Below are 115,343 nucleotides of genomic sequence, written 5' to 3' on the forward strand. Positions count from 1 at the left end.
ACGGGCCGGACGCGGCGGGCACCGTCCCGGCACCGGTGCCCGGGCCGCCGGGGGCGGGTGCCGTCACGCGCCCTCCCGGCGGACGGCCGGCGGTGGTGCGCGGCGCGGAAGCCGACGGCACGCGCGGCGCGGCACGTGTACCCGGCGCCGGCTGCCCGGCACCGGACGGCCCCGGGACCGAGGCGCGCCACGCGGCACCCGGCGAGCCCCCACGGGGGCCCGCACCGCCGGGCAGACCGCCCGCCGCGGCCCGCCCGGCGGGCGGCCGGACGTCCGGGCCCGCCGCACCCTCCGGTTCCGCCGCGGCCTCCCGCCCCCAGGCGACCCGGGGGTCGCCCGGCGCGGTGCGGCCACCGGCCACCGCCCGTCCCTGTGCTGCCGTGTGCATACGCGTGCTTCCTCCCGCCACCCCCTGATGTGGAGATCCGCGCCAAGTATGCAGGGTGACGCGTGCGGGGGCTGGCGGGTTCCGCGCCGCCCCGCCGGCATCGTCCGATAGGGCACCCTGCGGTACGACGATCCGAAGGCAGGAGTCCGAGATGCGCCGCACCTCTCGCACGCCCGCCCGGCACCGCGCTCTGCCGGCGGCGACCGGGGCCCTGCTGACGCTGTCCGACGTCGCGTGCGGCTCCGGCGGCGACACCGGCGACGGCTCCGGCGGGAACGCCGCGCAGCACGCCAAGCTGACCGCCGCCGCGGACGCCCGGAGCTGACGGCCCGTCGCCGCTCCCTCCCGTGCGCGCCCGCGAACCGGAGGCCACCCGCGGCGATGACCGCCCCGCGCCCCAACGCATAGGCTGTCCGTGTCAGCCGTACGCAGCAGGGGGCTTCCGCCATGACGACAGGTCGGCTCGGGCAGCACGCCGCGCCACCGAACAGGGCCTACGCCGGGCAGGTCGTGAACTTCCCGGACCCGGTGCGGGCCGCCCGGTACCCCCGCGGGGTCCGCGTGGACGAGCACGGCTTCCCGGACTTCTCGCCGTACGCCCGGGCCGCCGCGGAGATCGCCGAACCGCCGGAGGGTTTCGGCGGCGACGAACTACGGCTCACCGACTTCGTGTCCGCGAACGCCGCACTGTACGCCGCCGGCCACGAACTGTGGGCCGGCGTCCCGGCGGTGGCCACCCCGCACGGCTGGACCTGGCACCATGTGCCGCACTCCCGGCGCATGGAACTGGTCCCCACCGAGGTGAAGGCACTGCTGCGGCACCACGGCGGCCTCGCCACCGCAGCGGTCGACCACGCCAAGCACGGCACCCGCCCGCTGCAGGACACCCGCCCCGCGCACTTCCCGGTCCCGCAGGGCGTCGCCGTCGGCGAGGAGCGGGTCGTCCAGGCGGAGGAACGTCTCGGCTACCGGCTGCCCGGCGCCTACCGCGACTTCCTCAAGGCGGCGGGCGGCAGCGCCCCGCGCGGCGTGGCACTCGACGCGGAGCTGGGACTCCTGGTCGACCAGCCGTTCTTCACCCTGCGCGCCGAGGCCGCCGTCAACGACCTCGTCTACGTCAACAAGTGCCTCCGCGACCACCTGACCAAGGACTACCTCGCCGTCGCCTTCGTCCAGGGCGGCCTCGTCGCGGTCAAGGTGAAGGGCGACCACCTCGGCTCCGTGTGGTTCTGCGCGTACGACGACGCGCGGGACCGGGACGGCCTCGGCGTGCAGGAGCGCGTGGCGGAGCTGCTGCGGCCCTGTGGCGCCGGGTTCGACGACTTCCTGCTGCGGCTCGCGGGCGACCCGCCGGAACTCGAGACCGTGGCGAACCTGATGGTGGACGGCGGCTTCGCACGCGCCGTCCCGGTGGAGGGGTGAACGCGCAGATGGTGACCTACGCACAGGCCCAGGAGCGCGGCGAGCGCTGGGCCAACGCCGACGTCCCCGGCTACCAGCACCGCGAGGTGCGGGTACGCGAGTTCGACCTGGGCTTCGTGGTGTGGGCCGAGGGCCGGCCCGGCGGACCCGTCTCGGACGGCGGCCGCGCCCGGCTGGTCATCGCCCGGGACAGCGGGGAGGCCACCCTGTGGCCCGGGCTCCCCGTCGACGAGGTGATCCGCCGTTACGAGGCCGAGTACGGCACCGCCGGCACCCCCGCGCCCGCGCCCGCACCGGAACGGCTCGACCTGGAGGCCACCTCCTTCCTGCTGACGCCCCCGGAGTGGCTCCAGGAGGCCGCCGACCAGATCGGCATCCCCGACCGCCGCTCCTCCGGAGAGCCCCGGCCGTCCGCGCCGGCCCCGGCGGCCGGCAGCACGGACACCCCGGCACCCGGCGGCCCGGGCACGCCCCCGCCGGGAACCCCCGCAGCCGGGTCCCCCGTGCCGGCCGCCGGCAGCACGGGCGGTACGGGCGGCGCCGCCTGGCCGGCGGGCGGCGACGCCGGCGGCAGCCCGTGGGACGCCGCCGACACCAGCAGCTCCGGCGACGGCGAGGCACAGGCCCCGCCCGCCACCGTCTTCGCCCCGCCGCTCGCCGGCAGCGACGCCGACGACACCCCGCCCCCGCCCAGCTCCGAGGCCAGGACCGCGCTCCTGCCCGAGGGCAGCGCCCTCCCCAGGACGGCCGTCGCCCCCGCCGTCCAGCAGCCCGACGAGGGCCCCGGCTCCGCGTACGGCTACCCGCAGCCGCCCGGAGCACCGGGCACCGGCCAGAACACGGGCCAGGACCAGGGCCGGGGCCCGGCGACCCCGCCGCCGCCCGCCGCACCGCCGGCCGCGCCCGGCGCTCCCGGTACGCCCGGTGCTCCGCAGGACGGCGGCACGGGCGGCTCCGGCGGCGGCGTCCACCACGCCGCGACCATGCTCGCCGACCCCTCCCAGGGCGGCGCCCCGGGCGGCCCCGGCACCCCGCCGCCGCCCCCCTCCGCGCCGGGCACGCCCGGCGCGGGCGGCCTGGCCGACGCCGACACCGGCAAGTCCTCCCGTGGCGGCACCCCGCCGCGCGGCTCCCGCGGCGGGAACTTCTCCGTGCCGCCGCCACCCGGTGAACCGGGCACCCCCGGCGCCGGATCCGGCGGCTCGCAGGGCGGCCCCGGAGCCCCGGGCGGCTCCGGCGGCGGGTACGTCCCCACCCAGCTCGTCTCCGCGGACGACGTGGCCTCCCAGGGCCGCGGCGTCCCCGGCCAGGGCGGGCCGGGCGAGGCCCCCGGCTCCCCCGCCGACTCCGGCGGCGGTTCCGCCGGCGTCCACCACGCCGCCACGATGCTCGCCGGGCCCGGCGCGCCCGGCCCGGCAGCCCCGCAACCGCCCGGCGCGCCCCCGGCAGCCCCCGGCGGCCCGCCGCCCGGCGCACCGCAGGCGGCACCTCCCGGTGCCCCACCCCAGCCGCCCACCGGTCCCGGCATGCCCGGTCCCGGCATGCCCGGTCCCGGCGGCGCACCGGGCGCACCGGGCGCACCGGCGTACGGCTATCCGCAGCCGCCCACCGGGCAGCCCACCGTCGGCCCCGGCTACCTGGCCGTCCTCCGCTACCGCGCCCCCGACGGTTCCGAGCAGCAGCTCATCCGCCGCTCCGCCCCCGGCACCCCGCACCCGGAGTGGCAGATCCTGCACGAGCTGCGCGGCCTGAACGTGCCGCCGGAGCAGGTGCTCGAACTCCACACCGAACTCGAGTCCTGCGACCTCCCCGGCGGCTACTGCGCCCGCATGATCCGCGAGACCTGGCCCCAGGTGCGGATCAGCCACACCGCCGCCTACGGACGCGACCACGCCTCCCGCCAGCAGGGCATGCGGCACCTCGTCGAGCACCAGGGTGAACTGCACCAGGTCGCCGACGCCCCGCCGCGACCCGCGCCCCACCGGGTGCCGCTGCCGCCGCCGCACCAGATCCAGCCCGCACCGCCCATCCCCCCGGACGGCATCGGGCACGAGCTGATGCAGGCCTTCGGCCCCCAGGGCGTCTTCCGCTTCGACCAGCACGCGGTCTCCCGGCAGGGCGTCCCCGACATCGTCGGGCAGGTACTGGTCTGGGCCGGCGTGCCCTTCGACGTCACCCCCTTCTTCTGGGGCCAGGCCCAACCCGGCCGGCCCGTGCCCACGCTCGCCGAACTCGCCCAGGAACGCGGCGTCCAGCCCGCCCCGGACGCCGGGTCCTACCTGGTGGTGGGCAACGACTTCGGCCGCCGGATCTGCGTCCAGTACGGCACCGCGCACATCGTCGCCGTACCGCTGGAGGCCGGGCCCGGCGGGCAGCCCCAGCCGCCGCAGTTCGTCAGCACCGGACTCCCGGAGTTCGTCCGCTGCCTCGCGCTGCTCGGCAGGATGTGGCCGCTCCGCTACGGGCTGACGCCCGATCAGGCCGGGCGGTGGACCGTCGATTTCCAGACCCAGCTCGCCATGCTCGACCCCGCTGCGCTCTCCTCACCGGAGAACTGGTGGTCCGTCCTGCTGGAACAGATGTGGGACGGTCTCTTCTGACCCCGGCCACCGGACCGGCGGTCACTCGCACGAATGAGCTCGCACCGGGCCGGGGTGACGCGGAAGCAGGCCCTCCGCGGCCCCGCCGCGGTCGCGATCCCGCCGGTCAGGGCCCCCGTCGCCACCACCGCGCCGGCCACGCCGGCCACCCGGACCGCCGGTTTTCCGCCACGTCCGGCGGGGTGTGCCGATTACGGCCCCGCGGCCCGCATGACGCATGCTGGGACACGGGTACGGGCGGACTGTCGCGTGACGCCGCTCCGCTCGCGCTCACCCTCACGTACCACGCGCGGGCACGGACGCCGGAGTGGCCGAGGAGAGAGGTAAAGGGGCTCAGATGAGTGCGTCGTCGCCGCACGGCTTTGTCGTCGTACGCCGCGGATACCGGCCGGAACAGGTCGACGCCCGCGTCCACGACCTCACGGAGGAGATCGCCGAGGCCGACGAGCGCGCCACGCGCCTCGCCGTCCTCGCCAAGGAACTCACCGAGGAGGCCGAGCGCCTCCAGCACCTCGTCGCGACCCTCCCGCCGCAGACCTACGAATCCCTCGGCGCCCGCGCCCAGGAGATCCTCGCCACCGCCGAGGCCGAGGCCGAGGAACTCCGCACCACGGGCGAACAGGACGCCCGGCGGACCGGCGAACAGGCCGACGCGGACGCCCAGGCCGCCAAGGACGCCGCCCGCGACGCCGCCACCCGGCTCCGCGAGAACGCCGAGGAGACGGCCGCGCGCACCCTCGACACGGCCCGGGCGGAGGCCGCCGACCTGCTCCAGGCGGCCCGCGACGCCGCCGAGAAGACCCGCGGCGAGGCCGCCGCCGCGCTGGAGGAGATGACCCGGCGCTGCGAATCCCTCCTCGCCGACCAGGAGAAGGAGCACACCGCCGACTCCGAGACCCTCGACCGGGAACTCTCCGAACGCGAACGCGTCGCCGACAAGCGCGTCTCGGACCTCGACAGCCACGCACAGCACCTGCTCGACGAGGCACGGCGCGCCCACTCCGAGGCCGAGGAGGCCGCCCGCCACCGCCAGGAGGACGCCGACGCCCGGAGCTCCGAGATCCTCGCCGAGGCCCGGCTCACGGAGGAACGCGTCCAGCGCGAGACCGACCGCGTCCTGCGGGAGCACGAGGAGAAGGCCGAGGAACTCCGCCGCCACATGGCGCACGTACGGACCAGCCTCGCCACCCTCACCGGCAGCCAGCACGCCGTGGCCCCCGACGCGGACCCGGAGGCCCGGGACGACGACGCCCCCGCGCCCTCCGTCCCCGAACAGGCCGACGGCAGCTCCGCCTGACCCGACCGCCGCGCCGCCCGGGGCTGCGGGCCCCGGGCGGGTACCCCTGCCGGCACCGCGAGAGGCCGGTGTCACCACCCCGGCACGCCGGGTGCCCGGGCTCGTCTCCGGCACCACGAGGGGCTCAGCGCCATTCCGGCGCCGCCAAGCGCCGCCCGGCGCCGTCCGGCACCACCACCGGCGCCACGAGGCGTCCCGTACCACCGGGCACCGTCACGCGCCCCGCACGACCGCGCGGCACGCCAAGCGACCGAGGCCGCCAGGGGCCCGGCTCCACCGCCCCGGGCGCCGCTAGGCGCCGCCCGGTATCACCGCCGACACCCGGAACCCGCCCGCGTCCGTCGGGCCCGACACGAAGGCACCCCCCAGCGCCGTCACCCGCTCCCGCATGCCGACCAGACCGTTGCCCCCGCTCGGCAGCCCGGCGTCGACGACACCCTCCCCCGGCGGCTCGTTCTCCACCTGGAGCGCCACCTCCCCGGCGCGATGCGCCAGCCGCACCCGCGTCCGGGCACCCGCCGCATGCTTGTGCACGTTCGTCAGGGCCTCCTGGACCACCCGGTACGCGGTCTGCTCGACCCGCGCCGCATAGCCCCGCCGCTCCCCCTCCACCAGCAACTCCACGACCATGCCCGCCTGCCGCGACTGCCCGACCAGCGCATCCAGCTCCCCCAGCGTCGGACCCTCGTCCGGGCCACCGCCGGACCCCGCGGGCGGGACGGCCGCACCGTTCAGCGCACCGGTCTCCGGCCGGCGGTCCGGCGCCCCGGCAGCCCCCGCCTCCGGGGCCCGCGCCGCCCCCGGGCCGTCGCCCGGCACCGGCGCCCGCGCCACGGCACCGCGCGCCGTCCCGGCGGCGGAGGCCCGCCCGGCACCCGGCCCGGAATCCGGGCCCCGCGCCGCGGACCCCGCCTGCCCGGACCCCGCCTGCCCGGACGCCGACGCCGCGAACGCCGCCAGCGGTCCCGGCCGCTCCGCCGGCTCCACCTCGTCCGGCTGCCCCGGCTGCCCCGGGCGGCCCGGCTGCCCCGGTCGCTCAGCCTGCTCCCGCTGCCCGGCGTCCTCCGTACCGGCAGCCCGCGCCGCGGCCTCCGACACCTTGCCCGACACCGCGCCGTCCGCGCTGCGCAGCACCCCGAGCATCGTCCGCAGCTCGGTCAGCGCCTGGCGCCCCATGTCCCCGACCAGCGCGGCTTTCCTCGACGCCTTCTCCGGGTCCTTCAGCGCCACCGCCTGCAACGCCGCCGCGTGCACCACCATCAGGCTCACCCGGTGCGCCACCACGTCGTGCATCTCCCGGGCGATCCGGGTCCGTTCCTCGTTCCGCGCCCACTCCGCGCGCTCCTCCGCACGGTCCGCCAGCAGCGACAGCTCCCGCTCCAGGCCGTCCGCCCGCTCCCGCAGGCTCTCCACCAGCCGCCGGCGCGCCCCCGCGTACAGCCCGAGCAGCAGCGGAGGCACCGTCATCCCGACGGACATCAGCACCGACACCAGCGGGATGAACCACACCGGCGGGTTGAAGTCCGGGTCCTGCCCCACGCTCTGCTGCATCCGGATGTACGTGATGATCAGCCCGCCGGTGACCATCATCCCGGCCAGCAGCACGATGATCCGGCGCGGCACGTCCGACGCGGCCAGCGTGTAGAGGCCGACCAGGCTCAGCAGCAGGCCCATCTCCGCCGGCGTCACCGCGATCGCCACCAGTACGACCGCGATCGGCCACCGCCGCCGCAGCACCAGCACCGCACCGACCAGGACGCCCAGCACCACCGCCAGGACCACCGGCACCGCGGTCTGGCCGGCGAACTTCCACCCCTCCACCGCACACTCGACGGCGGACACCACGCCCAGGGAGACGTCGAGCGCCATGCTCCGGCGCCGCGCCCACCACCACGGCCCCCCGCCGGTCGCGTCCGCCACGCACGTGGTCACGCCCTGGCCCCGGGCACGTACGTCTTCCCCCGACTCGGTCATACCGCCCAGCCTACGACCGCCTGCCACTCCTTTTCCGTCCGGCCGCCTCACCGACCAGTTATTTGAAATCAGAACGACTTACGGGAACAGCATTCTTACCCTCGAACTGGTGAATAACGCCGGTGTTCGATACCCACCGGGGGAAATCCCCGCGAAGCTCGTACCATGACGCCCCCACCGCACACCCCGGACGGACCACACCGTCGCACCGGCGACGGCACCGGCGGCCTCCTGCACGGCACCACCACCTATGAGGCCCTCCGCGCCCGCGCGGTCGCGCTCCGGCGCCGCGGCCACAGCCGGCGGCAGATCCGGGACACCCTGAAGGTGCACAACAACGACCTGCTCAACCACCTCCTGGACGGCGAGCCACCGCCGCAGTGGACCCGGCGCCCCAACGCCAAGGACCACCTCCGCGAGCGCGCCCGCGAGCTGCGCCGCGCCGGCTGGACCTACGACCGCATCCAGCTCGAACTGGGCGTCTCCAAGAGCTCGATCTCCCTGTGGGTGCGCGACCTGCCGAAACCGCCGCGCCCGCGCCGCTCCCCCGAGGAGGCCTCCGCGATCGCCCGGCGGGGCTGGGAGGCGACGCTCGCCCGCCGCGAGGCGGAGCGCCGGGCGACCAAGGAGGCGGCGGCTGCCGAGATCGGCCCACTCAGCGACCGTGAGCTGTTCCTGGTCGGCGTGGGGCTGTACTGGGCGGAGGGCGCCAAGGACAAGCCGTACGCCCGGCGGGAGTCCGTGAAGTTCGTCAACAGCGATCCGGACGTCATCCGGCTCTTCCTGCGCTGGCTGGCCGTTCTGGGCGTCGACCAGGAGCGCCTCCGGTTCCACGTCAGCATCCACGAGACCGCAGACGTGGCCACCGCGGAGGCGTTCTGGGCCGAGGTCGCGAGCGTCCCCCGGTCACGACTGAACAAGACCGTCCGGAAACGCCACAAGCCGAAGACCTCACGGAAGAACACCGGGGACGCCTACCACGGCTGCCTGGTGGTCTACGTGACGCGGGCGGCGGACCTATATCGTCGCATCGAGGGCTGGTGGTGCGGCATAGTAGGCACGCCGCACCCACCGGGGTAACGGATGTCCGTTTCACCCGGTTTGCTATCCCCTGTGGTGTAATAGGCAACACTAACGGTTTTGGTCCGTTCGTTCCAGGTTCGAGTCCTGGCAGGGGAGCTCTCGAAAGCCGGGCCGCACGGTGCATGCCACGGCGCCCGGGGCCCCCGTGAACCCACCGGTATCCTGCGGGTGTCATCCCCACCACCCGAAGCCGAAGGGCACCCCCGTGAGCGCCAACCGCCCGGCAGCCGTCGTCGTTCTCGCAGCGGGTGAGGGCACCCGCATGAAGTCGGCCACGCCCAAGGTCCTGCACGAGATCTGCGGCCGTTCCCTCGTCGGTCATGTCCTGCACTCCTCCCGGGCCCTGGACCCGGAGCATCTGGTCGTGGTCGTCGGCCACGAGCGGGAGCGGGTCGCCGCCCATCTGGCGGAGGTGGACCCGGGGGCGCGCACCGCGGTGCAGCACGAGCAGAACGGCACGGGGCACGCCGTGCGCATGGCCCTGGAGGAGCTGGCCGCCGGCGGCGTCGAGCCGGACGGCACGGTGCTGGTGGTGTGCGGTGACACCCCGCTGCTCACCGGCGCGACGCTGGGGGCGCTGGCGGAGGCGCACGCCACCGGCGGGAACGCGGTGACGGTGCTGTCCGCGGAGGTGCCGGACGCCACCGGGTACGGGCGCATCGTGCGGGACGCGGCGAGCGGCGCGGTGACGGCGATCGTGGAGCACAAGGACGCCACGGACGCGCAGCGGGCGATCCGGGAGATCAATTCGGGGGTCTTCGCGTTCGACGCGCGGCTGCTGGCGGAGGCGCTGGGCAAGGTGCGGACGGACAACAGCCAGGGCGAGGAGTACCTCACGGACGTGCTCGGCATCCTGCGGGAGGCCGGCCACCGGGTGGGGGCGACGCCGGCGGAGGACCACCGGGAGATCGTCGGCATCAACAACCGGGTGCAGCTCGCGCAGGCCCGGCGGCTGCTGAACGACCGGCTGCTGGAGGAGGCGATGCTCGCCGGGGTGACCGTGGTGGACCCGGCGTCGACGTGGCTGGACGTCTCGGTGTCGTTCGAGCCGGACGCGGTGGTGCACCCGGGTTCGCAGCTTCTGGGGTCGACGCATGTGGCGGCGGGGGCCGAGGTGGGCCCGGGGGCGCGGCTGACGGACACCGCGGTGGGCGCGGGCGCGGTGGTGTCGCAGACGGTGGCGGAGGGCGCGGAGATCGGCCCGTCGGCGTCGGTGGGGCCGTACACGTATCTGCGCCCGGGCACCCGGCTGAGTGCGGGGGTGAAGGCCGGCAGCTTCGTGGAGATGAAGAACGCGGAGGTCGGCGAGGGCACGAAGGTGCCGCATCTGTCGTATGTGGGCGACGCCTCGATCGGTGAGCAGAGCAACATCGGGGCGGCGACGGTGTTCGTGAATTACGACGGGATGCACAAGCACCGTACGACGATCGGGTCGCATTGCCGGACGGGTGCGGACAACATGTTCGTGGCGCCGGTCACGGTCGGGGACGGTGCCTATACGGCGGCCGGTTCGGTCATCACGAAGGATGTGCCGCCGGGTTCGCTGGCGGTGGCACGCGGCCAGCAGCGGAACATCGCGGGGTGGGTGGCCCGTAAGCGTCCGGGGAGTGCGGCCGCGCAGGCCGCGGAGCAGGCGCGGGAGACGGAGGACCGGGAGGGCTGAGGCGCCCGGCCGGGTACGCGACCGGCACGGACGGGGTTTACGGTGAAGAGGCACCCACGCGAAGCGGAACGCAAGGAGACTGTGCTGTGACCGGGATCAAGACGACCGGCGAGAAGAAGCTGATGCTCTTCTCCGGCCGCGCTCACCCCGAGCTTGCGGAGGAGGTCGCGCAGCAGCTGGGCATCGGTGTGGTCCCCACGAAGGCGTTCGACTTCGCCAACGGTGAGATCTACGTACGTTTTCAGGAGTCGGCCCGTGGCGCCGACTGTTTTCTCATGCAGAGCCACACTGCTCCGATCAACAAATGGATCATGGAGCAGCTCATCATGATCGATGCGCTGAAGCGGGCTTCGGCGCGGAGTATCACGGTGATCGTGCCGTTCTACGGTTATGCGCGGCAGGACAAGAAGCACCGGGGCCGGGAGCCGATCTCGGCGCGGCTGATGGCGGACATGTTCCGGTGTGCGGGTGCGGACCGGATTCTCACGGTGGATCTGCACACGGATCAGATCCAGGGTTTCTTCGACGGTCCGGTGGATCATCTGTTCGCGCTTCCGGTGCTGGCGGACTACGTCGGGGAGAAGGTCGACCGGGACAAGCTGACGGTGGTGTCGCCGGACGCGGGCCGGGTGCGGGTGGCGGACCGGTGGGCGGACCGGCTGGGTGCGCCGCTGGCGATCGTGCACAAGCGGCGGGACCCGGACGTGGCCAACCAGGTGACGGTGCACGAGGTGGTGGGTCATGTGGAGGGCCGGGTGTGTGTCCTGGTCGACGACATGATCGACACGGGCGGCACGATCTGCGCGGCGGCGGACGCGCTGTTCGCGAACGGCGCGGCGGACGTGATCGTGACGGCGACGCACGGGGTGCTGTCGGGTCCGGCCGGGGACCGGCTGAAGAACTCGAAGGTGAGCGAGTTCGTGTTCACCAACACGCTGCCGACGCCGGGCGAGCTGGAGCTGGACAAGATCACGGTGCTGTCGATGGCGCCGACGATCGCGCGTGCGGTGCGTGAGGTCTTCGAGGACGGCTCGGTGACCAGCCTCTTCGACGAGCAGGCGTGACGGGGGCGGCCGGTCGCTGAAGCCGGGCCGGCCGCTGATCGATTTCTGTGCGGCCTCCCGCGCCGAGTAGACTGCTGTGGTTGCTCGGCGAGGGAGGCCGTTCGTGTGCGCGCGCCGCGAGGCGCGGGCGTGCGGGGGCTGTCCGTTATCGACGCGCGCTCTTCGTAGCAGGCCTGTCGTGGGCCGGGTGACCACCGTCCATCGGTTCCGTGTCCCAGACGAGGAGCGCAGCATCATGGCTGACGTCAAGCTGACCGCAGAGATCCGCAACGAGTTCGGCAAGGGTGCCTCCCGCCGGCTCCGCCGCGAGGAGAAGATCCCGGCCGTGATCTACGGCCACGGCGCCGACCCGGTGCACATCGCGCTCTCCAGCTACGACACGATGATGGCGCTGAAGACCCCGAACGTCCTGATCAACCTGGACATCGAGGGCAAGAAGGAGCTGGTGATCCCGAAGGCCGTGCAGCGCGAGGCGATCCGCGGCTTCCTGGTCCACGTCGACCTGCTCACGGTGAAGCGGGGCGAGAAGGTGAACGTGGAGGTGCCGATCCACATCGAGGGCGACCTGGCGCCGGGGCAGCACATCCTGGAGCACGTGCTGAACGCCCTGCCGGTGGAGGCCGAGGCCACGCACATCCCGGAGTCGGTCACCCTCTCGGTGGAGGGCCTGGCCGCGGGCGACGCGGTGCACGCCAGGGACATCCCGCTGCCGTCCGGCACCACGCTGGCGGTGGACGGCGAGGACGTGGTGATCCAGGTGCTGGCCGCCCAGGCGGAGGAGCCCTCGGCGGCGGCCGAGGGCGAGGAGGGCGAGGCCGCGGCGGAGTAGTCTGCCGCCCGGGGCCGCCGCCCGGCCCCGGTTCGTTTCCGACCGCCGCCCCGTGCGTGCCGTGCGTGCGTACGGGGCGGCGTGCGTGCGCGGTGTGCGGGTGCGTGCCGCGCGGAGTTCCGTAGCGTACGAGTGTGCCGATCGGCTGCCGGAGGGCCTGGGATGACGACGAACGCCAGCACGGAGGAGGCCGCGGGGCCGTGGCTGGTCGCGGGGCTGGGGAACCCGGGTCCGCAGTATGCGGGGAACCGGCACAACGTGGGGTTCATGGTGGCCGATCTGCTGGCGGAGCGGATGGGCGGGTCGTTCCGTACGCACCGGGCGCGGGCGCAGGTGCTGGAGGGGCGGTTCGGGCTGCCGGGCCCGGCGGGCCGGCGGGTGGTGGTGGCGAAGCCGATGGCGTTCATGAACGTGTCGGGCGGGCCGGTGACGGCGCTGCGGGACTTCTACAAGGTGCCGGTGGAGCGGATCGTGGTGGTCCACGACGAGCTGGACATCGGCTACGGGGCGCTGCGGCTGAAGCGGGGCGGGGGCGACAACGGGCACAACGGGCTGAAGTCGCTGACGAAGTCGCTGGGGCCGGACTATCACCGGGTGCGCTTCGGTGTGGGGCGTCCGCCGGGGCGGATGCCGGTGGCGGACTACGTGCTGCGGGATTTCTCGGGGGCGGAGCGCAAGGAGCTGGACTACTTCGTGGACCGGGCGGCGGACGCGGTGGAGTGCCTGGTCCTGGAGGGTCTGGAGCGGGCGCAGGGCACGTACAACTCCTGATCCGGCGGGTGTGAGGAAGGGCACCCGGAGGTTGACCCGGTGCGGGGGATGGCGAAGGATCGCCGCCATGCCGAGGAGCACCGGGAGACGCAGCCGCCTGCGGCGGGCGGGCGAGAGCGCGTTCGGTGTGCTGCTCGTGATGAAGTCGGGGGTCATGGCGCTGCTGGCGTTGCTGCTGGTGGTGGCGGGGGTGTGGACGTCGCTGAGTGACGCGCGCCCGGCGATGTCGGCCGGGTCGGGCGAGCGGGGCACGCTGGTGGTGCGGGAGTGCGGCACGGAGGAGTGCCGGGGGCGTTTCGAGCCGGCGGGCGACGCCGGGCCGGTGCCGGGGGTGTCGATCGGCACGGCGGTGGCGGCGGAGGGCGAGCGGGTGCCGGTGGCGCTGCGTCCGGGGTCGCGGGAGGCGGTGCGTACGGGGGCGGCGGGGGTGCTCTATGCGTGGGTGCCGCTGGCGGGTGCGCTGGTGCTGGGGGCGCTGGTGGTCGCGGGCGGGCTGCGGATGGTCCGTACGGCGTGGGTGATGGGTCTGCTGGGCGCGGGTGTGATGGTGGGGGCGTTCGCGCTGCTGTGAGGGCGGGCCGGTGTGCGCGGGCCGGTGGGCTGCGGCCCAACTCCCCTGCTGTGACACTGGATTGTTATGACTGATCGTTCCGGGCAGGCGGGTCCGCAACGGGACGGAAGGGGCCGTTTCGTCCTTGACCGGTGCGGCGTGCGGGAAGAAGCTGTGGGGCAGTCCGCGCCGCCGGTGGCGTAGCGCGGGTCTCTTCTTTCTCGCGGTGTGCGCGAGCCCCCCTTTTCTCTGCTTGAGCTTTTCGCACTCGAAGTTGGTACTGCCCATGCGCGCCTTCCCCCGGGCGTCCGTGGTGCCGGCCGCCGCAGTCGCCGTACTGCTGTCGGCCGCCGCCGCGTACGCCGCTCCCCGTGGTGACCACGGCTCCGTCACCCTCCAGGACGCCGCCACGGACGCGGCTCCGCCCGCGGACCGGCCGGAGGTCTGCACGTTCTCCCTGTACGCCGCCGGCTTTGCGGAGGGCGACCGGGTGGAGTGGCGGATCGTGGAGGTGCGGCCGGGCGGCGCGGCGGGCACGGTCGCGGAGACCGGGAAGCTGTCGCTGGACGCGGAGGGCCGGGGCCGTACCGCGGAGCTGTCGCTGGCGGACGGCCGGTACCGGATGGTCTGGAACCTGGGGGAGGACGAGGGCGACCCCGGCGGCCCCGGCGCCGGCACGGAGTTCCGGGTGGCGTGCGACGCCGCGGGACAGCCGGAGGCCGGTACGGAGGACGGCGAGCCGTCGGGGCGGCCGTCGGACGCGGACGGCGGCGCGCCGTCCCGCGACGCGTCCCGGAACCCGTCGGCCGCGGAGTCCGCGGACACGGCGGGGTCCTCGGGGCCTTCTGGATCCCCGTCGGCCCCGGCGTCCCCGCCGCGATCCGGTGAGGCGTCACACGGGGCCGGCCGGGACCTCGCGGAGACCGGCGCGGGCGTGCCGGCCGGCGCGCTGGCGACGGCCGCGGCCTCGCTGCTCGGTGCCGGCACCTATCTGGTGCTGCGCCGTCGCGAGTCCCGGTCGAACGGGCGTCGCTGACCCGGCGCCGCCCCCGGCTGCTCAGGGCGCCGCGTCCCGGTGGGGGCGCGGCGCCGTCGTGTGGATGCGGGGAGTCCGGGAGGTGCGGGGGAGGGTGACGGTGTAGACGGTGTCGCGGGAGAGCAGCCGGCCGGTGACGGTGGCGAGGGCGACGGCGGGCAGCAGCGGGGCGAGCAGGGCGTGTCCGCCGGTCAGTTCGAGGAGCAGGGCGACGGCGGTGACGGGGGCGCGGGCGGCGGCCGCGAAGACGGTGGCCATGCCGGCCAGGGCGCAGGCGCCGACGGTGCCCGCGGGGGCGCCGGGGAGGAAGGCCTGGGCGGCGGTGCCGTAGGCGGCGCCGAGCACGGTGCCGGCGAAGAGGGTGGGGCCGAAGACGCCGCCGCAGCCGCCCATGCCGAGAGTGAGCGCGGTGGCGGCGGCCTTGCCGAGGAGCAGCAGGAGCAGGAAGGCGGCGGCGTGTTCGCCGTGCACGGCGCTCTCCAGGACGGGGTGTCCGAGGCCGTGGAGCTCGGGGAGGGCGAGCAGCAGCGCGCCGAGGAGCAGGCCGCCGGTTGCGGGGCGGAGCCAGGCCGGCCCGCGCCAGAGCCGGTCGCAGCCGGCCCGGGTGAGGCGCAGGGTGTGGACGAGGCCGGCGCCGCAGACTCCGGCGGCGAGGCCGAGCAGGGCGAAGAGCGGGAGCTGGGCGGGGCCGGCGGGGTGCAGTGCGGGGAGGGTGAGGAAGGCCGTGTCGCCGAGGGCGGCGCGGGCGGTGAGCGCGCCGGCGGCGCCGGCGAGGACGGTGGCGCCGAACAGTTCGGGGGCGAAGGCCCGCAGCAGTAGTTCGAGGGCGAAGAAGGCGCCGGTCAGCGGGGCGTCGAAGAGGGCGGCGAGGCCGCCGGCGGCGCCGCAGGCGACGAGCGTGCGGGGATGCCGGGCGGCGGTGGCGGAGAACCGGCCGAGGGCGGAACCGAGGGCGCCGCCCAACTGGACGAGCGGCCCGGTGCGGCCGACGGAGCCGCCGGTGCCGATGCACACGGCGGCGGCCAGGGCCCGTACGGCGGCGGGGCGGGTGGGGACCCGGGGCGTGGGCCGTTCCAGGGCGAGCAGGACGTCGGCGACGCCCTGGGCGCGGGTGTCGCGGGCGTAGCGGTGGACGAGCGGGCCGTACAGCAGGCCGCCGAGGGCGGGGAGCAGCAGCAGGGCGTACGGCGCGAGTGCGGGCGGCAGCGCGTGCCCGGCGGCCTCGGCGGGGGCGGTGCCCGCGGCGGCGGGGGCGGGGAGGAGCCGGGCGAGGGCGTCCAGGAGCAGGCGGAGGGCGACGGCGGCGAGGCCGGCGAGGGCACCGGTGAGCGTGGCGAGGGCGAGGAGGGTGAGGAGGCGCCGGCCGGGGCGGTGGGCGCCGGAGGGCGGCGCGGGCCCGGGGGTGGTGGTGCGGTGCCGGGGCGGGGCGCCGCCGGTGGGGTCGGGGGCGGTGGCTGCGGGGCGTTCCGGGCCGGTGACGCTCATTCCTCCCCTTCTCTCGACTCCTTACCTTTGTATTATGCAAAGGTTGTCAAGACGGCCCGTGGCCGACCGGGTGCGGAGCGGAGCGGGGACACCGCCGCCGACGTGGTCAGGCACCGGTGGCGGCGCCCGTGGCAGCGGCGTCGGAGGAGGCCTCGGGGGGCGGGGCGAAGGAGGCGTCGCCGTTGAGGTACCGCCCCGGGGAGGTCCCGACGGTGCGCCGGAACGCCGCGAGGAAGGCGCTCGGTGTGGCATAGCCCACGGCGTGCGCCACCCGGGAGACGGGCCGGCCCTCAGCGAGAAGCGGAAGGGCGGCACGCAGCCGCACATGGGTGCGCCAGCGGTCGAAGTTCATGCCGGTGTCCTGGACGAACAGCCGGGTCAGGGTGCGCCGGCTCACCCCGGCAGCCCGGGCGTGCGCGGCCAGGCTGCGCGGGTCGGCGGGGTCGTCGAGCAGCGCGTCGGCCACCACGCGCACGCGGCTGTCGGCGGGGTACGGCACATCGACCGGCGTGGCCGGCAGGGGGCGCAGGAGGTCCAGCACGACCGCCTCGGCCCTCAGCCGTGCGTCGTCCTGCAGGTCCTCGCGGCTGAGGTGGGCGATCAGGTGGGCCAGCAGCCCGTCGACGCCGACCGGCGTGGGCTCCGTCCAGTCCTGAGGGCAGCTGTCCGGTTCGAAGTAGAGGCTGCACAGCACCGCGTCGCGCGTCGCGCCGGTCCGGTGGACGACACCCGCGGGCAGCCACAACGCCCGCGTGCCCGGCAGCACCCAGTACGCGTCGCCGACAGCGACGCTGAGCACCCCGCGCCGCGCCCAGGCCAGTTGGTGCTGCGGGTGACGGTGCGGAACGAACCACTGCCCGGAGGCCAGGGGGAAGTGCCCGACGACGATGGCGCCCACCCCGGCCGGAACGGCCCCCACGACGACATCGCTCATGCCCTCGAGCCTATGTCCTCAACGCGCTACGACGTGGCCGCGTAGCGCATGGCGGCCGGAACCGCCGGTGCATAGCGTCGTTCCGTGCCGACTGATCCTCCGCGCCCCGGGCGCTCCCCGTCTGCCCGGTCCGCCCGCGAAGCCGGGACGCCCGGCATGACCCCGGCGGCGACCACGGTCGCCGCCGGCACCGGTGGGCGCCGCCGGCCTGCTCTGGTGGTGCTGTGCTGCGTGCAGTTCATGCTCGTCCTGGACGACAACGTGGTGAGCGTCGCGCTCCCCACCGTCCGTGAGCACCTCGGTTTCAGCACCGCGGGCCTGGCCTGGGTCGTCAACGCCTACTTCCTCGCCTTCGGCGGCCTGCTGCTGCTGTCCGGCCGCGCGGCCGACCTGCTGGGCCGCAGACGCGTCTTCCTGACCGGTGTGGCGCTGTTCGGAGCCGCGAGCCTGGTGTGCGGGCTCGCGCAGGAGCCCTGGCACCTGGTGACCGGGCGGTTCGTCCAGGGTGCGGGCGCGGCCATGGCCGGCCCGGCCGCACTGGCGCTGATCGCACTCCTGTTCCCCGGCACCGAGGAGCGGGCGAAGGCCTTCGGCGTCTGGGGCGGCACCGCGGCTCTGGGCGGCACGCTGGGCCTGGTCGTCTCCGGTGTGCTGACCGGCCTTGCCTCCTGGCGCTGGGTCTTCCTGATCAACCTGCCGGTGGTCCTGGTCACCGTTGTGCTGCTCCCCCGCCTGGTCCCCGAGAGCCGGGCCGCGCGCGGGGCCCGCATCGGCGTCCCCGGTGCGGTGCTCGGCACCGGCGCCCTGGTGTCCCTGGTCTACGGTCTGCTCCGGACCGGGGAGTCGGGCTGGGCGGACCCGGCCGTCGCCGGGACGCTGGGCCTGGCCGTGCTCCTGGCCGCCGGGTTCCTCGCGGTCGAGGCACGCGCCGCCGAGCCTCTGGTGCCGTTGTCGTTCTTGTCGGTCCGCGTCCGCGCCGTCGCCAACGGGGCGACGCTGTTGTTCTCCGCCGCCATGTACGCGATGGCCTTTCTGCTGATGGTGCACCTGCAGACCGTGCTGGGCTACGGCCCGCTCACGGCCGGCGCCGCCTACCTGCCCTACGGCGCGGGCATCCTGGCCGGGATGTGGCTCTCCCCCCGCGCGGTGGCCGGCTTCGGCCTGCGTCCGTCCCTCCTCACGTCGTTCCTGGTCAGCACCGTCGGCTTGCTGCTGCTGTCCGGCGTGGCCCCGGGCGACGGCTACGCCTCCGGGGTGCTGCCCGGGATGCTCGTGACGAGCCTGGGGTGCGGGCTGAGTCTGCCCGCCCTCACCGTCGCCGCGCTCACCGGCACCACCGAGGAGAACGCCGGGCTCGGATCGGCCGTCCTGAGCTCGGTGCAACAGGTCGGAGGCGCTGTGGGGGTGGCGGTGCTCGTCGTTCTGGCCGCAAGCCGCAGCGACACGCCGGCCGCCGCCGACGTCTCCCCGGCCGACGCGACGCACGGCTTCTCCCTCGCGCTCACCGCCGCCGCCGCTCTCCTCGCGCTCGGCGCCGTCCTCGTCGCCACCCTGCTCGGGACGGACGACCGCCCGGGACACGCGTCCCGGCGCCGGGGCGCGGGTCCGGGAAGGCGGCAGCCGCGCCCGACCGGCCCCCGGGGCGGCCCCGGGGACACCGGTGGCGCCGCGTGAGGACCGCCGGCGGCGCCGCGAAGCCGGGGCCGCGGCGGGCTCGCCGCCGCTCCGGCATCGGACCGGCCGCCGGGTGCGCGGGCAGGTGTCCGGATTCCCGGGGGGACGGCGTCGGTTGATAGAACTGGTCGCCATGACCGAGGACGCACGGACGCCGGAGGACGGCGGGGACGTGGAGGCGGTGACCCGGGCGGTGCTGACCGCCTCGCGGTTGCTGGTGGCGGTCTCGGCACGGTCGCTGGCCGCGGTGGAGGGCCGGGTGACGCTGCCGCAGTTCCGGCTGCTGGTGATGCTCTCCGAGCAGGGTTCGGCGAAGCTGGTCGCCCTCGCCGCCCGGCTGGGTGTGAACCCGTCGACGGCGATGCGCATGGTGGACCGGCTGATCGCCGCGGGGCTGGTGGACCGGCGGACCAACCCGGAGAACCGGCGGGAGAACGTGCTGCGGCTCACCGCGGCGGGCACCGCGCTGGTCGCCGAGGTCACCGCGTTCCGCCGCCGGGAGATCGCGGAGATCGTCACCCGGATGGCACCGGAGCAGCGTGGGGCACTGGTGACCGCGCTGGACGCGTTCACCGAGGCGGGCGGCGAGCCGCCGGCCGCCGCCCCGGAGGGACGGGACCTGTATCCGCTGGGCTGGCCGGACCCGGAGGGCTCCCCGCCCGTGTGACGCGGCCCGCCGGGTAGGGCGCACCGGTGCGGGCCGTCGCCGTCGCCGGCCCGGGCGCCGGTACGGAGGCTCCGTACCGGCGCCCGGGCCGGTGGGGCCGTCCGGTCAGCCGGTGTTGCGGAGGCCGGCGGCGACGCCGTTGACGGTGAGCAGCAGGGCGCGGTTGAGGTCCGGGTCGGGCTCCTCGCCACGCTCCTTGGCGGCCCGCTGGCGGGCCAGCAGGGTGACCTGGAGGTAGGAGATCGGGTCGAGGTAGGCGTCCCGGATCTGGAGGGTCTGCCGGAGCACCGGGTTGGCGTCCAGCAGCTTCTCCTCGCCGGTGATGCGCAGTACCTCCTCCACGGTGCGGGCGTGCTCCTCCTCGATGACGCCGAAGATGTGCCGGAGCTCCTCGGGCACCAGGGACTCGACGTAGTGCCGGGCGATCCGCAGGTCCGTCTTGGCCAGCGTCATCTCGACGTTGGACAGGAAGTTGCGGAAGAAGTGCCAGTGCGCGTAGGCCTCCTCCAGCACCGTGTCGAGACCGGCCTCGCGGGCGGCGCGCAGGCCGGTGCCGACGCCGAACCAGCCGGGCACGATCTGCCGGGACTGGGTCCAGCCGAACACCCACGGGATGGCGCGCAGCCCGTCCAGTCCGGCGCCGCTGTCGGGGCGGCGGGACGGCCGGGAGCCGAGGTGCAGCTCGGCGAGCTGGTCCACCGGGGTGGAGGCGAAGAAGTACGCCGGGAGGTCCGGGTCCTCGACGAGCCGCCGGTAGGCGCTGTGGGCGGCGTCGGAGACGGTGTCCATCGCGGCGTCCCAGCGGGCCAGCGCCTCGTCGGACTGGCGGGGCGCGGTGTGCAGGGCGGAGGCCTGCAGGGTGGCGGCGACCGTCAGTTCGAGGTTCTCCCGGGCCAGGGAGGGGATCAGGTACTTGTCGGAGATGACCTCGCCCTGCTCGGTCACCTTGATCTCGCCCTCCAGGGTGCCGTAGGGCTGGGCGAGGATCGCGTCGTGCGTGGGGCCGCCGCCGCGGCCGACGGTGCCGCCGCGGCCGTGGAAGAGCCGCAGCCGCACGCCGTGCCGGTGGGCGACGTCCCGGAGCCGGCGCTGGGCGCGGTGGATCTCCCACTGGGAGGTGGTGATGCCGCCGAACTTGGAGGAGTCGGAGTAGCCGAGCATGACCTCCTGACGGTCGCCGCGGAGGGCGACGAGCCGCCGGTAGGAGGGGTCGGAGAGCATCGCGTCGAGCAGCTCGTCGGCGATCTTCAGCTCGTCGGTGGTCTCCAGCAGCGGCACGATGCCGATGCGGGCCCAGCCGGCGTGCAGGTCGACCAGCCCGGCCTCGCGGGCGAGGACGGCGGCGGCGAAGACGTCGTCGGCGCCCTGGCACATGGAGAGGATGTAGGACTCGATGACCTCGGGACCGAAGGTGTCCAGCGCCCGGCGGACGGTCTGGAAGACGCCGAGGGTGCGGGTGCCGGCGTCGTCCAGCGGCGCCGGGGAGGGCGCCAGCGGGCGCCGCGAGCGCAGCTCCTTGGCCAGCAGCTTCTGCCGGTAGTCGCGGGGCATGTCGAGGTAGCGCCAGGACTCCTCGCCGAGCCGGTCGAAGAGCTGCCCGAGGGCGTGGTGGTGGGCCTCGGCGTGCTCGCGTACGTCCATGGTGGCGAGCTGGAGACCGAAGGCGGCGACGGTGCGGATGAGGCGTTCCAGGTGGCCGTCGGCGACCAGGCCGCCGCGGTGCTCGCGGAGCGACCTCTGGAGCATGATGAGGTCGTCGAGGAGCTCGGCGGTGCCCAGGTAGTCGCGGCCCGGCTGGTGCGGGGTGTCGGCGGCGAGGCGCTCGCGGGTGTTGAGCAGCTTCTGCCGGATGCAGGTGGCCTTGAGGCGGTAGGGCTCCTCGGCGTTGAGCCGCTTGTAGCGGGGGCTGATCTCGGGCAGCCGTTCGAGGTCGGCCTGGAGCGAGTCGAGCAGTTCCGGGGTGGCGCCGCTGTTGCGGATCGAGTTGGAGAGGGCGCCGCGCAGCTCGTCGATGTGCTCCAGGGCGTCGGTGATGCCGTGCTCGTGCTGGAGCAGCAGGACGTCCCAGGTCACCTGGGGGGTGACGTTGGGGTTGCCGTCCCGGTCGCCGCCGATCCAGGTGCCGAAGGTCAGCGGGCGGCTGCCGGCCGGCAGCGGGGCGCCGGCCCGCTCCAGCTCGGCGGAGAGGTCCTCCAGCACGTCGCCGACGGCGCCGTGGTGCAGCTCGTCGAGGTAGTAGACCGCGTTGCGCGCCTCGTCGGCGGGCTCGGGGCGGGCGACGCGCAGCTCGTCGGTCTGCCAGACCAGGTCGATGTTCTCGGCGAGCCGCAGGTCGGTGCGGCGGCGGTCGGTGGTGTCCGGGTGGTCCAGCAGCTCGGCGATCTTGCGGAGCTTGGTGAGGACGGAGCGGCGGGCGGCCTCGGTGGGGTGTGCGGTGAAGACGGGCCGCACGCCGAGGTCGCGGATGGTGGCGCGCAGGTGCTCCGGGTCGGCGTCCTTGAGCATGTCGGCGGTGCGGGAGAGCAGGCCGCCCTCGGCGGCGCGCCGGGCACCGAGCTCGCGGCCGCGGTGCACCTGCTCGGTGACGTTGGCGAGGTGGAAGTAGGTCGAGAACGCCCGTACGAGCTTGGTGGCCGTCGGCAGGTCGGTCCGGCTCAGCAGGGCGGCCGCCGCCTCCCCGTCACTCCGGGTGAGGGCCCGGACCCGCTCGACCAGTTCGAGGAGCTCCGCCCCCTCCTGGCGTACGAGGGTCTCGCCGAGGAGATCGCCGAGGCGCCGGATGTCGGCGCGGAGAGCGGAGGTCTCGGCCGGGGTCGGGATCGCGCCGGGGTTCTCGGTGTCGGCACTGCTCACGGGTGCGGCTCCTTGCAGCTTCTGGCTTCCGGTGGTGCTTCCGGCAGGTCACGGACCGCGCTGTCCGACGGGAACAGGATAGGCCGGGCCGCCCCCGGCCGGGGCACGGCGTCCAGGTGATGGTCACCGAGGGTGGGGTACACGGGGGTACACCTCCTCTTGCCCCGTCTCGGAGGGCTGCCATACTTACGACGCCGTAGGTTACGGTTCCGTAGCCTGCTAACCCGCCCCCGGTCCGTAGTAGAGGGACAGCACTATGACCACTGGCCCGGATGTGCTCGAGGAATCGACGAGCACCCGCAAGGCGTCCGCACCGACGCCCGTTCCGTCCGCCACCCTGGGTGGTGAGCAGCGTCGCTCGGTCGAGCAGATCACGCTGCTGCTCTTCATCACCGTGCCGTTCCTGGCGCTGATCGCCGCAGTGCCCCTGGCCTGGGGTTGGGGGGTGAGCTGGCTCGATCTGGGATTGCTGGTCGCCTTCTACTACATCGGCTGCCACGGGATCACCATCGGTTTCCACCGCTACTTCACCCACGGCTCCTTCAAGGCGAAGCGGCCGCTGCGCATCGCACTCGCGGTGATGGGGTCGCTGGCCGTGGAGGGCCCGCTGGTCCGCTGGGTGGCGGACCACCGCAAGCACCACAAGTTCTCCGACGCCGAGGGCGACCCGCACTCGCCGTGGCGGTACGGGGAGACGGTCCCGGCCCTGCTCAAGGGGTTGTGGTGGGCCCATGTGGCCTGGATGTTCGACGAGGAGCAGACGTCGCAGCAAAAGTACGCCCCGGACCTGGTCAAGGACCCGATGATCCGGGCGATCTCCCGGCAGTTCGTGCTGTGGACCGTGGTCTCGCTGCTGCTGCCCGCGCTGATCGGCGGCCTGGCCACCTGGTCCTGGCAGGGCGCCCTGACCGCCTTCTTCTGGGGTTCACTCGTACGGGTGGCTCTGCTGCACCATGTCACCTGGTCGATCAACTCGATCTGCCACGCGGTGGGCAAGCGGCCCTTCAAGTCGCGGGACAAGTCGGGCAACGTCTGGTGGCTGGCCGTGCTCTCCTGCGGCGAGTCCTGGCACAACCTGCACCACGCCGATCCGACGTGTGCACGTCATGGCGTGATGCGCGGGCAGCTCGACTCCAGCGCGCGGATCATCCGCTGGTTCGAGCGCGCCGGGTGGGCGTACGACGTCCGCTGGCCCAAGCGTGACCGAATCGAATCCCGCCGTAAGGAGGAGACCGCCGAAGCGGCATGATGGGGGACGTGCCGACCGACGACCGCGCGAACGCCAGCCCCCCGGAAAAGCCACCGTCGCGGCGTGCCCGCCGGCGGATGACCGGGAAGGAGCGCCGGGAGCAGCTCCTGGACATCGGCCGCACCCTCTTCGCCGAGCGCGGTTTCGAGGCGACCTCCGTGGAGGAGATCGCCCACAAGGCCGGCGTGTCCAAGCCGGTGGTCTACGAGCACTTCGGCGGCAAGGAAGGGCTGTACGCGGTGGTGGTCGACCGGGAGATGCGCCGGTTGCTGGACATGGTGACCGGCGCGCTCACCGGCGGCCACCCGCGCGAGCTGCTGGAGCAGGCGGCCTTCGCGCTGCTCGACTACATCGAGCAGGACACCGACGGCTTCCGCATCCTGGTGCGCGACTCGCCCGTCGCCCAGTCGACGGGCACCTTCGCGTCGCTGATCAGCGACATCGCCACCCAGGTGGAGGACATCCTGGGGCGCGAGTTCAAGGCACGCGGGTTCGACCCGAAGCTGTCGCCGCTGTACGCGCAGGCCCTGGTCGGCATGGTCGCCCTCACCGGGCAGTGGTGGCTGAACGTCCGCAAGCCCAAGAAGGCCGAGGTCGCCGCGCACCTGGTGAACCTGGCCTGGCACGGGCTGGACGGCATGGAGGCCAAGCCTCGCCTGATCGGGCACCGCAAGGCGTGATCCGGCCACCGCCGGGGCACTGTGGTCTCACCCGTCACGGAGTCCCGGGGACCGTCCGTCGTGTGGAGGTGGAGCCGTCGTGCGCGTGCTGCTCGTGGGGGCCGGCGGGGTCGGCACCGCACTCACCCGAATCGCCGCACGGCGGTCCTTCTTCGCCCACATGGTCGTCGCCGACCACGACCTCGCGCGCGCCGAGCGGGCCGTCGCCGCCCTCGGGGACACGGCGGCCGGCCGGTTCAGCGCCGCGCACGTCGATGCCCGCGACGAGGCCGCGGTCACCGGGCTGCTGGCCCGCGCACGCTGCGACATGCTGCTCAACGCCACCGACCCGCGCTTCGTGCTGCCGCTCTTCCAGGCCGCCCTCGCCTCCGGCGCGCACTACCTGGACATGGCGATGTCCCCCTCCCGGCCCCACCCGCAGCGCCCGTACGAGCTGTGCGGCGTCAAACTGGGCGACGAGCAGTTCACCCGCGCGGCCGACTGGGAGCGGGCGGGCCGGCTGGCGCTGGTCGGCATGGGCGCGGACCCCGGCCTCTCGGACGTCTTCGCCCGCTACGCCGCCGACGAGCTCTTCGACACCATCGAGGAGATCGGCGTGCGCGACGGCGCGAACCTCACCGTCACCGGCTACGACTTCGCACCGCCGTTCTCCGTCTGGACCGCCATCGAGGAGACCCTGAACCCTCCCGTCGTCTACGAGGCGGAGCACGGCTGGTTCACCACCGAGCCGTTCAGCGAACCCGAGGTCTTCGACTTCCCCGCGGGCATCGGCCCTCTGGAGTGCGTCAACGTCGAGCACGAGGACGTGCTGCTGGTGCCACGCTGGATCGACGCCCGCCGCGTCACCTTCAAGTACGGCCTCGGCTCGGGCTTCCTCCGCACCCTCAGCAACCTGCGCCTGCTGGGCCTGGACGACACCGAACCCGTCGCCGTCCCCGACCGGGACGGCCGCACCGTGCACGTCGCACCGCGCGACGTGGTCGCCGCCTGCCTCCCGGACCCGGCGACCCTGGGCGACCGCATGCACGGCAAGACCTGCACGGGCACCTGGGTGAAGGGCACCAAGGACGGAGCGCCGCGGGAGGTGTACCTCTACCACGTCGTCGACAACCAGTGGTCCATGACCGAGTACGGCTCGCAGGCCGTGGTCTGGCAGGCGGCCCTCAATGCCGTCGCCGCGCTCGAACTGATCGCGTCGGGCACCTGGTCCGGCAGCGGCGTCCTGGGCCCCGAGGCGTTCCCGCCACGCCCCTTCCTCGACCTGCTGACCGCGTACGGATCCCCGTGGGCGCTGCGTGAGCAGCAACCCGGGCGGGGCGCTCCGCAGGCCGGAGCGCTGCCGTCCGCCTAACCTGAGGAGCACGCGTCCGGAGGAGCGAGGGGCGAGCAAGGGGCGAGCGAGGCGCCATGGGCCGGCACAGCGCAGGCGAGGGCCCTCCTCGCACACTGAAGGCGAACGCGATCGGCTTTGTCGACGCGCTCGTCATCGGGCTCAACTCCACCTCGCCGGCGTACTCGCTGGCGGCCGTGATCGCCCCCGTGGTGGCCCTCGTGGGCGTCTACGCGCCCGGCGTCATGCTGGCCTCGTTCGTACCGATGGTGCTGATCGCCTCCGCCTTCTCCTACCTGAACAAGGCCGACCAGGACTGCGGCACGACGTTCTCCTGGGTCACCCGGGCCATGGGCCCCTGGGCCGGGTGGATCGGCGGCTGGGCCATCATGATGACCGGCGTCCTGGTGATCGGCTCGCTGGCGGACGTCGCCGTGGTCTTCGGCCTGCTCGCCTTCGGCCTGGACAGCGTCGCCGAGAGCGACCTGGGGCGGCAGCTCCTCGCCGTGCTGCTGATCCTGGTGATGACCGCCGTCTGCGTCATCGGCACCGAACTCTCCGCCCGGGTGCAGAACGTCCTCATCCTCGCCCAGGTCGCCTTCCTGCTGGTGTTCGCCGCGGTCGCGCTCTACCGCGTCCACGCCGGCACCGGCACCCTCGGCTCCACCGAGCTCTCGGTCACCTGGCTGAACCCCTTCGGCGCGGGCGGCGCGGCCCTCACCGGCGGCCTGCTGCTGGGCGTGTTCGTCTACTGGGGCTGGGAGTCGGCGGTCAACCTCACCGAGGAGACCGAGAACCCCGTCAGCGCCCCGGGCAAGGCAGGCGTCTGGTCCACCGTCGTCCTGCTGGTCACCTACGTGTCCGTCGCCTTCGCCGTGGTCGCCTACGCCGGTGTGGCATACCTCTCCGAGAACGCGGCGGAGGAGGAGTTCATCTTCGCGCTGCTCGCCGGGGAGGTGCTCGGCGGCTGGGACTGGGTGCTGCTGCTCTCCGTCGCGACCTCCGCGATCGCCTCCACCCAGACGACCATCATTCCCGCCTCCCGCACCGGCCTGTCCATGGCCCGCCGCCGGGCGCTGCCGCGGACGTACGCCCACATCCACCCGCGCTTCCGCACCCCGGACGTCAGCACCTGGTGGGTCGCCGTCATCGCCATCGGCTGGTACCTGGCGGTCAACCAGATCAGCGCCAACGCGCTCTTCGACTCGCTCACCGCGCTGTCGCTGCTCATCGCCTTCTACTACGCGCTCACCGGCGTCGCCTGTGCGGTCTACTACCGGCGCCACCTCACCGAGAGCCTGCACCACCTGCTGCTCATCGGCATCGGGCCGCTGGCCGGCGCCGGGCTGCTGACCTGGCTGCTCGTGGAGTCGGCCCGCGACATCTCCGACCCGGCCAACTCCTACACCGGCGACTCCTGGCTCGGCGTCGGGCCGCCCCTCGTCATCGCCGTCGGCATCACCCTGGCCGGGCTGCTCGTGATGGCCGTGTGGCGCCTGGTGTCCCCGCCCTTCTGGGCGGAGAAGGCCGGTGTCGTGGACCCCGCCCTCGTCGGCGGCCCGGAGCGCTGAGCCTCCGGGCGCCCCGGGCCACGCCACGTCGCACCGGGGCCGGTGCGCGCTTGCCCGTCGCGCCGAGCGCTACCCGCGCAGCGTGGCGACGAAGGCGGAAACACCGCCGTAACCCATGGGGCCCGCCTGCCGGTTACCGTCCCGGGCATGGGAGAGGCCGGGACGGGGGCGGCGGAGCCGCAGGACGCCGGTGGCGACGGTGCGGCCGTCGGCACGCGGGCGGCGCCGGAGCACACCGTGCACCGGCTGACCGCCGGGGAGTTCCGCGGCTGCGTGCCGGCGCTGGGCGCCCTGCTGGCGGCGGTGGTCGCGGACGGCGCCTCGCTGGGCTTCCTCACCCCCTTCGCGCCGGCGGAGGCCGCCCGGTGGTGGCGCGACCAGGAACCCGCCGTGGCGTGCGGCCGCCTGGCGGTGTGGGTCGCCCGTGAGCGGCCCGGCGGCCCCCTCGCGGGCACGGTCGGCCTGGTCCGGGAGCCCAAGCCCAACGGGCGGCACCGGGCGGAGATCGTCAAGCTGATGGTGCACCGGGACGCCCGGGGCCACGGCCTGGGCCGGAGGCTGCTGGCCACGGCGGAACAGGCCGCCGCGGAGGCCGGTGCCACGCTGCTCCTGCTGGACACAGAGACCGGGAGCGCCGCCGAACACCTCTACGCCGCCGCGGGCTGGACCCGCTACGGCGTCGTCGCGGAGTACGCCGCCGACCCCTCCGGGGTCCTGCGCGACTGCACCTTCTTCAGCAAGCGCCTCGGCTGACCGGCCCGGGCGGCCCGGCGCGCCCCGCACGTCCCGCACACCTGCCGTGGAATACCCGACACTGGATGTCCGGTATCGCTGCCAGCGTGGGTCCCGTACGCAGCAGGCGTACGCACGAGCGAGTACGGGAGGACGACGGATGAGCACCACCACAGCGGGGGGCGGCCCGGACGGGCCGCTGGCCGGGAAGGTCGCGCTGGTCGCGGGGGCGACGCGGGGCGCGGGGCGGGCGATCGCCGTGGAGCTGGGCCGCGCGGGGGCGACGGTCTATGCGACCGGCCGGACGACCCGTGAGCGGGTCAGCGAGGTCGGCCGCACGACGGAGACCATCGAGGGCACGGCGGAGCTGATCGACGCCGCGGGCGGCCGGGGGGTGGCGGTGGCCGCGGACCATCTGGAGCCGGAGCAGGTGCGGGCGGTGGTGGACCGGATCGAGCGGGAGCAGGGCCGGCTGGACGTCCTGGTGAACGACGTCTGGGGCGGGGAGCATCTGGTCACCTTCGGCAAGCGGACCTGGGAGACGGATCTGGCCGGCGGGCTGCGGATGCTGCGGCTCGGCGTGGAGACACACCTGGTGACCAGCAGCATCGCGCTGCCGCTGCTGGTCCGGGAGCCGGGCGGGCTGGTCGTGGAGGTGACGGACGGCACCGCCGAGACCAACCGCGGCCTGCGCGAGAACCTCTTCTACGACCTGGCCAAGTTCGCCCCGATCCGGATGGCCCTGGGTCTCGGCGAGGAGCTGCGGGAGCTGGGCGGCACCGCGGTGTCGGTGACCCCGGGCTTCCTGCGGTCGGAGCAGATGCTGGAAAACTTCGGTGTGACGGAGGAGAACTGGCGGGACGCGGTCGCGCACCAGCCGCTCTTCGCCATCGCGGAGTCGCCCGTGTACGTGGGCCGCGCGGTGGCGGCGCTGGCCACCGACCCGGAGCGGTCCCGCTGGAACGGCCGTTCGCTCTCCAGCGGGGAGCTCGCCCGGGAGTACGGCTTCACGGACGCGGACGGCTCCCGCCCCGACGCCTGGGCCTACCTGGCGGCGGTCGACGCATCGAGTGCCGACCAGGTCGACGCCTCCGCCTACCGCTGACCGGCCCCCTGGGCGCCCACCCTCGCCCGGCCCCGTGCCGGGCGGGGGCGGGGCGGGGCAGCGTCAGGCATCCTTGAACAGCGCGCTCTCCAGGACGAAGTCCTCGGCCGGCCCGGACGGGAGGAGCACGTCGGTGCCGTAGGGGACCCGGTGCTCGTCGGCGTAACGGCCCGTCTCGGGGTCCGGTTGCGTCAGCACGCGGACGCTCCCGTCGCCGTCGAAGTCGTCCACCAGGAGGAAGAACGGAATGCCCGCGGCCGCGTAGGCGACCCGCTTACGGAGCCGGTCCCGCTCCAGGTTCGTCCAGCCCGGGGAGGTGACCTCGACGACCATCGGCACACCGGCGGCCTCCACGCCGAGCCCCTCCTCGTCGGCGATCTCCTCCAGGTCCAGCGGGGCGACGAAGAGGTCCGGCACCCAGACCTTGTGCCGGTGAAGGACGTTGGCGTCCTGGTAGACCGCGTACTCGCTCCCCGCGAGGCGGGCCTCCAGCGCCCGGCGCAGACGGTTGATGAGCACGGTATGACGGCGGCGACCGGTCGGTGACACCTCGATGGACGCCCCGATGATCTCGGCCCGGTACCCCTCGGGGAGCTCCATGGCCTTCCATGCCTGCCACACGACCTCGTCCAGGGCCGACGCCGCCTGCGCGTCGTCGTCCACCGCGGGGCTCGGGTACGCCTCGTGTGCGAGAGCGGTCATCGGGATGCGCCTCCTCCGTCCGTCTGGAGCGGACGCCGCTGCGGCACAAGCGACACCCGGACGCTACGCACTCCCCGGGCTCCTCGGGTTCGTACGGCCTGCTGATCACACGAAGGGGGGAGGTCGGGCGGTGCGTCAGCGAGCGCGGGCGACGACGAAGACCCGGCGGAAGGGGAAGCGGGTGCCGTGCGGGCCGGGCGGGTAGGCCGTGGCGAGCGCGCGGCGGTACTCCTCCAGGAAGGCGTCGCGGGCCTCGTCGTCGTCCGCGAGGCGGTCGAGCACCGGGCGCAGAGCGGTGCCGCGGACCCACTCCAGCACCGGGTCCGGGCCGGGCAACAGCTGGTGGTACGTCGTCTCCCAGGCGTCGACCTCGCAGCCGCACCCCTCCAGCAGGTCGGTGTACCCGGCGGGGCTCAGCACCGGTTCCGGCCGTACGAGCCCGCCGAGCCGGTCCCGCCAGCGCGGCGCGGCGCACAGTTCGGCCAGCAGGGTGTGGCTGGGCGCCCGGAAGTTGCCCGGTACCTGGAAGGCGAGGACTCCGCGGGGTGCGAGAGGGCCGAGCCAGGAACCGAGGTGCGCTGGGTGCTCCGGCACCCAGTGGAGCACCGCGTTGGCGAGGATCAGCCCGAAGCGCTCGTCGCGGGGCGGGCGCCAGTCGCCGAGGTCGGCGTGGGCGAAGCCGACCCGGCCGCCCCCCTGCTGCGGCCCCGTCGACCGCCGGGCGCGCTCCAGCATCTCCGGGGAGTTGTCGTAGCCGGTGATGCGGGCGGCCGGCCAGCGCCGGGCGAGCAGGGCGGTGGAGTTCCCGGGGCCACAGCCGAGGTCGGCGATGCGCGGTGCGGGTGCGCCGGGCACAGGCGGCAGGGCGGCCAGCAGATCGCGGAGGGGCCGGGCGCGCAGCTCCTCGTAGCGGAGATACTGATCCGGCGACCAGGACGGCGCGGAGTCGGCAGGCGTCGCGGGCGTCATGGGGCCATGCTCCGCCCGCGATGTCTCGACGTCAAGAGACTTCATGTCGACAGAACTACTACACTGATCGGCATGGAGGACGAGGTCGACCGACTGGTGGCAGCGTGGCGCCGCGAGCGCCCGGACCTCGACGTGGAGCCGCTGGAGGTGCTGAGCCGGATCAGCAGGCTGGCCCGTCATCTGGACCGGGCGCGACGGATCGCCTTCGCCGAGCACGGGCTGGAGCCGTGGGAGTTCGACGTACTCACCGCGCTGCGCCGGGCCGGAGACCCGTACCAGCTCTCCCCCGGGCAGCTCCTCACCCAGACCCTGGTCACCTCGGGCACCATGACGAACCGTATCGACCGGCTGGCGAAGAAGGGGCTCGTGGAGCGACTCCCCGACCCCAGCGACCGGCGCGGCGTCCTCGTCCGGCTCACGGCCGACGGGCGGGACCGCGCCGACAGCGCCCTCGCCGGGCTCCTCGCCCACGAGCGGGCCATCCTCGTGGAACTGTCCCGGCACCAGCGCGGCGAACTGGCCGGGCTGCTGCGCCGGCTCACCGCCCCCTTCGACAACGTGCCCACCTGAGGGGGCCGGGGCGGGACACGCAGGGGCGGGACACGGTGGGCGCACGGCGTCGCCGGTCGGGCGACAAGGCGCACTGCCGGGTGCGGGCTGGCTTGTGGTTACGGTCACTGCGCGGCGGGCTACGGGGGGAGGGGTGGTGGGTGGCGGGCTCGTTCTGGTTGCTGGTGGCGGGTGGCGTGGTGGGCCGGGGTTCACCCGTCTGTGACGGGGTGGGGCGGCGGGGTGGTCGGTAGCCGGTGACGGGGTTGCCGTGGCGGGCTGCTGCCGCGCTGTGGCTGGGGTTTCGTCTTCTCGCTCCGCTCGTTGCACGTGGGTGGCAGTGCGGGGTTCGGCTGCGGGCCGTTCCGGAGTGGGGGTACGCCCGGCTCGCGGCCCGTGCGGGCCGGGATCGGGCGTTCGGTCTGCGGTCAGGTGCGGCCCGGCTGTCCGGCGCTCGGCTTCCGGCCTCTGAGTCCGGGCGTCCAGCGCTCGGCCTACCGCCAGGCGGGTCCGAGCCCCGGATGCGGCCCGCCGCTGGCGGTGTCCGAGCCCCGGCTCGCGGCCTGGGGCCGGACCTGCCCCCGCAAGCGGCGCACCGGGGCAGGTCGTAAGGACCGCCGGGGTGTTTCCGGGCGCAGACCCGGCCCCCAGGCCGGGGCGCGCGCCCCGCAGGGCGAGCAGCAGAGCCCTGGGCCGGAGGCCGCCGGAAGCCGGCCCTCACCGGCCCGGGTCGCGCGGCGGAAGCCCGAAGCCCGCCGGGCCGCAGCCCAGGGCCCGCCCGGCGTACCGACTGGCGGCCGGGCGCACCCCCGCTCCGGAACGGCCCGCAGGCGAACGCCGCGGTGCCACGCACGTGACACGAGCGGAGCGAGAAGACGAGAGCTCAGGCACCGCGCGGCAGCAGCCCGCCAGGGCAACCCCGTCACCGGCTACCGACCGCCCCACCGCCCGGCCCCGTCGCAGGCGGGTGAACGCCGGCCGACCAGGCCACCCGCGCCCGCAACGTGAACGAGCCCCAGTGAGGCACCCCTCCCCCGTAGCCCGCCACGCAGTGACCGCAACGACCGACCAGCCGCACCCGGCAACGCACCGTCACCACCCCGCCGCGACGCCGCCGCCCCCACCCCGCCCGCTGGCCGACCCCGGCTCACGCCGGGCCGACGCCCGCGCGGCGGGCCAGTGCGACCGCCGCCAGCGTGGAGTGCACGCCGAGCTTGCCGAGGACGTTCTGCATGTGCGTACGGACCGTGTGCGGGGAGAGATAGAGCCGTTCGGCGACCGCCTTCCGCCCCAGCCCCGCGACCATGCAGCGCAGCACCTCGTGCTCGCGCGGCGTGAGGGAGGCGACCAGCCGCTCGCTCTCCGAGCGGTGCTCGCGGTCCGCGGTGAGCTCCCGCAGCACGCCGGTGAGCAGCGCGGGCGGCAGGTGCGTCTCGCCGCGGAGTACGCCACGGATCACCTGGAGCAGGCGGGAGAGCGAGGAGTCCTTGGCGACCCAGCCGCAGGCGCCCGCCTGGAGCGCGGCGGCGGCGCGCGCCGGGTCGTCCCGCTCGGCGAGAACCACCGTGCGCATGGCCGGGTGCTCGGTACGGACCCGGGCGACCAGCGCGAGCCCGCCGGCGGGCTCCTCCGCGCGTACGGGCGGCACGGCGGCCCCCGCAGAGGTGCCGGCGCCCGCGGACCGCCGCGCGGGCGCGGCACCCGGCTCCGGCCCCTTGCCGGGCGGAGCGCCGGAGACGGCGGTGGTGGCGGTGGCGACCGGCGGAGCGGCGACGACGGGCGAGGCGGCGGACACGGGCGTCGTGGCGGGCCGGGTGCCGTTCGGGCCGGGCGGGCCGCCCGCTCGCGCGGTGGCGCCGGGCCCGGACGCCCCGGCGGCCCCCGCCCCGGAGCCCGGGCCCGGGGCGGCGGAGCCGTCGCCGGGCGGGCGGTCCAGGTCGGCGTCGACCAGCAGCACGTCAAAGCCGCGGCCCTCGGCCGCGGCGCGGGACGTGCACCGGACGGCCGCGGCGCCGTTCCCGGCCGCCGTCACCTCGACGTCCTGCTCCGCGGCCAGCGCGGCGGCCAGTGACTCGGCGAAGATGCGGTGGTCGTCGACCACCAGCACCCGGATACGTCGTTGCATCGGCACCCCCTGACGGAGCGGGCGCGGAACAACGCGGAGTCGCCGCGCCGGCCGCCACCGGCCACGCCACCGCCCCGCTCCGGGTGCCGCACCCGGCTGTCTCGCCCCCTGACGGGCACGAGCACCGGCCCCCACCGGTGCTGTGCATGCCCCACAGAGTACGGGCGGGGTCGGACAACGGAAGACCTATGCCCAAACTCACCGCGTCGCTCCCTGCACGGGGGTGGCCGGGAAGGGGGAGGGGTCGCCCCGGACGGCACAGCGGCAGCTACGGGCCCGGGCGCACCCGGGTCCGCCGGAGCCGGACGGGCCGGACGGCTCGGAAGCACGGCGGACCGCACGCGTCCGCTCGGAACGCGCCGGGCCGGCCCCGCCCGGACGGCACGCACCGGACCGTTTCCGCCCCGGCCGAAGGCGCCCGACGGGGCGTGCCGGGCCGGAGACCGCCGTCCGGTGGCCCGACGGGGCGCGCGCACGGATGGACGCGCCCGTCTCCGTACCCGCCCGCCCCAAAGGGGGCGTGCCACGGGCCGGTGGCCGGAAGCGGCCGGACGGCGCCGCCCGGTGACGGCCGCCGGGCTACGCTGGGGCGCGTGATCCGCATCGAGACGGCGGCCGACGAGGACCGCCGCGCGCTGCTGGAGCAGCGGCTGGAGGAGACCAACGCCCGCCTCTCCCCCGTGCTGGGGGATCTGCGGGGCACGGCCGACGACGACGAGCGGCCGGTGCAGCTCTACGCGGTGGAGGACGGCGCCCTGGTGGGCGGGCTGGTCGGCTACGCCTGGGGCCGGTGGCTGCACATCGACCTGCTCTGGGTGGACGCGCGGCACCGCGGCGGCGGGCTCGGCACCCGGCTGATGGACGGGGCGGAGGCCCGGGCCGCGGCGCTGGGCTGTGCGCACGCCCGTGTGGAGACCTGGGGCTTCCAGGCCCCGGACTTCTACCGGAAGCGGGGCTACCGGGTGGTGGGCGTCGTGGAGGACTACCCGCCCGGCGAGACGGACCATCTGCTGGTGAAGCCGCTGACCGCGGCGCGGGCCCCGGGCTGAACCCGGACCGCGGCCGGCCTCGGGCCCCGCACACGGAGCGATCCGGCCTGCGCACGGACCCGGCTTCCGTACCGCTCGGCCCGGGCCCGCGTCCTCCCGGCCACGCCTCAGCGGGTGACCCCGGCGCGGGCGCCGCGCCGCGACCGCCGGCGCGCGGGAGCCGGGTCGCTCCGGCCTGCCGGCCCGCCGTGGGGTCCCGGCCCGGAGCGCCGGCGCCAGCCCCGGGCGAGGGCCCGTGCGAGGCCCCGTGCACCTCCCGGGACGCCCCGCGCCGCGGCGGGCCCGGCGCCCTCACGCCACGCGGCGGGCGCCCTCCGCGGGGACGGCGTCGAAGAGGCGCGGCGTCTCGTGCCCGGCGTCGGCGAAGGCCGCCCGGACCGCGTCGGAGACCTTCTCCACCGCCGCCTCCATGACCAGCACGACGGCGGAGCCGCCGAACCCGCCGCCGGTCATGCGGGCGCCCAGCGCCCCCGCGGAGTTGGCGGCCTCGACGACGAGGTCCAGTTCGGCGCAGGAGACGGCGAAGTCGTCCCGGAGCGAGGCGTGGCCCTCGGTGAGCACCGGGCCGACGTCCCGCGGTGTGCCGGCGTCCAGCAGCCGGAGCACCCGGGCCACCCGCTCGTTCTCGGTCACGACGTGCCGCAGCAGCCGCCGCAGTTCCGGGTCGTCGACGCGGCGTTCCGCCTCCGCCAGCTCCGCGTACGGGACGTCCCGCAGGGCGGTGACGCCGAGCAGCAGTGCCGCCTCCTCGCAGCCGGCGCGGCGTTGTGCGTACGCGCCGTCGCCGAGGGCGTGCTGCACCCGGGTGTCGACGACGAGCAGCCGCAGCCCTTCGGCCGCGAGGTCGAACGGCACCTGACGCCGGGACAGGTCGCGGGTGTCCAGGTACAGGGCGTGGCCGGCGGTGCAGCAGGCGGACGCCATCTGGTCCATGATCCCGCAGGGCACGCCGACGAAGTCGTTCTCGGCGCGGCGGCAGAGGGCGGCCAGCCGGTCCGGTGTCAGGCCGAGCCCGTAGAGGTCGTTGAGGGCGAGGCCGGTGGAGACCTCCAGGGCGGCGGAGGAGGAGAGGCCGGCGCCGGTGGGCACGGTGCTCTCGAAGTAGAGGTCGGCGCCGCCGCCCTGGGCGCCGTCGGCGTGCAGCGCCCAGGCGACGCCGGCCGGGTAGCGGGCCCAGCCGGCGTCCGCGAGGGCCTCGCCGCCGGCGGCGAGCCGGCTCAGCGGGATCTCGACGGGTTCGGAGGTCGCGACCGAGGCGGAGCGGACCCGCAGCAGGCCGTCGTCCCGACGGGCGGCGGCGACGCGGGTGGTGTGCGGGAGGGCGAGCGGCATCACGAAGCCGTCGTTGTAGTCGGTGTGCTCGCCGATCAGGTTGACCCGGCCGGGGGCGGCCCAGACGCCTTCCGGGTCCCGCCCGTACGTCTCGACGAAGTTCATCCCTGTCCCGTTCCCTGTGTGCCGGGCTCAGTCCCCCGGGCCGGCCCGTCCGCGGTGCGGCGGGCGAAGTCCCAGGCGTCCTGCACGATGCCGGCCAGGTCGGTGCGGGAGGGCCGCCAGCCCAGCACCCGCTTCGCCCGTTCGGCGGAGGCGACCAGGACGGCCGGGTCGCCGCCGCGGCGTTCGGCGACGATCTCCGGGACGGGGTGGCCGGTGACCTTGCGGACGGTCTCCACGACCTCGCGGACGGAGAAGCCGTTGCCGTTGCCGAGGTTGCAGATCAGGTGCTCGCCGGCGGGGGCGGCGTCCAGGGCGAGGAGGTGGGCCTCGGCCAGGTCGGCGACGTGGATGTAGTCGCGGACGCAGGTGCCGTCCGGGGTCGGGTAGTCGTCGCCGAAGACGGAGATGGCCTCCCGGCGGCCCTGGGCGACCTGGAGCACCAGCGGGATCAGGTGCGACTCGGGGTCGTGCCGCTCGCCGTAGGTGACGCCGTCGCGGGCGGCGTAGGCGCCGGCGACGTTGAAGTAGCGCAGCGAGGCGGCGGCCAGGCCGTGGGCGCGGCATTCGCTGCCGATCATGTGGTCGACGGCGAGCTTGGTGGCGCCGTACGGGTTGGTGGGGGCGGCCGGGTCGTCCTCGGTGATGGGGGTGCCGGCCGGTTCGCCGTAGGTGGCGGCGGTGGAGGAGAAGACGAGGCGGCGCACGCCCGCCTCGCGCATGGCGGCCAGCAGTTCGATGGTGCCGCCGACGTTGTTCCGCCAGTACTTCTCGGGGTCCACGACGGACTCGCCGACCTGCGAGCAGGCGGCGAAGTGCAGCACCCCGTCGTAGCTGGAGTCCAGCCGGCGGCCGGCGTCCTGGATGCGGCCCTCGACGAAGTCGGCGCCGCGGGGCACGCCGGCGCGGAAGCCGGTGGAGAGGTCGTCGAGGACGGTGACCGTGTGGCCGGCCTCCAGCAGGTGGGCCGCCACGACGCTGCCGACGTATCCCGCGCCGCCCGTCACCAGGTACTTCATGGACTCGCTACCTCTCGCAGTCGCTGGGCCGCGGCCTCCGGCGGCACATCGTTGATGAACACGTTCATGCCGGATTCGGAACCGGCGAGGTACTTCAGCTTGCCGGAAGTTCGGCGAATGGTGAAAAGCTCGAGGTGGAGCGCGAAGTCCTGCCGTCCGGCCGCGGCGACCGGGGCCTGGTGCCAGGCGGAGATGTAGGGGGTGGGCGGCTCCTCCGGGCCGAAGATCCGGTCGAACCTGCGGAGCAGGTCGAGGTAGATCCGGGGGAACTCGGCGCGCGCGGCCTCGTCCAGCGCGGGCAGGTCCGGCACCCGGCGCCGGGGGTGCAGATGGACCTCGTACGGCCACCGCGCCGCGTACGGCACGAAGGCGACCCAGTGTTCCCCGGAGGCCACGACGCGCCGCCCGTCGGCGACTTCGGCGTCGCGCAGGTCGTCGTGGAGGTTGCGCCCGCCGGTGCGCTCCCGGTGCGCGGCGGCGGAGCGCAGCATCCGGTCGGTGCGCGGGGTGACGAAGGGATAGGCGTAGATCTGCCCGTGCGGGTGGCCGAGGGTGACGCCGATCTCCCGGCCCCGGTTCTCGAAGCAGAACACCTGCTCGACGCCGGGGTGGCCGGAGAGCTCGGCGGTGCGGTCGGTCCAGGCGTCGAGTACCAGCCGGGCCTGTGGCTCGGTCAGGTCGGCGAAGGAGGCGTCGTGGTCGGCGGTGTAGCAGACGACCTCGCACCGCCCGGCGCCGGGGCGGTGGGGGAAGAGCCCGTGCGGATCGCCGGCCGCCTCCGGCGCGGGGCCGCCGGTGAAGGAGGGGAAGCGGTTCTCGAACACCGCCACGTCGTAGTCGGGTTCGGGGATTTCGGTGGCACGCCCGTTCCGTGAGGGGCAGAGCGGGCACTCGTCGGCGGGCGGATGGTACGTGCGGGACTGGCGGTGCGCGGTGACGGCGACCCACTCGCCGAGCAGCGGGTCGCGGCGGATCTCGGAGGAGGTCGCGGTGGACGGCAGCGGGCGGCGGTCGGCGGCGTCGCGTACGGCGTCGTCGCGGGCGTCGAAGTACAGGATCTCGCGCCCGTCGGCGAGCCGGTTCGCGGTCTTCTTCACGGACGCTCCTCAGCCTGGCGACTCCAACAGAACCGCACACAAGGAATCATAGTTCAACAGGGCGCGCAAGGTCGCGCGTTGCCTAGGTTACAGAAGTCACATACAGGACAATAAGGCAACTCCTGCGGCAGAAGGGAGCACAAACCCACAGCGGAGGTCCACAGTTCTCCACAGGAAGCGACGGCCCACGGATCCCCCCGGCCCGGAGGCATCCGTCCCCCACCAGCCCCCGCATCCCACCCACTGAGAAGCGAGCACCGCATGGAACTTCTCGCTCAGGAGCTCCGGCTCCCCACCAACGCCCTCGACTACACGCTGCTCGGCATCTACTTCGCCGTCGTGCTCGGGGTCGGCTTCGCGGCCCGGCGCAGCGTCAACACCAGCCTCGACTTCTTCCTCTCCGGCCGCTCACTGCCCGCCTGGGTCACCGGCCTGGCCTTCGTCGCCGCCAACCTCGGCGCCCTGGAGATCCTGGGCATGGCCGCCAACGGCGCCCAGTACGGGGCGTACACCGTGCACTGGTACTGGGTCGGCGCCATCCCGGCGATGGTCTTCCTCGGCCTGGTGATGATGCCCTTCTACTACGGCTCGAAGGTGCGGTCGGTGCCGGAGTTCCTGCTGCACCGCTTCGGTCCGTCCTCGCACCTGCTCTCGGCCGTCATCTTCTCGGTCGCCTCGGTGCTGATCGCCGGCGTCAACCTCTACGCGATGGCGATCGTGATCGAGGCGCTGCTCGGCTGGCCGCAGTGGGTGGCGATCGTCGTCGCCGGCTTCTTCGTGCTCGCCTACATCACCCTCGGCGGGCTCTCCTCCGCGATCTACAACGAGGTCGTGCAGTTCTTCGTGATCCTGGCCGCGCTGATCCCGCTGACCGTCATCGGCCTCCAGCGCGTCGGCGGCTGGAGCGGGCTGACCGACACGCTCACCGCCGAGCAGGGCGAGAACTTCATGTCCGCCTGGCGCGGCACCGGGATCGGCACGGACAACCCGCTGGGGGCCAACTGGCTCACCATCGTGCTCGGTCTCGGCTTCGCCCTGAGCTTCGGCTACTGGACGACCAACTTCGCCGAGGTGCAGCGCGCGCTCTCCGCGAAGAACCTCTCCGCCGCCAAGCGCACCCCGCTGATCGCCGCCTTCCCCAAGATCCTCATCCCGCTGATCGTGGTGGTGCCCGGCCTCGTCGCGCTCGCCGTGGCGCCGGACATCGGACAGGCCGGCAGCGGTCTGGAGTACAACGACGCGATCCCGCTGCTGATGCGCGAGCTGCTGCCGAACGGCGTGCTCGGCATCGCGGTGACCGGTCTGCTCGCCGCCTTCATGGCCGGGATGGCCGCCAACGTCTCCGCCTTCAACACCGTCTTCACCAACGACATCTGGGCGGCCTACGTCCGGCGCGACCGCGACGACCGGTACTACCTGCTCACCGCCCGCGTGGTGACGGCGATCGGCGTGCTGGGCGGCATGGGCACCGCCTTCATCGCCTCCACCTTCAGCAACATCATGAACTACCTCCAGACGCTGTTCTCCTTCTTCAACGTGCCGCTCTTCGTGGTCTTCATCATCGGCATGTTCTGGAAGCGGGCCACGGCCGCGGCCGGCTTCTGGGGGCTGCTCGCCGGCACCGTCGCCGCGATGATCAACTACTTCTGGCTCTACCGCGGCGACGTCCTGGACATCCCCACCGACCAGGGTGCCAACTTCGTCTCCGCCATCGTCGCCTTCGTGGCCGGCGCCGTGGTCATGGTCGCCCTCACGCCCTTCACCCGGCCCAAACGGCCCGAACAGCTCGCCGGACTGGTCTACGGCACGGTCTCCCCCGGCATGGCCGAGCCGCCCGCCAAGGGCGACGACGCCTGGTACCGCAGCCCCGCGCTGCTGGGCTGGGGCGCCCTGATCCTGGCCGCCCTCTGCTACCTGCCGTTCTCCTTCTGACCCGCCGACGCCCCGAGGGAGCACCCCATGAGCGACCACAGCAACGACCGCGGCGCCCCGCACCCCCGCCGCCCGCACGGCGCGTACGACCCGGAGGACCCGTCGGCCTTCCGGCAGCAGGTCGAGGAGCTGGAGCGGCGCTCCGGCTCCGCCGCCCGGCTCTTCGACGTGCGCCGCATCATCGGCGGACTCTTCGTGATCTACGGGGTGATCGTCACCGTCGCGGGCTTCTTCACCTCCGACGCCGCCCTGGAGAAGGCCGAGGGGATCAACATCAACCTCTGGACGGGCCTGGCCATGCTCGTCCTCGGCCTGCTCTTCCTGCTCTGGCTGCGCCTCAGCCCCGCCGTTCCCCCGCCGCCACCCGGAGAGGCGGCGGAGGCGCCGGGCAGCGCCCCCAGCGGCGGCCCGGAGTCCGCGACCGGAGAGCCCCGCCGACCGGAGTGAACCCGCGCGGAGTGAGCCCGCGCGCACCGGGAACCCGAGCGCACCGGCCTCCGGGCACGCAGGGGAACGGGCCGCAGAGCCCCGGGTCGCGGGACGCGGCCGTACCGGGGAGGGCGGAGCGCCCTCACTCCCCCGGTGCGGGACCCCCCGCGGCCCGGTCCAGCAGGCCGGTGCGGGCCGCCAGCGCGGCCGCCTCCAGCCGGGAGCCCACGTCCAGCTTCATCAGCACCCGCTGGACGTGCGTACGGGCGGTGCTGGGCGCGATGCCCATGCCGGCCGCGATGGCCCGGGTGTTCTCGCCCTCGGCGACCCGCACCAGCACCTCCACCTCGCGCCCGGTGAGCATCTGCAGCAGCCGCGCCCCCTCGTCGTCCGGCTCCGCAGCCGGGTGCAGCAGCTCCGCGAAGGCCTGCTGCACCAGGTGCGGGGCCGCGGCGACCTCCCCCGCGCGGGCCTTGGCCATGGCGCGTTCGAGGCCCTCGACGCGCTCGTCGTGCCGCACATAGCCCGAGGCCCCCGCGGCGAACGCGGCCGCGACGCCGCGCGGGCTGGGCACCGGGCCCAGCACCACGACGGCGATCTGCGGCTTCTCCCGCTTGATCCGCACCACCGGGTCGAAGACGCCGGGCCCGGCGGGGAGGGCGGTGCCCAGCAGGCACACCTCGGGCGCCCGGCTCACCACGAGGTCGGCGGCCCCCGCCGCGGGCGCCGCCGAGGCCAGCACCCGGTGTCCCCGCAGCTTGAGCGCCGAGGCCAGCGCCTCGGCGAGCAGCCGGTGGTCGTCGACCACCACGACCCGCACACCCATCAGCCCCCCACCTTCCGCGCCGGAAACGGTCCGTACCGGCCGGCCGTGCGCGGGGCCGCCCAGGTGTCCGAGGAAGCTACACGCTCCCGAGCCCTCCGCGCGCCCCCTGGACGCAGGGACGGCGCGAATCGCCCCCGGGACGGCCGCCGGAGGACCGGGCTGCGCGCGGCTGCGTACGGGCCGGGCGGTACGGGCCGCGGGCGGCCTCGCGACAACGCGAGGGCCGGCCCCCGGGGTGGGGACCGGCCCTCGCACGGGCGTACGGGCTCAGCGCGCGGTGTACCCCACGCCGAGCAGGCGCTCCTTGACGAAGGTGCCGGGCCGCTCGTTCACGTACAGCTCGGGCAGGAACAGGTGGCCGTGGCCGTAGACGACCTCGGTCTGCTGGCCGTAGGTGCTCGGCTTGAACTCCTGCTCGTAGTCGAGCTGCTCGTCGGAGGGCATCTTCATCAGCACCGTCTGCTCGCCCTTCGAGGGCTCGATGCTGACGATCATGCCGCCCGCGTCGTACGAGGGCATCTTGTACGCCAGCACGTTCTCCCCGTCCATGCCGAACGGCACGATGGTGCGCTTGCTGCCGGCGTCCGACTTCCACTTGGTCTTGCCGGTCTGGAGGTCGAAGGCCATGACCTCGTTGGTGCGGCCGTAGTCGGCGCTCTTGTCGTCGTGCTCCGCGGTGGAGAGGAAGAACGCGTCCTTGCCGACGGCCATGCCGTAGCAGGACTCCACCTCGGTGCGGCACGGCTTGTTGTAGCGCTCGCCGAGCGCCACGTTGGCGCCCAGCTTGCCGTCCTCGGTGACCGTCATGACCCGGTTCGTCACGGTGGTGCCCGCACCGACACCGAGGACCAGCGGATCGGTGGAGGCCACCGAGACGCTCTCCACGCCCTTCGGGACCTCGAACTCCTGCACGGACTTGCCGGTCGCCGGGTCCAGCGTCTGCACCTTGAACTGCGGGCTGTCGTAGCTGCCGCAGCGGACCACCGCGACCAGCTTCGCGCCGCCCGCGAAGCCCTCGTCCCGGCAGGTGCCGGAGGGCTTGGCGGTGAAGATCGGCTCACCACCGCCGATCTTGTAGCCGACGGAGCCGCCGATCCAGGCGGAGGCGATGGTGTCCCCGCTGACGGTCACGCCGCCGCCCAGGCTGTTGACGTCGACCCGGTCCCCGGGGATGGTCTGCTGCCAGACCTTCTTGCCCTGCTTCAGGTCGAGCACGACCATCTGGTTGCAGTCCGCGTCGGGGGACTTGGTCTCCTGGGTGACGATCGCGGTCTTGTCGTCGTCGGTCTGGTGGATGGAGGCCGCGCAGACGGAGCCGCTCAGCGGGATCTCCCACGCCTCGGACCCGTCCTCGGCGGTGAAGCCGAGCACGCTCTCGACGGAGGTCTTCACCATGTACTTCTCCGTCACCCAGGTGCCGGGCACGGAGACCTGGTCCGAGACCTCGGGCGCGGCCGGCTTGGCGACCAGCTCGGCGTCGGCGTTCTTCGGGGTGTCCCCGCCGCCGCCACCGCCGCCGGAGGAGTCGCCGCCCTCCGAAGCGCCCTGGCTGGTCTCCTTGGTGTCGCCCTTCGACTCGTTCTTCCCGCCGTCGTCGCCCTGGGTGAGGAACCAGATGCCGCCGCCCGCGATGAGCAGCACCGCGACGACCGCAGCCACGATGACGATGATCTTGGAGTTGTTGCCGCCGGAGCCGCCGGGGCCCCCGCCGGGCGGCATCGTCGGGTACATCCCGGGGTTCTGGCCGTAACCCGGCGGCTGCCCCGGCGGCATGGTGGGGGCGCCCCCCGGGCCGCCGGGCGCCGGGTAGCCGTATCCGCCGGCGGGCGGAGTGGGCGCGCCGGGCGGGCCGAAGCCGCCGCCGGGCGGCGGCGTCGGCGGCTGCCCCGGGGGTCCCGGAGGCGGCCCGGGCGGACCGGGCTGGCCCGGGGGCTGCGCGGCGGGGAAACCGGCGGCCTGCGTCGGGGCGGCGTGCGGCGCGGACGGCTGCTGCGGGTAGCCGTACCCGTCGCCCGCCGGCCGGCCCTGCTGGGGGTATCCGTATCCGCCGTCCTGCTTGCCCAGCGACGGTCCGGACTGCGGATCCTGCGGCGGCTCAGGGGGCGGTGGAGGAGGCGGCTGCGACATGGCGGGGTTTCCCTCGTGGACGGGCAGACCGGACGCCCGGCGCCTCAAACCCCCGTAGGGCCGAGCGAATCGGACATGCGGCCCGCAGAACCTGACATGGTGGACCAGAAACTCTTTCTATCACCGGACACGAGACGGACCGGGCGCGGTTCCCGGCCGTACGGAGCCGTCGTTACCAAGATGCAGCCGCTCCTCCCCGCGACCGTCACGCCCGCGCCCCCGCCGGCCTACTGTCCGCGGCCCCAGCGGCCCGCCGCTGCGGGCCCGTTCGGCCCGCGCGCCGGTCACGCCTGCTCGGCCAGCTCCAGCCAGCGGGTCTCCAGGTCGTCCCGCTCCGCCGTCACCCCGCGCAGCCGGATGTCGAGTTCGGCCACCCGCTCGAAGTCGGTGGCGTGCTCCGCGATCTCGGCGTGCAGCTCCGCCTCCTGCGCACCGAGCCGGTCCAGCCGCCGCTCGATGCGCTGGAGTTCCTTCCGGGCCGCACGGTCGGCCGCCGCGGGCTTGGCCGGCTGGGCACCCTGATCCTGCGCGGACTTCGGCGCCTTCGCGTTCGGCTCCTTGACGTTCGGCGTCCTGCCGCCGGACGGCTGCCCGGCGGACCGCCCCGCCGGTGCCGCGGCGTCCCGCGCCCGGGCCCGGCGCTCCAGGTACTCCTCGACGCCGCGCGGCAGCATCCGCAGCGCCCCGTCGCCGAGCAGCGCGTACACCCGGTCGGTGGTGCGCTCGATGAAGAAGCGGTCGTGCGAGACCACCACCAGCGAGCCGGGCCAGCCGTCGAGCAGGTCCTCGAGCTGGGTCAGGGTCTCGATGTCCAGGTCGTTGGTCGGCTCGTCGAGGAAGAGCACGTTCGGCTCGTCCATGAGCAGCCGCAGCAGTTGCAGCCGCCGCCGCTCACCGCCCGAGAGGTCACCGACGGGCGTCCACTGCTTCTGCTTGCCGAAGCCGAAGCGCTCGCAGAGCTGCGAGGCGGTCAGCTCCCGGCCCTTGCCGAGGTCCACCCGCCCGCGCACCTGCTCGACGGCCTCCAGCACCCGCCACGCCGGGTCGAGCTCGGCGACCTCCTGGGAGAGGTAGCCCAGCCGCACCGTCTTGCCCACCTTCACGTGCCCGGCGTCGGGCTGCTTCTCGCCGTCGCTGCGCGCGGCCTCCTCCAGCACCCGGAGCAGCGAGGTCTTGCCCGCGCCGTTGACGCCGAGCAGCCCGATCCGGTCGCCCGGGCCGAGCTGCCAGGTCAGCCGCCGCAGCAGCTCCCGGGAACCGGCGCGCACGGTCACGTCCGTCAGGTCGAAGACGGTCTTGCCCAGCCGCGAGTTGGCGAACCGCATCAGCTCCGCCTCGTCCCGCGGCGGCGGCACGTCCGCGATCAGCTCGTTGGCCGCCTCGACGCGGAAGCGCGGCTTGCTGGTACGCGCGGGGGCGCCGCGGCGCAGCCAGGCCAGCTCCTTGCGCATCAGGTTCTGCCGCCGGGCCTCCTCGGAGGCGGCGATGCGTTCCCGCTCCGCGCGGGCGAAGACGTAGTCGCTGTAGCCGCCCTCGTACTCGTGCACCCGGCCGGACTGCACGTCCCACATGCGCGTGCACACCTGGTCCAGGAACCAGCGGTCGTGCGTCACGCACACCAGTGCGGAGCGGCGCGCCCGCAGGTGCCCGGCGAGCCAGGAGATGCCCTCCACGTCGAGGTGGTTGGTCGGCTCGTCCAGGACGATCACGTCCTGCTCGGAGATCAGCAGCTTCGCCAGGGCGATCCGGCGCCGCTCGCCGCCGGAGAGGGGCCCGATCACGGTGTCCATGCCGTCCGGGAAGCCGGGCAGGTCCAGCCCGCCGAAGAGCCCGGTGAGCACGTCCCGCACCTTGGCGTCGCCGGCCCACTCGTGGTCGGCCAGGTCGCCCACCACCTCGTCCCGGACCGTGGCGGCCGGGTCGAGCGAGTCGTGCTGGGTCAGCACCCCCAGCCGCAGCCCGCCCTGGTGCGTGACGCGGCCGGCGTCCGCCTCCTCCAGTTTCGCCAGGATACGGACCAGGGTGGTCTTGCCGTCGCCGTTGCGCCCGACGACGCCGATCCGGTCTCCCTCGCTGACACCGAGGGAGATGCCGTCGAGCAGGGCCCGGGTGCCGTACACCTTGCCGACGGCTTCCAGATTGACGAGGTTGACAGCCATCTCACTCCTGTACGCGGGCCGGGTCAGCCCTCCAGCGTAGTCGCCCGTACGGGCGTGCCGTGCCGGACGCGGGAACGCCCGGGCTCCCCGGGCCGCCCGGCACCGCGCCGGTCACGGCGGCGTCACGCCGGGTCGCGGTCCTCGCGGACGTCCACCACGGCCGCCTCGGCGTGCGCCAGCAGCTCCTTCGGCTCCATGGGGAAAACGGTGTGCGGAGTGCCGGCGGCGGCCCAGACCACCGCGTGGTCCAGCAGGCCCCGGTCGGCGAGCACCCGCAGACGCGTGCTGTGGCCGAAGGGCGGCACGCCGCCGATCGCGTACCCGGTGGCGCTGCGCACCACCTCGGCGCGGGCCCGGCGGACCTCGCCGGCGCCGAGCTCGGTCCGGACCCGCTCCACGTCCACCCGGGAGGCACCGTCCATGAGCACCAGCACCGGCTCGCCGTCCGCCTCGAAGACCAGGGACTTGACGATCTGGCGCAGCGCGCAGCCGACGGCCTCGGCCGCCTCGGCGGCGGTGCGGGTGGCCTCGGGGAAGGCGCGGACCTCGAGGTCGTCGAGGCCGAGCGGGGCGAGCGCGGCGGCGAACCGCGGGTGGGCGGAGGTGGGCTCTGTCATGCGCCACACGCTAATCGCTGCCCCGCCCGTCCCGCGAGGACGTTCCCGCCGGGGCCCGGGGACGGCGGCCGCCCCCCGGCACGTGGCCGGCGGGCCCCATGCGTGTCAGCCCGCGTCCAGCACCTTGCGGACGATCGGCCCGGCGTACTCCCCGCCGTGTCCGGAGTCCGGCACCACGGCCGCGGCCGCGACGTCCCCGCTGTACGCGGTGAACCAGGCGTTCGGCTTCTTCTGCCCCATGACCTCCGCGGAGCCGGTCTTGGCCCCGAAGTCGCCGCTCATCCCGGCCATCGGGCGCGCGGCCGTGCCGCCGACCGCGGTGAGCCGCATCATCTGCCGCAGCCCGTTCGCCACCGCCGGCTTCATGGTGCGCGGCGCCCGCGCGAGCGTGCGCCCGTCCACCTCCGGCGGGACCAGGTAGGGCTGCTTGAAGACGCCGGACTTCACCGTCGCCGAGACCGAGGCCATGTTCAGCGGGTTCATCCGGACCCCGCCCTGGCCGATGAGCGAGGCGCCCATCTGTGCGGCCTTCTGCACCGGCACGGCGCCGTCGAAGGTGGTGGTGCCGACCTGCCAGTTCAGCCCGATGCCGAAGACCTCCCGCGCCTCCCTGGTGAGCGAGTCGTTCTCCAGCTCGGGGGCCTGGCTGATGAAGGCCGTGTTGCAGGAGCGGGCGAAGCTCTGCGCGAAGGTGCCGCCCTGGATCTGGAACTTGTCGTCGTTCTGGAACTTCCAGTGCCCGTAGGTGAAGTACTTCGGGCACGGGTGGGCGGCGTTCGGCGAGGCCAGGCCCTTGTCCATGAGCATCGCGGCGGTGACGACCTTCATCGTGGAACCGGGCGCGTAGGACCCCTGGAAGGCGGTGTTGAAGCCCTGGGCCGGGGAGTTGGCCATGGCCAGTATCTCGCCGGTGCTGGGTTGCACCGCGACCACGGCGGCCTTCGCCTTGCCCGCGACCGCGGCCTCCGCCGCCGCCTGCACCTCCGGGTCGATCGTGGTGCGCAGCTCGCCCGGCTCGCCCTCGCTGAGCTTCTTCAGGGTGGTGCCGGTGTCCTTCCCCTCGGCGTCCACGATGCGGGTCCGGACGCCGGGGGTGCCCTCGACGTCGTCGGCGTAGCGCTTGCGCACGTCGGCCAGGACGGCGGAGAGCGTCGGGTGGTCCTCCGCGGTGAGGGGGTCGCCGGCCCGGTCGACCGTCTCGACCTCCGGGTCGCCGGCCTCGCCGGTGACGACGGACTGCCCCTCCTTCAGCTCCGGGTGGAGCACGGAGGGCTCCCAGTGCACCAGCGGGTCGCCGGTCTGCTCGTCCCGTACGACCTCCAGCGAGCCGTCGTACGCCCAGGCCTGCCGCAGGTCCTCGTGCGCGAGCTGGGCCGTCACCCGGAAGGGCACCTCGGTGCCGGAGGGCGCTCCGGGGTTCAGCCCCACCTCGGCCACCTTGGCCTCCTCACGGAAGGCGGTGAGCGCCTCCAGTGCGGCCGTCTGGTCGTCGGTGTGCGCGGCCGCCTGCCGGAGGTCGCCGTCCGCCCAGGTCTCCAGGAAGTCCCCCGCGGTCTCGCGGACCTCCTCCGCGCCGGGCGGACCCGTCTCGACCGCCTCCGGGCTCTCGCCGCCGCCCGAGGCCGCCGCGACGTTCTCCTTCCCCGGAGTCCGCTCTTCTTCCCCGCCCACGAGCGCGTACACGCCGAAGCCGGTGGCACCGACGACGATCGCGGCGACGCCACCGATCACCGCCATTCGCTGACTGTCACGCATCCGAGTACTGCCCCTCCACCCGCCCCGGACGACCTGACCGGGGCCTCCGGGGCACCCTAGAGCACCGGGGTGACAACCCGAGGGGCCGCATCACTCTTTCGAGGCCCGTATCGGCGTTTCGGGCGCACCGGGGCGCGCACGGTGTGCGTCACGCCGGCGTGCACCCGGTCCGTGCCGGGGCGCGCCCCGGCGCGCTGCCGGTCAGATCCAGGTGTCGAACCACATCCGGGCCCGCCAGTCGTCCAGCGGGATCGTCTCCCCCGTGTAGAGGGGCCAGAAGTAGACGAAGTTCCAGACGATGAGCAGGAAGAGCACCCCGGAGGCCACCACACCGAACGTCCGCCGCCGCTCGCTCACCCCCGGCGGCCCCGCCATCGCCCCCATGAGCTGCGTCACGGCCAGGCAGAGGAAGGGCACGAAGACCACGGCGTAGAAGTAGAAGATGGTCCGCTCCTGGTAGTGGAACCAGGGCAGATAGCCCGCCGCCACACCGCACAGCAGGGCCCCGGACCGCCAGTCCCGGCGCAGCAGCCAGCGGTAGACCGCGTACACCAGCGCGGCACAGGCCGCCCACCACAGCAGCGGCGTGCCCAGCGCCAGCACCTCGCGCGCGCAGCCCCCGGCGGCGGTGCAGCCGTCCTGCCCGGCCTCCGGCGACTCGTAGAAGTAGGACACCGGGCGGCCGGCCACCAGCCAGCTCCACGGGTTGGACTCGTAGGTGTGCCCGTCGGTGAGCCCGACGTGGAACTCGTACACCTGCGTCTGGTAGTGCCAGAAGCTGCGCAGCCATCCGGGCAGCCAGCTCCACGGACCGGCCTGGCCCGCCGTCTCCGCCCAGTCGCGGTAGTAGCCGCCGCGGGTGGCGAACCAGCCGGTCCAGGAGACGAGGTAGGTGACCAGGGCCACCGGCACCAGTGAGGAGAAGGCCGGCAGCGCGTCCCGCCGCAGCATCGCCGCGAACGGGCGTCCGGCGCCCGCGGTGCGCCGCGCCCCGGTGTCCCACAGGACGGTCAGCACGCCGAACGCGGCGAGCACGATCAGCCCGTTCCACTTGGTGGCGAAGGCCAGCCCGAGACAGAGCCCGGCCGCCAGCCGCCACGGCCGTACGCCCAGGCCCAGGCGCTCGGCGACCTCCGGGTCCGTCCGGGCGCCGCCCGCCCCGCCCTCGCGCCCGGGCAGCGCGGCGGCCAGCCGCGCCCGCGCCCGGTCCCGGTCGACCAGCAGACAGCCGAAGGCGGCCAGCACCCAGAACATCAGCACCAGGTCCAGCAGCGCCGTGCGGCTCATCACGAAGTGCAGCCCGTCCACGGCCAGCAGCCCGCCCGCCACGCAGCCCAGCAGCGTGGAGCGGAACAGCCGGCGCCCGATGCGGCAGAGCAGGAACACCGAGAGGGTGCCGAGCACCGCCGTCATGAAGCGCCAGCCGAACGGTTCCAGCCCCCACAGGGCCTCGCCCAGCCCGATGACCCACTTGCCCACCGGCGGGTGCACCACGTATGCGGGGTCGGCGGAGAGCGGCGCGTCGCCGGGGTCCGCGAGGATGCGCTCGTTGGCGTCCTCGCCCCAGGTGCCCTCGTAGCCGTGCTGGTAGAGGGACCAGGCGTCCTTGGCGTAGTACGTCTCGTCGAATATCACCGCGTGCGGCGAACCGAGCTGCCAGAACCGCAGCCCCCCGGCGACGAGCGCGACCAGCAGCGGCCCACCCCAGGCGGCCCAGCGCACCAGCCGCTCGGCGGCCCGCGGCGAGAACCCGAAGAGGGCCCCCAGCCGCCCCGAGGGCCGGGGGAAGGGCGGCACCAGCCGCTCCCGCACGCCCGTGCGCGGCGGCACGACATAGCCGAACCGGCGCAGCCGCGACTGCCAGGTCGGCGGGCTGTGCGGAGATCGCTCGCGCTGCACTTCGGCGGCCGTGTCACTGGTCGTCACGCGCTCATCGTAGGGAACGCCGCCGACGGCGTGCGGCGGACCGGGCGCACGGCCCGTCGGAGCGGGCCGCGGGGCCGCGCCGGACCCGGGCGGCCGCGGTGCGAGGATGGGCGGGTGACGACCAGCGACGACACCCCCGCCGACGCCGACGCCGGCGCCACGGAGCCCGGCGGCACGCTGGTGCTCGCCGGGACCCCGATCGGCGACGCCGCCGACGCCCCGCCGCGCCTCGGCGCCGAGCTGACCGCCGCGGACCTGATCGCCGCGGAGGACACCCGCCGGCTCCGGCGGCTCACCCAGGCGCTGGGGGTGCGCCCGGCCGGCCGCGTGGTGTCGTACTTCGAGGGGAACGAGGCCGCCCGTACGCCCGAGCTGGTCGAGGCCCTCACCGGCGGCGCCCGGGTACTGCTGGTCACGGACGCGGGCATGCCGTCGGTCTCCGACCCCGGTTACCGCCTGGTGGACGCCGCGGTGCGGCACGGCGTGCGTGTCACCGCTGTGCCCGGGCCCTCGGCCGTGCTGACCGCCCTGGCCCTCTCCGGCCTGCCCGTGGACCGCTTCTGCTTCGAGGGTTTCCTGCCCCGCAAGCGCGGCGAGCGCCTCGCCCGGCTGCGGGAGGCCGCCGCGGAGCGCCGCACCCTGGTCTACTTCGAGGCCCCGCACCGCCTGGCGGAGGCGCTGGAGGCGATGACCGAGGTCTTCGGCGCGGAGCGGCGCGCCGCAGTCTGCCGGGAGCTGACCAAGACCTACGAGGAGGTGCGCCGCGGTCCGCTGGCGGAGCTGGCCGGCTGGGCCGCGGACGGCGTACGGGGCGAGATCACCGTGGTGGTCGCGGGCGCCCCCGAGCAGGCCCCGGAGGCGCTCGACGCGGCGGAACTCGCCGCCCGGGTCGCGACCCGCGAGGAGGCCGGGCAGCGCCGCAAGGAGGCGATCGCGGAGGTCGCGCGGGCGGCGGGGGTGCCGAAGCGCGAGGTGTTCGACGCGGTGGTGGCGGCGAAGCACGCCGGGTCGCGGTAGCGGCGGCGCGACGGGCCGCGAGGAGGCCGGAGCGGCTGCCCGGGACCGGGGGACCGGGGGCGCACGCACACCCGGGGTCCGCCCGGGCAAAGCCGCGGGCAAGGGCGCACACGCCCGGGCAAGGGGGCCAACCCGTAGGTAAAGGACTAAGGTGAAAGGCAAAGCCTTCGCCACGGATGGGCGCACACCGCCCGGCCCCGGCCAAAATCTCCCCCAACACCGCGAAAGGCTTGCACAAGGCTGCTGCATTCCTTCCGGCGCCGGAGTCCACTGGTGGTGGACCACAGCCCGGAGAGAGGAGCTTCCGAGATGACGGAGACCGGCGGCACCACCGGCAGGCACCGCACCGGCGGCAGCGACGGCGCCACGCACGAGGCGTACAGCTTCGCGTGCATGAAGTGCGGCTACGGCTGGGAGCAGACCTACGAGATACGGCACCACACCGGCGCCGACGGCAAGCCCTTCGTGACCTACCACACGAACGACGAGCGCGTGCCGTCACCGCTCACCGACCCGCGGTGCGCCAACTGCGAGGGGCGGGTACTGCGGATCATGCGGTCCGGCCGGGTCGCCCTGGCGGACGACGCCGTGGAACGCCGCTGACGCCCGGCCCCGCGGGGCCGCCCCCGGGGCGGGGCATATCATCGCGTTCATGCCGAACAGCGCGCAGCCCGCACCACCGCTGCCCGAACCGCTCGCCGTCCCGGTGGCGGACTCGCACACCCATCTCGACATGCAGGACACCACCGTCGAGGAGGCGCTGGCCCAGGCCGCCGCGGTGGGCGTGACCACCCTGGTGCAGGTGGGCTGCGACCTGGAACGCTCGCGCTGGGCCGCCGAGGCCGCCGCCGCCCACCCCGCCGTACACGCCGCGGTCGCGCTGCACCCGAACGAAGCCCCGCGCATCGCGGAGCAGGGCGGCGAGGCGGCGCTGGAGGCGGCCCTGGCCGAGATCGAGAAGCTGGCCGCGCTGCCGCAGGTGCTGGCCGTCGGCGAGACCGGACTCGACTACTTCCGTACCGGCCCGGAGGGCGTCGCCGCCCAGCAGCGCTCCTTCCGCGCCCACATCGCCATGGCGAAGCGGCTCGGCCGGGCCCTGGTGATCCACGACCGCGAGGCCCACGACGACGTGCTGCGCATCCTCCGGGAGGAGGGCGCGCCCGAGCGCACCGTCTTCCACTGCTACTCCGGTGACGCCGCCATGGCGGAGGTCTGCGCGGAGAACGGGTGGTTCCTGTCCTTCGCGGGGAACGTCACCTTCAAGAGCGCCCAGCCGCTGCGCGACGCCCTCGCCGTCGCACCGCCGGAGCTGCTGCTGGTGGAGACGGACGCACCCTTCCTCACCCCCGCCCCCTACCGCGGCCGCCCCAACGCCCCCTACCTGGTGCCGGTCACCCTGCGGGCGATGGCGGAGGTGAAGGGGATGACGGAGGACGCGCTGGCCCGGCACGTCGCCGCGAACACCGCCCGCGCCTTCGGGTACCCGCAGTGACGCCGGAACCCGCGAGGGGCACCGGGCTTCCTCCTGCGGCGGGGCGGCCGCCGCAACGCGGTGCGGCCTGCGGGCGTGCGGCCGCAGGCCGCGTACGGCCGTAGACTGCCCCGGGTGAACACCGCCCCGGACCCCCTGCTCGGCCCCGCCGACGTGCGCGAACTGGCCGCCGCGCTCGGCGTGCGCCCCACCAAGCAGCGGGGGCAGAACTTCGTCATCGACGCCAACACGGTGCGCCGCATCGTCCGCACCGCCGGGGTCCGGCCGGACGACGCGGTGGTCGAGATCGGCCCCGGGCTGGGCTCGCTCACCCTCGGTCTGCTGGAGGCCGCGAACCGGGTCACCGCCATCGAGATCGACGACGTGCTGGCCGCCGCCCTCCCGGCGACCGTCGCGGCCCGCCTGCCGTCCCGTGCCGACCGCTTCGCCCTGGTCCACGCGGACGCCCTGCACGTACGGGAGCTGCCGGACCCGCCGCCGACCGCGCTGGTCGCCAACCTCCCCTACAACGTGGCCGTTCCGGTGCTGCTGCACATGCTGGCGACCTTCCCCGGGATCGAACGGACCCTGGTGATGGTCCAGTCGGAGGTCGCCGACCGGCTCGCGGCGCCGCCCGGGTCCAAGGTGTACGGGGTGCCGTCGGTGAAGGCCGCCTGGTACTGCACGGTGAAGCGGGCGGGCGCCATCGGGCGCAACGTCTTCTGGCCGGCCCCCAACGTGGACTCCGGGCTGGTCTCCCTCGTACGGCACGAACCACCGCGGACCAGCGCCTCCCGCGCGGAGGTCTTCGCCGTGGTGGACGCGGCGTTCGCCCAGCGCCGGAAGACGCTGCGGGCCGCGCTGGCCGGCCGGGCCGGGTCCGGTGCGGCGGCCGAGGCGGCACTGGTCGCCGCCGGGGTGGACCCGCGGGCGCGCGGGGAGTCGCTGACCGTCGAGCAGTTCGCCGCCGTCGCCGAGCATCTGCCGCACCGGCACGACCCGCGAAAGGAGAACGCCGCGTGACCGCAGCACGCGACCCGTACGACCACGACCGGGAGGGCCGGGGCCCGGACGACCGGGGCCGGGACGACCGGGAGGGGCCGCACGACCGGGGGGCCGGCACGGGAGACCACGAAACGGGAGACCACGCGGACGGCGGCCCGGCTCCGGACAGCCGGGGCGGCGCGCCGGGCGGGCCGGGCGCCGGCGACTCCGTCACGGTGCGGGTGCCCGCCAAGGTGAACGTGCAGCTCGCCGTCGGCGGACTTCGCCCGGACGGCTTCCACGACCTCGCCAACGTCTTCCTCGCCGTCGGCCTGTACGACGAGGTGACCGCCACGCCGTCCGCCACCCTGCGGCTCACCGCCTCCGGCGAGGACGCCCACCGCATCCCGCTGGACGAGGACAACCTCGCCGCCCGCGCCGCCCGCGCCCTCGCCGCACACCACCGGCTCGGCGACCTCCCTGTCCACCTGCACATCACCAAGGACATCCCGGTCGCCGGCGGCATGGCGGGCGGCAGCGCCGACGCCGCGGGGGCGCTGCTCGCCTGCGACACCCTCTGGGGCACCCGCACGCCGCACGACGAACTGCTCGCCCTCTGCGCCGACCTCGGCTCGGACGTGCCCTTCAGCCTGGTCGGCGGCACCGCCCTGGGCCGCGGCCGGGGCGAGCGGCTCACCCCGCTGCCGACCGGCGGCACCTTCCACTGGGTGTTCGCCGTCGCCGAGGGCGGCCTCTCCACACCGGACGTCTACCGCGAGTGCGACCGGCTCCGCGAGGAGGCCGGTACGGGCGCCACCGCAGCCGACGTGCCCACGCCCGAGCCCGCGCCGGCCCTGCTGGACGCGCTGCGCACCGGCGACCCGGCCGCCCTCGCCCCCGCCCTGGCCAACGACCTCCAGCCCGCCGCCCTGTCGCTGCGCCCCTCCCTCGCCGCCACCCTCACCACCGGAACCTCCGCGGGCGCCCTCGCGGGGCTCGTCTCGGGCTCCGGCCCGACGTGCGCGTTCCTCGCCGCGGACGCCGAATCGGCCGCACGGATCGCCGACGCCCTGCGCTCCTCCGGCACCTGCCGCACGGCCCGCACCACCCAGGGCCCGGCTCACGGGGCGACCCTGGTGTAGGCGGCGTATGCGGTGCGGTCGGTCTACGGGCCGGAGAGGGCCCGGCGCAGCCCGAGGTTGCCGCTCATCAGGCCGCCGTCCACAGGCAGCGTGACACCGGTGACCCAGGCCGCGTCGGCCGAGGCGAGATAGGCCACCGCGGCCGCGACGTCCGCCGGACGCCCGACCCGCCCGAGCGGGTACTCGTGTGCGGCCCGCTCCAACGACTCCTCCCGCCCTGCCCAGTTGGGCGTCTGCACGGTCCCGGGCGCGACCAGGTTGACCCGTACGCCCCGGGGTGCCGCATGACCGGCGAGGGTGCGGGTCAGGGAGGCGAGACCGGCCTTGGCGGCGCTGTAGGAATGGTTGCCGAAATCGGCCAGGCCGTTGACGGAGCCGATGTGGACGATCGCGCCACGCCCCTCCGCCGCGGAGAGGTGCGGCAGGGCCGCGCGGGCACAGCGGAAGGCACCGGTGAGCGTGATGTCCAGGTCCCGTTCCCACGCCTCGTCGGACTCGTCCTCGAACAGTTCGGCGTCCGGCAGGCACGAGTAGGCGTTGCCGATCAGCACGTCCAGGCCCCCGCCCCACTCCGCGGCACGGGCCACGGCCGCCTCCACGGCCGCGCGGTCGCCGACGTCGCAGGCACACGCCTCGGCCGTACCGCCCGCCGCCCGCACCGCCGCGTCCGCACGTACGCCGGCCGCCGCGCGCCCGGCACGGTCCCCGTCCACGTCCGTCACCAGCACCCGGGCTCCCTCGGCCGCCAGTCGCCGGGCGACGGCCTCCCCGATGCCCCGTCCGGCCCCGGTCACCAGGGCTGTGTGTCCTTCGAATCGCCGCATCACGCCAGCGTATGCGGAGACGGGCAGGAGGATGCCGGGGGCCGCAGGGCCGTGGCCGACCTGACGGAGGCGCGGGGACGGCAAGGGGCTCCGCGAGCTGACGGCGCGTGCCGGGTGCGGCTTCTTGCTGGTCGGGGTCACTGCGTGGCGGGCTACGGGGGGAGGGGTGGTGGGTGGCGGGCTCGTTCATGTTGCTGGTGGCGGGTGGCGTGGTCGGCTGGGGTTCACCCGCCTGTGACGGGGCCGGGCGGCGGGGCGGCCGGTAGCCGGTGAGGGGGTGCCCTGGCGGGCTGCTGCCGCGCTGTGGTTCCGGTTTCGTCTTCTCGCTCCGCTCGTTGCACGTGTGTGGCACTGCGGGGTCCGGCTGCGGGCCGTTCCGGAGCGGGGGTACGCCCGGCCTCCAGTCGGTAGGCCGGGCGGGCCCTGGGCTGCGGCCCGGCGGGCTCCGGGCTTCCGCCGCGCGACCCGGGCCGGTGAGGGCCGGCTTCCGGCGCGCGGCCTCCGGCCCAGGGCTCTGCTGCTCGCCCTGCGGGGCCCGCGCCCCGGCCTGGGGGCCGGGTCTGCGCCCGGAAAGACCCCGGAGACCCCGGGCCGTAAGGGCCACCGGTGGGCAGCACCCCTGACAAGTTCCGGACGATCATGTACTGGTCCACGCTTTTGACAAAAATCGGCCCAGATTTGTCCATAGCGTGGACCAGTACAAGATCACGACGCGGGATGGGGCTCCGGCGGCCCCAATCGGCCGCGCGGGCACGCGGATGCGCCCCGCCCAGCAACCGCCCGCACCCCCACCGGGCTCGACCCGCCCCACCGAGCCCCGCCACGACCCGGGCCGCGCACCCCCACTCCGGAACGGCCCGCAGCCGAACCCCGCAGTGCCACGCACGAGACACGAGCGGAGCGAGAAGACGAAACCGCAGCCACCGCGCGGCAGCAGCCCGCCACGGCAACCCCCTCACCGGCCGACCGGCCAGACATGCGGCCGAACCCCGTCGCAGGCGGGTTGACCCCAGCCGACCACGCCACCCGCGCCAGCAGCCTGAACGAGCCCGGCACCCACCACCCCTCCCCCCGTAGCCCGCCACGCAGTGACCGCACCCACCAAGCCAGCCCGCGCCGGGCCACATCCGGCCGGCCCCGGGCCGCGCCCCCGCCGGCCCGTTCGCCGCAGCCCCCGACCGGCCGGGCATCGGCCCGGCCCCCCGACTACCCCGTCGCCCCCAGGTCGCGCAGGGCGGTCCGCAGGGCGCGGACCAGGGCCTGGGGGCGGGGATCGGAGGTGACCGATTGCTGCATGCCGTTGGTGACGTAGGCGAAGGCGGTGCCCGTGTCCGGGTCGGCGAAGGCGAGGGACCCGCCGCGGCCGGGGTGACCGAAGGAACCGGGCCCGAGCATGGGCGAGGACGCGTCGTGCAGCATGTAGCCGAGGCCGAAGCGGGTGCCGACGAGCAGCACGCGGTCCGGCCCGTGCGACTCCTGGGCCCGCGCCTGGGCCAGCGTGGCCGGGGTGAAGAGGCACCGGGCCGCCGGCGCGGCGCCCACGCCCCCCGCAGCCGCATCCGCGCCCGCCCCGACACCCGCACCCGCGCCCGGGGGCTCCTCCTCCAGGTCGCCGATGAGCGCCGCGTAGAAGCGGGAGAGCGCGCGGGCGGTGGCGACGCCGCCGGAGGCGGCGAGTTCGGCGGCGTGGTAGGCCGGGTCGTTCTCGTCGGGCAGCGGCTCGACGGCGCCGAAGGCGCGCCGGGTCAGGGAGCCGGGGTCCCGCCACGCGTCGGCGACGTGCTGCTTGGCCCGGACGCGGAGGCCGGCCGCGGCCGGACGGGGCGGGGCGGCGATCCCGGTGAGCGGGGCGATGCGGGGCTCCGCCGCGGGCGGCGTGCCGAGCCACAGGTCGAGCCCGAGGGGCCCGGTGACCTCCTCGGCGAGCCAGCGGCCGAGGGTGCGGCCGGTGACGCGCAGGACGAGCTCGCCGAGCAGCCAACTGTACGTCTGGGCGTGGTAGCCGTGGGTGGTGCCGGGCTCCCAGGCGGGCGCCTGGGCGGTCATCGCCGCCGGGCCGCTGGCCCCGTCGAGGGCCTCGGCGGGGGTGAGCGGCCGGTCGAGCACGGGCAGCCCGGCACGGTGCGAGAGGAGCTGGCGCACCAGGACCCGCTCCTTGCCCTGTGCCTTGAACTCCGGCCAGTACGTGCCGACCGGGGCGTCGAGGTCGAGCGTGCCGCGCTGGTGGAGGAGGTGCGGGACGGCGGCGGCGACACCCTTGGTGGCGGAGCGTACGACCACGGCGGTGCCCGCCTCCCAGGGCGCGCCCGCCGGCCCGTCCCCCGCGTCGCCGGGCCGGCCCTCCACCCGGCCTGCCGCGCCGGCCGCCGCCCGGCCCCCCGGCCCGCCCCGCGCGCGTGGGGCGCTGCGGGTGCCGCCCCACAGGTCGACGACCTTCCGTCCGTGCCGGTGCACGGTGACGGCCGCACCGAGGTCGCCGCGCTCGGCGAAGTTCCGTACGAACGCGTCCCGGACCGGTTCGAACCCGTCCGCCACCGTGCCCTGGACGTCCACCACGGGTGCTCGCTCCTGTCTGTTCCTGTCCGGCTGCCCGGATCGCTCTCGTTCCGTGCGTCGTGTGGTTCCCATGGTGCACGCCCGGCGCGCACCGACACGCGCGCGGGAAGGAGCACTGACCGTGATGCGGTGTTCGTCGGTAATGTCTCGACGTGTTTCCCGGCACGGTGCGTGGTACTCACCGCGCTGGATCCCCGCGAGCGCCCGCTGGGAGGCGACCATGGAAGCCCGGATCACCCTGCGGGTGGACGGCGAGGAACGGTCCGTCACGTTGGACACCCGCACCACGCTGCTCGACGCGTTGCGCGACCGGATGGAGGTGACCTCGCCCAAGAAGGGCTGCGACCACGGCCAGTGCGGCGCCTGCACGGTGCTGCTGGACGGCCGCCGCCAGCTCGCCTGTCTGGCGCTCGCCGTGGCGCACGACGGCGCCGAGGTGACCACCGCCGCCGGGCTGGCCCGGGACGGCGAACCGCACCCGGTGCAGCAGGCGTTCCTCGACGAGGACGGCTTCCAGTGCGGCTACTGCACCCCGGGCCAGGTCTGCTCGGCCGTCGGCATGCTCCAGGAGGCCGCGGCGGGCGCCCCCAGCCATGCCACCGCGGACCTCACGGCGCGGGTCACCCCGGGCGCCCTGGACGACGACGAGCTCCGGGAGCGGATGAGCGGCAACCTGTGCCGCTGCGGCGCCTACGTGAACATCCTCGCGGCCCTCCGCGGACGCGCGGGAGAGGCGGTCTCGTGATCCCCTTCGACTACCGCCGCGCCGCGGACCCGGCCGAGGCCGTCGCCACCGTGGCCGGCCGCCCGGACGCCGTGTTCCTCGGCGGCGGCACCAATCTGGTGGACCATCTGAAGCTGGGCGTCGCCGCGCCGGGGCTGCTGGTGGACGTCTCCCGGCTGCCGCTGGACGAGGTGACCCGGACGGCGGACGGCGGGCTGCACATCGGCGCCGCCGTGCGGAACAGCGATCTCGCCGCCCACCCGGAGGTACGGGAGCAGTACCCGGTGCTGGCGCGGGCGCTGCTCGCGGGCGCCTCCGGGCAGCTGAGGAACACCGCGACCACGGCGGGCAACCTGCTGCAGCGCACCCGGTGCCCGTACTTCCAGGACGTGACGACGCCCTGCAACAAACGGGAGCCCGGCACCGGCTGTACGGCGCTGGGCGGGTGGACCCGCAGCCACGCGGTGCTGGGCGCCTCCCCGCACTGCATCGCCGTGCATCCCTCGGACCTGGCGGTGGCGCTGCTGGCGCTGGATGCCGTGGTGCACACGAGGGGTCCGGACGGGGAGCGGTCGCTGCCGCTGGACGAGCTGTACCGGCTGCCCGGGGACGCGCCGGAGCGGGACACCGTGCTGGCGCACGGCGAGCTGATCACGGCGGTGGAGCTGCCGCCGCCCGGGCCGCGCACCCGGCGCTCCGGCTACCGCAAGGTGCGGGACCGGGCCTCGTACGCGTTCGCGCTGGTGTCCGTCGCGGCGGCGCTGGACCTGGACGCGGCGGGCGGCACCGTACGGGAGGTGCGGCTGGCGCTGGGCGGCGTCGCGCACCGGCCGTGGCGGGCCGCGCGGGCCGAGGAGGCGCTGCACGGCGCGCCGGCGACCGAGGACGCCTTCCGCGCGGCCGCCGAGGCGGAGCTGGCGGAGGCCGAGCCGCAGGACGGCAACGCCTTCAAGGTGCCGCTGGCCCGCAACACCCTCGTCGCGGTGCTCCGCGATCTCACCGAGGGCCCGGGCGGGGCCCCCAGCACGGCCGAGGAGGCACGATGACGACCCTGCGGCACCAGGCCGTCGGCGCCCCGCTGCCCCGCGTGGAGGGGCCGGAGAAGGTGGCGGGGACGGCACGCTACGCCTGGGAGCAGCCCGCCTCCGAGCTGCCCGACCCGCTCTACGTCCACCCGTTGCAGGCCACCGTCGCCCGGGGCCGGGTGACCGCGGTGCACACCGCGGAGGCGGCCGCGACGGACGGGGTGGTGACCGTGCTGACGCACCGTGAGGCGGCCCGGCTGCCGGACCTGGACGGGGAGCAGGACGGCGAGCTGGCGGTGCTGCAGTCGGACCGGGTGGCCTTCCGCGGGCAGTTCGTGGGGGCCGTGGTGGCGGCGACCCCGGAGACCGCCCGGCACGCGGCCGACCTGGTCGCCGTGGAGTACGCGGAGGAGCCGCACGAGACCGAGCTGCGCGCCGACGCGGAGGCCCTCTACACCCCCGAGACGGTCAACCCCGCCTTCGCCCCGGAGACCGAGGAAGGCGACGTGGACGGGGCGCTGGCCGCGGCGCCGGTGTCGGTGGACGTCACGTACACCACGCCGATGCAGCACAACAACCCGATGGAGCCGCACACCACGGTGGCGCTGTGGAACCCGGACCCGGACGCTCCGGCGGTGCTCACCCTGTACGCCTCGACGCAGGGCGCGCACACCGTACGCAGCACCCTGGCACCGCTGTTCGGGCTGCGCCCGGACCAGGTCCGGGTGATCTCGCCGCACGTCGGCGGCGGCTTCGGGTCGAAGGGCATGCCGCACGCGCACGACGTGCTGGCGGGGCTGTGCGCGCAGGCGGTGCCGGGGCGGCCGGTGAAGCTGGCACTCACCCGGCAGCAGATGTTCCCGCTGGCCGGGCACCGGACCCCCACCATCCAGCGGCTGCGGCTGGGCGCCGACGCGGAGGGGCGGCTGACCGCGCTCTCCCACGAGGCGGTGGAGCGCACCGCGCGGATCAAGGAGTTCGCGGAGCAGACGGCGACCGGCAGCCGCATGATGTACGCGGCGCCGAACCGCCGCACGGGCCACCGGGTGGCGGCGCTCGACGTCCCGGTGCCGTCCTGGATGCGGGCACCGGGCGAGGCGCCCGGCATCTTCGCGCTGGAGGCGGCGATGGACGAGCTGGCGGTCGCCTGCGGTCTGGACCCGATCGAGCTGCGGGTGCGGAACGACCCGCCGGAGGACCCGGAGTCGGGGCGGCCGTGGTCCGGCCGCCGTCTGGTGGAGTGCCTGCGGGACGGTGCCCGCCGTTTCGGCTGGGAGGAGCGCGGGCCGGCGCCCGGGACCCGCCGGGAGGGGCGGGAGCGGATCGGCCTCGGGGTGGCCGCGTCGACGTACCCCTACTACGTCGCCCGCGGCTCGGAGGCGCTGGTGCGCCACGAGGGCGAGGGGCGCTACCGGGTGCACATCGGTGCCGCGGACATCGGCACCGGGAGCTGGACGGCGCTGACCCAGATCGCGGCGGACGCGCTGGACGTGCCGGTGGAGTCGGTGGCGGTGGAGCTCGGCGACTCGGCGCTGCCGCCCGCGACGGTGGCCGGCGGCTCCTCCGGGACGGCGTCCTGGGGCTCGGCGATCGTGGCGGCGGTGCGCGCGCTGCGCGAGGAACACGGCCACGAGCCGCCGCCGGGCGCGGAGGCCCGCGCGGGCACCCCGCGGAACCCGGAGCTGAAGCAGTACGCGCTGCACTCCTTCGGCGCGATGTTCGCCGAGGCGCGGGTCGACATGGACACCGGGGAGGTGCGGGTCCCGCGCATGCTCGGGGTCTTCTCGGTGGGCCGGATCGTCAACCCGCGGACGGCCCGCTCGCAGCTCGTCGGCGGCATGACGATGGGGCTGTCCATGGCGCTGCACGAGGAGGGCGTGCTCGACCCGCGCACCGGCCATGTGGTCAATCACGACCTGGCGGACTATCACGTGCCCACGCACGCGGACGTCGGGGAGATCGAGGCGATCTGGCTGAGCGAGGAGGACGCGCACGCCAACCCGATGGGGCTGCGGGGCATCGGCGAGATCGGGATCGTGGGGTCGCCGGCGGCGGTGGTGAACGCGGTGTACGACGCGACCGGCGTGCGGGTGCGCGACCTGCCGCTCACCCCGGACAAGCTGCTGGGCGCCTGAACCCTCCGGGCAGGGCACGCGCCCGAGCCCGGGGCACGGACAGGCGAGGGCCCGCGGGTGCGACCCGCGGGTGTCCCTCGTGGGTCACGCCGCCCGCGGGTCGAAGCCGAAGGGGAGCTCCAGCCGGTGCTCCCGCATCAGCGGCTCGTCGCAGAGCAGGTCGCGGGTGGCGCCGTCGGCGGCGATCACCCCCTCGCTGAGCACGACCGAGCGCGGGCAGAGCTGGAGCGCGTACGGCAGGTCGTGGGTGACCATCAGCACCGTGACGTCCAGGTCCCGGAGGATGTCGGCGAGTTCCCGGCGGGAGGCCGGGTCCAGGTTGGAGGACGGCTCGTCCAGCACCAGGATCTCCGGGCGCATCGCCAGCACGGTGGCGACCGCGACCCGGCGCCGCTGGCCGAAGGAGAGGTGGTGCGGCGGCCGGTCGGCGTACTTCGCCATGCCGACCCGGCGCAGCGCCTCCTGCACCCGCTGCTCCAGCTCGGCGCCGCGCAGGCCGGCCGTGGCGGGCCCGAAGGCGACGTCCTCCCGGACGGTGGGCAGGAAGAGCTGGTCGTCCGGGTCCTGGAAGACGATGCCGACGCGGCGCCGGATCTCCGCGAGGTGCTCCCGGGCCACCGGCAGGCCGGCCACCGTGACGCTGCCGGCGCCGGCCGTGAGGATGCCGTTGAGGTGCAGGACGAGCGTGGTCTTGCCCGCGCCGTTGGGACCGAGCAGGGCGACGCGCTCGCCGCGGCGCACGGTCAGGTCGACGCCGAAGAGCGCCTGGTGGCCGTCCGGGTAGGCGTAGGCGAGCCCGCGCACGTCGAGGGAGGGCGGGGCGCCGCCGGGCCCGGTGGCGGGCATGGCGGCCGGGTGGCCGTGGGCGTGCTGGTCGGCGGAGTGCTGGTCGGCTGTCATCGCAGGGCCCATCCTGCCAGGCAGACGACCAGGGCCGTGGCCGGGAGCAGCGCCGTACGGATCCACTGGGCGCGGCCGGCGGGCTGCGCGTCGAGCACCGGCATGGTGCCCGTGTAGCCGCGGCTCAGCATCGCCAGATGCACCCGTTCGCCCCGCTCGTAGGCGCGGATGAAGAGCGCTCCGGCGGACTTGGCGAGGACGCCCCAGTGGCGGGGACCGCGGGCCTCGAAGCCCCGGGAGAGGCGGGCGAGGCGCATCCGGCGCATCTCGTCGGCGATGACGTCGCCGTAGCGGATCATGAAGGAGGCGATCTGGACGAGCTGTGCCGGGAGCCGGAGGCGCTGCAACCCCAGCAGCAGGTCGCGGATCTCGGTGGTGGTGGCCAGCAGCACGGAGGCGGCGACACCGAGGGTGCCCTTGGCCAGGACGTTCCAGGCACCCCAGAGGCCGGACTCGGAGAGGGAGAGCCCGAGCCACTCGGTGCGGGGGCCCTCGGCGACGAAGGGCAGCAGGACGGCGAAGGCGACGAACGGCACCTCGATCAGCATGCGGGTCAGCAGGTGGCCCGGCGGGACCCGGGCCACCGCGGCGACGCCCGTGAGCAGCAGGGCGTACACCCCGAAGGCCCACATCGCCTCACGCGGGGTGGAGACGACCACGAGGACGAAGCCGAGCACCGCGACCAGCTTGCAGTGCGGCGGCAGCAGGTGCACCGGCGAGCTGCCGTGCCGGTGCAGCAGGTGGGCGTGGCCCGCGCCCACCTCAGGGTCCGTCCGTGCGGGTGGTGTCCGGGCGGGTGGCTTCGCGGCTGGTCCCCGTGCGGGCGTGCCCGCCGGGCTCGCCGGCCTGCGCCGGCGGCCCGGCAGGCCGTCCGCTCCGCCCCTCGTCCGGAGCGGTCCGTGCGGCACCGTCTGCGGGGGCGGAAGCACCCGCGGGGGAAGTGCCCAGGGCCGGAGTGCCCGCGGTGGCCGCGCGGCGGCGGCGCACGGCGAGGAACATGCCGCTGCCGGCAGCGAGCGTCGCGCCGACGCCGAGGACGCCCGCGAGGCCGCCGGAGAGCCGGGCGTTCGCGATGTCCTCGACGCCGTAGTCGGCCAGCGGGGAGCCGGCCAGGTCGTGCTCCTCGGCCTGTTCGTCGATGCCGTGGTCGGCGGCGACCTTCTCCAGGCCGTCGGGATCGGCGGAGGCGTAGTAGCTGACTCCGCCGGCGCAGACCAGGGTGACGGCCAGCCCGGCGAGCCAGACCCGCCGCGTGGCGCGCGGGGCGGCGGTGGCCGGCTGCGGGACGGTCCCGCTCGGCTCCTTCGCGCGCGGGGTGCCCGCGGTGTCCTGCACGCCCGCCCTCTCCGGCGTGTCCGTCGCGTCCGGACGGTCCGCGGCGTCCGGCCCACCCGTACGGGCCGCGGCGGCGGGGGCCTCCCCGGCGGCCGGGGCGGGGGTCCCGGCGGTGTCGCGGGCCGCGGCGGAGGCACCGGGGGCCGCCGGGGCGGCGGGGATCGCGGGGGCGGTGACGCGGAGGGCGAGCGGCGCGGTCAGCCCGCGGGCGCCGTACACCAGGTCGGGCCGGACGGAGAGCACGGCGCCGACGGTGAGGGCGGTGATCACGCCCTCGCCGATGCCGATGAGGAAGTGGACCCCGGCCATGGCGCCCAGCACCGTGCCGAGCGCGACGTCGGCGGTGCCGCCCAGGGCGTAGAGGAAGGTGAAGGCGGCCGCCGCGACGGGGACGGACACCAGCGCGGAGACGAACGCGGCGCCCGTGACGGAGCGCCGGGTGCGGGGCAGCGCCCGCACCAGGAGGCGGAAGAGGCCGTACGCGACGGGCACACCGACCACGCCCATGGTGGTGATGTTCACCCCGAGGGCGGTGAGGCCGCCGTCCGCGAAGAGCACCGCCTGCATCAGCAGCACCACGGATATGCAGAGCACGCCGGTGTACGGGCCGACGAGGATCGCGGCGAGCGCACCGCCGAGGAGGTGTCCGCTGGTCCCGGCGGCGACCGGGAAGTTCAGCATCTGCACGGCGAAGACGAAGGCCGCGACCAGTCCGGCGAGCGGCGCCGTCCGCTCCCCGCCCGGGGCGCCGGCCGGGCCGTCGCCCGCGAGCTCACTCCGGGCGCCGCGCAGCGAGACGGCGACGGCGCCCGCGGCGACGGCACCGGCCGCCACGGACACCGGGGCGTTGATGAATCCGTCCGGGACGTGCATGGCGGTCCCCGCTTCCTCGGATCGACTGCTGACCTGGGCAACCGTTCGATGATAGTGCCTACCTGCAAGGAGCTTGCAAGAGAGAGTCACGGGCACCGGAGGTGCGGCACGGGGACGCACGCCCCCCGGGGCCGGTTGTGGCGGAGGTCACGTGGCATATGCCGTGACTCGCGCCCCGGACGGTGCGTCTGACTGACCAGGGAGCGTGGAACACAGGGGCGGGACATCCTCCCTGCCCGCTGCCGCCCCCCACCGGCTCGCCGAGCGCATCGTCAGGAGCAGACGTTGACCGCAGTCATCGACCACACCGTGCAGATCCGGCTCCTCACCCGGACGGGAGCTGCGCGCCGCCTGACGGCCACCCTGCGCTACCGGCCGCAGGACCCGCTCGCGGTCCGGGTCCTCTTCCCCGCGGAGGCGTCGCTGGACGGCGCCGAGGCGCCCTGGGTCTTCGCGCGCGAGCTGCTGCACGCCGGCCTCAGCGGCGCCGCCGGCACCGGCGACGTACGGCTCTGGCCCTGCGGCCGCCGCCAGGTGATGCTGGAGCTGCACACACCGGAGGGCGTGGCCCTGGTCGAGCTGGACACCGGTGACGTACGCCGCTTCCTGCGCGCCGCCTACGCCTGCGTACCGCGGGGAGCCGAGCGGACCGGCGCCCCGCTGGAGCGCTGCCTGGACGAGCTGCTGCGGGGGGTCAGCGGGTGAGACACGAGGAACTCCCCCTCCCGTCCCCCCGTTTCGCCCCCGCGGTCCCCGAGTCCCGGGTCGGCGGCGACCTGCACGCGGTGTGCGACTCGCCGTACGGGCTGCGGGTGCTGATCGGCGACGTACGCGGCAAGGGCGCGACGGCGGCCGGCGGGGCGGACGCGCTGCTGGCGGGCTTCCGCACGGCGGCCCGGAGCGCCGCCACGCTGCCCGGGGTCGTGAACGCGCTGGAGGACACCATGGCCCGGTACGCCGCCGCGCGGCAGGACGGCGTCGCCGAGGAGGACTTCGCCTCGGCGGTGGTCGCCGAGTTCACGGCGGACGGGAGGACGCTGCGACTGCTCAACCACGCCCACCCGGCGCCCTTTCTGCTGCGTCCCGGCTCGGTGCAGGCGCTGGAGCCGGTGCGGCCCGGGCTGCCGCTGGGGCTGGGCGCTCTGGGCCCGGCGGGCCGCCCGCCGGAGCCGCTGACCGTGCCCTTCCCCGCGGACGGCACGCTGCTGCTGCTCACCGACGGCACGACGGAGGCCCGGGACGCGGACGGCGCCTTCTACGACCCGCTGCCGCGGCTGGCGCGGCACGGCGGAGCGGCGCCGGAGGATCTGGTCCGGCTGCTCCGCCGGGAGGTACGGGACCACACCGCCGGGCGGCTCGCGGCGGGCCGGGCGCGGACGCCGGACGACATGGCGGTGCTGGCGGTGCGCCCGCACCGCACCACGGCCGGCGTCACGGCCCCCGCGCCGGTCTCCGCCCCGGTGGCCTGCGGACCCTGCGCCTGACCGGCGGACGCCGGCGGGGCGGGCCCGGACGGGTGACGCGCTCGGCCCCGGGGCCCCGGGGCCGGCTCCGGGCATGGAGGGGCCGTGCCGGCGGGGCCCGGACACGCCGACGCCCCGGCCGCCGTGACGGCCGGGGCGTTCGTGGCGTTCGTGGCACAGAGGAGCGCAGGGCACCGGCCGCCCGGCCCGCCCCGGGGGGCGGGGCGGGCGGCCGCGGGCTCAGACCCCGGAGGTCTCGTGCTCCCGCTGCCGGGGCGGCGCGACCTCCTCGCCGGATCCGCCGGCGAGCTGCTCCCGCAGCTTCTCGCCCTCGACGTCCACGTTCGGCAGTACCCGGTCCAGCCAGCGCGGCAGCCACCACGCCTTCTCCCCGAGGAGCGCCAGCACCGCCGGCACGATCGCCATGCGGACGATGAAGGCGTCGAAGAGGATCGCCACGGCGAGCCCGAAGCCCATCATCTTGATCATGGAGTCGGACGCCCCGATGAACCCGGCGAAGACGCTGATCATGATGACGGCCGCGGCGGTGACCACCCGGGCGCCCAGCTTGAAGCCGGAGACGATGGCCTGGCCGGGGCTCTCCCCGTGCACGTAGGCCTCGCGCATCCGGGTCACCAGGAAGACCTCGTAGTCCATCGCCAGGCCGAAGATCACGCCGACCATGAAGATCGGCATCATGCTCATGATCGGCCCGGTCTGCTCGACGCCGAGCAGCCCGGCGGCCCAGCCCCACTGGAAGACCGCGACCACCGCACCCAGCGCGGCAAGCACCGAGAGCAGGAAGCCGAGCGCGGCCTTGAGCGGCACCAGGACCGAGCGGAAGACGAGCATCAGCAGCACGAAGGCGAGCCCGACGACCAGCGACAGATAGGGCACCAGCGCGTCGTTCATCACCTGCGAGAAGTCGATGTTGACCGCCGTCGCGCCGGTGACCAGCAGCGCGGCGCCCGTCTTCGCCTCGATGTCGTCGGCCTGGTCGCGGATGTTCTGGACGATGTCCTCGGTCTCCGCGTCGCTGGGACCGGTCTTCGGGATGGCCGTGATGGTGGCCGTGTCCCCGCTCTTGTTGAAGGTGGGCGGGGAGACCGCGACCACGCCGTCCAGCCCCTGCAGCTCCTTGCGGACCGCGGACGCGGCGGCCTTCGGGTCGTCGGCGTCCGCGGCGTCGACGACGGTCATCAGCGGGCCGTTGAAGCCGGGGCCGAAGGCCTCGGAGAGGATGTCGTACGCCTTGCGCTGGGTGGTGTCGGTGGGCTGGTTACCCTCGTCCGGCAGGCCCAGGGTCATGCTGGAGACCGGCACCGCGACGGCCCCGAGCCCGAGGATGGCGGTGACCAGCACCGCCACCGGGCGGCGCAGCACGAAACCGGCCCAGCGGGTGCCGCCGTTGGGCTTCTCCGCAGCCGCGGCGGCGCTGGGGGCGCCGGTCTCCGGGTTGGCCTTGCGCACCTTGCGCCCGAAGATCCGCTTGCCGACCATGCCGAGCGCGGCCGGCACCAGCGTGATCGCGACGAGCACGGCGATCACCACGGTGGCCGCGGCGGCCAGACCCATCTTGGTGAGGATCGGGATGTTCACGATGGAGAGCCCGGCCAGGGCGATCACCACGGTGAGGCCGGCGAAGACCACGGCGGAGCCGGCGGTGCCCACCGCCCGGCCCGCGGCCTCCTCGCGCTCCCGGCCCTCCATCAGCTCGGCCCGGTAGCGGGAGGCGATGAAGAGCGCGTAGTCGATGCCGACGGCGAGGCCGATCATCATGGCGAGGGTGCTGGTGGTCGCGGAGAGTCCCAGCGTCGCGCCGAGCGCGGCGATGCCGGAGATGCCGATGGAGACCCCTATCAGCGCCGTGATCAGCGGCAGCCCGGCGGCGACCAGCGAACCGAAGGTGAGGATCAGCACCACCGCGGCCACGCCGATGCCGATGATCTCGCCGTGACCCATGTCGGGCTCGACGAAGAGGGCGTCACCGCCGGTCTCCACGGTGATCCCGGCCTCGCGGCCGGTCTCCGCCGCGTCCCGGATCCGCTCCCGGGTCTCGTCGGTGATCTCCATGGCCGGGACCTTGTAGGTCACCGTGGCGTAGGCGGTCTGCCCCTTCTTGCCGACGGCGCCGCTCTGCGGGGCGAAGGGGTCGGAGACGGCGGCCGTCTGCTCGCCCTGGACCTCCTCCAGGACCTCCTCGACGGCGGCGCGGTTGTCGGTGGCGGTGATCTTCTCGCCGTTCGGCGCCTGGAAGACCATACGGGCCGTCGCGCTGTCGGCGTTGGCCTCGGGGAAGCGCTCCTCCAGCATGTCGAAGGCCTCCTGGGCCTCCGTGCCGGGCAGCGCGAAGTCGTCGTCGGGTGGTGCGGAGGCGGTGGAGGCGCCCGCCCCCACGGCCACCAGCAGCGCCACCCACACCAGGGCGACGATACGGCGGCGCCGGAAGGCGAGTCTGCCGAGCTTGTACAGGAATGTGGCCACGAGGGAGGTTCTCCGGTCTGGGATCGGGGTGCCATGACAGTCTGTGTCAAAAGACGCCCGCTCTTACAACCAGGGGTGAGCCGGACCCGGAAATGAGACCCGGATCACAACTTGCCGCTCCGTGGCCACCCGGAAGAATGGGAGAGATGAGTGAGGACGGCGTCTATCTCCGGTTCCCCCACCTTCACGGCGGCCTGCTGTGCTTCGTCGCCGAGGACGACCTCTGGGTGGCCCCGCTGGTCCCGGCGGGCGAGCAGCCCGGCCGCGCCTGGCGGCTCACCGTCGACCGCGCCCGGCTGGGACACCCGCGCTTCTCGCCCGACGGACGGCAGCTCGCCTACACCTGCTGGCGCAGCCTGGACCCGGAGATCCACCTGGTCCCCGTCTCCGGCGGCCCGGCCCGGCGGCTCACTTACTGGGGCGCGACGGACACCCGGGTCTGCGGCTGGACGCCGCCGGACTCCGCGGGCCGCAGCGACCTGCTCGCCGTCGCCTCGCACGGCCAGCCCTTCTCGCACTTCACCTGGGCCTACCGGCTCGGCACGGACGGCGGCCCGGGCACCCGGCTCCCCTGGGGACCGGTCGCCCACATCGCGTTCGGCGCGCCGGACGGCGACGGCCCCGGCCACCACACGCTGCTGCTCACCGGGACACCGCCGCACGAGCCGGCCGCCTGGAAGCGCTACCGCGGCGGTGCGACCGGCCGGCTGTGGCTGGACGACGAGCCGCTGCTGCCGGAGGTGGACGGGCATCTGGACTGCCCGATGTTCGTCGGCGACCGGATCGCCTTCCTCTCCGACCACGAGGGCGTGGGGAACCTCTACTCCTGCCGGCCCGACGGCGGCGACCTGCGCCGGCACACCGACCACGCGGACTTCTACGCCCGGCACGCGGCCACCGACGGCACCCGGGTCGTCTACCAGTGCGCGGGCGAGCTGTGGCTCGCCGACGACCTCTCCCCCACGGGCACCCCGCGCCGCCTCACCGTGCACCTGGGCGGCCCCCGGGCCGGCCGCCGCCGCTACCAGGTCCCGGCGTACGCGAACATCGACTCGCTGGCCGCCGACCACACCGGGCGGGCCAGCGCGGTCTGCGTCCGCGGCAGCCTCTACTGGCTCACCCACCGCGACGGCCCCGCCCGCTCCCTCCGGGACGTGCCGGGCGCACGGGTACGGCTGCCGGAGATGCTCGGCGACACCGGCCGGATCGCCTACGTCACGGACGCCGACGGCGAGGACGCCCTGGAGATCGCGGACCTGCCGCGGGCCAGCCGCCCGGAGTCCCCGCGGCGGCTCGCCTCCGGCCTGCTCGGCCGGGTGCGGGAGCTGGTGGCCGCCCCGGACGGCGAGACGGTGGCCGTGGCCGCACGCGACGGGCGGCTGCTCCTCGTCGACGTACGGCCGGAGGCGGACGTACCGCCGGAGGAGCCCGGCGGGCCGGCCGCCCCGCACGCGGCGGCGGCCGAGGGCGGGGCGGCACCGGAGCCGCAGGCGGCGCCGGAGCGGCCGCGCGGGCCGCGGCACCGGGTCACCGAGCTGATCCGGTCGGCCAACGGCCCGGTGCGGGACCTGGCGTTCTCCCCCGACTCCCGCTGGCTCGCCTGGGCCCACCCCGGCATCGGGCGCTCGCTGACCCGGATCAAGCTGGCGCGGCCGGACGCCCCCGGGGAGGTGCTGGACGTCACCGACGGGCGCTTCGAGGACGAGCAGCCGGCGTTCACCCGGGACGGCCGCTATCTCGCCTTCCTCTCCTGGCGCGGCTTCGACCCGGTCTACGACGTGCACACCGGCGACCTCTCCTTCCCGCTGGGCTGCCGCCCGCACCTGGTGCCGCTGTCCTCGGCGACGCTCTCGCCGTTCGCACTCACCCCGGAGGGGCGGCCCGCGGCCGGCGGGCTGGACCCGCAGGACCACGGCGCGGAGTCCGGCACCGTCCTGGTGGAGGCCGAGGGGCTGCAGAGCCGGGTCACGCCGTTCCCGGTGACCGCGTCCAAGTACGCGGCGCTGCGGCCGGTGTACGGCGGCGGGCTGGTGTGGCTCCGCTACCCCGTCTCCGGCGTGCTCGGCGAGACCTTCGTCAACCCCGCCGACACCTCGGGCCGCCCCACCCTGGAACACTTCGACCTGGTGCGGGGGAAGCGGACGGAGCTCACCGGCCTGGTCGACTGGTTCTCGGTGAGCGGCGACGGCTCCCGGCTGGTCGTCGCCGACGAGGGCGATCTGCGGGTGATCCCGGCGTACGAGCTCGGGGACGCCGAGTCGACGGCCTTCGTCGACCTGCGGCGCATCATGCACCACGCGGACCCGGCCGCCGAGTGGCGGCAGGCGTTCGAGGAGGCCGGGCGGCTGATCCGCGACCACTTCTGGGACCCGGGCATGTGCGGGATCGACTGGGAGGCGGTGCTGGACCAGTACCGGCCGCTGGTCGAACGGGTCGCCGCGCCGGACGAGTTCGCGGACCTGCTGCGCGAGGTGCTGGGCGAGCTGGGCACCTCGCACGCCTACGTGGCCCCGGCCCGGCGCAACGAGGGCCCGTCGCACTACCAGCGCCCCATCGGCCTGCTGGGCGCCAACTTCACCCGCACCGAGGCGGGCGAGTGGCAGGTCGCCCGCATCCTGCCGGGCGACTCCTCGGACTCCAAGGCGCGGTCCCCGCTGGCCGGCTCGGGCATCCGGGAGGGTGCCACGCTCACCCATGTCGACGGGCGCCCGGTGGACCCGGTGACCGGCCCGTGGCCGCTGCTGACGGCGGCCGGCGGCACCACCGTCGAGCTGACCTTCTCCCGCCCGGACCCCGAGCGCCCGCCGCGCCGGGTCGCCGTGGTGCCGCTCGTCGACGAACGCCCGCTGCGCTACCAGGACTGGGTGACGCGCCGCCGGGAGGTCGTGCGGGAGCTGAGCGGCGGCCGCTGCGGCTATCTCCACATCCCCGACATGGGCGGCTCCGGCTGGGCGCAGTTCAACCGCGACCTGCGCCGGGAGGTCGCGCTGCCCGCGCTGCTGGTGGACGTGCGGGGCAACGCGGGCGGCCACATCAGCGAGCTGGTGATGGAGAAGCTGACCCGGGCGCTCCTGGGCTGGGACCTCACCCGGGACGCGCAGCCCGTCAGCTATCCGAGCAACGCACCGCGGGGACCGGTCGTCGCCGTGACCGACGCGGCGACCTCCTCGGACGGCGACATGATCACCGCAGCCTTCCGGCTGCTCGGGCTCGGCCCGGTGGTCGGCGGCCGCACCTGGGGCGGGGTGGTCGGCATGACGGGACGGCACCGGCTGGTGGACGGGACGGTCATCACGGTGCCGATGAACGCGGCCTGGTTCGACGCGTACGGCTGGTCGGTGGAGAACCACGGCGTGGAGCCGGACATCGAGGCGCACCGCTCCCCCCGGGACTGGGCCGAGGGCCGGCACACCGTGCTGCGGGCGGCCGTACGGACCGCGCTGGAGCTGCTGGACCGGCATCCGGCGGCGACGCCCCCGGACCACCGCGCCGTGCCGGACCGGCGGCGCCCGCCGCTGCCGCCCCGCGGCGGCGCCGGGTGACGCGGGGCGCCGGGACATGACGCCGGGTGCCCCGGGGCGGCGGGACGCCGGCCGCGTCGTGCCGAGTGAGGCCCCGGACCCGGGGCCGGAGGGCCCCGGACCCGGGGCCGGAGGGCCCCGGACCCCGCGGACCCCGCGGGCCTCGGCCGGGGCCTCCGGCCGTGCCCGCTCTCGCCGGCCCGCCCGCAGCACCCGGGAACCGGGCCCCGTCCGGCCCGGAAGCCTCTCGGCCGTCGCAGGGCGCGCCGCGCGCCCCCGCAGCGCCGGAGGGGCCGCCACCCACGTCCGACGTGCGGGTGTATACCCGTCATGCCACGCTTGTCCTGTTCTCCCTCCCCCGCACACCTTGGAGCGACCATGAGCACGGGTGACGAGCACCAGGACGACCTGTCGAGCCTCGAGGAGGAGGCGCGGCAACGCTACGGCCGCCGGGAGCAGGGGTCCCGGGAGGGCATGAGCGACGAGGAGCGGAGGGCCGGGCGCCGCGCCGGGCGCGGCCCGGAGCCCGGTGAGACGCCGGAGAGCCGCCGCCGGTCCGGCCGGGACGAGATGACCCCGGACGAGATGGACGAGTGGGCCGAGGGCGACGAGTTCCGCGGCTGAGCCCGCGACAACGCACCCCATGCCGCACCGAGGCCCGAGGCGCCCCGCCGCCGCGCACGCGCGGCCCTCGGCAGCGGCCTCGTCCAGGCGGCGGGCCGGGGGGGGCAGGGGCGCGCCCGCGCGACGGCCGGGGCGGGGGACGAGCGGCAGCAGTCGGCGACCGGCCCCGCGGCCTGGTCGCTTGCAGACCGGTACGCGCCCGGGGGTCTCCCATGGTCACCGGGCGGTTTCGCTGCGTGTGCAGGACGGATGCCGGGACGCCTGCCGGCGGGCTATGCTGAGGCCCTGTCAACTCGCGATCCGGCGCGGATCGCGCGTCTCGGGGGAATGGTGTGAGCACCGCCTACGTACCGCAGCAGCCGCAGTCGTCCGGGCAGGTGGCGGCGGGGGCGCCGGTGTCCCCGGCGCACGCCAGCGAGGCCACCCGCCTGCTGTGCGCCGGTACCTATCTGGACGCCGGCTACCGCGACCGCGTCATCGAGGAACTGCACCTCAACGAACAGCGGATCGTCGCGCCCTCGCTCGGCTACGACGCCGCCCGCGTTCTCGCGCACGCCTTGCGGGCCCGCCGGCAGGAGATCGCCTGGGCCGCCGCGCTCCTCGGCATGTGGCTCGTGGGCTCGGGCCTGACCGGCGGTCTGCTGGCCCTCTTCTTCGGGGCCGCCGTCCAGCTCTCCGTCGCGTCCTGGGTCCGCGGCAGCGCCGCACGGCCGCCGGTATGGCGACGCGTTCCCGCATTCCTGCTGCGCTGGTGGGGCCGGGTCTACTTCGCGGTGCTGCTCGCCGGCACCGTCGCCGCCGCGTTCGGCGAGGGTCGTGACGCCTCCTCCGGCGACTCCGCAGTCACCGGGCTGCTGCTCGGCCCCGTCCGGGCGCTTGCCGCGGAGATCGAGCCCTGGCAGGCCTGGGCCGCCTTCGTCATGTTCGGGCTGATCGCGCTGTGCGTGGCCGGCCGACGCGGCCAGTTCGCCCGCTCCCTGGATGCCGAACTCTCCCCGCAGCGCTTCCCGCACGCTGCGGGCGACCCGGCGGAGGCGGCAGGCGGAGCGCGGTTCCAGCGGCTGAAGGACCGCATCCGCACCGAGCAGCACGCACCGCTGATCATGTACCACGAGGCGCGGCCGTTCTGCGGCGCCGGCGCGGCGTACGAAACCTGGGTGCTCACCGTCGAACTGCGGCCCGACAGCGACAAGAAGCAGCAGCCGCTCAGCAACCGGGCCGTCCTGGAGAAGATCCGCCCGCTGCTGGAACGGCTGCGGCTGCCCGCCGAACTCGCGGGCGGAGCCGTGCGGGACCGGCTGCGCTGGCTGGAGATCGACGAGTGCGTCTTCCTGCCGGCCGAGGGGCTGCGGCGGCGCGAGGACGCCCCGTACCACTCGCAGGCGTTCGAGGAGCACCGGGCGCGCGCGGTGGAGGAGGGCGCGGAGAAGCGTCGGCACTTCCTGCGGGTGCGGGTCGGCGGCTGGGAGGAGGAGCTGGTCGTCACGGTGTTCGTGCGCATCCACACCCAAGGCCGGATGCTCATGCTGGAGGTTGCTCCGCATGTGCTTCTGCCCGTGCGTGAGGACTTCAAGGACGCTGACCGCAAGGCCCACTGGTTCCGGCACAACAACGCACTCGGCAAGACGGCCTGGGCCGTCGCGCGGATACCGCGCTCGGCCGGATCCGCGCTTGCCGTGCTCGGCCGGGCAGCAATGTACTGCTGGCGTGCGGCGACCGGCGGACACGCGGGCGCGCTGCCGGACGGGCCTGAGCTGTCCCTGCGTGAGCTGGGATCCGCCGTGGCGGGTTCGCAGTTCCAGGAGATGGACGCCTCCCGTTACCTGAAGACCATACAGGACCGGATCGCGAACGGAGTGCGGGCTGCACTCGCCGAATCCGGTTACCAGACCGGCGAGTTCGTGCAGAAGGTCGTCAATGTCAGCCAGGGAGCCGTGCACATCGACCGGGTGGAGGGCAGCACCTTCGCCGTCGGCAGCCACGCATCCGCCTCCACCGTCTCCGGTGCCACCGAGCCGCAGAAAGGAACCGACACCGATGTCGACGCATGAGCCGGACGTGACCCTCGGCGACGTCTCCCACAGCACCTTCGCCATCGGCAGCCACGCACGCGCCGAGAGCCACCACGGCGTGCCCCCGCGGGACACCGCGTCCGAGGAGCTACTCGCCGCCGTACGACAACTGCGCAGCGACCTGACGCGGATGCGGGGCACCGACCAGACCGCGGAGCTGGACGCGGAGCTCGCCGAGACCGAGGAGGAGATCACCCGGACCGGTGAGGCCGGGCCGACCCGGCTGCAACGGTTGCGGCAGCTGCTCACCGACTCCGAGGCCCTGGTCAGTCTGGTCGCCTCGGCCGGCACCGTGGCCGGCCTGCTGGGACTGTGAGGGGCACACGATGAGCGGGGGGCGGCGGTACTGGAACGAAGAGACCCAGCGCTGGGAGGACCCTGCGGACGCGGCCCCGGCGGCACCGGTCACGCCACCACCGCCGGGCCGTCCGGGGTACACGCCGACACCGTGGCCGGGTGCGCCCTCCGCGGCGACGGCGTCCGGCACCGGTACGGCCACGGCGGGTACGGAGGCCGGCGCCGGGGCGGGTGCGGAGAGGCGGCCCGGCACGGCGCCGGGGTACACCGCTCCCGACGGCGGCAGGGGCACGCCGACGGATCCGGCCACGAGCGGCCGCCCCGGCCGACGGCTCGTCTGGTCCCTCGTTGCAGGGGTCGCCGTCCTCGGTGTGGCCGTCGGTCTGGTACTCACGCTGGTCGTCGCTGACGGGGAGGGGGAGGGGGAGGAAGAGCAGGACGGCCCGCCGACCGTCGCCGCGACCCCCACCCCGGAACCGGTGCAGGAGCCGTCGGAGTCCGAGTCGCCCGGTGTCTCCGCCGCGCCGTCCGCCACGCCTCCCGAGGGATACGAGGTGTTCGTCGACGACGAGGGGTTCCGGATCGCCGTACCGCAGGGCTGGACACGCAGCGAGGTGGAGTCCGCGTACGGCATGCCCGTGGTCAACTACCGCGATGCCGACGGCTCCCACCGGCTGCAGGTCTTCGAGGTGGCGGAAGCGTCGCCGGCGGCGTCCTTCGAGCTGTTCCTGTCGGAGGAGGAGTTCCAGCCGAAGGGCTTCCGCAAGCTCGCCCTGGAGGAGCTCGATCAGGGCGACTTCGCAGGCTCGCGCCTGGAGTACCTGGCCGACTCCCTCCGGGGGGAGCCCGACCTCGGCACCTGGCACGTCTACGACCTCCGCTTCGTCGCCGCCGACGGCCGCGTGTACGCCCTGGCCGCCTACGGCCCCGACGCCGACGGCCGCGACGACGAACTCGAGCTGGTCACCTACGCCTCGGCCTGGTTCTGCCCTCCCGGCGCCGAGTGCTCCGCACCGCTCCTGCGGTGACCTGAGCCGGAGAGGTCGCCGTACGGTGCACGCCACCCGGGGCCGGGCTTCCGCCGGGGTCGGGCCGAGCGATAGCGCACGACGGAGGCCGCGGGGTCATGCGCCCGGCGCCGACGGGGTGGTCGTCTCCCGACGCAGCGCCCGCAGGACCTCCAGCTCCCGGTCGATGTCCCGCCTCTTGGCCTCGAGCCGCTCGACCTCCTGTGCGAGGAGCTGCTCCATCACCCCGGTGCGCTCCTCGGGCGGTGCCTCCAGGCAGGGAAGCAGCTCGTTGATCGTCGTGCTGTGCAACCCTGCGGCGAAGAGGTGCTGGATCAGCAGGACCCGCTCGACCATCGACGCGTCGAAGTCCCGCCAGCCGCCGGGGGTGCGTGCGGAACGCACCAGCCCCTGCTCCTCGTAGTACCGCAGCGAACGGGGGCTGACGCCCGTGACCGCTGCGAGCTCACCGATGCGCATGCAGACCTCCCGGAACGGACGGCGGACTCCCGAGTCTTGCATCTGACACCGGTGTGAAGTCCCACGGTGGACCGGTCGCACCCCACCGGTCACCGAACAGAAGGACCGCCGATGCACTGGCTCCATCTCTCCGTCGCCGTCGTCTTCGAGATCACGGTCGCCCTCGCGGCCGGCAAGGCCGAAGGCTTCCGGAACCGCACCTGGACCCTGGTGACGCTGCTCAGCGGCGCCACCGCGACCTTCTTCCTCAGCAGGGCGCTGCTGACCTTCGACGTCGGAGTCGGCTACGCCCTCTGGACGTCCGTCGCCGGCATCGGCATCACCGTGCTCGGAGCGCTGCTCTTCGGCCAGCGCCTGGACTGGCGCAAGGCCCTCGGCATCGCCGTCGTCATCACCGGCGTCGTCGGCCTCCAGCTCAGCGGCGCCGCCTGAGACCCGCCTCGACTCCACCCGCGAAAGGACGCACCCACGTGCCCGACTCTCCTCACCGCACCGCTCACGCCTGGCTCATGCTCCTCCTCGCCGGAGCCTTCGAGGTCGGCTACGCGCTCTCCGTCGGCGGGAGCCGCGGCTTCACCCGCCTGTGGTGGTCGCTGGTCGCCGCCCTCTTCTTCCTCCTGACGCTCTACGCCCTGAGCGTCGCGCTCCGCACCATCGAGGTGGGGACCGGCTACGCCGTCTGGGCGGGGATCGGTGCCGTGGGCGCGGCGCTGCTCGGTCCCGTCTTCTTCGCCGAGACGCTCACTCCCGTACGGGCCTGGTGGCTGGGCGTCATCATCGCCGGGGTCGTGTGGCTCAAGCTCGCCGACCGGCCGCGGGACGCCCCGGAACCCGCCGGCAGGCCGGGAGACCGGGCCACGGCGACGTGAGCCGGCCGGTCCGGCGGGAAGGCGGTCCGGCCGGGGCGGTCCGGCGAGGCACCACGGCGGAACCCGCCGCCGCCCGCCGGACCGCACCGCGCGGGGGCAGCACCGGGGCGGCCGGAGAGCAGGGCGAAGGCGACGCCCCGGGAGACACCCCCGCCGCCGCACCGGACCGGAGAGCCCGGCCCTACGCCCCACGCTCCTGTTCGTCCGCCGCGCCGCCCGCGCCGACGAGGCCGCGCTGGGGGGACCCGGCGGCCAGCCGGGGCTCGAACCGCCGCATCTCGCGCTGCCCCACGGTGCCGAGCAGCGACGGCAGCGCACCGCGGACGCCCTGCATGCCGCGCAGCCACCACTGCCCGTACACGTGGTGCGAGCGCCGCTCGATCCCGGCGACCAGACGGTCCACGGCCGGGCCGAGCGGGTAGGTCTTGCCGGCCGGCCAGGGCAGCCGCTTCCGCAGGTCCCGCATCACCTCGTCCTGGTCGGCGCCGCGCACCATGTCCGTGTCGGTCCAGCTCAGATACCCCACGCCGACCCGTACGCCCTTGTAGCCGACCTCGGCCCGCAGGCTGTGCGCGAAGGCCTCGACGCCGGACTTGGAGGCGCAGTAGGCGCTCATCATCGGGGCCGGGGTGAGGGCGGCGAGCGAGGCGACCTGGAGGAAGTAGCCCCGGGACTCCAGCAGCAACGGCAGGAAGGCGCGCCCGGTGACGGCGCCGCCGATCAGGTTGACCTCGATCACCCGGCGCCAGGAGACCGGGTCGGAGCCGACGAACGGACCGCCGCTGGCCACCCCGGCGTTGGCGACGGCCGTGTCCACCTTGCCGAACCGCTCCCGGACCTCCTCAGCAACCCGGGCCATCGCCTCGTGGTCGGTCACGTCCGCGTGCCAGGCCTCGGCCTCGGTGTGCAGCGACGCGGCGACCTTCTTCAACTCGTCCGGCTCCAGGCCGACCAGCGCCAGCTTCGCGCCGCGGGCGCTGAGCTTGCGGGCCAGCAGCTCCCCGACGCCCCGCGCGGCGCCGGTCACGACCACGACCTGTCCCTCCACACTCCTGCGGCTCACGCGCTCTCCTCCTTGATCGTTCCGGTGCTCGGCCGGTGACCGGCCGTCAGATGGTCCCGCACGAGGCCGGTGAGCACGCCGGCGACGGCGTCGGGGTTCTCCACCGGGGTCATGTGGCCGAGCCCCGGCAGTTCGGTCAGGCCCGTGCAGTGCGGCAGCGCGGCCACCATGCGCTGCGCGTGCACGGGCGGGGTGAGCCGGTCGGCGGTGCCGGCGACCACGGCCGTGGGCTGGGTGAGCCGGGCGAGGGCGGACGTCAGGTCCAGTTCGTCCAGCACCCGGGCCCAGGCCGCCCGCACCCCGCGGGGGCAGGCGAGCACGATGCGGGCGCAGGCGTCGACGGCCTCCCGGGAGGAGCGCGGGCCCATGGTCCCGTAGCGCAGGATGCGCCGGGAGACCGGTGTCACCGGCCCCAGCGGTGCGCGGGTGCCGAGCATCCGGGCCTGCAGCCGGGCCCGTACGCCGGCGAGCGGGAACGGCACCACCCGCGCCTCCCGCACCAGCCGGGACGGGCCGGTGCTGCACAGCAGCAGCGCCGCGGCGTGCTCCCGGAAGGACGGGCGCTCGGCCGCGGCCATCAGCGTCATGGCGCCCATGGAGTGGCCGCCGAGCACCGCTCGTTCGCCGGGGGCGAGGGTGGCGTCCAGCACGGCGCACAGGTCGTCGGCGAGCAGTTCGGTGCTGTAGCGGGCGGGTTCGGCGGCGGGTGTGCGGCCGTGGCCGCGCTGGTCGTACGCGACGACCCGGTGCCCGGCGGCGGTCAGTGCCCGTATGACCGGGGCCCAGAAGGCCACGGCGCAGGTCCAGCCGTGGGCCAGGACGACGGGTGCGGCGTCCTCCGGGCCGTACTCGGCGACGTACAGCCGGGCGCCGTCGGCGGAGACGGCGGTCGTCTCGCGGCGCGGGGCGGGCGGGGTGTAGCGGCCGGGGCCGGCGGGCCCGGTGGACGCGGCGTGGGGCGGCCGGCTCATGCAGCGGCCTCCCCGGCCGTGGCGGCGACGCGTTCCGCGGCCGTGGGGTCCGCGGGGGCGCGTCCCGGTTCGCCGGCGCGGAGCACCTCGTACTCGGTGAGGTCCAGACGGCGGGTGACACGGCGGAACTCGGCGGTGGTGCCGGGCCAGACGGTGGTGTTGCGGCCGTTGTCGTCCAGGTACCAGCTGTCGCAGCCTCCGGTACTCCACACGGTGCGGCGCATCCGGTCCTGGATGTGGGTGTTCCAGGCCCGCACGGCCTCCGGGCGGGCGTCGAGCGCGACCCGGCCGCCGAGGGTGCCGAGCTGGGTGAGGTAGTCGATCATGTAGTTGAGCTGGGCCTCGATGATGAGGATCATCGAGCTGTTGCCCAGGCCGGTGTTGGGCCCGATGACGGTCATGAAGTTGGGGAAGCCGGCGGCGGTGCAGCCGCGCAGCGCCTCCATGCCGTCCTTCCACTCCTCGGCGAGGGTGGTGCCGTGGGCGCCGTGGACGCGCTCGGCGATGGGCATGTCGGTGACGTGGAAGCCGGTGCCGAACACGACGGCGTCCACCTCGGTCTCCGTGCCGTCGGCGGCGACCAGGGTGTTGCCGCGGATCTCCCGCAGCCCGGAGGCGACGAGGTCGACATTGGGCCGGGCGAGCGCCGGGTAGTAGTCGTTGGAGAGCAGGATGCGCTTGCAGCCGATGCGGTAGTCCGGGGTGAGCTGTTCCCGCAGCACCGGGTCCTTGACGGCCCGCTTCATGTGCGCGGAGGCCAGCTTCTGCACCAGGCCCAACTGGTCCGGGCGCTTGGTGAAGGCGCTGACCTGGAGTTCCCGGACGCCCCAGAGGAGCTGACGGCGGAGCAGGCCGGTGGCGGGCAGCCGCGCGTGCAGCCGGCGCTCGAGGCCGGTGATCCGCCGGTCGACGCGCGGCATCACCCAGGGCGCGGTGCGCTGGAAGACGGTGAGCCGGCCGACCTCGGGCTGGATGGCCGGGACGATCTGGATGGCGGAGGCGCCGGTGCCGACCATGGCCACGCGCTTCCCGCGCAGGTCGTAGTCGTGGTCCCACTGGGCGGAGTGGAAGACCTTGCCCTCGAAGGTGTCCAGACCGGGGAAGTCCGGGATCTTCGGGTCGGAGAGCGGCCCGGTGGCGGAGACGACGAAGTCGGCGGTGAGGGTGCCGTGCGAGTGCTCGACGATCCAGTGCAGTTCGCGGCTGTCCCAGCTCATCCGGTGCACCTCGTGGCCGAGGCGGATGTGCGGCCGGAGGCCGAAGGCGTCCGTGACGTTCTCCAGGTACGCGCGGATGTGCCGCTGGCCGGAGAAGGTGCGCGGCCAGTCCGGGTTGGGGGCGAAGGAGAAGGAGTAGAGGTGCGAGGGCACGTCGCAGGCGCAGCCCGGGTAGCTGTTGTCGCGCCAGGTGCCGCCCACCGCGTCGCGGCGTTCCAGCACCGCGAAGTCCGTGATGCCCGCGCGGCGCAGCCGCACGGCGGCCCCCAGGCCGCCGAATCCGGATCCGATCACCGCCACCCGTACGTGCTCGTGCTCGCGCTCGGCCGCCATCGCGCCGCCTCCTGAGGGTCTGGTCCTGCCGCTGCGTGCGCACGTGCGGCGCCGCTCGGACGGCGCCGCACGTACTACGCCAGTAATCACTGGCACGGTGGAGCGTAGAGCAGTTCACTACCGATGGGTAGGGGGTGGACCACACGAGTTACCGGCGGTTACCCGAAGGGCCTGGTCGGCGCCGCCGGCCGGCGGGCCCGTACCGCACCACCGGCCCGGCATAGGCTGACACCGTGGCGACCCCAGACGAACGACCGGAGCGACCGCACCGGCCCGAGGACCGGCGGCCGGAGACGGCGACCCCGTACGAGCCCGCGCGGTCCGGTACCCCCGGCGGCGACGCGGAGGACGGCAAGCGCGAGTACCGGGCCGCCGAACTGGCGAAGGCGGCCGGCATCACCGAACGCACCCTGCGCTTCTACCGCGAACGCAAGCTGCTGCCGCCGCCCCGCCGCGAGGGCCGCATCGCCTGGTACGACGAACACCACCTGGCCCGGCTGCGCACCATCACCACGCTGCTGCAACGCGGCCACACCCTCGGCGGCATCGCCGAGCTGCTCACCGCCTTCGAGAAGGGCGCGACCCGGAACAGCGCCGCCGAACTCCTGGGCGTGGACTCGCTGCTGACGGGCTCGTTCTCCGACGAGACACCGGTGCGCCTCACCCCGGAGGACATGGCGGACTACTTCGGCAGCGACATCACCGCCGAGGACCTGGCCGCCTCCCTCGACCTGGGCTATGTCGCGGTCGAGGGCGACGAGATGGTGCACGTCAGCCGGCGGCTGCTGGACGCCTCGGCCGCCCTGGTCGAGGAGGGCATCCCGCTCTCCGCCGTCCTGGAGGGCGGACGGCGGCTGCGCACCCATGTGGACGTGATCGCCCGCATCTTCAGCGAGCTGCTCCGGAGCCACGTCCTCCCCGGCGACCTCTCCCCCGCCGACGCCGAGCGCATCAACACCGCCCTGGAGCGCCTCCGCCCGCTCGCCCAGCAGGTCGTCGACGCCGAACTCGGCCTCGCCCTGGACCGGCGGGTGCGCGAGGAGGTCGCCGAGTGGTTCCGGCAGGACGGCGGTGCACCCGGCTCCTGAGAGCTGCCGGACAGGGCCCCGCGGACGCGCAGGCGCGGCCCGCACCCCTGCCGCGCGTCCGCCGTGGGGCCGCCGTGCGTCCGCCGTGGGGCCCGTGCCCGTGCCGACCGGTCATCCTTCAGGAGCATGGGCGTAGCCCTCACGGTGGAAGAAGTCACGGGGAACATCCCCGTAGCGTCACGGGCATGACAGTCTCGACGTCTCCGGCCTCGACGGGGAGGCAGCCCGTCACGCCCTCCCGCCCGAGCAGCACGGTCCGCGCCGTGGCAGCGGTCACCGTCCTCTGCTGCGTCGGCTTCGCCCTGGTCAACCTCGACCTGCTCACCACGGGCTTCTTCGCCGGCGAGGACTACGACCGGTTGACCGCGGACCATCCGGTCGGCTTCGCCGTGATGAACCTGCTGGTCCTGGTGCTGAAACTCGCCGGAGCGTTCGTGGCGGCGCTGACCGTCGCCCCGCGGGTCCGGACCTCGGCCCCCGGCCGGCTGCTCGCTCCCCCCGTGGTGGGGGTGAGCGCCCATGCCGCGTGGATCACCCTCGGCGTCTACTGCGCAGGCAGCATCGCCCAGGGCATCGTCATGATCGTCGAGGGCGACGGCATCGCCCTCGGCGAACTCGCCTACGTGGGCTTCTTCGCGCTCTTCGCGCTCTGCTACGGCGTCCTCGGGCTCTCCTACCACCGCCGCGCCGGCCTGCGCCCCCGTCACCTCGTCCTCGGCACACTGGGTGCGATCGTGCTCGGAGGCGTCCTCACCGCAGCGATCGTCACGCTGACCGCGCTGGGCCTGGTGCCGTCGAGCACGTGACCCGGGTGCCTGCGCCGGCCGGCATCCGCACTCCCGTACCGGCCGCTCCCACGGCGGCCCGGTGACGGCCGTCCCCGAACCGGCCGGGGCACACGGGCCCGCACGGCAGCCTCCGGCCGCCCCCGGCCGATATCCTCGCCGGTGCAGACACCTTCCGCAGGAGGAGCGCGTGAGCCTCTACACCCGGGCGGACCCCGTCCGCGACACCACCGACGGCCTCGGCCGCCCCGGCCCGGGCCGCACCCGCACCGTGGCCGGCACCGGCGGGCTCCACGGCGTGCCGGACGCCCGGTGACGTGCGCGTAGGTCTGGCCGGGCTCCGGCACCGCCACCACGGTGACGCCCTGAACGCCGTCGGCGTCCTCCTGTTCGGCGCTTCCGCCGTCGTCCCGCCGAACCCGGCGAGCACCACCGTCCTCGCCGCCGCCGTCACCCTGATGGCCGTCTCCTCGGCCATGCAGACCCGGCACCTCAGGGGACCACTGTGCGAGAGGTGCGTCGGGGCCATGCCGCTGAACGCCGCCGAGGCGGCCCAGCGGAAGCGCCGCTGGCGGTGGACGCTCGCCGCCTTCCACGCCACCTACGACCGCCCCTCGCGGGCAAGCCTCGCCGGTACGACCGCCCTGCTGCTCCAAGGCGCCGGAGCCGCCCTCCTGTTGGGGTTCGCCGAGGCGGGCGACCACTCGCGCGGGCTCGGTGGCCTGGTCCTGAGCCTGGGCCTCCTTCTCTCCCTGGCCACCACCTGGATGGGCCGCACGCACAGCCGTCTCCAGCCCTGGTGCCCCTTCTGCGACCACGGGGGCGGCGGCGGGGAGGGCGGCGACCGCGATCCGGCGCCGCAGGACGACCCCGGGCGGCCGGTACCCGCCTGAGCCGGCCCGGCACCCGGGCAGGACTGGAAACCTGCCACACGGGCCGGGCCGTTCAGCAGCGTGGGCTGCGGGGGCCGGCCGGAGCCTCGCGAGCACAGGACAGGACCGCTCCTGTCTCCTGGCGGACTCCGTCAGGAGTCGAACACCGCCGTCACCGGAGCGTGGTCCGACCAGCGCAGCTCGTGCGCGGCCGCCCGCTCCACGTACCCCTTCACGGCCCGCTCCGCCAGCCCGGCGGTGGCCGCCAGCAGGTCGATGCGCCAGCCGCTGTCGTTGTCGAACGCCCGGCCGCGGTACGACCACCAGGAGTACGGCCCGGTCTCCTCGGGATGCAGCGCCCGTACGACGTCGGTGTAGCCGCCGTCGGCCGGGTCGAAGACCCGGTCCAGCCAGGCACGCTCCTCGGGCAGGAAGCCGGAGTTCTTCCGGTTGCCGCGCCAGTTCTTCAGGTCGGCCTCCCGGTGCGCGATGTTCCAGTCGCCGCAGATCAGCACCTCACGGCCGTCGGCCGCCGCCTTCTCCCGCAACTCCCGGAGGTAGGGCAGGAAGTCCGCCATGAAGCGCTCCTTCTCCGCCTGCCGCTCGGTGCCGACCTCGCCGGACGGCAGATAGAGGCTGGCCACCGTCAGGCCGCCAGGGAGGTCCGCCTCCACATACCGGCCGGACTCCTCGAACTCCGCGGCCCCGAAGCCGATCCGGACCCGCTCCGGCTCCCGGCGCGTGAGCAACGCCACACCCGCCCGGCCCTTCACCGACGACGGCGCCCACACGGCGTGCCAGCCCTCCGGCTCCCGCACCCCGGCGGCAAGCTGCTCCGGCTCCGCACGGACCTCCTGCAGGCAGACGACGTCGGCGTCCGTCTCCGCCAGCCACGGGACATAGCCCTTGCGGGACGCGGCACGCAGCCCGTTCACATTGACCGTCGTCACCTGAATCACAGCAGCTCCCTGCCCGTCCGTCCGTGCAACCTCCCCCGCTCCCCGGCCGCGGCCCCCCGTGACCGGCGCCACTGGTGGCACCCGCCGGAACCCGGCCGAGCCAGCCACCCTAACCGCTCCGGCACACCGTCCCCGCGCCCGTCGGCGAGGCCGGGCGCAGGGTCTCTCGGGGGCGTGCCCCAAGGCGCGGGCGCCACGGGCCGGCTGCTGCGGCGGCGGCTTCGCGACGGGGCGGGGCGGATGCGTTGCCGAGTGCGGGCCGGGCGTCGGCGGCTTCGCGACGGGGCGGGGGCGGGTGCGTGGCCGGGTGCGGGGCTCGTTCTGTTGCGGTCACTGCTTGGCGGGCTACGGGGAGAGGGGTGGTGGGTGGCGGGCTCGTTCATGTTGCGGGCGCGGGTGGCGTGGTGGGCTGGGGTTCACCCGCCGGTGACGGGGCCGGTCGGCGGGGCGGTCGGCAGCCGGTGACGGGGGTGCCCTGGCGGGCTGCTGCCGCGCTGTGGCCGAGGCATCGTCTTCTCGCTCCGCTCGTTCCACGCCGGTGGCACTGCGCGGTCTGTCTGCGGGCCGTTCCGGAGTGGGGGTGCGCGCGGCCCGGGTCGTGCCGGAGGTCCGGTGGAGCGGGCCGTTCCGGAGTGAGGGTGCGTGCGGCCCGGGTCGCACCGGAAGCCGGCCCGCGCCGGAGGGCTGATGGGCCGCGTCGAGCCCGGCGGGGGCGGGGACGGCTCCGGGGGCGGGATCATCGCCTTGCCCGCGCGGCCGATCGGGGCCCCCGGAGGCCCGCCCGCGTCGTGATCTTGTACTGGTCCACGCTTTGGACAAATCTGGGCCGATATTTGCCAAAAGCGTGGACCAGTACAAGATCGTCCGGAATTTGTCAGGGGTGGTGCCCACTGACGGGTCTTACACTCCGGGGCTCCGGGGGCGCTCGCCGGGTACAAGCCCGGCCCGCCAGGTCGTGCGGGCGCCCGCAAGCCGCACCCGGGCTCGCGACCCCCGCCAGGCCGCAGGCCGAGCGTCAGAAGCCCGGCCTCGGACAGGCCAGGCCAGGCCAGGCCAGGCCACAGGCAGGGTGCCCGGCCCCAGCCCCCACCGGCTACGAGCCCCGCGCACCCCCACTCCGGAACGGCCGGCAGGCGGACCCCGCACTGCCACCCACGTGCAACGAGCGGAGCGAGAAGACGAAACCCCAGCCACAGCGCGGCAGCAGCCAGCCAGGGCACCCCCGTCACCGGCCACCGACCGCCCCACCGCCCCACCCCGTCACCGGCGGGTGAACCCCAACCCACCACGCCACCCGCCACCAGCAACCAGAACGAACCCACCACCCACCACCCCTCCCCCCGTAGCCCGCCAAGCAGTAACAGCACCAGAACGAGCCCCGCACCCGGCAACGCACCCCCCACCACCCCCACCGCGTAGGGCCGTTGCTCGCAACCGGTCGTTCGCCCGCCACACGCCACGTGCGGCGGGCGGAGGCAGCAGTGGCCGCATCTGAGTACGAACGCTCATGACGCGCGCTGCCCGAGGCAGGAGACTCGGGGCATGTCTCTCAGACGATCAGCCGCAGCAGCCGCCCTCGTCGTGCTCACGGTGACCGCGTGCGGCAGCCGGCAGGCGGGGCATGCGGAGTCGGCCGGCGGGGCTTCGCCGACTCCCGAGCCGAGCTTCTCTCCCCGGCCGAAGTGCGCGCAGCCCGCCGAGGTGCCCACGGAGCTGCCGTCGTCCCCCACTCCGAGCCGGAACGGCACGCCCCGGGAGGAGAACGGGGACCGGCCGCCGAACTACGCCGAGAACCACGCCTACCGCATGCAGGCGCCGATGACGGCGGAGAAGCGCGCCCGCGGACAGGCGTCGGCGAGGCTCATCCAGAAGGAGCTGGAGAAGGTCCGGCGGGAAGGCGGCGCGGGTGAGTACGGCGTCTTCCCCGACGAGCGGGTCGCGGCGGCGCTGAGCCGTCTCGGCTGTGGCGAGGAACACGGTGTCCACATCGGGTACGGGTCCTACAGCGTGCACACGGGAGACGTCTGTGTGTCCGGCCGGGTCACGGAGGACGAGCTGACCAGCAAGGTGCACGGTGCCTACGCCGAGCCGCAGCCCGGGACGGGCCCCTGCGTCGAGAACCGCGGAGGCCACTGAGCGCCTCCGTACGACGCCGTGGCCGGGCGCCGGCCCCGGGCTGCCCCGCCGGCGGCCACCGGGGCAGAAGTGCCGACCGTAGGATGCGGGGCTATGGAGATACGTGCTGTGCGGTACGACCATCCGGACGCGCTGAAGCTGAACGACGTGGTGCAGGAGGAGTACACCGAGCGCTACGGCGAGGCGGACGTGACCCCCCTCGACCCGAGGATGTTCGAGCCGCCGCACGGGCTCTACCTGCTGGCCTACGACGAGGAGGGCCGGCCGGTGGCGACCGGTGGCTGGCGGGCGCAGGACCGCGACGACATGGGGTACGCCGACGGCGACGCGGAGATCAAGCGGATGTTCGTGGTGCGGGAGGCCCGGGGGCGGGGCCTGGCCCGGCGCATCCTGGCCGCGCTGGAGGAGAGCGCCCGGTCGGCGGGCCGGGTGCGGATGGTGCTGGAGACCGGCCTCCGGCAGCCGGAGGCGATCGCGCTGTACGTGTCGGAGGGGTACGAGCCGACGACCAAGTTCGGCCACTACCGCTTCCACGAGGAGAGCCGCTGCTACGCGAAGCCGCTCCGGGCGGACTGAATCCGCGCCGGACGAACTGAGGCAGCGCGAGGCGCGTGCGACGGGCGGCCGGCCCGGGGGAGTCCGGCTGCGCAGGACATGGCGCACGGCACGGTTGCTGCGCCCGGCCTTCCGCTCCGAGTTCCGTGACTTTCCGCGTCGTTGGGCTCACCCGGAGCACCCGGCGCGGATAGGGTGCGGGGCATGACTGAGGAGCAGACCCGGCCCAAGATCGACGACAGCGTGGCGCACTCCGCCCGCATGTGGAACTACTGGCTGGGCGGGCGGGACTTCTACGAGGTGGACCGGCAGGCCGGCGACCGCATACGCGAGCTGCACCCCGGCATCCTGGACTACGCACGGGCGGACCGGGCGTTCCTGGGGCGTGCCGTGCGGCATCTGACCGGTGAGGCGGGCATCCGGCAGTTCCTGGACATCGGCACCGGCCTGCCCACGGCGGACAACACGCACGAGGTCGCGCAGCGCGTGGCCCCGGAGTCGCGGATCGTGTACGTCGACAACGACCCGCTGGTCCTCGCCCACGCCCGGGCCCTGCTGACCAGCACCTCCGAGGGGGTCACCGACTACATCGACGCCGACCTGCACGCCCCGGAGGCGATCCTCCGGGAGGCCGAGCGCACCCTGGACTTCTCCCGGCCGGTGGCGGTGATGCTGCTGGGCATCGCGATGTTCGTGAACGACGACGCGCAGGCGCGGGACGTGGTGCGGCGGCTGATGGAGGCGGTGCCGTCGGGCAGCTATCTCGCGCTCTCACACACCATCACCGCGCCGGGGCTGGACGACGTGGACGAGGCCGTCCGCTTCTGGAACTCGGTGGGCACGCCCAAGCTCAAGCAGCGCACACCCGAGGAGGTGGAAGGCTTCTTCGACGGGCTGGAACTGCTGGAGCCGGGTGTCGTCTCGTGCTCCCGCTGGCGCCCGGAGGCCACCCCGTGGGGCGAGCCCGACGAGGTGGCCTTCTACTGCGGGGTGGCCCGGAAGCCGTAGGACGCCCGGCCGCGCGGGCGCGGAAGCCGCGCGACCCGGCACCCGGTATCCGGAAGCCGCAGGCACCCGAGCCGCAGGGCCGGCCCGCCCGCAACGGGCCGGGCCGTCAGGAGGCCCGCAGGCCCGGGGACTCCGCGCTGCCCGGGGCCCGTTCCGCGCGCGGCTCCACGATCATCGGGACGCTCTTCGGGCGGGCCATGGCGGCCGTCTCCTCCCGCACGGTCACCCCGGGGACGGGACGGAAGCGCCAGCGGGGCAGCACCGTGGCGAGGGTGATCATGATCTCCGTCCAGGAGAACTCGTCCCCGATGCACTTGCGGTTCCCGGCGCCGAAGGCGACGAACGCCTCCCGGGGCCGCTCGGCCCGCTGCTCCGGGGACCAGCGGTCGGGGTCGAAGCGCTCCGGCTCCGGGTAGAGCCGCGGGTCGAGGTGGAGGGCGTAGAGGCTGAAGGCGATCTCGGTGCCCTCGGGCAGTTCGACGCCGCCCAGCTCCACGGGCTGCGCGGTGCGCCGCATCAGCAGCGTCACGCCGTGCAGCCGGATCACCTCGTCCAGCACCTGCCGGAGGTAGGTCAGCCGGGACATGTCGGCGAAGGTCACCTGGCGGTCGCCGACGACCTCGTCGATCTCCTCCAGCACCCGGCGTTCGACCTCGGGGTGGCGGGCCAGTTCGTGGAAGGTCCAGGCGAAGGTGGAGGCGGTGGTCTCGGTGCCGGCGAAGAGCATGGTGCCGAGCTCGTCGCGGACCTCCTCGTCGGTGAGGGCCTCGCCGGTGTCCGCGTCGCGCGCGGCGAGCAGCATCGACAGCAGGTCGGGGTGCTCGTCGTCGGAGGCCCGGGTGTCCTTGATGACGTCGTCGATGACCTTCCGCAGCCGGGCCGAGGCCGCGAGGAAGCGGCGGTTCGGGGGGACGGGCAACCGGTCCAGCGCGGGCGGCAGCACCGCCCGGGTGAGCATGGTCTGCAGGATGACCGGGATGTCGCGGCGTACGGCCTTGACCGCCTGCTCCCCGAGGTCCGAGGCGAACATGGTGCTGGCCAGCGTGACGATGGCGAACTCGCCCATCTCCTGCACCATGTCGACGCGCTGACCGGGCCGCCACGCATCGGCCAGCTCCCGCGCGCGGGCCGCCATGATCTCGCCGTAGCCGGCCAGGCGCCGGTGGTGGAAGGTCGGCTGGATGAGCCGCCGGTGCCGCCGGTGTTCCTGCCCGTCGGCGGTGGCCAGCCCGCCGCCGACGAGCGGCGTCATGCGGCTGAAGAGCCGTCCCTTGGAGATGAAACGCGCCTTGGTGACCAGCACCTCGTGGACCAGGGAGGCGTTGGTGACGAAGACGACGGGCAGGCCGCCGAGGTCGACCCGCACCAGGTCGCCGCTCTCCCGGAGGGACTTCACGAAGTTCAGCGGGTCGCGCATCAGCGGCCACGCGTGCCCCAGCAGCGGAAGTCTGCCCGGGGCGTGCGGCACCGCCGCCATCCCACCGTCGGCCATCCCCAGTCCGTCCCTTCTCACCAGCTCCGCGCCGGGTCGTACGCCGGCGCCCGGGGCGGAGAACCGGGCCGGCTGAAGATCATGCCTACCCCGGCCGGCGATCCGTTCATGCCGAACGAGTGTGCGCAATGGCCGAATTCGTGCGGTGCGGTGTACGTGCCGTCGTTCCCGTACGGCCCCCGCAGGCCGGGCGGCGGCCAGGGGACGGGCGGCACCGCCCGAGCGGCCCCGGGCCGGGGCCCGGAGCCGGGGCGCCCGGCGCGGGGCGACGCCTCAGTGCCGGGCCGGCCGGCGCAGGCGCTTGAGCAGCCCGGTGACCGCGGGCCCGGGCGGCACGGACTCCGCCTCCGGCAGCGCGGTGGAGGGTACGGTCTCGGGCAGCGGCTGCGCGGCCGTGGCGGCGACGGGCGTCCCGGTGCGGTTCCCGGGCGGGCGCGGGGTGAACTGCGCGGGCAGCAGACCCGGCCGCCCCTCCATCCAGGTGTCGTCCGAGGGCACCTCCGCGACGTCCACCGCGAGGCGCAGGTCCGGCAGCCGCTGGAGCAGGGTGTCGATGCCGGTGTCCGCGATGGTGCGGCCCAGGTCCTGTCCGGGGCACTCGTGCGGGCCGCCGCTGAAGGCCAGGTGGGAACGGTTGCCGTGCATGGGGCTGTCGAGGTCGGGGCGGATGTCCGGGTCGACGTTGCCCGCCGCCAGTCCGAGCAGCAGCAGGTCGCCCTCGGCGATGCGCTGCCCGCCCAGCTCGGTGTCGCCGCCGGCGATGCGGAACGGGCAGACGGCCAGCGGCGGCCGGTCCCAGAGGACCTGTTCCAGGGCGTCGGGGAGGGTCATCTGGCCGCCCGACAGGTTGCCGCGGAAGCGCGGGTCGGTGAGGACCAGGTGCAGGGTGTTGGTGATGAGCCCGATGGTGGTGGCGTTGGCCGCGATGAGCAGCAGCCGGGCGTGCTCGCGCACCTCGTCGTCGTCCAGCTCCGACGCGTGCTCGATCAGCTTGGAGACGATGTCGTGGCCCGGGGTGCGGCGCTTGGTCTCGACGAGCTGCTGGAGCGCACGGGTGAGGTAGTCGTTGCTCTCGGCGGCCGTCTCGGTGCCCTTCATCAGGTCGCGGCACTTGGCGACGAGTTGCGGTCCCTCCTCTTCGGGGAGGCCCAGCAGCTTCGTCATGACGAGCATCGGGAGCTGCTCCGCCCACTGCGCCACCAGGTCGGCGTGGCCGTCCGCCGCGAAGCCGTCGACGAGCTGGTCGGCGAAGCGCGCCACATGGCGGCGCACCCCCCGGGCGGCGAACTGCGACAGGCTCCAGGTGACCGCGCCACGCCACCGCTGGTGCTGCATACCGTCGGAGAAGACGCAGAGCGGCTGCGGGGCGAGGATCGGGGTGAGCGGGTGGCCCGGACCGAGCTGGTCGGCGTGGGTCCAGACGCCGTCCCGGGTGAAGAGCGAGGGGGTGCGGACGACCTCCAGGATCTCCCGGTAGCCCAGCACCAGCCAGGCGGGGAGTTCGCCGGGGATGAGCACCGGGGCCACGGGGCCGTGCTGGGCGCGCAGCCGCTCGTACACGTCCCGGCCGCCGGCCACGGCCTCCGGCCCGTGCAGCCGCGTCAGCCCGTCCGTGCCGGACGCGTGGGCGGGGCAGCCCGGGGGCGGGGTGGCGGGGGCGTCCTGCGCACCGTCGGGCGGGTGGGGAGTCACCGAACCTCCTGCGTGGTCGTTCTCCGTGGGCATGACGGCCGGGCTCGGCGGCCGAACGGAGCGGGCGCTCCGGCGGCCTCGACGCCCCGGTGCCTCCGCGTCCCGGGCTGTGTGCCCGAGGGCAGCCCGCCCGTACCCGCTCGCCGGTGGGGACGGCGCCGGAACCCCCTGCGTCGGGACCGCTGACACGCCGGGCATCTTTCAGCATAGCTTCTCGCTCCGTGACCACCGGTACGGCGGGGGCGGCGTGGTGACGCCCCCTCAGCCGCGCCACGGCCCCGCCGGCACCGGCGCGGCGCCCTCCCCCGGACCGCCGGGACCGTACGGAGCACGCCACGGGCCGACGGCTGAAAAGTATCCCCGAGTACCCCGCACGCTCGTGGAGAATCCGTGAAGTTCTCACGCCTCATCGGTGACAGACGGGACTTCTCCGTGGCCCTGCGTGACTGCCAGGCTCGTCTCCGTCAGCCACAGGGAGGTGGAATGAGCAAGGGGTACGCCGTCTTCTGCGACGCAGACCGGCTCTTCTACGACGCTCCGCACCGCGTGCCGGCGCAGCCGGACGACCGGAGCGCCCTCTACGGCGCCGCGCGCCGCGAGGTGCCCGAGGGCTGGCAGCGGCACCGTACCGGCGACTGGCTGGCGCTGCGCCCGGCCGGCGCCGAACTGCCCGCCCAGGGCTGGAAGATCCACGTCTCCTCCTGCCTGGACAACGCCGAGCGCATCCTCTCGGCGGTCTGGGACTACTGCGTACCCCGTGGCGTGGCGTTCAAGTTCGTGCCGAGCCGCAGACTGCTGCACAACCGCAATGCCAAGTACGCCGACCGCGGCGCCAGCGGGAAGTTCGTCACCGTCTACCCCGCGGACGAGGAGCAGTGCCGGCGGGTCGCGGAGGACCTCGACCGGCTGCTCGCCGGGGAGCCCGGGCCGTACATCCTCAGCGACCTGCGGTGGGGCGCCGGCCCGGTGCACCTGCGCTGGGGCAGCTTCACCGAACGGCACTGCTACGACGACGAAGGGCGGCTGTGCCCGGCGGTGGAGGACCCGCGCGGCCGGCTGGTGCCGGACCGCCGGGAGCCGCGCTTCCAGGTCCCGGAGTGGGTGGCCCTGCCGGACTTCCTCCGCCCGCACCTGGAGGCCCGCTCCGCCACCGCGCTCGCCGAGATCCCCTACACGATCGAGAGCGCCCTGCACTTCTCCAACGGCGGCGGCGTCTACGCGGCACGCGACACCCGCACCGGCGAGGAGGTCGTGCTGAAGGAGGCCCGGCCGTACGCGGGCCTGGCGGCCGACGGCGCCGACGCGGTCACCCGGCTGGAACGTGAGCGCACGGCGCTGGAAAGACTCGCGGACGTTCCGCAGACCCCGGCGGTGCGCGACCACTTCGTCCTCGGCGACCACCACTTCCTCGCCCTGGAACGGGTGCGCGGCAGACCCCTGAACGCCTTCTTCGCCCGCCGCCACCCGCTGATCGAGGCCGATCCGGCGCCGGAGCGGCTGGCCGCCCACACCGACTGGGCGCTGCGCGTGCACCGGATGGTGGAGGAGGCCGTGGCGGCGATCCACGCCCGCGGGCTCGTCTTCAACGACCTGCATCTGTTCAACATCATGGTGGCCGAGGACGAGTCCTCGGTGACCCTGCTCGACTTCGAGGCCGCCGCCGAGGCGGCGGACGGCCTCCGGCAGACGGTGGCGAACCCCGGCTTCGTGGCACCGCCCGACCGCCGCGGCTACGCGGTGGACCGCTATGCGCTGGCCTGCCTGCGCCTGGCGCTCTTCCTGCCGCTGACCAACCTGCTGGCGATGGACCGGGAGAAGGCGGCGCACCTGGCGGAGCTGGCCGCCGCCGAGTTCCCGGTGCCGCGGGAGTTCCTGGACGAGGCGGTGGCCGAGATCACCGGCGCGGGGCGGGACCCGGCGACGGCCGGCCCGGTCGTGGCGACGCACGCCGCCGGGGTCGCCGAGGGGGAGACCCCGGCGCCGGCGCCACGGGCCGGCATGCGCCGTACGGCCCGCACCCGCGTCCCGGTCCGGGACGGAGGGGCGGACCGGGACGAGCCGGCGGAGCCGGGGCAGCCACCGGAGCCGGGCGGCGGCTATCTGCCCGTGCATCCCGGCGACTGGCCGCGCAGCCGCGACGCGATGGCCCGGGCCCTGCTGGCCTCGGCCACCCCGGACCGCGAGGACCGCTGCTTCCCCGGGGACATCGCCCAGTTCCGTACGCCCGGCGGCGGCGCCTCCTTCGGCTACGGCACCGCGGGCGTGCTGCACGCCCTCGCGGAGACCGACGCCCCCGACTGCCCGGAGGCCGAGGAGTGGCTGCTGCGGCATGCCAAACGCCCCGCCACCGGCACCCCGCTCGGCTTCTACGACGGGCTGGCGGGCGTCGCCTGGACGCTCGCCCGCCTCGGCCACGCCACCGAGGCGCTGGAGCTGGCCGCCCTCGTCACCGGTGAGCAGTGGCAGGAGCTCGGCGGCGAACTGCACGGCGGGCTGGCCGGGCTGGGCCTGGCCCTGGACTCCCTGGCGGAGACCACCGGCGAGCCCGGGCTGCACGAGGTGGCCGGAGACTGCTGCCGCCTGGTCGCCGACCGCGCCGAAGCCGGCCGGTCCACCCGCCGCGCCGGACTGCTGCACGGCCGCACCGGCGAGGCCCTGCTCTTCCTGCGCCGCTACGAACGCACCGGCGACACCGCGCTGCTGGACCTGGCCGCCACCGCCCTCCGGGCCGACCTCGACCGCTGCGTGCGGAGCGCCGGCGGCGCCCTCCAGGTGGACGAGGGCTGGCGCACCCTGCCCTATCTCGGCGCGGGCAGCGTCGGCATCGGAATGGTGCTGGACGACTATCTGCTGCACCGCGACGACGACGGCTTCCGCGCGGCACGCCGGGAGATCCACCGGGCGGCGCGGTCCCGCTTCTACGCGCAGCCGGGGCTGTTCCGCGGCACGGCGGGCATGGTGCTGTACCTGGCCCGTACGGCCGACACGGACACTCCGGAGAGCACCAGCACCCCGGACGGGGGCGCGGCGACCGGCGCGGACGCCGTGCTCCGCCGGCAGATCGGCGCGCTCGCCCGCACCGCCCTCCCCTACCGGGGGCACCTCGCCTTCCCCGGCGAGCAGTTGATGCGCCTGTCCATGGACCTGAACACCGGCACCGCGGGCTGCCTCCTCGCGCTGGGCGGCGCGCTGCAGCCGCGGCCCGCGAGTCTGCCGTTCCTTCCGCCGCTACCGCGGCCCCAGAGCCGGCCGTCCACCCGGGCGGCCGTAACGGAGAACCGTTTCCGAACAAGAGAGGAATCATCATGACCCTGCTCGACCTGCAGACCATGGAGACCGTCAAGGACGAGGCCACCGCCGACGCCGGCTACGGCGGCGGCAGCGAGGCCAGCCTGCTGCTCTGCGGCGACAGCAGCCTCAGCCTCACCACCTGCAACTGACGACCACCGCGTCGTCACCGCGTTCCCGGGCGGCCACCCCGCCCGGGAACGCCCCGTTCCGGAACGCGCGGGTCCCGGTCCTCCTCGTTCTTCCCCGCCTCGCTCTCCCGTATCCCCCGCCGCGAGCCCGTGGCGCATCTCCGCCGCGGTCGGGGCGTGGCTCCCGCCGCGCCGGCAGGTGGCTCCCACCGCACCCGCGAGGTGGCGCGCACCGCACCACCCTCCGGTCTCCCCCGCCCGTACGCCTCCTGCGAGGAAGCCGCATGGCCTCACCACCCCCCGCGGAACACGCCGAGGAGGCGCCCCGGCGGAACGCGCACCGGCTGCTCGCCGGCGCCGCCCGGGACGGCGCCGCCGGCACCGCGGGTGTGCTGCTGGCCGGCCTCGCCGAGTCCGCCGTGGCCCTCGCCCTGCCGGCCGTCCTCGGCCGCGCCCTGGACCGGCTGCTCGCCGGCGCCGGCCCGGCCGACCCGTGGATCGCCGCGTGCGCCGCGCTGTTCGCCGCCCAGATGCTGCTCGGCGCCGCCGTCGCCGTGCTGAACGGTACCGTCACCGCCCGCGGCACCGCCTGGCTGCGCCGCCGCGGAACCGGGCACCTGCTCGCCGCCGGTCCGCGCGCCACCGACCGCTTCACCCCCGGCGACCTGGTGACCCGCCTCGGCCAGAACGCGGCCGACGCCGGCACCGCGCCCGCCTCCGCCGCCACCGCCGTCACCGCCGTCGTCACCCCGCTCGGCGGTCTGCTGGCGCTCGCCGCCGTCGACCTGTGGCTGGCCGCGGTCTTCCTCGGCGGCACACCGCTGCTGGCGGCGCTGCTGCGGACCTTCGCCCGCGGTTCGTCCGCCAGCGTGACGGACTACCAGCACACCCAGGGCCGCATCGCCACCGCCCTGACCGAGGCGCTCGGCGGGGCCCGCACGGTCGCCGCGGCCGGCACCGCGGACCGGGAGCGGCGGCGCGTGCTGGAGCCGCTCGCCGAACTCGACGCCCAGGGACGCCGGATGTGGCAGGTCTACGGGCGCGCCATGGTGGGCAGCGGGGTGCTGGCGCCGCTGCTGGCGACGGCCGTCCTGGCCGCCGGGGGGCTGCGGCTGGCCGCGGGCGCGCTGAGCGTCGGGGAACTGCTGGCCGCGTCCCGCTACGCCTTCCTCGCCGTCGGCGTCGGCACCCTCGTCGGCCGGGTGGACGCCCTGGTACGCGGCCGGGCCGCCGCCTCCCGGATCGCCGGGCTGCTCACGGTGCCGGCCGTGCCGTACGGCACCTGGCCGCTGCCGGCCGGCGGCCCCGGCCGGCTGGAGCTGCACCGGGTGACCGTGCGCCGCGGCGGGACGGCGGTGCTCCGCGACGTGGACCTGGTGGTGCCGGGCGGCAGCACCATGGCCGTGGTCGGCCGGTCCGGGGCGGGCAAGTCCCTGCTGGCCGCCGTCGCCGGGCGGCTCACCGACCCGGACCACGGGCGGGTGCTGCTGGACGGGGTGCCGCTGACCGAGGCCGACCCCGCGGTGCTCCGCCGGGAGGTCGCGTACGCCTTCGAGCGGCCCGCGCTCTTCGGGCGCACCGTCGCCGCGGCCGTCGGCTTCGGGCCGCGCGACCTGCCCCGCACCCGGGTGGAGGCCGCCGCGCGGGCGGCCGGTGCCGACACCTTCGTACGGCTGCTGCCGGACGGCTACGACACGCCGCTCCGGGAGGCGCCGCTCTCCGGCGGGGAGGCGCAACGCCTCGGGCTGGCACGGGCGTTCGCGCACGCCGGGCGGCTGCTGGTGCTGGACGACGCCACCTCCAGCCTGGACAGCGCCACCGAGCGCGAGGTGGGGCGCGCCCTGCTGCGGGAGGTGCGTCCGGGCACCCGGCTGCTCGTCGCCCACCGGGCCTCCTCCGCCGCCCGCGCCGACCTGGTGACCTGGCTGGAGAACGGTCGCGTCCGGGCGGTCGGCCGCCACCACGAGCTGTGGCACGACCCGGACTACCGCGCGGTGTTCGCCCCGGACGAGGACCTTCCGCCGGGGGCGGGAACCCACGACGGCGGCCCCCCGGACGGAGACGGCGATCCCGAGCGGGCGGGCGCTCCCGAGCGGGCACCGGCCCGCTCCGGTACGGACGGTGCCGCAGACGGCGGCGACACGGCGTCCCCGGGACCCACCGGCGGCGGAACCGCGGGACCGTCGGCACGGCGGGCCGGGAAACCGGCCCCACCGCCGGGGGCGGGAACCCCCACGGGCGGTGCGGCGTGAAAGGCGCGGCGGAGACCGAGGCCGTCCCGGAGGCGGCGCAGGCCCGGGACGCCCGGGACGCCGCGCCCGCCGAGGGGCACGGGCTCCGGGCCCCGGACGGGCCCGGCGGGCACGCGGGCCCGGCCGCGACGGAGAACCCCGGGGGCCGGCCCACGCGCCCCCTGCGCCGGGTGCTGCCGCAGGCCCGCCGGTTCCTCGGGCGCCGCCGGCCCACCCTGCTGCTGCTGGGCGGCTGGTCGCTGCTGGAATCCGCACAGACGTTCCTCGGCGGCTACAGCGTCGCCCGCGCCCTGGACCGCGGCTTCCTCGCCGGCGACACCCGCACCGGGCTGCTGTGGCTGGCCGCCGGCGCGGTGGCCGTCCTCGTCGGCGGCCTGGCCACCCGCGGGGTCTTCCGGCACCTCGCCGACCTGGTGGAACCGCTGCGCGACGGCCTGGTGCGCCGCGTGGTGACCCGGGCGCTGCGACAGGCCGTCGCCGACCCGGACCGGGTGGACACCGCCGCCGTCTCCCGGCTGACCAGCCAGACGGAGATCGCCCGGGACGGCTTCGCCGGACTGGTTCTGGTGACCCGGTCGTTCGCGTTCACCGCGCTGGGTGCGCTCTTCGGCCTCGCCGCACTCGCGCCCGGCCTGCTGCTGGTGGTGCTGCCGCCGCTGGTGCTGGGGCTGGTGCTGTTCTGCCTGACGCTGGGTCCGACGGCGCTGCGGCAGCAGGAGTTCCTGCGCGCCGACGAGGCGGCCTGCGCGCACTTCGGCGCCGTCGCGGAGGGCCTGCGTGACGTGACCGCGTGCGGCGCCACGGAACGTGTGGCCGCCGAGTCCGGCGTTCTCGTCGGCCGTGCCCGGGACGCCGGGCGGGTCCTCGCCCGCTGGGCCGGAGCGCGCCATCTCGCGCTGGGCCTGGCCGGCCGGCTGCCGGTGGTGCTGCTGCTGGTGGCGGCGCCCTGGCTGCTGCGCAACGGCGTGACGGCCGGTGAACTGGTCGGCGCCCTGACCTACCTCACCCAGTCGCTGCTGCCCGCCCTGCACACCCTGGTCAACGCGCTCGGCTCGGCCGGCACCCGGCTGCTGGTCGTGCTCGACCGGCTCACCGGCGGCACGGACGGCGACGGGTACGGGCCCTCCGGACCCGTACCCGCCTCCCCCTCGTCCGTCCCCCGCGCGCCCGGCGGCAGCGCCGAGACCCCCGTGCTCGGCGCCCCGCCGGAAGGACCGGCGGAGCCTCCCCCGGCTCCGTTCCCCCTGCCGGCCGCGCGGCCGTCCCCCGTACCGGCCGCTCCCCCCCGGGTCGAACTCCGCGGCGTGACCTTCGCCTACGGCCCCGCGGCCCGCCCGGTCCTGCGCGATCTGGACCTGGAGGTCCCCCCGGGCGGCAGCCTGGCGGTGGTCGGCCCCAGCGGCATCGGCAAGTCGACGCTCACCGGGCTCGTCGCCGGGCTGCTCACCCCGCTGCGCGGCGACGTCCGGGTGGCCGGCGAGCCCGTACGCCCGTACGCCTCCCCCGAGGCGTGCCGGCGCCGGGTGCTGATCCCGCAGCAGGCGTACGTGTTCAGCGGCACCCTCCGCGCCAATCTGCTCTATCTCCGTCCCGACTCCTCCACCGTCCCCCGGCGGGCGGTGGAGGAGTCGGCGCATGCGGTCGGCCTCGGGCCGCTGCTGGAGCGGCTGGGCGGACCGGACGCCCCCGTCGTCCCGGGTGAGCTGTCCCAGGGTGAGCGGCAGTTGCTCGCCCTGGCCCGGGCACATCTGTCACCGGCGCCGCTGGTGCTGCTGGACGAGGCGACCTGCCATCTGGACCCCGTGGCCGAGGCCCGCGCGGAACGCGCCTTCCTGGAGCGGCCCGGCACCGTGGTGATCGTCGCCCACCGCCTCTCCTCGGCCCGGCGTGCCGACCGGGTCCTCGTGCTGGACGGCACCGAGGCCCGTACCGGCACCCACGAGGAGCTGCTCGCGCGCTCCCCCCTCTACGCCGAACTGGTGGGGCACTGGCAGGCGACCGCGGTCTGAAGGCGGCCGTACCCACCTGCCGTGAGCGGGGCCCGCGGGCTCAGGCCGGTGCGGTGCGGCCCCGCGAGGTGTGAGCGGGTGCGGTCGGGGAGGTGCCGCGTAACCGGCGCGTGCGCATCCTTCCTCCTTCTGCTGGGCGCTTCGGCAGGGGGGTGTGCGGGGAACCGCAGGGGAGTCCGGGCTCCCCGCACACCGGGGCAGGGACAGGCGCATCCCTCCCACGCCGCGGAGACACTGCTGGGGCGGCTGTCTCCGCGAGGCGGACGACCAGCACGTTACGGACGCCGCAAGGCCGCTGCCAGCGGCACGGGGCCCGGTCCCCCGCCCGCGGGCGGCGCCGGTGCACAACCGGGCGTGCGCCGTGCACAACGGGGGCCGGGCACACCCTCACCCGTGCACAGTTCCCGCAGGCGGCCGCCCGTTCCCGGCCGGCGGACCGCCCGTTCCGGGCCACCGGGGACCGTTCCGCGCATCCCGGGGCGCCGGGTCCGGCGCACCCCGGGAGCCCCGGTCCCGCGCGGCTATGCCCGCCAGGCGCCGCGCAGCGGCGGGCTGCCGGTGGCGGCGTACAGCGCGAAGGCGAGCGGGCGGACGCTGCTCAGCAGGTGCTCGCCCTCCTCCGGCACGACCTCCCGCGGCTCCGCTCCCTGCCGCGGCACCCGGTGCTCCGCGGCCCCCTGCGACGTACCGCCGTCCTCCGGACCGCCGCGCTCGGGGCCGGCCGACAGGTCCCGGCGCAGCAGCGGCGCCGCCGCCTGGAGCCGGCTCCGCACGGTACCGGGGGACACGTCCAGCGCGGCGGCGGCCTTCTCGGTGTGCGTGTCGTTCTCCAGCCAGACGCGGAGGGTGCGCAGCAGATCCCGGCGGTCCTCCCGTACGGGCTGCAGCAGCTCCTCCGCCCACTCCCGTACGGCCGGCGCGCCCACCATGGCGGTGAAGTCCGCATCCGCGTCGGCTCCGGCGTCCTCCGGGCCGCCACCGTGCCCGTGCGCGTTGACGATCTTCACCGCGGCGGAGACCACCGCCTGCTGGAGGACGTGCCGCCGGTCCAGACCGAGCAGGCCGAAGGCCCGGTTCACGCGGTGCGCCACGGTGTTCCGGTGCACGCCGAGCACCCGGCTCACGGCCTTGTACGGGAAGTCCAGGGCGAGGTCGAGGGTGTGCAGGAGCTGGTTGCGCTGGCCGGTGGGCAGCGCCAGCAGCGGGCGCAGCACCGTGCCGGCCCAGCGGCGTGCCGGTTCCGGCGGCACCACGTCCGCCAGGTCCGCCCGGTCCTCGGCGCGTGCCGCCCGCCCGGGCAGCTCCCGTGCCACGGCCAGCGAGGTGACGGCCTCCGCGTAGGCGTCCGCGACGTCGCCGAGCCCGTGCACCCGGCTGCTGCCCAGCAGGTGCTCCGGCCGACCGGACACCACCTCCCGCAGCACCCCGTCCAGCGGCACCGCCTCACCGCCCGGCAGCGGGTCGACCAGGATCAGATGGTTGAAGGCCGGGCAGCGAGCCAGCAGCGCGCGCCCGGCCGTACCGCCCTCCAGCCGGGCGGCGGTCGCCTCCCGCTCCTCGCCGGCGCAGTCCACGACATGCACCCGCACCTCCTCCGTGGCCAGCAGGCCGGGCGCTATCCCGGCCATCACCCGCTGCGCGGCGACCTCCTCGCCCGCCAGGAGGAGCTGCAGCGCGCTCAGGTGCACCGCCCGCTCGGCGTCCCGCAGCCGGCTCTGCGACCGCGCCTGGTCCAGCAGGCCCAGCACCTTGGCGGCGTGCCGGACCAGATCGGTCTCGGTGTCGCCCAGCGGGCGGCGGGCGGCCACCCAGAGCGTGGCGGCCGGACCCGGCGAGGCGAGCGCGACGGACTGCACATGCGGCCCCGCGTCCCGGGACGCCGCCGGAGCGGGTGTCGCGGGTGCCGCGCCGGCGGGCGTCGCGGGGGCGGTCTGACCGGCGAGCAGCGGGGCGAGCGTACGGGGCGCGGACTCCGGGGAGGCGGCCAGCACCCCGCGGTGCCGGTCGCCGACGAGCACGTCGGCCTCCAGCGCGGCGGCCAGCCAGTCGGTGATGCGCTGCATCCCGCCCGCGCCGGCGTCCGTCGTCGTGCCGGGAACGGCAGTCGTGCCGGGGCCGGCCGTCGTGCCCGGGGCGACCGCGGCGTCGTCCGGCGTGCAGCCGGCGGAGCCCGGCCCCGCCTCGGCCCACCGCTCGGGCAGCCGGTGCAGCAGGGCGGTGAGCTGTTCCGCGTGCCACTCGGCGTCCCGGTGCCGGCGCTCGCTCAGCCGCGGCAGCAGCCGGCGCCACTCCGTCAGCGGCGTGGTGGTGGTCAGCAGGGGGACGTCCAGCCGTGCCGCCGCGCTGCGCAGCGTCACCGGGACGTCCCGGACACCGTGCCGGCCGACGACCACCGCGAGCCCGGCGGCCCGCTGCCGGGCCAGCTCCCGCAACAGCGCCTCGGCCGCCCGTGCCCCGACCCCGCGGCCGCCGGGCCCGCCGAAGTCCCCGGTCACCACGAGGGTGTCGGTGACCTCACCGAGGCCGTCCGTCCACTGCGGCGGCGGCACCACCCGTACCGTGTCCACCATGCGGTCGCGGGCGTGATCGCCTCCCACCGCGAACTCCAGAGAAAGCCCGGGCTCCTCACCCAGGTCACTCAGCGTCGACATCGTCCGACCCCCAGCCGGTCGAGGACCTGCGGTCCCAGGGCCCCGGACGCCTGTACGGGTCCGGCCGGGGCCCCTGGCGACGAACCTGCACCCCCCGCAGCGCACAGTACCGCGCTGCGGGCAGACCACCGTCCCGCGGTACGGAGGCAGGGACCTCCGCGGCACCCGGACCGCAGCCCGCCGGAAGCCGGGGCCGCGCGCCGGTGCACGCCGCTGCGCCGGGAGGCAGCGGCGTCCGCCACGCCTCGCCCCTGGCGGGACGGATCCGCGGGGCGTCACGTGGCGTGCCGCGCACGTCGCCGGCGGACCACGCCCGGGCGCCGTGCCGTTCCGGGGGAGCAGGCCGCGCGGCCTGCTCCCCCGGCGCCGCGCTCACGACGGTCCTGCGCGGGCGCGCTCCCGCGGCGTGCCGGCCCCGGTGCGGTCACGCCCACCAGGCTGGAGACCCGCGCCGGCTGGTCGCCGCGGAGCCCGGTCCCGGACGCGGTCCCGGACGCCCCGCAGAGCGGCCTCGCGGACCACCGGCCCCAGCGGGAGCCCCGGCAGGAGCCCCGGCAGGCAGGTACACGGCCGTCCGCACGGGCCCCGCCGGGGCCTGCGGTCCGTCCCGGCGGGGGCGGCGACCCCGGCCCCACGGTGCTCACCGCCGGTCGCCGGGCCGCCCTACACCCAGCCGGCGCCGTGGGCGATCCGTATGGCGTCCACGCGGTTGCGGGCACCGGTCTTGCGGGTGATGGCGGTCAGGTAGTTCCGCACCGTGCCGTGCGACAGGTGCAGCCGGCCGGCGATGTCGGCTATCGACTCCCCCTCCGCGGCCAGGGCCAGCACCCCCACCTCACGGGGCGTCAGCGGCATCTCGGCGGCCTGGAGAAAGCCGAAGGCGAGCGATTCGTCCACGAATCGCTCGCCCTCGAAGACCCGGCGGATGGCCTCGACTAAGCGCTGGGGGACGGCGTCCCGGTCGACGAACCCCCGGGCGCGCGCGGCGTAGGCCTTGCGCAGGAGCCCGGGACGGGACGGGTCGGCGAGCACCACGAGGGCACAGCCCGCGCCGTCCGTGTGCCGTACGAGGCGCGGATCGCTCAGCGGAGCCGTCGCGGTGGAGCCGTCGATGTCGGCCAGGCAGATGTCCGGACGCAGCGCCGCGAGCCCGCCCATGACCTGGTCCCAGGGTGCGGAGGACACCTCCAGGTCGTCTTCGGCGGAGAGCAGCGACTCCAGCGCCGAACGCATGAGCGTCGAATCGTGTACCAGGAGAACCCGGATCACCTGAGTGTCCTTTCTCACGGTCCGTGGTGCCTTTGGCACGCGGTGTGCGGCCGAGTGATACTGCCATGAAACCGACACTTGACCGCAAGGGGGCACCGGGCGCACGACGGGCGCACACCGGGAGACCGTTCGTGCGCCCCTTCACCGATGCACACGCCCCCGACGAAGCGGCGGACACCTGGAGGCAGCCCCCGCGACCCGCCCCGCCGGTTACCCCGCCGGACCCGCCCTACACGGCGGGCCCGGCGAGCGCCTGCCCGCCGCCGCCCGGTCCGTGCCGGTCCGCGCCTCGAACAGCGCCTGCTCGTCACGCCGGCCCACGAGAGCGTCCCGGCGCCGGCGCCGCAGCACCTCCTGCCGGGAAGGCCGCTGCTGACCTGTCACACCATCACCCCCAGGCGTTCCGGGTATTCCACCTGCTCCGCCGACCGGTGTCCCCCGCGCCACGCGCCCCCGACCGGCAGGAGTGCCGCCGGGCCGCGGAGGGGTGGTCTGCACCACCACGACGAAAATCCCGCCCGATCGGGGTGATCGGACGGGATTCTGCTGCTGTTGCTGTGGACCTGAGGGGATTTGAACCCCTGACCCTCTCGTTGCGAACGAGATGCGCTACCGGACTGCGCCACAGGCCCTTGCGACGGGTGAAACCTTAGCATCCCCGTCGGGCGGGGAGAAAATCCGTTGCCGTGCTGGTCACGACCGGACGCGGCCGGCGGCGGCCCGGGGTCACTCGTTGGCCGCGCGAGGGCGGTCCGCGTCCGCCATCTGGTCGAAGAGCGGGGTGCGTCCCCGCTCGCGCCGGGGCGCCGGGGCGGGCTCCTGGGCGGCGGCCTCGGGGGCCGGGGCCGCCGCGGTGCTGGAGCGGGCGGAGCTCCAGGTGTCCGGCGCGTCCAGGTCGACACCGCGCGCGGTGCGCGGGGCGACCGGGGCGCTGACGTACGTGGGCAGCGGCACCGGCACCGGGTCCCAGCCCTCGCCCTCGGGCTGTTCGGCGACGCGGCCGCGCTCCTGGTCCACCCACTCGGCGTGGTCGGTGCGCTCCACGAGGGCACGCTGGTCGGCCGAGGGCCCGGCCGCGGGGCCCGGCTCCTCGTCGGCCGGGGCGGAGACGGGCACCGGGCCGCTCTCCGGTTCGGGGTGCGGGTGCGGCTCGGGCCGCGGGGGCGCCTCGGCCTGCGGCTCCCGGGCGGCGCCCGCGCGCGTACGGTCCTCGCGGAGCCGGCGGGCGGCCTCCTCCGCGCGGCGGCGGTCCATGGTGACCTCGAAGCGGCGCCGCTCCTGGACACGGAGGTGGGCGATGTAGGCGCTGAGCAGCGCGGCGGGCGCCGCGGGCGCCCAGAGGAACGCGACGCCGCCGACGGCGGCCACGATCGCGCCGACCGAGAAGGCCAGGAAGAGGATCATCGTGGTGCGGCGGCGGCGCGCCAGCAACTGGGCGCGCTTGGCCCGCTCCGCGGCCCGGCGCACGGAGCCGGCGGGGCCATCCTGGTCCGCCCGGTCCCCGCGGGCGCCCGGCTCACCCCGGTCCCCGCGGGCGCCCGTCGTCACACGGTCGCCCACACCACGGTCGCCCGTTCCGCGGTCGTCGGGGTGCCGCTCGGCGGGGTCCCCGGCGGCGGACGCGGGGCCGTGGCGGTCCGCGGTGCCGGCCGCGGCGTGCAGCTCGGTCGGGGCTTCCGGAAGGACCTCGGCGCGGGCGCGGACGAGGGTCCGGGGCTCGGCGAAGGCCCGCACGTCGACCGCCGGGCCGGGGGCGGCGTACGGGGCGTCCGCGTCCGCCGCGTCACCGTCGGCGCCGGGCTCCGCGTCGGCGCCGGTGGCATGGGCCCCGGTGCGCCGCTCGGCTTCCTTCGCGTAACGGCGCTCCATGGCCGCCTTGCCGGACAGCAGCCGGATGGCGGTGCTGAAGCGTTCCGTCGGACGTGCCTCGTTCAGCTCGTCCTGCCGACGAAGCCACATCGGCACGAGGTAGGCGGCCCAGGCCCCGACGATGACTGCGTAGATGAGGCCACTGCTGCTCACCCTCACACGGTAGAGGGAATTGCGTCAGGGCATCGGCAAAATTGCCTGGCGTGTCGCGCGATCCGGCCGCCGTTCCGATGATTCTCTGCGGGAAGCGCGCCCACGGTCACCCGATGTGGGTCGCCGGTGGGCGGGAAGTGAGGATTCCGGGAACGGCGATTCCGCGACAGCGCGGATTCCCCCGAGGATTATCGAACATTTATTTTATTTCTGCGGCGCCGGTGGTCTCGTGCGCCGCCACCGGGTCAGCAGCCCTTCGGGCACCTCCTCCGCCGTCAGGGCGTAGACCAGATGGTCCCGCCAGGCGCCGTCGATGTGGAGATAACGGGGACGTACCCCTTCTTCCCGGAATCCGAGTTTCTCGACGACGCGCCGGCTCGGGCCGTTCTCCGGGCGGATGCAGACCTCGACACGGTGCAATCCCACCGTACGGAAGCAGTGGTCGGTCGCGAGCGCGACGGCCGTCGGCATCACGCCGCGACCCGCCACGGACCGGTCGATCCAGTACCCGACATGGCCGGAACACATCGACCCCCAGGTGATGCCCGCGACCGTGAGCTGCCCGGCCAGCCGGCCGCCGTACTCGACGACGAACGGCAGCATCCGCCCCGCCTGCGCCTCCGCCCGCAGATGCCGGACCATCTGCCGGTACGTCGGCCGGCGCGGCGGCTCGTGGCCGGGCGGCGGGGGCGGCACGGTGGCCTCCCAGGGGCGCAGCCAGTCGCGGTTCCGCTGGTTGACCTCACGCCAGGCCCGCTGGTCGCGCAGCCTTATGGGGCGGAGGGTGGTCGCTCCGTCCGCCAGCACTACCGGCCATGGTGCGTTCAGTGCGGGTCGTCCCCTCTGGGGTGATCGCCGCCGCGGACCTGGTCGACGGCGTGTACCAGCAGCTCGTCCAGGACGGCGAGGCCGTCGCGCACGCCGCCCGAGGAACCCGGAAGGTTCACGATCAGTGTGCGCCCGGCGACCCCCGCGACGCCACGGGAGAGCGCCGCCGTGGGCACCTTCGCCCGCCCGGCGGTGCGGATGGCCTCCGTGATGCCGGGGATCTCGTGGTCGAGCACGCCACGGGTCATCTCGGGGGTGCGGTCGGTGGGCGAGATCCCGGTGCCGCCGGTGGTGAGCACGACGTCGTACCCGGCCGCCACGGCCTCCCGGAGCGCCTCGGCCACCGGCTCGCCGTCCGGGACGACACGGGGACCGTCGGCCGCGAAGCCCATCGCCGCCAGGCCCTCGACGAGCAGCGGGCCGCCCCGGTCGGCGTAGACACCGGCGGCGGCGCGGTTGGAGGCGGTGACGGCGAGCGCGCGGTACGGCCGGCGGCCGTGCGCCGGCCCCGAGCCCGCCGGTGCCGGGGCGCCGTGGCCGGTGCCGTGCGCGTCTCCGTGGCCGGTGCCGTGCGCGGCGGCCACCACCTGCTCCGCGGGGCTCGGACGCCCGGCGGCTTCGGCCTCCGCGGCCCCGGGTCCCGCGGAGCCCGCCCCGGCGCCCGTGTCCACACCGTCCGCGGCATCCGCACGGCCCGCCCCGCCCTCGCGCGTCCAGTCGCCGGACTTCCCCCCGGTCTTCTCCTCCACCCGGACGTCCGTGATGACCGCGGACTTGTCGACCGCCTTGACCATGTCGACCACCGTCAGCGCGGCGACCGAGACGGCCGTGAGCGCCTCCATCTCCACCCCGGTGCGGTCGGTGGTCCGTACCGTCGCCGTCAGCTCCACGGCGTCGTCGGCGACGGCGAGCTCCACGGCCACCCCGGAGAGCGCCAGCGGGTGGCAGAGCGGGATCAGCTCGGGCGTGCGCTTGGCGCCCGCGATGCCGGCGATCCGTGCGGTGGCGAGGGCGTCGCCCTTGGGCACTCCCTCGCCGCGCAGCAGTGCCACGACCTCCGGCGACACCCGCACCCGGCCGGTGGCACGCGCGGTGCGCGCGCTGACGTGCTTCGCCGAGACGTCGACCATGCGGGCGGCGCCCGCCTCGTCGAGGTGCGTGAGGTGGGGCTGCGGCTGCTCGGCGCTGCTCATCGTTCTCCCGGTGCGGTCCGTGTGCGCAGCCACGGTACCTGCCGCCTCCGCGGCGCGGGAGCGCGGCAGGGCGCACGCCGGGCACCCGCGAGCGCGTCCCCGGCGCGTACCGCCCGCGCCACTGCGTCAGTCGAGCGGCAGCACCTCCACCTCGGCGCCGGGCGCCAGCTCCTCCGTCTCCTCCGGCACCACGATCAGCGCGTCGGCCTGCGCGAGCGCGGCGATCAGATGGGAGCCCGCGCCCCCGACCGCCCGCACGGCACCCGTCTTACCGCCGGGTGCGGGCGGCTCGTACGCCCCGCGCAGGAACTGCCGCTTGCCCGCGGGGGAACGCAGGGGCTCCGTACCCTCCAGCCGGGCCGGTACGGGCGTCCGCCGCACCGGTTGCACGCCCATCAGGGTGCGGATCGCCGGCCGTACGAAGAGCTCGAAGGAGACGTAGGCGCTGACCGGGTTGCCCGGCAGTGCGAGCAGCGGGGTCCGGTCGGGCCCGACGAGGCCGAAGCCCTGCGGCTTGCCCGGCTGCATCCGCAGCCGCCGGAACTCCACCCGGCCCGCGCCCTCCTCCAGGGAACTCAGCGTCTCCTTCACCACGTCGTACGCGCCGACGCTGACGCCGCCGCTGGTGACCAGGATGTCCGCGCGGATCAACTGGTCCTCGATGGTGGACCGCAGGGTGTCGGCGTCGTCGGTGACGGCGCCGACGCGGTAGGCGAGGGCGCCGGCGGCCCGCGCGGCTGCGGTGAGCACGAAGCTGTTGGAGTCGTGGATCCGGCCGGGGCCCAGCCGCTCGCCCGGCGGGACCAGTTCGCTGCCGGTGGAGAGCACGACGACCCGCGGCCGCGGCCGTACGGTGACGCTGCCGCGGCCGATCGCGGCGAGCAGCCCGATCTGCGGCGGCCCGAGCACCGTGCCGGCCCGCAACGCGACCGTCCCGGCCTCCACGTCGCTGCCACGTGCCCGCACGTGCTGCCCGGGGACGACCGCCCGGTGCACGCGGACCTCGCCGCCCGCGGCGGCCGGATCGGCGCTGTGCGCGGTCATGGCGTCGGCCGGGCCGCCGCCGGTGCCGCCGTCGGTCCACTCCACCGGCACCACGGCCTCCGCGCCCGGGGGCAGCGGGGCGCCGGTCATGATCCGGGCGGCCTGCCCGGGCCCGACGGCCGGCTGCGCGTCGCTGCCCGCGGCGACGTCGCCGAGGACGGTGAGCACGGCGGGATACTCCGGCGAGGAGCCCTCCACATCGACCGTGCGCACCGCGTAGCCGTCCATCGAGCTGTTGTCGAAGGGCGGCAGCGGTGCGGGCACGGCGACGTCGTCGACCAGCACACAGCCCTGCGCGTCCAGGAGCTGCAGCTCGATGGGCTCCAGCGGGCGCACGCCGCGCAGGACGTCCTCGAGGTGCTCGTCGACCGACCAGGTGTCGCTCAAGGCCGCTCCATCTCCTCGCTAACGAATCCGCGCAGCCAGGCGCGGAAGTCCGGACCCAGGTCCTCCCGTTCGCAGGCCAGCCGGACGATGGCGCGCAGGTAGTCGCCGCGGTCGCCGGTGTCGTAGCGGCGGCCGCGGAAGACCACGCCGTGCACCGGGCCGCCCAGCGAGGGGTCGGAGGCCAGCGCCTGCAGGGCGTCGGTGAGCTGGATCTCGCCGCCCCGGCCGGGCTCGGTCTTGCGCAGCACGTCGAAGACGGCCGGGTCCAGCACATAGCGCCCGATGATCGCGAGGTTGCTGGGGGCCTCCGCGGCCGACGGCTTCTCGACCAGGTCGGAGACGGTGACGACGTCGTCCTGGTCGGTCGGGGTGGCGGCGGCGCACCCGTAGAGGTGGATGGTGGCCGGGTCGACCTCCATCAGCGCGATGACGCTGCCGCCGCGCTCCTCCTGCACGGCGGTCATCCGGGCGAGCAGCGGGTCGCGGGGGTCGATCAGGTCGTCGCCGAGCAGCACGGCGAACGGCTGGTCGCCCACGTGGGGCGCGGCGCAGAGCACCGCGTGCCCGAGGCCGCGCGGGTCGCCCTGCCGCACGTAGTGCATGGTGGCCAGGTCGCTGGACTCCTGCACGCGGGTCAGCTTGGTGGCGTCGCCCTTGCTGCGCAGGACCTCTTCGAGCTCGTAGTTGCGGTCGAAGTGGTCCTCGAGCGGGCGCTTGTTCCGGCCTGTCACCATCAGTACGTCGGAGAGGCCGGCGGTGACGGCCTCCTCGACCACGTACTGGATCGCCGGCTTGTCGACGACCGGGAGCATCTCCTTCGGGGTGGCCTTGGTCGCGGGGAGGAAGCGGGTGCCCAGGCCCGCGGCCGGGATGACAGCCTTGCTGATCCTGTCACGTGAGGTAGTCATGGCCAGCACCATAACGGGTGCGTATGAGCAGAAGATGAGGTTCTGGTGGTGGGCGGTGTCGACACGGGCAAGTCGGGTCTGCGGCGTGACCTGCTGGCGGGGCGCTCCCGGCTGACGACGGACGCGGTCCGGGAGAGCGCCGGGGTGCTGGCGCGCCGGGCACTGGAGCTGCCGGAGCTGGCGGGGGCGCGCACCGTGGCGGCGTACGTCTCGGTGGGCCGCGAGCCGGGCACCCGGCCCCTGCTGGACGCACTGTACGCCAGGGGTGTGCGGGTGCTGCTGCCGGTGCTCCTGCCGGACAACGACCTGGACTGGGGCCGGTACGGGGGGCCGGACACGCTGGTCCGCGCCCGGCTCGGGCTGCTGGAACCGGCCGGGCCGCCGCTGGGACCGGACGCGGTGACGGAGGCGGACGCGGTGCTGCTGCCGGGCCTGGCGGTGGACGCCCGGGGCAGGCGGCTGGGGCGCGGCGGCGGCAGCTACGACCGGGTGCTGGCCCGGCTGTCCGCGGCGGGCGTGGAGCCGGCGCTCATCGTGCTGCTGCACGACACGGAAGTGCTGACGCAGGTGCCGGTCGAGCCGCACGACCGGCCGGTGGCCGCGGCGGTCACGCCCTCGGGCGTGCACCGCTTCCGGGACTCCTAGCCCGCCACCCCGGCCCGCCCGCACCCCGCGGACCCGGCACAGCACGCAGGACCGCGGGGTCCCCGGCGACGGCCGAGCGGCGACGCGGAGCGCGGCTCCTCGACGGTGCGGCGGGACCCGCCGGACGGCGGTGCTCACCGCCGTCCGCGCGCAGGGGCAGGCGGCCTGCGCCCTCCCGGAACGGACGGGTCCGCAGGCGCGCGGCGGCCGGGCCGGCCGCCGGGCTGATGACACCGGCGAGGGCGGCCCCGCCCGCGGGGGCGGATGCTACGGCGTGAGCGCCATCGTGTCCTCGGTGGCCTCCTGCACCGCCTGCTCGCTGAACGCCCACGGAAGCTGTTCCCCGTCGGCCCACATCTCGGCCTGGTCGACGTAGTTCGGGTGGTAGCTGTGGCCGGAGGCTCCGGTGAGGTTGATCCAGCTCGACTGGTCGAAGTCGTCCAGGCTGACCACCATGCGCATCGAGGGCACCCAGGAGACGTCGTAGCCGCCGGAGGCGTTCCAGCCGGTGGCGTTGACGGCGGCCTCGCCGCCGCCGAGGTCCCACGGACCGCGGTTCAGCAGCCACTGGACAAAGCCCGGGCCCTCGGTGCCGAGCGTCTGGTTCTGCAGCATCAGCCGGTGCAGGCGGCCCCAGCTCCAGGTGTCGATGTCCTTGCCGAGCTCCGCGGTGAGTTCCCAGCGGGCGTCCTTGAGGGCGTGGGCGAGCAGTTCGTCGCGGTTCCGGTCGCCGTGCTGCGCCTTGCTGCCGGAGGTCTTCCACCAGTGGCTGCCGGGCTCGTCCAGCAGCCCGCGCACCACCTCGAACCAGCGGTCGCCGCCGTCCGGCTGGGCGGAGTCCGGGTCCCGCTTGCCGCACTCGCGGACCAGCTTCGCGTCGCCGTCGAGGTCCTCCAGGGGTGCGGACTCGTCGGCGGGCGGCACCCAGAGGCAGTCGCCCTCGACCCGGACCTCCTTGGGCAGCTTGTCTCCGAAGGCGAGCATCAGGACGTTCCGCCAGACGGCGTTGAAGTAGGCGGCGGCGGCGGAGTCGGCGTCCTGGCTGTAGTCCCAGCCGCGGAGCAGCTCCTGCGCCTCGCGGACATAGGGGTCCTTGACGTCGATCTTCAGCAGGTAGGGGACGAGCAGCTTGGCGATCTCGCTGCTGTTGTCGAGCTGCATGGTCTGCATGTCCTTGGTGGAGACCTTGCCGCCGTCCTCGAGCTTCGACCTCAGGAGGTCGTGGATGCGCTGGCTGCGGGCGCCGTAGCCCCAGTCCTCGGTCAGCAGGTACGGGTACTTCCGCTGGTCGATGACGGCCTGGTTGGCGGTGACGATGTAGCCGCGCTCCGGGTTGTACTCCCAGGGGAGGGCCTCCTGGGGGATGTAGCCGGTCCAGCGGTAGTCGGAGTCCCAGCCGGGCGCGGGGTAGCGTCCGTCGCCCTTGCCGCGGACGGGGATCTTCCCGGGCGCCTGGTAGCCGATGTTGCCCTCGGTGTCGGCGTAGAGGAGGTTCTGCGAGGGCACCTCGAACTTCCGGGCGGCGGCGCGGAACTCCTCGAAGTCCGAGGCGGTGTTCAGCGCGAAGACGGCGTCCATGGAGCGGCCCGGGGTGAGCGCCGTCCAGCGCAGCGAGACGGCGTAGCCGTCGCCGCGGTCGGGGGCGGCGGACCGGACGGGTGCCTCCTCGCCGACGTCGGCGGCCTCGGAGCTGCGGTCGGAGATGAGCGGGCCGTTCCCGGTGGCGCGTACGGTGATCTCCCGGTCACGGCCGCCGGCGACCTTGATCAGCTCCTTGCGGGTGGTGAACGCGTGGCGCTCGCCGTCCCGGACGTACTGGCCGTCCTCGATCTTCTCCAGGTAGAGGTCGGTGACGTCCGCGCCGAGGTTGGTGAACCCCCAGGCGATGTCCTGGTTGTGCCCGATGACCACGCCGGGCATCCCGGCGAAGGTGAACCCGGCGACGTCGAAGGCGCAGTCCTTGCTCACGCTCCGGCAGTGCAGGCCCATCTGGGACCAGACCGACGGGAGCGTCGGCGCGAGGTGCGGGTCGTTGGCGAGCATCGGCTTGCCGGTGGTGGTGTACTCGCCGGAGACGACCCAGGAGTTGGAGCCGATGCCGCTGCCGTTGGGGCCGAGCAGGGCGGGCACCTCGTCGAGCACCTCGGCCAGCGATCCGAGCTGGGTGCGGGCGCCCTGCACGGCCTGCTCGACGCCGGGCGTGGTGCTGGTCCCGGTGGAGACGCCGCCGGCCGGCTCGTACTCCTCGGTGGCCTCGTCGACGGAACCGGCCTCGACGATGGGCTCGTTGCGCTCGTACGGGTAGGGCGGGTAGAGCGCCTCGATGTCCTCCTCGGAGAGCCGGCTGCTCATCAGGGCGCGGTCGATCTCGTCCTCCATGTTGCCGCGCAGGTCCCACGCCATGGCCTTGAGCCAGGCCACGGAGTCGACGGGGTCCCAGGGCTCCGGCTCGTAGTCGTACTTGAGGTCGAGCGCGGCGTACTCGACGGAGAGCTCGGAGCCCTGGTGGTCGCGGAGGTAGGCGTTGACCCCGGCGGCGTACGCCTTCAGGTACCGCTTGGTGGCGGGGGCGAGCCGGGCGTACTCCCGCTCGGCGACCTCCCGCCAGCCCAGGGTGCGCAGGAACGCGTCCGTCTCCACCTGGCTTTCGCCGAACATCTCGGAGAGCCGGCCGGAGGTGGTGTGCCGCCGCACGTCCATCTGCCAGAAGCGGTCCTGGGCGTGGACGTAGCCCTGAGCCAGGAAGAGGTCGCGGGAGTCGTCGGCGTAGAGCTGCGGGATGCCGTGTGCGTCCCGCTTCACGGTGACCGGGGCGGACAGGCCCTCGATCTTGAGCGAACCGGTGGTCTGCGGGAAGGAGTCGCGGACCGTGCCGATGCTCCAGAAGGTGCCGTAGCCGATGCCCCCCACCAGCAGCAGCACGACTGCGATCACGAGGAGACGGGCGCGTCGTGAGGTCTTCTTGGCGGGCATCGCTGTCCTTCGAGGGGCAGGGTGGTCCTGGCTGCTGGAGCAACCATAGGCCGACCCGGTGACAGTCCCGACAGGGAGTCGGGGAGTTGGGCGCCCGACGGGTTCGCGCGTCCGCATCGTGGCGGCGGCGTGGCGGCGGCGAGACGGCGGCGTGGTGACGGTGTGAGGAGAGAGGCGGACGGTGCGGACGGCGCCGGGCGTCCGGTCACCCCGGGGAATCCGGGGCGAAGAGTCATGCGATGGTAAATTGTTAGCTATGCGAACGAACTACGGGAGGAGCGGCCCCTGACTGTCGACCGGCTCAACCAGATCATGCTCCTCGGCTCCGTGGTGCTGCTCGTCGCGATGGTGGCGGTGCGGCTCTCGACCCGCACGGGCCTGCCGAGCCTGCTGCTCTACCTCGGGATCGGCGTCCTCATCGGCCAGGACGGCCTCGGCCTCGACTTCGACGACGCCGAACTGACCCAGGTCCTCGGCTATGCGGCGCTGGTGATGATCCTCGCCGAGGGCGGGCTGGGCACCAGCTGGCGGGAGATCCGCCGCGCGGTCCCGGCCGCCGCCTCGCTGGCCACCGTCGGTGTCGGGGTGAGCGTCGGTATCGTCGCGACTGCGGCGCACTACCTGATCGGCCTGGAGTGGACCACGGCGCTCATCATGGGCGCGGTCGTCTCCTCCACCGACGCCGCCGCGGTCTTCTCGGTGCTGCGCAAGGTCCCGCTGCCGCAGCGGCTCACCGGCACCCTGGAGGCCGAGTCGGGCTTCAACGACGCCCCGGTGGTGATCCTCGTCGTCGCGCTCTCCGCGACCGAGCACGAGCCGAAGAGCTGGTACGTCCTGGTCGGCATGATCCTGCTGCAGTTGCTCATCGGCCTGGCGGCCGGGCTGCTGGTCGGCCGGCTCGGCGCCTTCGCACTGCGCCGCGTCGCGCTGCCCGCCTCCGGGCTCTACCCGATCGCCGTGCTCGCCCTGTGCGTGCTGGCGTACGCGGGCGGCGCGCTGGCGCAGGGCAGCGGCTTCCTCGCGGTGTACGTCTGCGCGGTGGTCCTCGGCAACGCCCGGCTGCCGCACCGCCCGGCCGTGCGCGGCTTCGCCGACGGACTGGCCTGGCTGGCGCAGATCGGCCTCTTCGTCCTGCTCGGGCTGCTGGTGACCCCGCACGAACTGGTGGACGACCTGGTGCCCGCGATCCTCGTCGGGCTCGCGCTGACACTGGTGGCCCGGCCGGTGTCCGTGGTGGTGAGCCTGCTGCCCTTCCGGCAGCCGTGGCGGGAGCAGGCGCTGCTGTCCTGGGCCGGGCTGCGCGGCGCGGTGCCCATCGTGCTGGCGACCATCCCCATGGTGTCGCAGGTGCAGGGCAGCGAGCGGATCTTCAACCTGGTCTTCGTGCTGGTGGTGCTCTTCACCCTCGCCCAGGGGCCCACCCTCCCCTGGCTCGCCCGCCGGCTGCGACTGGGCGACCCGGAGGCCGCGCGGGACGTGGACATCGAGTCGGCACCGCTGGAGCGGCTCCGCGGTCATCTGCTGTCGGTCTCCATCCCGGAGCGGTCCCGGATGCACGGCGTGGAGATCACGGAACTGCGGCTCCCGGCAGGCGCCGCGGTCACCCTGGTCGTACGGGAGGGGTCCAGCTTCGTACCGCTGCCCTCGACGGTGCTGCGGCGCGGGGACGACCTGCTGGTGGTGGCCACGGACGAGGTCCGGGACGCGACGGAGCGGCGCCTGATCGCGGTCGGCCGGGGCGGCAAGCTGGCGGGCTGGCTGGGCGGCACCGGGGCCACGGCCACCCCGCGCTGAGCGGACGGCACGGCACGGGCCCGGGGTGCGCCCTCGGTGTGATCCGTGCCGGAGTGTGCCGGGCCCGGTGGACTCTGCCGCGGAAATACTGCACGATGGAGCGTCGTTAGCACTCCATAAGGAAGAGTGCCAGGAGGAAAGTCGTGCCGACCTATCAGTACCAGTGCACCCAGTGCGGCGAGGGCCTCGAGGTGGTGCAGAAGTTCACCGACGACTCGCTGACCGACTGCCCGAGCTGCGAGGGCCGCCTGAAGAAGGTCTTCTCGGCCGTCGGGATCGTCTTCAAGGGCTCCGGGTTCTACC

General features: G+C 75.0%; 91 protein-coding genes and 1 tRNA gene (1 of these 92 running past the window's edge). 54 read left to right on the forward strand and 38 right to left on the reverse strand.

The genetic code is table 11. From position 1 onward, the window contains the following. Nucleotides 1–539: 539 nt before the first annotated feature. The 4 genes from HOY81_RS03840 to HOY81_RS03855 all read left to right on the forward strand — a co-directional run bounded on the left by HOY81_RS03840 (nt 540) and on the right by HOY81_RS03855 (nt 5,707). Nucleotides 540–713 (forward strand): hypothetical protein, encoded by a 174-nt coding sequence (locus HOY81_RS03840; RefSeq protein WP_237318108.1) that lies wholly within the window; start codon nt 540–542, stop codon nt 711–713. 122 nt (nt 714–835) lie between these two features. Continuing rightward, a complete protein-coding gene (locus HOY81_RS03845; RefSeq protein WP_237318110.1) occupies nt 836–1,810 on the forward strand; it encodes an HNH endonuclease in 975 nt (324 codons plus the stop codon). 8 nt (nt 1,811–1,818) lie between these two features. Then, nucleotides 1,819–4,410 (forward strand): SUKH-4 family immunity protein, encoded by a 2,592-nt coding sequence (locus tag HOY81_RS03850; RefSeq protein ID WP_237318112.1) that lies wholly within the window; start codon nt 1,819–1,821, stop codon nt 4,408–4,410. A 337-nt stretch (nt 4,411–4,747) separates the two neighbouring features. Next, nucleotides 4,748–5,707: a cellulose-binding protein gene (locus tag HOY81_RS03855; protein WP_237318115.1), complete on the forward strand. Its 960-nt coding sequence runs from the start codon at nt 4,748–4,750 to the stop codon at nt 5,705–5,707. A 291-nt stretch (nt 5,708–5,998) separates the two neighbouring features. Here the strand turns inward: HOY81_RS03855 and HOY81_RS03860 are convergent, their stop codons facing one another. Further along, complete coding sequence (locus tag HOY81_RS03860) at nt 5,999–7,681, reverse strand: sensor histidine kinase (protein ID WP_237318117.1); 1,683 nt, start codon at nt 7,679–7,681, stop codon at nt 5,999–6,001. Between the two features lie 165 nt (nt 7,682–7,846). On the opposite strand from HOY81_RS03860, the gene HOY81_RS03865 reads away from it, so the two are divergent. From HOY81_RS03865 to HOY81_RS03895, 7 genes are all read left to right on the forward strand, one after another. Beyond that, entirely contained in the window at nt 7,847–8,761 is a 915-nt protein-coding gene (locus HOY81_RS03865; RefSeq protein ID WP_237318119.1) for a hypothetical protein, read from the forward strand. Nucleotides 8,762–8,969: 208 nt separating this feature from the next. Then, the gene (gene glmU / locus HOY81_RS03870) at nt 8,970–10,427 is read left to right on the forward strand and encodes a bifunctional UDP-N-acetylglucosamine diphosphorylase/glucosamine-1-phosphate N-acetyltransferase GlmU (protein WP_237318120.1); all 1,458 of its coding nucleotides are present in this window, start codon (nt 8,970–8,972) and stop codon (nt 10,425–10,427) included. Between the two features lie 86 nt (nt 10,428–10,513). Beyond that, the gene (locus tag HOY81_RS03875) at nt 10,514–11,491 is read left to right on the forward strand and encodes a ribose-phosphate diphosphokinase (protein ID WP_237318122.1); all 978 of its coding nucleotides are present in this window, start codon (nt 10,514–10,516) and stop codon (nt 11,489–11,491) included. Between the two features lie 235 nt (nt 11,492–11,726). Then, nucleotides 11,727–12,320 (forward strand): 50S ribosomal protein L25/general stress protein Ctc, encoded by a 594-nt coding sequence (locus tag HOY81_RS03880; protein WP_237318124.1) that lies wholly within the window; start codon nt 11,727–11,729, stop codon nt 12,318–12,320. Between the two features lie 162 nt (nt 12,321–12,482). Continuing rightward, nucleotides 12,483–13,091 (forward strand): aminoacyl-tRNA hydrolase, encoded by a 609-nt coding sequence (pth, locus tag HOY81_RS03885; RefSeq protein ID WP_237318126.1) that lies wholly within the window; start codon nt 12,483–12,485, stop codon nt 13,089–13,091. Nucleotides 13,092–13,158: 67 nt separating this feature from the next. Further along, nucleotides 13,159–13,662 carry a hypothetical protein gene (locus tag HOY81_RS03890; RefSeq protein WP_237318128.1) on the forward strand — a complete coding sequence of 168 codons (504 nt, stop codon included), beginning with the start codon at nt 13,159–13,161 and terminating at the stop codon, nt 13,660–13,662. A 265-nt stretch (nt 13,663–13,927) separates the two neighbouring features. Beyond that, a complete protein-coding gene (locus HOY81_RS03895; protein WP_237318130.1) occupies nt 13,928–14,677 on the forward strand; it encodes a hypothetical protein in 750 nt (249 codons plus the stop codon). 21 nt (nt 14,678–14,698) lie between these two features. Here the strand turns inward: HOY81_RS03895 and HOY81_RS03900 are convergent, their stop codons facing one another. Next, a complete protein-coding gene (locus HOY81_RS03900) occupies nt 14,699–16,162 on the reverse strand; it encodes a chloride channel protein (RefSeq protein WP_272892330.1) in 1,464 nt (487 codons plus the stop codon). A gap of 106 nt (nt 16,163–16,268) precedes the next feature. After that, a complete protein-coding gene (locus tag HOY81_RS03905; protein ID WP_237318132.1) occupies nt 16,269–17,096 on the reverse strand; it encodes a helix-turn-helix transcriptional regulator in 828 nt (275 codons plus the stop codon). A gap of 156 nt (nt 17,097–17,252) precedes the next feature. Between HOY81_RS03905 and HOY81_RS03910 the strand changes: the two genes are divergently transcribed. Both HOY81_RS03910 and HOY81_RS03915 read left to right on the forward strand, forming a co-directional pair. Further along, nucleotides 17,253–18,770, forward strand: a complete 1,518-nt coding sequence (locus HOY81_RS03910) for an MFS transporter (protein WP_237318134.1) — start codon at nt 17,253–17,255, stop codon at nt 18,768–18,770. Nucleotides 18,771–18,903: 133 nt separating this feature from the next. Continuing rightward, nucleotides 18,904–19,437 (forward strand): MarR family winged helix-turn-helix transcriptional regulator, encoded by a 534-nt coding sequence (locus HOY81_RS03915; protein WP_237318136.1) that lies wholly within the window; start codon nt 18,904–18,906, stop codon nt 19,435–19,437. Between the two features lie 105 nt (nt 19,438–19,542). On the opposite strand, the gene ppc is transcribed toward HOY81_RS03915, so the two are convergent. Further along, nucleotides 19,543–22,290: a phosphoenolpyruvate carboxylase gene (gene ppc / locus HOY81_RS03920; RefSeq protein ID WP_237318138.1), complete on the reverse strand. Its 2,748-nt coding sequence runs from the start codon at nt 22,288–22,290 to the stop codon at nt 19,543–19,545. 256 nt (nt 22,291–22,546) lie between these two features. Between ppc and HOY81_RS03925 the strand changes: the two genes are divergently transcribed. The 6 genes from HOY81_RS03925 to HOY81_RS03950 all read left to right on the forward strand — a co-directional run bounded on the left by HOY81_RS03925 (nt 22,547) and on the right by HOY81_RS03950 (nt 28,957). Further along, a complete protein-coding gene (locus HOY81_RS03925; protein ID WP_237318139.1) occupies nt 22,547–23,539 on the forward strand; it encodes a fatty acid desaturase in 993 nt (330 codons plus the stop codon). Then, nucleotides 23,536–24,219: a TetR/AcrR family transcriptional regulator gene (locus HOY81_RS03930; protein ID WP_237318141.1), complete on the forward strand. Its 684-nt coding sequence runs from the start codon at nt 23,536–23,538 to the stop codon at nt 24,217–24,219. The genes HOY81_RS03925 and HOY81_RS03930 overlap by 4 nt, the downstream gene beginning before the upstream one ends. Before the next feature lie 79 nt (nt 24,220–24,298). Next, a complete protein-coding gene (locus HOY81_RS03935; RefSeq protein WP_237318143.1) occupies nt 24,299–25,570 on the forward strand; it encodes a saccharopine dehydrogenase family protein in 1,272 nt (423 codons plus the stop codon). 56 nt (nt 25,571–25,626) lie between these two features. Then, a complete protein-coding gene (locus HOY81_RS03940) occupies nt 25,627–27,120 on the forward strand; it encodes an APC family permease (RefSeq protein WP_237318146.1) in 1,494 nt (497 codons plus the stop codon). Between the two features lie 147 nt (nt 27,121–27,267). Next, nucleotides 27,268–27,873: a GNAT family N-acetyltransferase gene (locus HOY81_RS03945; protein ID WP_237318148.1), complete on the forward strand. Its 606-nt coding sequence runs from the start codon at nt 27,268–27,270 to the stop codon at nt 27,871–27,873. A gap of 139 nt (nt 27,874–28,012) precedes the next feature. Beyond that, nucleotides 28,013–28,957 (forward strand): SDR family oxidoreductase, encoded by a 945-nt coding sequence (locus HOY81_RS03950; protein WP_237318150.1) that lies wholly within the window; start codon nt 28,013–28,015, stop codon nt 28,955–28,957. Between the two features lie 63 nt (nt 28,958–29,020). Here HOY81_RS03950 and HOY81_RS03955 read toward each other — a convergent pair whose 3' ends face one another. Together HOY81_RS03955 and HOY81_RS03960 are read right to left on the reverse strand one after the other, a co-directional pair. Further along, entirely contained in the window at nt 29,021–29,659 is a 639-nt protein-coding gene (locus tag HOY81_RS03955) for a Uma2 family endonuclease (protein ID WP_237318152.1), read from the reverse strand. Between the two features lie 135 nt (nt 29,660–29,794). Further along, nucleotides 29,795–30,628, reverse strand: coding sequence for a methyltransferase domain-containing protein (locus HOY81_RS03960; RefSeq protein WP_237318155.1), 834 nt, complete (start codon nt 30,626–30,628; stop codon nt 29,795–29,797). A 72-nt stretch (nt 30,629–30,700) separates the two neighbouring features. Here HOY81_RS03960 and HOY81_RS03965 point away from each other — a divergent pair, with 72 nt between their 5' ends. Continuing rightward, a complete protein-coding gene (locus tag HOY81_RS03965; RefSeq protein WP_237318157.1) occupies nt 30,701–31,198 on the forward strand; it encodes a MarR family winged helix-turn-helix transcriptional regulator in 498 nt (165 codons plus the stop codon). A 1,126-nt stretch (nt 31,199–32,324) separates the two neighbouring features. Here the strand turns inward: HOY81_RS03965 and HOY81_RS03970 are convergent. After that, nucleotides 32,325–33,302, reverse strand: coding sequence for a response regulator transcription factor (locus HOY81_RS03970; RefSeq protein WP_237318159.1), 978 nt, complete (start codon nt 33,300–33,302; stop codon nt 32,325–32,327). A 593-nt stretch (nt 33,303–33,895) separates the two neighbouring features. On the opposite strand from HOY81_RS03970, the gene HOY81_RS03975 reads away from it, so the two are divergent. Further along, entirely contained in the window at nt 33,896–34,351 is a 456-nt protein-coding gene (locus HOY81_RS03975; RefSeq protein WP_237318161.1) for a GNAT family N-acetyltransferase, read from the forward strand. 291 nt (nt 34,352–34,642) lie between these two features. Here HOY81_RS03975 and galK read toward each other — a convergent pair whose 3' ends face one another. From galK to galT, 3 genes are read right to left on the reverse strand one after another with little or no spacing between them, the layout of a single operon-like run. Beyond that, entirely contained in the window at nt 34,643–35,788 is a 1,146-nt protein-coding gene (gene galK, locus HOY81_RS03980) for a galactokinase (protein ID WP_237318163.1), read from the reverse strand. Continuing rightward, nucleotides 35,785–36,804 carry a UDP-glucose 4-epimerase GalE gene (galE, locus tag HOY81_RS03985; protein WP_237318165.1) on the reverse strand — a complete coding sequence of 340 codons (1,020 nt, stop codon included), beginning with the start codon at nt 36,802–36,804 and terminating at the stop codon, nt 35,785–35,787. The genes galK and galE overlap by 4 nt, the downstream gene beginning before the upstream one ends. Further along, a complete protein-coding gene (gene galT / locus HOY81_RS03990) occupies nt 36,801–37,901 on the reverse strand; it encodes a galactose-1-phosphate uridylyltransferase (RefSeq protein ID WP_237318167.1) in 1,101 nt (366 codons plus the stop codon). The genes galE and galT overlap by 4 nt, the downstream gene beginning before the upstream one ends. Nucleotides 37,902–38,162: 261 nt before the next feature. On the opposite strand from galT, the gene HOY81_RS03995 reads away from it, so the two are divergent. Both HOY81_RS03995 and HOY81_RS04000 read left to right on the forward strand, forming a co-directional pair. Next, complete coding sequence (locus HOY81_RS03995) at nt 38,163–39,833, forward strand: sodium:solute symporter family protein (protein WP_237318169.1); 1,671 nt, start codon at nt 38,163–38,165, stop codon at nt 39,831–39,833. A 27-nt stretch (nt 39,834–39,860) separates the two neighbouring features. Continuing rightward, nucleotides 39,861–40,280, forward strand: a complete 420-nt coding sequence (locus HOY81_RS04000) for a hypothetical protein (protein WP_237318171.1) — start codon at nt 39,861–39,863, stop codon at nt 40,278–40,280. A gap of 124 nt (nt 40,281–40,404) precedes the next feature. Here HOY81_RS04000 and HOY81_RS04005 read toward each other — a convergent pair whose 3' ends face one another. The 6 genes from HOY81_RS04005 to HOY81_RS04030 form a co-directional block, all read right to left on the reverse strand. Beyond that, nucleotides 40,405–41,088 (reverse strand): response regulator transcription factor, encoded by a 684-nt coding sequence (locus HOY81_RS04005; RefSeq protein WP_237318173.1) that lies wholly within the window; start codon nt 41,086–41,088, stop codon nt 40,405–40,407. A 267-nt stretch (nt 41,089–41,355) separates the two neighbouring features. Continuing rightward, complete coding sequence (locus tag HOY81_RS04010; RefSeq protein ID WP_237318174.1) at nt 41,356–43,215, reverse strand: PQQ-binding-like beta-propeller repeat protein; 1,860 nt, start codon at nt 43,213–43,215, stop codon at nt 41,356–41,358. A gap of 284 nt (nt 43,216–43,499) precedes the next feature. Then, entirely contained in the window at nt 43,500–45,374 is a 1,875-nt protein-coding gene (locus HOY81_RS04015) for an ABC-F family ATP-binding cassette domain-containing protein (RefSeq protein ID WP_237318176.1), read from the reverse strand. A gap of 122 nt (nt 45,375–45,496) precedes the next feature. After that, complete coding sequence (locus HOY81_RS04020) at nt 45,497–45,991, reverse strand: YbaK/EbsC family protein (RefSeq protein WP_237318178.1); 495 nt, start codon at nt 45,989–45,991, stop codon at nt 45,497–45,499. A 105-nt stretch (nt 45,992–46,096) separates the two neighbouring features. Beyond that, nucleotides 46,097–47,728, reverse strand: coding sequence for a penicillin-binding transpeptidase domain-containing protein (locus HOY81_RS04025; protein ID WP_237318180.1), 1,632 nt, complete (start codon nt 47,726–47,728; stop codon nt 46,097–46,099). Nucleotides 47,729–47,947: 219 nt separating this feature from the next. Next, a complete protein-coding gene (locus tag HOY81_RS04030; RefSeq protein ID WP_237318317.1) occupies nt 47,948–49,645 on the reverse strand; it encodes a dolichyl-phosphate-mannose--protein mannosyltransferase in 1,698 nt (565 codons plus the stop codon). Nucleotides 49,646–49,786: 141 nt separating this feature from the next. On the opposite strand from HOY81_RS04030, the gene rsmI reads away from it, so the two are divergent. The 5 genes from rsmI (at nt 49,787) to HOY81_RS04055 (ending at nt 54,286) form a co-directional block, all read left to right on the forward strand. Continuing rightward, nucleotides 49,787–50,689: a 16S rRNA (cytidine(1402)-2'-O)-methyltransferase gene (gene rsmI / locus HOY81_RS04035; protein WP_237318182.1), complete on the forward strand. Its 903-nt coding sequence runs from the start codon at nt 49,787–49,789 to the stop codon at nt 50,687–50,689. A 309-nt stretch (nt 50,690–50,998) separates the two neighbouring features. Beyond that, complete coding sequence (locus tag HOY81_RS04040; RefSeq protein WP_237318184.1) at nt 50,999–51,292, forward strand: hypothetical protein; 294 nt, start codon at nt 50,999–51,001, stop codon at nt 51,290–51,292. A 49-nt stretch (nt 51,293–51,341) separates the two neighbouring features. Continuing rightward, on the forward strand, nt 51,342–52,181 hold the full coding sequence (locus HOY81_RS04045; RefSeq protein WP_237318185.1) for a TatD family hydrolase: 840 nt from the start codon (nt 51,342–51,344) through the stop codon (nt 52,179–52,181). A gap of 114 nt (nt 52,182–52,295) precedes the next feature. Further along, a complete protein-coding gene (gene rsmA, locus HOY81_RS04050) occupies nt 52,296–53,183 on the forward strand; it encodes a 16S rRNA (adenine(1518)-N(6)/adenine(1519)-N(6))-dimethyltransferase RsmA (RefSeq protein ID WP_237318187.1) in 888 nt (295 codons plus the stop codon). Nucleotides 53,184–53,380: 197 nt separating this feature from the next. Beyond that, on the forward strand, nt 53,381–54,286 hold the full coding sequence (locus HOY81_RS04055; RefSeq protein ID WP_237318320.1) for a 4-(cytidine 5'-diphospho)-2-C-methyl-D-erythritol kinase: 906 nt from the start codon (nt 53,381–53,383) through the stop codon (nt 54,284–54,286). 23 nt (nt 54,287–54,309) lie between these two features. Here HOY81_RS04055 and HOY81_RS04060 read toward each other — a convergent pair whose 3' ends face one another. Together HOY81_RS04060 and HOY81_RS04065 are read right to left on the reverse strand one after the other, a co-directional pair. Then, nucleotides 54,310–55,110 carry an SDR family NAD(P)-dependent oxidoreductase gene (locus HOY81_RS04060; RefSeq protein WP_237318190.1) on the reverse strand — a complete coding sequence of 267 codons (801 nt, stop codon included), beginning with the start codon at nt 55,108–55,110 and terminating at the stop codon, nt 54,310–54,312. 1,206 nt (nt 55,111–56,316) lie between these two features. Next, nucleotides 56,317–57,666 (reverse strand): serine hydrolase domain-containing protein, encoded by a 1,350-nt coding sequence (locus HOY81_RS04065; protein WP_237318192.1) that lies wholly within the window; start codon nt 57,664–57,666, stop codon nt 56,317–56,319. A gap of 220 nt (nt 57,667–57,886) precedes the next feature. Here HOY81_RS04065 and HOY81_RS04070 point away from each other — a divergent pair, with 220 nt between their 5' ends. From HOY81_RS04070 to HOY81_RS04080, 3 genes are read left to right on the forward strand one after another with little or no spacing between them, the layout of a single operon-like run. Beyond that, a complete protein-coding gene (locus HOY81_RS04070) occupies nt 57,887–58,411 on the forward strand; it encodes a 2Fe-2S iron-sulfur cluster-binding protein (protein ID WP_237318194.1) in 525 nt (174 codons plus the stop codon). Then, nucleotides 58,408–59,436 (forward strand): xanthine dehydrogenase family protein subunit M, encoded by a 1,029-nt coding sequence (locus HOY81_RS04075; protein WP_237318196.1) that lies wholly within the window; start codon nt 58,408–58,410, stop codon nt 59,434–59,436. Before HOY81_RS04070 ends, HOY81_RS04075 begins: the two co-directional genes overlap by 4 nt. Next, nucleotides 59,433–61,550, forward strand: a complete 2,118-nt coding sequence (locus HOY81_RS04080; protein ID WP_237318198.1) for a xanthine dehydrogenase family protein molybdopterin-binding subunit — start codon at nt 59,433–59,435, stop codon at nt 61,548–61,550. Before HOY81_RS04075 ends, HOY81_RS04080 begins: the two co-directional genes overlap by 4 nt. An 84-nt stretch (nt 61,551–61,634) precedes the next feature. Here the strand turns inward: HOY81_RS04080 and HOY81_RS04085 are convergent, their stop codons facing one another. Genes HOY81_RS04085 through HOY81_RS04095 form a run of 3 tightly spaced genes read right to left on the reverse strand, consistent with a single transcriptional unit; the run spans nt 61,635 to nt 64,658 of the window. Further along, nucleotides 61,635–62,396, reverse strand: coding sequence for an energy-coupling factor ABC transporter ATP-binding protein (locus HOY81_RS04085; RefSeq protein ID WP_237318321.1), 762 nt, complete (start codon nt 62,394–62,396; stop codon nt 61,635–61,637). Nucleotides 62,397–62,446: 50 nt separating this feature from the next. After that, nucleotides 62,447–63,211, reverse strand: coding sequence for a cobalt ECF transporter T component CbiQ (cbiQ, locus tag HOY81_RS04090; RefSeq protein WP_237318200.1), 765 nt, complete (start codon nt 63,209–63,211; stop codon nt 62,447–62,449). Between the two features lies 1 nt (nt 63,212). Beyond that, nucleotides 63,213–64,658: an energy-coupling factor ABC transporter permease gene (locus HOY81_RS04095; RefSeq protein ID WP_237318203.1), complete on the reverse strand. Its 1,446-nt coding sequence runs from the start codon at nt 64,656–64,658 to the stop codon at nt 63,213–63,215. Between the two features lie 285 nt (nt 64,659–64,943). Between HOY81_RS04095 and HOY81_RS04100 the strand changes: the two genes are divergently transcribed. Together HOY81_RS04100 and HOY81_RS04105 are read left to right on the forward strand one after the other, a co-directional pair. Then, nucleotides 64,944–65,363, forward strand: coding sequence for an SsgA family sporulation/cell division regulator (locus HOY81_RS04100; protein WP_237318205.1), 420 nt, complete (start codon nt 64,944–64,946; stop codon nt 65,361–65,363). Continuing rightward, entirely contained in the window at nt 65,360–66,142 is a 783-nt protein-coding gene (locus HOY81_RS04105; protein ID WP_237318207.1) for a SpoIIE family protein phosphatase, read from the forward strand. The genes HOY81_RS04100 and HOY81_RS04105 overlap by 4 nt, the downstream gene beginning before the upstream one ends. A gap of 219 nt (nt 66,143–66,361) precedes the next feature. Here HOY81_RS04105 and HOY81_RS04110 read toward each other — a convergent pair whose 3' ends face one another. Further along, on the reverse strand, nt 66,362–68,605 hold the full coding sequence (locus HOY81_RS04110) for an MMPL family transporter (protein WP_237318209.1): 2,244 nt from the start codon (nt 68,603–68,605) through the stop codon (nt 66,362–66,364). Between the two features lie 146 nt (nt 68,606–68,751). Between HOY81_RS04110 and HOY81_RS04115 the strand changes: the two genes are divergently transcribed. From HOY81_RS04115 to HOY81_RS04135, 5 genes are all read left to right on the forward strand, one after another. Then, nucleotides 68,752–72,147: a S41 family peptidase gene (locus HOY81_RS04115; RefSeq protein ID WP_237318211.1), complete on the forward strand. Its 3,396-nt coding sequence runs from the start codon at nt 68,752–68,754 to the stop codon at nt 72,145–72,147. A gap of 357 nt (nt 72,148–72,504) precedes the next feature. Further along, nucleotides 72,505–72,750, forward strand: coding sequence for a hypothetical protein (locus tag HOY81_RS04120; protein ID WP_237318213.1), 246 nt, complete (start codon nt 72,505–72,507; stop codon nt 72,748–72,750). Nucleotides 72,751–73,082: 332 nt separating this feature from the next. Beyond that, on the forward strand, nt 73,083–74,801 hold the full coding sequence (locus HOY81_RS04125) for a hypothetical protein (protein WP_237318215.1): 1,719 nt from the start codon (nt 73,083–73,085) through the stop codon (nt 74,799–74,801). After that, the gene (locus tag HOY81_RS04130; RefSeq protein WP_237318217.1) at nt 74,788–75,138 is read left to right on the forward strand and encodes a hypothetical protein; all 351 of its coding nucleotides are present in this window, start codon (nt 74,788–74,790) and stop codon (nt 75,136–75,138) included. Before HOY81_RS04125 ends, HOY81_RS04130 begins: the two co-directional genes overlap by 14 nt. Nucleotides 75,139–75,490: 352 nt before the next feature. After that, the gene (locus HOY81_RS04135) at nt 75,491–76,147 is read left to right on the forward strand and encodes a hypothetical protein (protein WP_237318219.1); all 657 of its coding nucleotides are present in this window, start codon (nt 75,491–75,493) and stop codon (nt 76,145–76,147) included. Nucleotides 76,148–76,243: 96 nt separating this feature from the next. Here HOY81_RS04135 and HOY81_RS04140 read toward each other — a convergent pair whose 3' ends face one another. Next, complete coding sequence (locus HOY81_RS04140) at nt 76,244–76,606, reverse strand: MerR family transcriptional regulator (protein ID WP_237318221.1); 363 nt, start codon at nt 76,604–76,606, stop codon at nt 76,244–76,246. 111 nt (nt 76,607–76,717) lie between these two features. On the opposite strand from HOY81_RS04140, the gene HOY81_RS04145 reads away from it, so the two are divergent. Beyond that, entirely contained in the window at nt 76,718–77,038 is a 321-nt protein-coding gene (locus HOY81_RS04145; protein WP_237318223.1) for a multidrug efflux SMR transporter, read from the forward strand. A gap of 77 nt (nt 77,039–77,115) precedes the next feature. Next, nucleotides 77,116–77,475, forward strand: coding sequence for a multidrug efflux SMR transporter (locus HOY81_RS04150; RefSeq protein WP_237318323.1), 360 nt, complete (start codon nt 77,116–77,118; stop codon nt 77,473–77,475). A 181-nt stretch (nt 77,476–77,656) separates the two neighbouring features. Here HOY81_RS04150 and HOY81_RS04155 read toward each other — a convergent pair whose 3' ends face one another. Genes HOY81_RS04155 through HOY81_RS04165 form a run of 3 tightly spaced genes read right to left on the reverse strand, consistent with a single transcriptional unit; the run spans nt 77,657 to nt 81,059 of the window. Continuing rightward, entirely contained in the window at nt 77,657–78,538 is an 882-nt protein-coding gene (locus HOY81_RS04155; RefSeq protein ID WP_237318225.1) for an SDR family oxidoreductase, read from the reverse strand. Continuing rightward, entirely contained in the window at nt 78,535–79,509 is a 975-nt protein-coding gene (locus tag HOY81_RS04160) for an alpha/beta fold hydrolase (RefSeq protein WP_237318227.1), read from the reverse strand. Before HOY81_RS04160 ends, HOY81_RS04155 begins: the two co-directional genes overlap by 4 nt. Beyond that, on the reverse strand, nt 79,506–81,059 hold the full coding sequence (locus HOY81_RS04165) for an NAD(P)/FAD-dependent oxidoreductase (protein WP_237318230.1): 1,554 nt from the start codon (nt 81,057–81,059) through the stop codon (nt 79,506–79,508). Before HOY81_RS04165 ends, HOY81_RS04160 begins: the two co-directional genes overlap by 4 nt. A 377-nt stretch (nt 81,060–81,436) precedes the next feature. On the opposite strand from HOY81_RS04165, the gene HOY81_RS04170 reads away from it, so the two are divergent. The 4 genes from HOY81_RS04170 to HOY81_RS04180 all read left to right on the forward strand — a co-directional run bounded on the left by HOY81_RS04170 (nt 81,437) and on the right by HOY81_RS04180 (nt 83,825). Next, entirely contained in the window at nt 81,437–82,147 is a 711-nt protein-coding gene (locus HOY81_RS04170) for a MerR family transcriptional regulator (protein WP_237318325.1), read from the forward strand. A gap of 263 nt (nt 82,148–82,410) precedes the next feature. Continuing rightward, nucleotides 82,411–82,953, forward strand: a complete 543-nt coding sequence (locus HOY81_RS04175) for a hypothetical protein (RefSeq protein WP_237318232.1) — start codon at nt 82,411–82,413, stop codon at nt 82,951–82,953. A gap of 169 nt (nt 82,954–83,122) precedes the next feature. Next, nucleotides 83,123–83,248 (forward strand): hypothetical protein, encoded by a 126-nt coding sequence (locus HOY81_RS27270; protein WP_272892332.1) that lies wholly within the window; start codon nt 83,123–83,125, stop codon nt 83,246–83,248. Nucleotide 83,249: 1 nt separating this feature from the next. Continuing rightward, nucleotides 83,250–83,825, forward strand: coding sequence for a hypothetical protein (locus tag HOY81_RS04180; protein WP_237318234.1), 576 nt, complete (start codon nt 83,250–83,252; stop codon nt 83,823–83,825). Between the two features lie 131 nt (nt 83,826–83,956). On the opposite strand, the gene HOY81_RS04185 is transcribed toward HOY81_RS04180, so the two are convergent. Continuing rightward, the gene (locus HOY81_RS04185; protein WP_237318236.1) at nt 83,957–84,763 is read right to left on the reverse strand and encodes an exodeoxyribonuclease III; all 807 of its coding nucleotides are present in this window, start codon (nt 84,761–84,763) and stop codon (nt 83,957–83,959) included. A gap of 1,542 nt (nt 84,764–86,305) precedes the next feature. Here HOY81_RS04185 and HOY81_RS04190 point away from each other — a divergent pair. From HOY81_RS04190 to HOY81_RS04200, 3 genes are all read left to right on the forward strand, one after another. Next, on the forward strand, nt 86,306–86,899 hold the full coding sequence (locus tag HOY81_RS04190) for a hypothetical protein (RefSeq protein ID WP_237318238.1): 594 nt from the start codon (nt 86,306–86,308) through the stop codon (nt 86,897–86,899). 93 nt (nt 86,900–86,992) lie between these two features. Beyond that, nucleotides 86,993–87,475 (forward strand): GNAT family N-acetyltransferase, encoded by a 483-nt coding sequence (locus tag HOY81_RS04195; RefSeq protein WP_237318240.1) that lies wholly within the window; start codon nt 86,993–86,995, stop codon nt 87,473–87,475. Between the two features lie 183 nt (nt 87,476–87,658). After that, on the forward strand, nt 87,659–88,462 hold the full coding sequence (locus HOY81_RS04200) for an SAM-dependent methyltransferase (RefSeq protein WP_237318242.1): 804 nt from the start codon (nt 87,659–87,661) through the stop codon (nt 88,460–88,462). Between the two features lie 106 nt (nt 88,463–88,568). On the opposite strand, the gene HOY81_RS04205 is transcribed toward HOY81_RS04200, so the two are convergent. Further along, a complete protein-coding gene (locus HOY81_RS04205) occupies nt 88,569–89,954 on the reverse strand; it encodes a cytochrome P450 (protein ID WP_272892333.1) in 1,386 nt (461 codons plus the stop codon). 273 nt (nt 89,955–90,227) lie between these two features. Beyond that, complete coding sequence (locus HOY81_RS04210; RefSeq protein ID WP_237318244.1) at nt 90,228–91,646, reverse strand: cytochrome P450; 1,419 nt, start codon at nt 91,644–91,646, stop codon at nt 90,228–90,230. A 483-nt stretch (nt 91,647–92,129) separates the two neighbouring features. Between HOY81_RS04210 and lanKC the strand changes: the two genes are divergently transcribed. The 4 genes from lanKC (at nt 92,130) to HOY81_RS04230 (ending at nt 99,326) form a co-directional block, all read left to right on the forward strand. Beyond that, a complete protein-coding gene (lanKC, locus tag HOY81_RS04215; RefSeq protein ID WP_237318246.1) occupies nt 92,130–94,955 on the forward strand; it encodes a class III lanthionine synthetase LanKC in 2,826 nt (941 codons plus the stop codon). Continuing rightward, complete coding sequence (locus HOY81_RS04220) at nt 94,952–95,086, forward strand: SapB/AmfS family lanthipeptide (RefSeq protein WP_237318248.1); 135 nt, start codon at nt 94,952–94,954, stop codon at nt 95,084–95,086. Before lanKC ends, HOY81_RS04220 begins: the two co-directional genes overlap by 4 nt. A 263-nt stretch (nt 95,087–95,349) precedes the next feature. Beyond that, the gene (locus HOY81_RS04225) at nt 95,350–97,317 is read left to right on the forward strand and encodes an ABC transporter ATP-binding protein (RefSeq protein ID WP_237318250.1); all 1,968 of its coding nucleotides are present in this window, start codon (nt 95,350–95,352) and stop codon (nt 97,315–97,317) included. 170 nt (nt 97,318–97,487) lie between these two features. Continuing rightward, a complete protein-coding gene (locus HOY81_RS04230; protein ID WP_237318329.1) occupies nt 97,488–99,326 on the forward strand; it encodes an ABC transporter ATP-binding protein in 1,839 nt (612 codons plus the stop codon). Nucleotides 99,327–99,847: 521 nt separating this feature from the next. Here the strand turns inward: HOY81_RS04230 and HOY81_RS04235 are convergent. From HOY81_RS04235 to galU, 8 genes are all read right to left on the reverse strand, one after another. Beyond that, nucleotides 99,848–101,977, reverse strand: a complete 2,130-nt coding sequence (locus HOY81_RS04235) for a helix-turn-helix domain-containing protein (RefSeq protein WP_237318252.1) — start codon at nt 101,975–101,977, stop codon at nt 99,848–99,850. 663 nt (nt 101,978–102,640) lie between these two features. Beyond that, a complete protein-coding gene (locus tag HOY81_RS04240) occupies nt 102,641–103,246 on the reverse strand; it encodes a response regulator transcription factor (RefSeq protein WP_308340949.1) in 606 nt (201 codons plus the stop codon). A 558-nt stretch (nt 103,247–103,804) separates the two neighbouring features. Further along, nucleotides 103,805–103,878, reverse strand: a tRNA-Ala gene (locus tag HOY81_RS04245). A 94-nt stretch (nt 103,879–103,972) separates the two neighbouring features. Further along, nucleotides 103,973–105,268, reverse strand: a complete 1,296-nt coding sequence (gene glpR, locus HOY81_RS04250) for a gephyrin-like molybdotransferase receptor GlpR (RefSeq protein ID WP_237318254.1) — start codon at nt 105,266–105,268, stop codon at nt 103,973–103,975. 204 nt (nt 105,269–105,472) lie between these two features. Next, nucleotides 105,473–106,096: a GNAT family N-acetyltransferase gene (locus HOY81_RS04255; protein ID WP_237318333.1), complete on the reverse strand. Its 624-nt coding sequence runs from the start codon at nt 106,094–106,096 to the stop codon at nt 105,473–105,475. Beyond that, nucleotides 106,093–107,289 (reverse strand): bifunctional molybdenum cofactor biosynthesis protein MoaC/MoaB, encoded by a 1,197-nt coding sequence (moaCB, locus tag HOY81_RS04260; RefSeq protein ID WP_237318256.1) that lies wholly within the window; start codon nt 107,287–107,289, stop codon nt 106,093–106,095. The genes HOY81_RS04255 and moaCB overlap by 4 nt, the downstream gene beginning before the upstream one ends. 126 nt (nt 107,290–107,415) lie before the next feature. Next, nucleotides 107,416–108,720 carry a gephyrin-like molybdotransferase Glp gene (glp, locus tag HOY81_RS04265; protein WP_237318258.1) on the reverse strand — a complete coding sequence of 435 codons (1,305 nt, stop codon included), beginning with the start codon at nt 108,718–108,720 and terminating at the stop codon, nt 107,416–107,418. Continuing rightward, nucleotides 108,717–109,628, reverse strand: coding sequence for a UTP--glucose-1-phosphate uridylyltransferase GalU (gene galU, locus HOY81_RS04270; RefSeq protein WP_237318260.1), 912 nt, complete (start codon nt 109,626–109,628; stop codon nt 108,717–108,719). The genes glp and galU overlap by 4 nt, the downstream gene beginning before the upstream one ends. A 48-nt stretch (nt 109,629–109,676) precedes the next feature. Between galU and HOY81_RS04275 the strand changes: the two genes are divergently transcribed. Then, nucleotides 109,677–110,273 carry a 5-formyltetrahydrofolate cyclo-ligase gene (locus HOY81_RS04275; RefSeq protein WP_237318262.1) on the forward strand — a complete coding sequence of 199 codons (597 nt, stop codon included), beginning with the start codon at nt 109,677–109,679 and terminating at the stop codon, nt 110,271–110,273. Between the two features lie 267 nt (nt 110,274–110,540). Here the strand turns inward: HOY81_RS04275 and HOY81_RS04280 are convergent, their stop codons facing one another. Further along, nucleotides 110,541–113,246: a penicillin acylase family protein gene (locus HOY81_RS04280; protein WP_237318264.1), complete on the reverse strand. Its 2,706-nt coding sequence runs from the start codon at nt 113,244–113,246 to the stop codon at nt 110,541–110,543. 246 nt (nt 113,247–113,492) lie between these two features. On the opposite strand from HOY81_RS04280, the gene HOY81_RS04285 reads away from it, so the two are divergent. Next, on the forward strand, nt 113,493–115,040 hold the full coding sequence (locus tag HOY81_RS04285; protein WP_308340950.1) for a potassium/proton antiporter: 1,548 nt from the start codon (nt 113,493–113,495) through the stop codon (nt 115,038–115,040). Between the two features lie 143 nt (nt 115,041–115,183). Beyond that, nucleotides 115,184–115,343 carry the start of an FmdB family zinc ribbon protein gene (locus tag HOY81_RS04290; RefSeq protein WP_237318268.1) on the forward strand. 224 nt of this gene lie beyond the right edge of the window, so the window shows 160 of its 384 coding nt (coding positions 1–160); it begins with the start codon at nt 115,184–115,186; its stop codon lies off the right edge, out of view.

The sequence above is a fragment of the Streptomyces sp. JJ36 genome (assembly GCF_021696945.1).
GTDB lineage: Bacteria > Actinomycetota > Actinomycetes > Streptomycetales > Streptomycetaceae > Streptomyces.

Excerpts from the sequence above, each read along its gene's own strand:
- HOY81_RS04280 (WP_237318264.1), bottom strand. The coding sequence starts at position 113,246 with ATGCCCGCCAAGAAGACCTCACGACGCGCCCGTCTCCTCGTGATCGCA.
- HOY81_RS04015 (WP_237318176.1), bottom strand. The coding sequence starts at position 45,374 with ATGGCTGTCAACCTCGTCAATCTGGAAGCCGTCGGCAAGGTGTACGGC.
- HOY81_RS03845 (WP_237318110.1), top strand. The coding sequence starts at position 836 with ATGACGACAGGTCGGCTCGGGCAGCACGCCGCGCCACCGAACAGGGCC.
- HOY81_RS04045 (WP_237318185.1), top strand. The coding sequence starts at position 51,342 with ATGCCGAACAGCGCGCAGCCCGCACCACCGCTGCCCGAACCGCTCGCC.
- HOY81_RS03895 (WP_237318130.1), top strand. The coding sequence starts at position 13,928 with ATGCGCGCCTTCCCCCGGGCGTCCGTGGTGCCGGCCGCCGCAGTCGCC.
- HOY81_RS03995 (WP_237318169.1), top strand. The coding sequence starts at position 38,163 with ATGGAACTTCTCGCTCAGGAGCTCCGGCTCCCCACCAACGCCCTCGAC.
- lanKC (WP_237318246.1), top strand. The coding sequence starts at position 92,130 with ATGAGCAAGGGGTACGCCGTCTTCTGCGACGCAGACCGGCTCTTCTAC.
- HOY81_RS03940 (WP_237318146.1), top strand. The coding sequence starts at position 25,627 with ATGGGCCGGCACAGCGCAGGCGAGGGCCCTCCTCGCACACTGAAGGCG.
- HOY81_RS03930 (WP_237318141.1), top strand. The coding sequence starts at position 23,536 with ATGATGGGGGACGTGCCGACCGACGACCGCGCGAACGCCAGCCCCCCG.
- HOY81_RS04070 (WP_237318194.1), top strand. The coding sequence starts at position 57,887 with ATGGAAGCCCGGATCACCCTGCGGGTGGACGGCGAGGAACGGTCCGTC.
- galU (WP_237318260.1), bottom strand. The coding sequence starts at position 109,628 with ATGACTACCTCACGTGACAGGATCAGCAAGGCTGTCATCCCGGCCGCG.
- HOY81_RS04225 (WP_237318250.1), top strand. The coding sequence starts at position 95,350 with ATGGCCTCACCACCCCCCGCGGAACACGCCGAGGAGGCGCCCCGGCGG.
- HOY81_RS04025 (WP_237318180.1), bottom strand. The coding sequence starts at position 47,728 with ATGGCGGTGATCGGTGGCGTCGCCGCGATCGTCGTCGGTGCCACCGGC.
- HOY81_RS04005 (WP_237318173.1), bottom strand. The coding sequence starts at position 41,088 with ATGGGTGTGCGGGTCGTGGTGGTCGACGACCACCGGCTGCTCGCCGAG.
- HOY81_RS04085 (WP_237318321.1), bottom strand. The coding sequence starts at position 62,396 with ATGCCCGCCACCGGGCCCGGCGGCGCCCCGCCCTCCCTCGACGTGCGC.
- HOY81_RS04195 (WP_237318240.1), top strand. The coding sequence starts at position 86,993 with ATGGAGATACGTGCTGTGCGGTACGACCATCCGGACGCGCTGAAGCTG.
- HOY81_RS03880 (WP_237318124.1), top strand. The coding sequence starts at position 11,727 with ATGGCTGACGTCAAGCTGACCGCAGAGATCCGCAACGAGTTCGGCAAG.
- HOY81_RS04060 (WP_237318190.1), bottom strand. The coding sequence starts at position 55,110 with ATGCGGCGATTCGAAGGACACACAGCCCTGGTGACCGGGGCCGGACGG.
- HOY81_RS04020 (WP_237318178.1), bottom strand. The coding sequence starts at position 45,991 with ATGACAGAGCCCACCTCCGCCCACCCGCGGTTCGCCGCCGCGCTCGCC.
- HOY81_RS04165 (WP_237318230.1), bottom strand. The coding sequence starts at position 81,059 with ATGGCGGCCGAGCGCGAGCACGAGCACGTACGGGTGGCGGTGATCGGA.
- HOY81_RS04200 (WP_237318242.1), top strand. The coding sequence starts at position 87,659 with ATGACTGAGGAGCAGACCCGGCCCAAGATCGACGACAGCGTGGCGCAC.
- HOY81_RS04150 (WP_237318323.1), top strand. The coding sequence starts at position 77,116 with ATGCTCCTCCTCGCCGGAGCCTTCGAGGTCGGCTACGCGCTCTCCGTC.
- galE (WP_237318165.1), bottom strand. The coding sequence starts at position 36,804 with ATGAAGTACCTGGTGACGGGCGGCGCGGGATACGTCGGCAGCGTCGTG.
- HOY81_RS03945 (WP_237318148.1), top strand. The coding sequence starts at position 27,268 with ATGGGAGAGGCCGGGACGGGGGCGGCGGAGCCGCAGGACGCCGGTGGC.
- HOY81_RS04040 (WP_237318184.1), top strand. The coding sequence starts at position 50,999 with ATGACGGAGACCGGCGGCACCACCGGCAGGCACCGCACCGGCGGCAGC.
- HOY81_RS04010 (WP_237318174.1), bottom strand. The coding sequence starts at position 43,215 with ATGTCGCAGCCGCCTCCTCCACCGCCCCCTGAGCCGCCGCAGGATCCG.
- pth (WP_237318126.1), top strand. The coding sequence starts at position 12,483 with ATGACGACGAACGCCAGCACGGAGGAGGCCGCGGGGCCGTGGCTGGTC.
- moaCB (WP_237318256.1), bottom strand. The coding sequence starts at position 107,289 with ATGAGCAGCGCCGAGCAGCCGCAGCCCCACCTCACGCACCTCGACGAG.
- HOY81_RS04120 (WP_237318213.1), top strand. The coding sequence starts at position 72,505 with ATGAGCACGGGTGACGAGCACCAGGACGACCTGTCGAGCCTCGAGGAG.
- HOY81_RS03850 (WP_237318112.1), top strand. The coding sequence starts at position 1,819 with ATGGTGACCTACGCACAGGCCCAGGAGCGCGGCGAGCGCTGGGCCAAC.
- HOY81_RS03910 (WP_237318134.1), top strand. The coding sequence starts at position 17,253 with ATGACCCCGGCGGCGACCACGGTCGCCGCCGGCACCGGTGGGCGCCGC.
- HOY81_RS03855 (WP_237318115.1), top strand. The coding sequence starts at position 4,748 with ATGAGTGCGTCGTCGCCGCACGGCTTTGTCGTCGTACGCCGCGGATAC.
- HOY81_RS04000 (WP_237318171.1), top strand. The coding sequence starts at position 39,861 with ATGAGCGACCACAGCAACGACCGCGGCGCCCCGCACCCCCGCCGCCCG.
- HOY81_RS04115 (WP_237318211.1), top strand. The coding sequence starts at position 68,752 with ATGAGTGAGGACGGCGTCTATCTCCGGTTCCCCCACCTTCACGGCGGC.
- HOY81_RS03950 (WP_237318150.1), top strand. The coding sequence starts at position 28,013 with ATGAGCACCACCACAGCGGGGGGCGGCCCGGACGGGCCGCTGGCCGGG.
- HOY81_RS04140 (WP_237318221.1), bottom strand. The coding sequence starts at position 76,606 with ATGCGCATCGGTGAGCTCGCAGCGGTCACGGGCGTCAGCCCCCGTTCG.
- HOY81_RS03905 (WP_237318132.1), bottom strand. The coding sequence starts at position 17,096 with ATGAGCGATGTCGTCGTGGGGGCCGTTCCGGCCGGGGTGGGCGCCATC.
- HOY81_RS03955 (WP_237318152.1), bottom strand. The coding sequence starts at position 29,659 with ATGACCGCTCTCGCACACGAGGCGTACCCGAGCCCCGCGGTGGACGAC.
- HOY81_RS03915 (WP_237318136.1), top strand. The coding sequence starts at position 18,904 with ATGACCGAGGACGCACGGACGCCGGAGGACGGCGGGGACGTGGAGGCG.
- HOY81_RS03860 (WP_237318117.1), bottom strand. The coding sequence starts at position 7,681 with ATGACCGAGTCGGGGGAAGACGTACGTGCCCGGGGCCAGGGCGTGACC.
- HOY81_RS04205 (WP_272892333.1), bottom strand. The coding sequence starts at position 89,954 with ATGGCCGACGGTGGGATGGCGGCGGTGCCGCACGCCCCGGGCAGACTT.
- HOY81_RS04235 (WP_237318252.1), bottom strand. The coding sequence starts at position 101,977 with ATGTCGACGCTGAGTGACCTGGGTGAGGAGCCCGGGCTTTCTCTGGAG.
- HOY81_RS04145 (WP_237318223.1), top strand. The coding sequence starts at position 76,718 with ATGCACTGGCTCCATCTCTCCGTCGCCGTCGTCTTCGAGATCACGGTC.
- HOY81_RS03960 (WP_237318155.1), bottom strand. The coding sequence starts at position 30,628 with ATGACGCCCGCGACGCCTGCCGACTCCGCGCCGTCCTGGTCGCCGGAT.
- HOY81_RS03900 (WP_272892330.1), bottom strand. The coding sequence starts at position 16,162 with ATGAGCGTCACCGGCCCGGAACGCCCCGCAGCCACCGCCCCCGACCCC.
- HOY81_RS04190 (WP_237318238.1), top strand. The coding sequence starts at position 86,306 with ATGTCTCTCAGACGATCAGCCGCAGCAGCCGCCCTCGTCGTGCTCACG.
- HOY81_RS03840 (WP_237318108.1), top strand. The coding sequence starts at position 540 with ATGCGCCGCACCTCTCGCACGCCCGCCCGGCACCGCGCTCTGCCGGCG.
- HOY81_RS03890 (WP_237318128.1), top strand. The coding sequence starts at position 13,159 with ATGCCGAGGAGCACCGGGAGACGCAGCCGCCTGCGGCGGGCGGGCGAG.
- HOY81_RS03970 (WP_237318159.1), bottom strand. The coding sequence starts at position 33,302 with ATGCAACGACGTATCCGGGTGCTGGTGGTCGACGACCACCGCATCTTC.
- HOY81_RS04095 (WP_237318203.1), bottom strand. The coding sequence starts at position 64,658 with ATGCACGTCCCGGACGGATTCATCAACGCCCCGGTGTCCGTGGCGGCC.
- HOY81_RS03925 (WP_237318139.1), top strand. The coding sequence starts at position 22,547 with ATGACCACTGGCCCGGATGTGCTCGAGGAATCGACGAGCACCCGCAAG.
- HOY81_RS04220 (WP_237318248.1), top strand. The coding sequence starts at position 94,952 with ATGACCCTGCTCGACCTGCAGACCATGGAGACCGTCAAGGACGAGGCC.
- HOY81_RS03965 (WP_237318157.1), top strand. The coding sequence starts at position 30,701 with ATGGAGGACGAGGTCGACCGACTGGTGGCAGCGTGGCGCCGCGAGCGC.
- HOY81_RS04080 (WP_237318198.1), top strand. The coding sequence starts at position 59,433 with ATGACGACCCTGCGGCACCAGGCCGTCGGCGCCCCGCTGCCCCGCGTG.
- HOY81_RS03865 (WP_237318119.1), top strand. The coding sequence starts at position 7,847 with ATGACGCCCCCACCGCACACCCCGGACGGACCACACCGTCGCACCGGC.
- galK (WP_237318163.1), bottom strand. The coding sequence starts at position 35,788 with ATGAACTTCGTCGAGACGTACGGGCGGGACCCGGAAGGCGTCTGGGCC.
- HOY81_RS04160 (WP_237318227.1), bottom strand. The coding sequence starts at position 79,509 with ATGAGCCGGCCGCCCCACGCCGCGTCCACCGGGCCCGCCGGCCCCGGC.
- HOY81_RS04130 (WP_237318217.1), top strand. The coding sequence starts at position 74,788 with ATGTCGACGCATGAGCCGGACGTGACCCTCGGCGACGTCTCCCACAGC.